This window comes from Sphingobacterium sp. MYb382 (assembly GCF_037572665.1).
GTDB lineage: Bacteria > Bacteroidota > Bacteroidia > Sphingobacteriales > Sphingobacteriaceae > Sphingobacterium.
Window position 1 is genome coordinate 1 of record NZ_JBBGZT010000020.1, and the last position, 96157, is coordinate 96157.

A 96157-nucleotide genomic window follows, 5' to 3' on the forward strand; every position below is an offset into this window, starting at 1 on the left:
CAACACAGAAGTTAAAAACATCTTAGAGCAGTTTATCAATGAGAATGCAGGTAACGTAATTTATAACGGATCTGAGTTCACGTATATCGATGGTAGTGGAAACACACAAATCATTGACCTTACAGAGTTAGTTAAACTTGCAGAAACAGTAACGACCTTAGTTAATAATGGCGACGGTACGTACACGTATACTTCAGAGAATGGAAGTACAACCGTTATTGATGTTCCAGCGGATGTGATCAACAATTTCCAAGAGATTGTAGACAACACAGAAGTTAAAAACATCTTAGAGCAGTTTATCAATGAGAATGCAGGTAACGTAATTTATAACGGATCTGAGTTCACGTATATCGATGGTAGTGGAAACACACAAATCATTGACCTTACAGAGTTAGTTAAACTTGCAGAAACAGTAACGACCTTAGTTAATAATGGCGACGGTACGTACACGTATACTTCAGAGAATGGAAGTACAACCGTTATTGATGTTCCAGCGGATGTGATCAACAATTTCCAAGAGATTGTAAATAATCCTGATGTTACTAACATCTTAGAGCAGGTTATCAAGCAGTATACAGGTAACATCAGTTTTGATGGTACGAACCTTACGTTTGTTGACGGTAGTGGAGTAACACAAACGATTAACATTGTTGAGTTAATCAAAAGCAATGAGACGGTTACTACGTTAGTGAATGATGGTTCTGGCGTTTACACCTATACGAATGAGAAAGGTGATACGCAGAAAATCAATGTTCCAGCGGATGTAATCAACAATTTCCAAGAGATTGTAAACAACCCTGGTGTAACGAACATCTTAGAGGAGATTATCAAACAGTATGCAGCTAATAACATCAGTTTTGATGGTACGAGTCTTACGTTTGTTGACGGTAGTAATGTATCACAAACCGTTAACCTAGTAGACTTCGTTAAACAGCATGAGACGATTACAACCATTGACTATGATGATAAAACAGGTGTGTATATGTACAATGCCGAGGGAGATCTTTCGTGGGCTATTAATGTAGGATCGGATGTAATTAAATTCTTCCAGGACGCAGTTAACAACCCATCTAACTCAGATTTCTTGAAGATATTTATTCGTGAAACTCCAGGTATGGTACAATATGATGGTGATAAGTTATGGTACGCTGATGCAAGTGGTGTATTACAGCCTGTTGAGCTTAAGGATGAAACTGGTGGTAACGTAAGTTACGACATTAATTCTCCTGATCAATTTTCCTATGTTGACGAAAGCGGTGCTATTAGTTTTTTGAATATTGATAAGATGGTTAAAAATCATGAAACGATAACCACCATTGACTATAATGAAGATAATGGTGTGTATATGTACAATGCTGAAGGAGATATTTCTTGGGCTATAAATGTAGGACCTGATATACGTAGATTTTTCCAAATGGCAGTTAATGATGACACATACGGAAATCCAGCCTTCTTAAACAATTATATTCAACATGCTCCGACTAACGTGAGTTATAATGGTGATAAGTTATTGTACGCTGATGGAAGCGGAACATTACAGGAAATTAAGGTTGGTACTATAAATTATTCGGCTGTGATTCAAGAAACAGGTAGAAAATGGAAAGATGGTAAACCAGTGAAAGAAGTAACATTTAGTTATGGTCTTACTGCGCCAAGTGCTGAGTTTATTTTACCAGCAGAAGTGGTAGCTAATATTCGAATTATTGGGGTTCGTGTGATTAACAATGCGACGAATTCGATATCTACTATTTTGACGGGTTACGATCAGGCAAGTAAGGCAATAACCGTAGGGTTAGCTGGTGCCGTTGTCGGTATGCATCCAATAGGAAGCTATGAGATCATCCTAGAATACGTAGAGAGATAATAAATAAAATGTTTAATTCAAGAGGCTGCTAAAATAATATTATGATTAAGAAAATAGCATTGTTTATATATGTCGTACTTCCACTATGTTTTGGGAGTACGGCTGTAGCCCAAAGCGGTTCAGGTAGTTCCTTTCTAGACAACGGTAATATGACCTTGTCTAAAGGAACGTCTGATGTTGTTTATTCAGAAAAACTTTATCTAGGGCCCAATACCAATTGGGTAATTGATGGCGACCTATACTTATATAGTAAGCAGGTATGGATTGCGCCGACGGCAAAAATCACGGGTACAGGTAGAATCATCCTTAAAGATCCTGGCGTAAACCCATATTATCAAGACTGGGCAAATCAGCCCACCTTGATTGATGGTAACAACGGTACTTTTATTGGTGTGACGCTTGTCATTGATAATGCTTCTAAAATTAAGTTGAGCAAAATTGCTGATCCTGGTTTTGGACTTCCGAGTGCAGACCTAGAGAAGGCCGATTTAAAGGTTGCTGCCAATATAGATTTTAACACCAAAGGTGGTGATATCTTGTTGGATGGCTACCATTTGTTTCTCGATGAGAATGCGCAATTACTGAATGCTGGAAACAGCAGCAATTTAGGACAATACATAAATGGCTTTGTGGTGACGGGAAATAATCCCGAGAGTATGCTTGTCAAAAGGATGAAGCGTGGAACGAAGTTTTTGTTCCCGATAGGGATTGATGAAAATAGCTATACACCAGCCTTGTTATCTCCGTATTCAAACGTGGATATGAAGGTGGGAGTCATAGACTATGCGAAGTCTCTATTAGAATTCCCAGATAAAGAAATTGGAATGGACCGTGTTTGGAAGATTGTTGGTAGTCAAGGGACAGATGCAGACTACACCTTAGTCCATCAGTCGATGACCAACGGTAGCGCCTATGTGGATAACGAAGCGGAGATTATGCAATATGCTGGTTCGGGCAACTGGATTGGTGACGTAACAAAGCTGGAATCTATGGGTGTGCACACACGTACCGATATTGTGGTAAGTGCAATACAAACGGCAGAAGCCATATGGGCAACCAAGCTTAATGTGGACGGCCCGAAGGCGATAGATGATAATTTTGAATTGACTTATGCTGATAGCTACCCGAATCGGGAGAATGTCTTCAACATTTTGTTGAATGATATTGCCGGCAAATCACCGCTGGACCCAGGCTCGGTAGAGATCACGAAGCAACCAACCAATGGATCGGTGATTGTTAATGTCGATGGTACGGTTACCTACACGCCCAATCCGGGTTTTGTAGGGACTGAAGTTTTCGAGTATAACGTTGCTGACCATAATGGGCGCACAAGTACAGCGACGGTTACTATCGTTGTTAAGGCACGTGATTTATTCATCCCGAACGTATTTACGCCAAACGGTGACGGTAAAAATGATTACTTCGAAATTATCGGTATTGAAAACTACGACCGTGTTGATTTGATAGTGGTGAATAGATGGGGTAATGAGGTTTATCGTATGCAAGGTTATAATAACAAATGGGAGGGTATAGGCCTAAATGAAGGCACGTACTTCTACATTATTGAAGCCCAAAAAGGTGGGACAAAACGAGTGTTTAAAGGAGATGTGTTGATTAAGCGTAATTAATGCTGCCTGATAATTTTAAAATCAGCAAAAATGAAAGTAAATAAGTATGGGTTATTTTTATTTGGTGTATTGTTGGCATGGACGAAGGTCCATGCTCAACAAAGCATCCAGATGACCCAATATATTTTTAATTCAGTAAGTGTTAACCCCGCTTATGTTGGCTATAAGGAAGATTGGTTTGTACAAACCGGACTTCGTAGCCAATGGACAGGTTGGGAGGGAGCACCAAAGACGGGTACTTTATCTATCGATGGAGTATTAGACCAAGAGTCTAAAAGACATGGTGTCGGTTTAACGCTGACGGGAGATAAGCTAGGTGCACAATCGGCAACGGCTATCTATGCGAACTATGCTTTACGCCTACAACTGGACGATGATGATACACAGCGCCTAAGTTTAGGTATTGCTGGTGGTGTTACACAGTATAGTTTGGATGGTAATAAATTGAATCCAAATGATATAGATGACGGGTTTATCCCTAAAGGTAAAATTTCAGATTGGGCACCAGATATTCGATTAGGTGTTTATTACTACAATCCAAGGTGGTATGCTGGGGTTTCGGTACAGGATTTATTTCACGGTACCAACTCGGGTTCTGATTTTCGATTCACCCAAAATACAACGAAGGTGTTGTATCGTTCCATTAGCGCCTATTTGATCGCTGGAGCTTTATTTGAGGTGGCCGAAGGCGTTCACTTACGTCCTAGTGTATTGATGAAAGAGGATTTTAAAGGTCCTACAGCATTGGATGTAAATGCCATGTTTATTTTTATGGACAAATTTTGGGTAGGAGCAGGCTATCGTACACGTGCGAAGTTGTTTAATCGTGATTACAGCGAGCAATCATCTGGAAAGTTAAGCGCAATGAATGCCATCACAGGTATCGTGCAGCTTTACGCCACCGAGCGTTTCCGCATCGGTTACTCCTATGACATTATGCTCAACAAAATGAGCGGACTTCAGAATGGTTCCCATGAGATTACACTCGGTTTAACATTTAACCGTAGTAAAGCCGGAAGATATCTAAGCCCAAGATTCTTCTAAGGGATTTCTACTAACTAATATTTATAAATATTATGCGTATAAAGAACAAGCTCTTGGCTGTAGGGCTACTATTTGTTTTCCTATGTACTACCACAGTCAGTGTAGCACAAGAACAGGTGAGTTTACGAACATCCGCCGATAAGTTGTACTATCAAGGGGAGTATTTTTCCGCCGCCAAAATCTACTTGAAGATGGTCGACGTGAAAAAGCCCAAAACAAATGATATGGAAAAGCTCGCGGATTGTTACTATCAGATTCGCGAATATGAAAAGGCTGAAAATTGGTACGCCCGGGTGATACCAACTTCCACCTTTGAAGATAAAACACAGCTTAATTATATTGATGTTTTGCGTAAAGTGGGTAATTATACCGAGGCAAAACGACAGTTGATAGATTTTAAAGGCCGTGTAAGCCGTAGTAAAGAGGTGGATAATGCCTTAAAAGGTGTTGATTCGGCCGTGGTATGGATGAAGAGTCCTACGTTGCACAAGTTGATTAATCAAGAACTCGTTAATACGCGTTTTAGTCAATTTGGTGGTTTTCCTTTAAGCAACGCTATTCTCTATAGTGGAGAGCCTGATGGGGCTCAGAGTGGAATTACAGGCATGACAGGGAGACCCTTTTTACGTGCCTTTTCTGCTTCTTTAGAACCTGATGGCATAACACTACAGTACCCGAGTATACTGCCTGAAGCATTTAATGATGTCCCTTATCATATCGGTGCTATCGTTGCGAATAAAAGACAAGATGTACTTTACGCAACGCGTACTTATACAGGAGAAGAGATGGCAAAGGTTAAGGTCAAGCAGTTCCGTTTTGATCAACGCAATTTGGAGATTTTGATTTATACCAAAAAAGGAGATGAATGGGTTGAATCGGCTTTCCCATACAATAACTCCAAGGAATATTCTGTAGGTCATGCTGCCTTGAGTACGGATGAGAAAACACTTTATTTCGTGTCTAATATGCCTGGAGGACTAGGCGGAACGGATATTTGGTATTCTCCATTGCAGGAAGATGGCAGCTGGGGTACCCCTGTTAATGCAGGGCCTGTGGTAAACTCGGAAGGCAATGAGCTTTTCCCTTATGTATTTGGGGATAGGTTGTTTTATTCAAGCGATGGTTTTGTCGGTATGGGCGGATTAGATGTTTATAGTGCACAAGGTGAACGTCATACGTTTTCAAATCAAAAGAACTTAGGTTTTCCTATTAACTCTGCTTTTGACGACTTCGCTTACATCCTTATTGGGGAGAGTATGAAGAACCAATACGGCTATGTGTCTTCCGACCGCGTAGGGGGAATGGGCCTTGATGATATTTATGCCTTTACGTATGATAAACCGCGTGGTAGAATTAAAGTAGAAGGAAAAACGATAAATGCAAAAACGACGGAAGATCTTCCTGCTGTCCAACTTGCTTTAACCGACGGAAGAGGGCTCGCTATCATGTCTACATTAAGTGACACTATTGGCGCATTCTCTTTTTATCTGGAAGAAGATGAAGTATACAACTTAACAGGAGCATTGAAGGATTTCCATGGTGATGCTACACGTATTGCTACGGAATTTTCACCGCGTGATACCACTTTATCTGTTGTTTTACGCCTAGAGCCCATCACACACAAAGGAGATGTATTTATCTTAAAAGATATTAATTATGACTTTGATAAGTACTTTATCCGTGAGGATGCAAAAGTTATTTTAGGACAATTGGTGAAAACATTACGTGACAATCCGAAGATGCGTATCGAATTGTCTAGTCATACGGATATCCGTGGAACGGCTAAGTATAATTTGACACTTTCGCAGAAGCGAGCACAAGCTGCTGTTGATTTTATTGTCGAGAGTGGGATTGCTAGAGATCGTTTAGTAGCTAAAGGTTACGGATCTACTAAGCTGTTAAATCACTGTGCTAAAGGTGTGAAATGTACGGATGCTGAACATGAACAAAACCGTAGGACGGAAGTTAAAATTATCGCCGATTAGAAATATAGAACAGTAATTTTAACACAGAGAAGGGTAAAGCTATACCGTAGTTTTTAGAGTATCGTATTGCTTTATCCTTTACTTACAGTATTAATAAGTTTGGTGGACAACACCTGAAAATAGAAGCCTAAGTAGGCTGTAGATAGGAGTTTATGAGGAGTCAATTTTTTTTAGATAGTCATACATAAGCTGGTTATTGTATTTTTTATAATTAACAAAAAATGAAGTGAATAAACTTATAAAAACTTTAGTAGCATTAGTTTTCTTAATGATAGTTAAGCAAGATTTAAATGCACAAACTTTATATGATTTTGGGGATGTACCGGCGTCATATGAGCAAAATACGAAAAATCAATATTTGCCGGCACGGCATCGGATCAATAACAGCTTAACATTAGGCGATTTAGTTGATGCCGAAGCTGCACCACAGAGTGTAATGCCAGGAGCAGACAATAATGGAGTCAATGGTGATGGATTAGATGAAGATGGGATAACGGGGCTGCCACCTCTACTTTTTTCGGGTTCGGAATATCGAGTTTCGGTATCTGTAACAAATAATTTTACGACGGCAACTACGGTACATGCTTGGATTGATATGAATGGTGATGGTCGTTTCTCGGCAGATGAATACACGTCTGTTCCGGTGCGCGCTAATTCGGGTAAGCAAACGGTTGAACTTGTATGGCCTGTGGTTATCAATGGGCCTGGTGGTAAACATTTGTATATGCGTATACGGGTTAGTCAGGGGCCTTTAACGGATTATATCTATAGCTACGATGTTGATGAACGCTCTATTGGTGATGGTTTATCAACAGGGTTAAATGCCGCTACTCCTTCATTTGGAGAAGTGGAAGATTATCAGATATCTGTTGATGAGCGAGCAGCGACGCTACAAGATTGTGGGCCTTCGGACAGTAGATTGGGCATGTCGCCCCCGATAAAAGCCCTTTTCCATGGTAGTATTTTAAGAACAGCCGATGGAGGCTTTCTTGTTTTTGGGTCTGGAGCAAACCCAAAAGGCGGAACCCAATTTACACCGCTTAAAGTAGAGAATGGAGTTAATGGATTTGTATTTGATGGGGTTCCATTAATTATGACAGGGCTTAGCCATAAATATTTTATGCTGACTTCAGCGGGTCTGTACTCATGGGGAGCTAGTGATTTCGGAACGCCGTTTATGAACCCCCGTGCCGATATACATCCGGAGCCTCTGCCTCCGGAAATTAGTCCTGCCTATGTTCAACATATAGATGCGGGCTTGTCAACAAAGTCTAATGCACTCGTAGTACTTACGAAAACAGGAGATGTATGGGTCTATTCAAGCGCTGAAAAATCGCATGTAAATGGAAATGGAAATTTGCCGGGTATGCAATGGCACAAAGTGATGCTAAATGCAACAACGCCATTGACAGGCATAGTAGACGTACGTACTTCAGGTAATGCTGTTATTGCAACGGATGGAAATAATTTTTATACATGGGGCGGTAATGTAATGACAGGGGATGGAACTGGAGGTGGAACAACAGCACCTACAATTGTAAATCGTCCTTATGCGACGAAGATGATTCCACCTGTAGGTATCTCCTTGCCTGTGAAACAGATGGAGATTAGTCAAAAAAATGATTTAGTTGCTTCCTATTATCTACGCGATGCTGCTGGTAAAGTGTTTGTGCTCGGAGGAAATGCGCGTGGACAGTTAGGCCTTGGTAATTTGAATGCGGTAACCAGATGGAGTGTGATTACACAGATGAATGAACAGCCGGATGGACCCAACTTAGATACCGATGTTACCAAACCTATTTCGAAAGTGAGATGGATTTCCGCAAGTAATAGTGACGGTGAGTACCCACAATTTAGTTTAATTACTGAAGAGGGTAGAAACTATACGGTGGCTTCTAATGATCATGGTTATCAAGGATCGATGGGTGGAGCACCAAAAGCAACGAATATTTATTTGCCGACAGCCATAACGACAAATGGTGGTAAACAGATGATGCCTGGAAAGGTGTTGTTTGTGGGAGCAGGTGGTCATATTTCAATTATTACTATAGAAGGTCAAGATAATTATGGTTATGTAGGCCATACTATCCTAGGTAGTGATGGTTGTGCCGGCTGTACAATGAGTCCTGCAGAATTTGATTTTCGAGGACCACCGTCTGTAGGGGAACTATGTGGGACTTCAGGATCCTGTTATATACCAGGTGCTACTAATGGTCAATCGCTACAAAGTTTTGTCGGCATTACAAGCCTTGGTAGAGCAGGAACAATTGATGCCGATAAGTGGCCAAAGGTACGAAGTGGAGCATGGTTGGTATTGGAGTCTAAGACCAAAGGGTTTGTACCCAATAGGGTAGCTTTCAATGCTTCTGGGCTACCAGTAGGTATACCTACGGGCAACTTCGTTGAAGGTATGCTTGTATATGACACGACAAATAACTGTTTGAAGATGTACACTTCCAAAGATAAAGGAGGAAGCTATGGTTGGTATAAAATCGAAAGCCAGGCTTGTCCAGATTAACAAATAAGAAGTTTAATTTTTAGGAAACGTATAATGAAGACTATAATTATAAAAAAAGCAATAACAGTATTGGCTGTCCTTGTCGCATGCTCTGCTCAGGCGCAAATAGCGATAAGCAAGAGCACCGTACCCAATGCATCGGTGTCTTTAGATTTTGCTGATAATCAGTTTAAAGGACTTGTGCTTCCTTATGTGGAGAATAAAGCAAATATTGTGACACCAGGCACGTTAATCTTTGATGTGCTTGATAAAAAGGTGAAGTACCTGAAAGGGTCGAGTTGGTTTGACCTTAGTGTGGCTAGTGATGGCGCTGTTGATTTGTCGCTTCAAACAAGTAAGGCAGAGGTGGCGGGGGCTAAGGTTAGTGTCGGTAAGCCTACTGGCGTAGATGGTGTTTTGGTGTTGGAAGAAAGTAATAAAGCAATGGTGCTTCCGCATGCAGCAAAACCACATTTAAATATTATTAACCCTAGTGCAGGCATGATGGTCTATGATACCGACAGCAAATTGTTGGCGGTATATAATGGTACCGTATGGACCTTCTGGGGTGCTAGTGATTAAGGATTTAGCAATTCCACTTTGAGTAGTATAATTTAGATGTTTTAATCTATTTAAAAAAGTGAAGCGTGGAATGGCTAGAGATTGTCTTGTAGCTAAAGGTTACAGGGCAGAAAGAAAATAAATTGCTGTTCTACGGTTTTGTTGATGTTCCTATACTGAACATCAACAAAATAGGGTGACAGAAGTTGAAATTATCGTGAATTAGAAATATAAATCGGTAATTTTTTTAAGAATAAAGCTATATCGTGGTTAGTATACTGCGGTATAGCTTTTTGCTATACCTATAATTTTGATGAATAGGTGTTATTATACCTATAAATATAAACCTATATAGTACCTAGATAGGGATTTTGTGAGACGGCTCTTCCTTTTTGATTCCAACCTGTAGTTTTCTTTTAGATAGTTAGCGATAATCTGGCTGTTGTATTTTTTAAATTAATAAAAATCGATGTGAATAGGCTTCTAAAAACGTTAGTGGCGCTCGTTCTCTTACTGATAGGTGAGCAGGACTTAAATGCGCAAAATTTATTGACAGAAAGTTTTAATTATACGAAAGGTAAAACTTTGGTAGAGTCAAGCTGGTCAGTAGTTAATGGGACTGAAACCGTAAATCCAATTATAATTGGTGAAAGTAATCCTTCGTCTACGGGAACTATGGTAAGTAGTGCCGGAAAGGTGGTACTTCTGCAGGGGAATGGGCAGGATGTATTTCGTTCGTTTAGCCCAACAAATCAGTCTATTTATGCTGCGCTAGTCGTGCGCGTGTCTGCCGCGAAGGCTGTGGGTGATTTTTTCTGTAGCTTAGGAACAGAAGCAGCACCCATGGGGGATGTAGGTGCAAAAATCTTTATCCGATCCAATGGGTCGGGATTTAGCTTCGGTGTGTTGCGCGGTACAGGAGGTACTCCAGTTTATGAAACAACGGTGAGGCCCTTTGGTACAGCTGTTAACCTTATTTTAAAGTATGAGGCCGTTGCAGGAACTACCAATGATCGGGTTAAGCTCTATGTAAATCCGGATGTAACAAGTGAGCCTATTACAGCATCGGCGATGTATGATGCTACTATTGGCAATGATGTTGCTGAATTGAGTGCTGTTGCTTTAGTACAAGAGGACGTGGATAATGCAGCAACATTAACGGTAGCTGATATCGTTGTAGGAACTAGCTGGCTTGGCGTTACTACGACAGTTTACGCTAATGATTATGGGGATCTACCTATAAGCTTTGAGAATGATAAAGATGGTAATTTCTTGCCCGCTGTTCATGCTTATTTTAAAGGTTTTAGCTTAGGTAAGCTTATTGATACGGAGGCAGAACCAGCATCCGTTACTGCACCAAATGAGAACAATATAGCTGGTGATAACGCTATCGGTTTAGCCGATGAAGATGCGCTTACGCAACTAAAAAGTGTTACCAGAGGTGTAGCTTATACTTTAACAGTACCTGTTTCCATACCTGCTGATTTAGTCGGGTTTAAGTATTTGTATGGTTGGTTGGATTTAAATGGCGATGGTAAATTCCAAGCGGAAGAAGTTGCAACTGCAATTGTATTAAACAATGTATCTGGTGAGTATTATGCACAACTTAGCTGGACTTTAGCTCAAGTGAATACGATTGCTGCAGGCACAGAAAAAATATACCTCAGGTTAAGATTGTCAGATCGTAATTTATATGATTTTACAGGAGCTAATGGTGGTGGATTAATTGATGAAAGAAGCGTCGGTAATGGCGCTACAAGTGGTACAAATGCGGCTAATGCGGCAATGATGGCCTTTGGCGAAGTCGAGGATTATCAGCTAGCTGTTGATATGTTTGATTTTGGTGATGCTCCATTATCTTATGAAGTTAATCCGGCAGGCAATTCTTACCCTGCTCGTCAATCAGTTAATCCTTTATTTATGATAGGTAATGCTGTAGGCGAAGAACGTATTGCCCATTCTGTCGGAGCAGGGGCAGATAATAACGGTGAAAATGGAGATGGACTGGAGGAAGATGGACTGATGAGTATTCCGACAGTTACTCGAGGGGCTCCTTTTAGCTTTAGTGTTCCTGTTCAAGCGGACAGAGCTGGCTACATTATGGCTTGGATAGATTTTAATAATAACGGGAGATTTGAAGTTGGTGAGTCCTCCTTTATTAGTAATAATGCTGGAGTTGGCAGTTATTTGAATGTTCCTACGGGTATTTCTAATGCTACCTTTTGGTTTAAGCCATCACAAACAAGATTAATCCCTTCAAATGTAAATCATCTTTATGTGCGTATCCGATTAACCAGAGTTACGGGGAATGATAACAACAATACTAATGATGTTGACGAACGATCTATTGGTGATGGGATGGTTTTTGGTAGGTATACTACCGCTTCTGATGGTGAAGTAGAAGACTACCGGTTTATAGTTGGTGAAGATTTGTATGATTTTGGTGATACACCAGTGAGCTATGAAATGGATAAAGATGGAACAGCAAATCCAGCGAATTTCAAACCGGCGAGGAATATACCTTCCGATCAATTGTATTTAGGTAAGACGTATACGGTAGAAACAGGGGCACATTCTGTTGCCCCTGGCGCTGATAATAACGGTGAAAATGGAGATGGTAATTCTGATGATGGACTTTCGCTTAACCAACTTTTTATAAAAGCAAGTGACGTCAATAGCTTTGATGTAAAAGTACATAATAGTACAGGAAATAATGTGGTGTTGTATTCCTGGATAGATTTTAACAATAATGGTCGATTTGAAGCCTCTGAAGCGGTGGTGTCTAATGTGGATGCAGGAGCAACTTCTGTTAAAGTTTCTTTCACTGCTGCTCAGATGGCTATGGTTCCACCAGGGACGAAGCATTTGTATATGCGTTTGCGTTTAATTCAGGCCGCTCCAGGTATTACTGTTGGAGATTTAACTTCAGGTGTTAAAGCTGATGTGGTTGATGAGCGCGCTATTGCTGATGGGGTGAGTAGCGGCCAATATGTTGGCGTTTCATTGGGAGAGGTTGAAGATTATCAATTGACGATTATTCGTGATTATGGTGATGTGCCTAATTCTTACGAAAATGGTAATCCTGCGTCTCATTCAAATGGTTTAATCCCGGAGCTTACTATAGGAAAGACTATTGATTACGAGCTTACAAATGCTGCTGTAGCACCGGGAGCAGATAACAATGGCGAAAATGGCGATGGTCTGGACGAGGATGGTATAGTCACTTCAATGACGATTACTAGTGGATCTCCGTTTACCATAAAAGTACCCGTTAACACATCGCTTTCTGGATTAAAGTATCTATACGCTTGGATAGATTTCAATGGCGATGGTATTTTTAATGGTAATGAGGCTGTATTCACGAGTGTGAATGTTACTGGTGGTAGGGCTGACTTCGTTTTGACTTGGCCAGCGACGGCTACAGTAGCTTCTGCGTCAGTGCTTGCTGCAGGCAAAACTTATGTACGTTTCAGGCTTTCGGAAACTGCTATACCCGCAAATGCGAATGGTGCCGACTTAACGAAAATTGATAGCCGTAGTTATGGGACAATGAATAGTTCGGGAGAGGTCGAAGATTATCAGTTTCTGGTAGTTGATCAACTATTTGATTATGGGGATGCACCCGACATGTATAATCGAAATAGGAGTAGTGAAAGTGTTGCACCTCGACAAACGATATCTTCTCTCTTACATATCGGAGAGACTATTGATGTGGAGGCAGAACCTCATACTGTAGCCATGGGAGCAGATAATAATGGGCTAAATGGAGATGGGGCCGATGAAGATGGCTTGCAAAAGTTAGTGCCAGTTTACAAAGGTGTTCAATATAACATACCTGTAAGTGTGTTGAATAATACCGGTGCTGACAAAACTTTATATGGTTGGATAGATTTTAATAACGATGGTCATTTCCAAGCAACTGAAGTTGCTACTGTAATCGTGCCGACCTCCACTAATCAACAAAAAGCCACGCTGGTCTGGGAAGCGGCAACAACAGGACTGATTCCAAACGCTATTACGCATTTATATATGAGACTGCGTATTTCCGAAGTGAATTTGATTGATTTTACCACGGGTGAGTTAGGCGCATTGTTGGATGAACGTGCTATAGGCGATGGTTTAAGCGCAGGTGTTTACGGTGTAGCGAGTGCGGGGGAGGTGGAAGATTATCGTTTAGAAGTGTCTAAATCCTACGATTATGGGGATGCACCGGACACTTATGATATGAATAAAGATGGTGCTCTAGTAGCTGCACGACAAGCTATTTCACAAGGCTTGTACATTGGTATGCGTTCGGCAGATGCTGAGCCTGCCAAACTAGCGTCTGCAGATGCTTTAGGTGATGATAACCATGGCGAAAATGATGAAGGAGGATTAGAAATTCCAGCTATTTATAAAGACGGTGGCACTAATTATACGCTAAATGTACCCGTTACCAATAACACGGCATCTGCTAAATATCTTTATGCTTGGATAGATTTTAACAATAACGGTAAGTTTGAAGCAGGAGAAATGCAGCGAATTCTTGTGGACGCAGGAACTTCAAATAGCAAAGTTCAACTTACTTGGCCATCTTCTCAAACGACTATTGTAGGCAATCCAAGTCAATTGTTTATGCGACTCCGTATATCCGATGGAAATATGGCCGATCTTATAACGGGAGCTAATGCTGCCTTACTTGACGAAAGAGCGATAGCCGACGGTTTGAGTTCGGGTGTCTATGGCGATAGGGCAGGTGCAGGTGAGATTGAAGATCATGCTATACCCGTGTTTTCAGAGCTGGATTATGGGGATGTGCCGGTATCCTATGAGCAAAATGCTACTAACCAGTTTTTGCCTGCACGTCATCTGCCAAATAGCAACTTAATATTAGGCGAATTAATTGATATGGAACCAGCCCCACATAGCGTAGCTGCAGGAGCAGACAATAACGGGGGCAACGGTGACGGATTAGACGAAGATGGTGTCAAAGGTATGCTACCTGTGGTTTTTCCAGGATCGGAGTATCGTGTTTCGACAACTGTTACCAATAATTTAACAATACCAGCTACTGTGCATGGCTGGATTGATATGGATGGTGATGGTCGTTTTTCTGTAAATGAGTATGCTTCTGTTGTTTTGCCCGCTAATTCAGGTAAGCAGACGATTAGTCTTTTCTGGCCCATGATGGGGGATGGCGGTGGTGGCACGCATATGTATATGCGTATACGGGTCAGCTCTGCTTCTTTTGGGGATAATGTATCGACTATAGGTATCGATGAACGTGCTATTGGTGATGGTTTATCATCTGGAGTCTATGGTACTTACCCTGTTGATGGCGAAGTTGAAGATTATCAGTTGACCATTGACCAAACGATTGCGCTGCCGCAAGATTGTGAGCAGACGGACGATCGGTTGGGGCGATTATCACCGATAAAAGCCCTGTATCATGGTAGCATTGTGAAAACGGCTAATGGAGACTTCCTTGTTTTTGGTGCTAATGCACATGGAGCAGGAATTACACAAAATACACCTATAAAGGTAGAGTCTGGATCTAATGGGTTTAGATTTGCTGGAACTCCACTGTTGGTGACGGGCTTTAGTCATCAATACTTTTTGTTGAGTACAGCAGGCTTATACACCTGGGGAGTAGCTCGTGGGCCATCTCTTTTTGGCCTTACAGGCCCAATGATACAGGCTGCTCTTCCAGAAGGAGTCGGTCCTGCGCAGATTCAAAGTATGGATGTAGGCTATTCTTCGTCTTCTGTAGCATTGATGTTACTTACAAAAACAGGAGAGGTATGGGTTTACTCAAATGTCGATAAAGGAAATGTAAATGGGAATGGAAACCAAGAAAAAATGAAATGGCATCAAGTGATGCTAAATGAAACAACCGTATTGACGGGAATGAAAGACGTGCGTACTTCAGGGAATGTTGGTATTGCAACGGATGGAAATAATTTCTATACATGGGGTGGCAATGTTATGCTGGGGAATGGAGAGGCGGCTGTTAATCGTGCTTATGCGACAAAAATGAATCCATCAAGCGGTATCTCCTTACCCCTAAAACAGGTAGAGATTAGTCAAGAAAATAGTAAGACTGCTTCTTACTACCTACGTGATGCTGCAGGGAAGGTATTTGTTTTAGGAGGAAATTCACGCGGACAGTTGGGCCTTGGTAATACGAATGCAGTAAATAGGTGGAGTGCGATAACACATATGAACGAACAGCCTGATGGTACCTCTTTACAGACAGATGTAACCAAACCTATTAAAAAAGTGAAATGGATTTCCGCAAGTAATAGTGATGATGCATTCCCACACTTTAGCTTGATCACGGAGGAAGATCGTAACTATACAGTGGCATCCAATTCATCGGGTAATTACGGTTCGATTGGTGGAGCGCCAAAAGCGACGAATATTTACCTGCCGACAGCCGTAACGATGAATGGCGGTAAAGAAAAAATGGTAGGTAAAATGTTGTATGTAGCAGCTGGTGGTCATATCACGATTCTTGTTATGGACAAAAATGACCGTTATGGTTATGTCGGTCATACCATAGAAGGCAGTGATGGTTGTGGAGGCTGTACAATGAGTCCTGAGGAATTTAATTTCAAAGGGCCACCTTCCACGGGGCCTGTATGTGGTAATACAGCCTATGACTTTGGTGATTTGGATGATCGCTATAATTTGGGCGATATGGCAAGTCATGAAATTAAATATAGCCAAGCTGATAATCCATTGAAGCTAGGTGAAAATGCCCCAGATAGTGATGATGGTCCACAGTTTGAGTTCACAGGAGCAGAGAATAATGCCGATGGTGATGACTTTGATGGTAAAGGAGGATTGATCGATGAGGATGCATTCGTTAGCGGAAAAATGCCAGCTAAGACTACGGGTAGCCCTTATACTTTGCATATCCCGTACACAAATAATACAGGAAAAGTAGCTTATCTATATGCTTTTATCGATTGGAATAATAATGGTGTCTTTGAACCCGGTGAAGCGATTGTAAAAGAGGCTAAGCCAGGAGCAAAGCAAACGGTAGAGATGACTTGGGCTGATATTGGTATATTACCCGATTGTAATGCAGAGACAGTACGTAGTTTTGTACGCTTGCGCTTAACAACGGATAGATTACTAGATGATCCCAACACCCCTGAAGATGATCGTAGCCATGTAAAAGCTAGCGATGGTGAGGTGGAAGACTATTATATCGATTGGATTTGCGAAAAAATAGAATACTGTTATATACCAGGCGCTACCGAGGGACAATCACTGCAAAGTTTTGTCGGTATTTCAAGCCTAGGTAGAGTAGGAACGATTGATGCCGATAAGTGGCCAATGGTCCGCACTGGAGCATGGCTAGTGTTGGAGTCTAAGACGAAAGGGTTTGTACCTAATAGGGTGCCTTTCAATGCTTCGGGACTACCTGTTGGTATACCCGCTGCCGACTTTGTTGAAGGTATGCTTGTATATGACGTGACGAATAACTGTTTGAAGATGTACACTTCCAAAGACAAAGGAGGAAGCTATGGCTGGTATAAAATCGAAAGACAGTATTGTCCAGATTAACAAATAAGAAGTTTAATAAAAAGGACGAGTTGGTTTGATCTTAGCGTGGCGAGTGATGGCGCTGTGGACTTGTCGCTTCAAACAAGTAAGACAGAGGTGGCAGGGGCCGAGGTTAGTGTCGCTCGCTGCTTGTGTAGCGTGATTCTTTTTCGTAATAGGCGGTCATTCAAATGACCGCCTATTATTAGTTAGTGATTTTTGAAGCTGTGATTATACTATGTAGTAGTTAAAGAATACATTCAAGTAGTTAAAATTTGTATTTTAAAAATTAGGACTGTTTTTTGTAGTAGTCTTTTAGACTTTCAAGAAGTGCATCTTTGTAATCTTTCTTATAGATTGCAAAACACGATTTAAATATATGCTATCAAACTAACAAAATAGACCAATTTATGCGTAAGATCTTTTGCCTACTATTTATTCCTATATTTTTAGCATCCTGTGTTTCTAGGAAGAAACAAACGATTAAAGATAACATCCTTATTTTAAGAGATAGCTATTGTAAGGCGCCTTTCCATTATAATTATTCCAATAAAATACCATCTTACAATTCGGACTCCATCATCAGCGCTAATGCAGCATTAAAAAAAGATTTTAGCGACCAGAGTATTTTGATTTTAAATGCATTAGGGAATTTGGATGAGATTCAAAAAATAGTACAGTTAAAAGCGGACACCTCATTAAGAGCGAAGTTGAAGATGTTACAGCTTAAAAATGTTGTTAATAACAAGATAACAATATCGTTAACCGAGTTAGATGCTGTAGCTGCTGAGTTTGATTGTGAAGGAGAGCGCGTGGCGCAAATGGCCAATTATGTAGACAATCTCAATAGCGATCGTAACAATCGTTTTGTCACCTATTCTATTATTGCGGGAGCGGCGGCTTCTATTGCCAGCGGCATCATACGAAGTAATAGTTTGGGCAATGCGATAGATATTGGTGGTGGTGTTATCGGGGCTGGACTTGGATTTGTGACCCTAAAACCCAAAGGTAAAAAGGTAGAGTTTGTTCATGATCGTAATTTGCTACGCGATGTATGGAATGAAAAGCTTGAATCTCCTAATTTTCCACCTTTCGTGTGGTACATGTATACCGAGAAACGATTTGCTAGTTATGCTGATAGTCTGTCTATTCTTCAAAATATAAAAAAACGCTGGTTACAATTTAACTTTAACAATGACATTAATGCGGCAAATGCATCCGTATTGTTCAATAGCGGTGGCGTTTATCGATCAGAAGATCTACATAACCGTGAATCCATGCTCAACCAGATGCAGTCTGCCACACGTACCATTAATCAAAGTATCAATTATCTTTTATTGGATTTAGATCGATTTATTTTGTTGGAGTAGTTGCTGCACAAGATAACCTTTCATGTCCATTTTCGTTTTTATTCTTTCACATCGGCAATTTTGTAAGCTCCTTTTACCTGCGTCACCACAATCTGACTTGTGTAGGTAGCGTTGAACTCTACATCTTTTAATACCACATCAAATAAGAAGGCGTTCTCTTTTGCGGAGAGTAGATCGCATTTCTCCACGATAATTTTCGACCAGTCTTGGCCTGAAATAAGAAAACCTGTGCCAATGCCAGCTTTGGAGGTATCGAATTTATCTTTCCATTTTTTGTGAAACTCTTCAACGGTAAGACTTCCTTCAACATCTAGGTCAACATTCGTTGCATCACTTTTATAGGCATAATAGTCTGGGGTCGTGTTTTTTATCATGTTACCCTCCAACGAAGAGAGCTCGGGGTCGTTAAAGTAGTTGGTGATTGTTTTTACTAACCATAGTTTTGCTGCCTCAGCATTACTATCACTAGCCTTGGCTACTATTTTTGAGGCTGGGGTTGTCGCCGACGTAGAATCTACTGCTGTGCTAGCTGTTGTGCTGTCTGTCGTTTTATTTTCTTTGCAGGATGCCAACAGGAATACCGTAAGGGGGAGGGCGAGGAAAAATAGTTTGTGCATGCGTTTTGATTATTTTTTGCAAAATATGCTTTTTAAATCCTTTTGGAGCATTAAGCTGGCTTTTAAAAAACAGGTAACCGCTAAAATTAGCGAACTTTTTTATGCTAAAAAGTAATATTTTATTAGCGTTAGTTTATAGCCTATTTTTTTTGGTTTTCATGGCTATAGAAGCTATTTTAAGCATGTATGTCTACGCTTTTCTTCATAAATAAAATGTAGAATAGTTGACCTATTATTTGAATTGTAATTATTTATTATGCTAAATTTAGCTTTTAAATACGAGCAACTAGTCAATGCCCAAACGTATACATTGACAAGTCAATTAAAAAATACCTTAAATAGAAAGAAATTGTATGAGAAAAATTTTTAGGTCTGTTTTTGTTGTTACCTTTTTTATGCTTTCCACAAGCACATCATGGGCACAGCAAAAATCCTTCCTTTGGAAAGAGGCTTCCGAAGGAGGATATACGTACAAGTATGTCACCAATGATCCCACGCAGGCACGTTTTTATACCCTAAAAAACGGATTAACCGTTATTTTAAGCCCTAGTAAAAAAGAACCACGTATTCAAACCTACATCGCTGTTAAGGCAGGTAGCAAGACCGATCCACAGGATCATACCGGTTTAGCGCACTACTTAGAGCACATGCTGTTTAAAGGAACAGATAAATTTGGATCCTTAGATTGGGCAAAAGAGAAACCTTTGCTTGATAAAATTGACGGTTTGTATGAAGAGTACAACAAAACGAAGGACGAAAGTAAACGTCAAGAAATCTATAAGCAGATTGACCAAGTATCCGGCGAAGCCGCAAAGTTTGCTTTAGCAAATGAATACGATAAGATGATGAGCGGCATGGGTGCTGATGGAACAAATGCGTTCACATCTTTCGAGCAAACCGTTTATGTAGAAGATATTCCAAACAATGTAATCGATAAATTCTTAGCGGTACAAAGTGAACGCTTCAGAAATCCTATTTTACGTTTATTCCATACCGAGCTAGAAGCGGTATATGAAGAGAAGAATATAGGACTAGATAACGATGGACGTAAGGCTGTTGAATCTATGTTTGAAGCACTTTTTCCGAATAACAATTATGGTAAGCAAACTGTTATCGGTACTGTTGAACACCTGAAAAACCCTTCATTGAATGCCATCCGTGCGTATTTTAACACGTACTATGTGCCAAACAATATGGGCGTTATCATGTCGGGCGATTTTGACCCAGCACAGGTTATCAAGAAGATTGATGAGTCATTTGCCTATATGAAGGCTAAAGAGATTCCACCTTATCTTTTTGATGCAGAACCAGAAATTAAAAAACCTATAGTTCGCGAGGTGAAAGGGCCAAATGCTGCTTTCATGTTCCTAGGCTTCCGTTTCCCTGGTGCTGCAAGTAAAGATGCACAAATCTTAAACTTGATGGCCAACATGTTGACCAACGGGTCTGCCGGATTAATCGATTTGAATCTTGTGAAATCCCAAAAATTATTGGGTGCAGGAGCCTTCCCTTATGTTTTGAAGGATTATTCTATGTTGATTCTTCAAGGAAATCCATCACAAGGGCAGAGCTTAGAGCAGGTAAAAGACTTACTCTTAGGTGAGCTTCGTAAATTGCGTAAGGGAGAGTTCTCTGACGATTTAATTACGTCGATTGTGAATAACGAACGTAAAGCACAAATCGCGCGTAACGAGAGTTATAAAGAGCGTGCTGAAGAATTGATGTCTAACTTTACGTCTGATTTAGATTGGGCAAATGAATTGGGCTATACAGAGCGTTTGACGACGATTACAAAGCAAGATATCATAGATTTCGCAAACAAATATTTGAATGATGAAAACTATGTCGTTGTTTATAAAGAACAAGGCGTCGACAACAGCGTGGTGAAAGTGGCAAAACCAACGATTACCCCAGTTTCAGTAAACCGTACGGATCAGTCGCCTTTCTTGGTGAAAGTAAACGATATGCCTGAAGAAGCCATCCAACCGGTATGGTTAGATTACGATAAAGATTTACAAAAAGGTAAGTTTGGGGATATTGAGGTATTAGCCGTTAAGAACAAAGATAACGTGTTGTTTAGCTTAAATTATAAATTTAAGACAGGCAAATGGGATAACAAAGTATTAGGCTTAGCGGCGAATTACTTGGAGTTCTTAGGTACTAAAAATAAAACAAGTGAAGACTTCAGTAAAGCTTTTTACAAGTTAGCTTCTGATTTTAATGTATCATCAGGAAATGAAGAAACTAATGTTTCTATTTCTGGTTTGAACGATAATTTCGAGCAGACAGTAACATTAATTCAAGACCTATTGCGTAATTGTGTGGTAGATGAGGCTGCTTTTAAAGCCTATATCGAACGCGTTAAGAAAAGCCGTTTGAATGCTAAGGAAAACAAAAGTGCTATTATGGAAGGTTTACGTGCCTACGCGAAGTATGGTGCTAAAAATCCATTTAACTACACCTTTACTGACGAGGAGCTAGATCAATTAAAAGCGTCCGACTTAGTTAAGGCTTTGCATGATTTAGCGAACATGAAGCATACTATTTTGTATTTCGGTCCACGCACCGTACAAGAGCTTGGTGCTTCATTGCCTGCATTAAAAGCTACGAAAGGTGCTTTTGTAGTGGCTAAAGCGGGTGAGCAATTTAAAGAATTGCCAACAACGAAAAATGAAGTATTGGTAGCCAACTATTCCATGAAGCAAGCAGAGGTTTTCTGGTTTAGAAATAGCGACCTGTACAATGTTAAAAATACACCTGTAAACTCCTTGTTCAACAACTATTTTGGTGGTGGCATGGGAAGTATCGTCTTCCAGACGATTCGTGAGTCTAAAGCATTAGCATATTCTACCTATGCATTTTTAGGTACACCAGCTAAGAAAGAGAATCATTACAGCGTTGGTGCTTACGTAGGTACACAGGCGGATAAGTTTAACGAAGCCGTAGTAGGTATGAATGAGTTGCTTAACGTATTGCCAGAGTCTGAGCAGGCATTGGCGATTGCAAAAGGAAGCTTAATCAAGTCTATCGCTAGTGAGCGTATCACAAATGCGGCAATTTTGAATAGCTATGTTGCAGCACAGCGTTTGGGCAATACAACCGATATACGTAAATCAGTGTATGAGCAAGCACCAAAGCTTAAATTCCAAGATTTAAATGCTTTACACCAAAAGGAAATGAGCCAGAAACCATATGTTTACTGTATCGTTGCCGAAGATGGTAATATTAAGCAAGAAGATCTAAAGAAACTAGGTGAAGTGAAGAAATTAGACTTGAAGACTATTTTTGGTTATTAAGTGCTAAATAACACCATAAAATGAAAAAGGCGAGTTTTTAAACTCGCCTTTTTTATGTTTATCGATTTATCGTATAACCAACGGTCCATTCAATAAAGTCGGCTTTTCCTTTGTGAGCCTTGATAGACACGCCCGCATTAAGGTTTTTATAAACGTAGTAGCGTGCCCCAGCGCGCAAGAAGATACGCTGTATTTCGCCATTGAACTCTTGCTTGTGTAAGTAATAGCCCACGTTTCCGTTCAACACCAAATCTTTATTCAGGATATGTGCTAAGTAAAAAGAAGGCCCTCCAGATAGCTTAGAGCTAAGTTTTCCACTCTTATCGCCTGCGATATCGTCGTTATTGCCTGAAGCAGAATAAAACATATCAAAACCACCTCCCACGCGCCATTTATGCGATACATACTTACTTGCGTAAGCGCTTACTGTCGATTTGAAGAAACGACGGTGGCTGTCGCGCTCCACTTGCTTCCAACCGACTCCATAGTTGAAGTGGTAGTATATATTGTCAGGATGGGGTTCTATATGGCTTTTGTCGGGCAATATAGAGCCGCCTTGTGGTTGATACGTGATGGATGCCGTAAATGGTATTAAATTTACCCCTTTGTTTGGTAAACGCATGGCACCATTGGAGAAGTGGTGAAACGCAAAACCAGCCCCCGCACGCAAGCGTGGACTTATTTTGTATTGCGCACGAATTCCTAAATCTAGGTAGACATTGTTCTTAGCCCCAATAACTACGTTTAAAGGGTTTGTCTCTTCATTATAAGGGTTGAAGTTGCCTGAAATACCCAAGCCGATTCTATAGTCGAACTCCCATTTCGGGTTCTCTATGTTCCCAAAAGGAGTCTGGACGAAACCATAAACAGCATAGGGACTGCCGATAATATCTGTATTGAATGTACTTGAGTAAAAACCAATACCGTAAACGGGGTTGTTGTATAATTTGAAATATTGATCGCTGGAATTTTGTATTTTCCAACCTACGCGAACGTTAACACCGTTGTAGTAGGCACTTTCAAAGGTTGTATTTTTAATTTCTTTCGTAGCTAGAATTCCGCCGTTTTCAATTTCTACCTCAATGATGAAAGGATTTTTTATTTTAGTAGCCTTTACTAGGCTATCTGTTTGTGCGAAGAGGGCATGCGAAATGCCAAGGGATAGTAGTGTCGTAAAAAGTAATTTTCTCAATGTTCTGCTGTCGTAATTTATAAATGTGACTCCAAAAGTACCAAAATTTGACAATATAACCTTTTTGGTCAATAGTTAAGCTGTGCTTGGAGTTTTTAAAAACGTAATAACAATAAGAATACCAATATGTTGAATTTCCTTTTAATTCTGTTTTGTATTGGAGCAGGCTTTTTTCTGCGTCGCTCAAAGATATTACCGGTGGATGGGTATAAGTCTTTGAATATCTGGGTTATTTATATAGGATTGCCGGCTATAGCCTTTAAGTATTTGCCGCATTTAATTTGGACGTCAACCTTATGGGTAGCTATAGCTGTCCCTATTTTATTGTTCGTAGGATCAGCTATTTTTTTTAAGATACTTGCTTATTTTTTCGCTTGGTCTAGACGAACAACACACAGTTTAATCTTGATTGCAGGGCTGAGTAACACATCTTTCATTGGTTTTCCTTTAGTTGCCAGCTATTTTGGTGATTCACAGTTGAAATGGGCAATCATTAGTGATCAAACGACATTCTTTTTGCTAGCAACGGTAGGCGTATGGGTAGCTTTAAATGGAACAGGAAGACAAGCTATGCCGGCAACGTTTTTCGTAAAGCGCATCTTGACCTTTCCGCCACTACTAGGCTTCTTGGCCGCATTGATACTACCGCGCTTTATGGATTTAAGCCCTATGGAGCCCTTTTTTCATAGCCTAGCAGCCACCGTTTCCCCTATAGCGCTATTCTCTGTAGGCATGCAGCTATCGTTCAATTTTTACAAAGCAGAACGTTTAGCTATTTTCACGGCATTAAGCTACAAGTTGATTTTAGGACCTACAACCTTAATTTTGCTATTCCATTTCCTAGACCTCGATTCGGAAATTGTGCGGATAGCAACGTTTGAGATGGCTATGCCCTGTTTAGTGTCTACAAGTCTTATTCTGCAGGAGTTTAAACTGAATAGTAAGCTCGGCAATGCGATTATAGGCCTCAGTATTTTTGTAGGCCTGTTAACCACCTACGGCGCCTATTGGCTCATCAACGTCTTATTGTAACTTGTTTATGCTTTCCTAAGCGCTTAATAGGTTCTTCGCATTGAAATGCATATATTTAAGGACAATATAAAAGCCAAATTGATGATTTTAAAGGGAATGAAGCGGTCAGCATTGCTGTTCGCTTGTTTGTCTATAAGTTGGTCTACACAAGGACAACAAAAACACGCACGTTACACACAACAGATCAAAGATCTTAATCTTGAGTTTTCCATGGAAGCGATTCCTGGTGGTGCCTATACCATGGGCAGTGCCAGCAGTGATAAAGCCGATGAGAAACCCATACACCAAGTGAAAATCGATCCTTTTTGGATGAGTACCTACGAAGTAACCTGGGACCTATATGAGCCTTTTGTGTATAAGGATGTCGAAGAAAGTAAAGCCAAGGATGGTCGCGTAGCGGCAGAAGTAGATGCCGTAACAAGGCCTACAAAGCCTTATCTTGATATGACTTTTGGTATGGGGAAGGAGGGCCATCCAGCCATCGGAATGACCCACTATAATGCCCTTCAATTTTGTAAATGGCTATACACACATACCGGCATTTTCTACCGCTTGCCAACCGAGGCCGAATGGGAATATGCCTGCCGTGCGGGAACGACAACAACCTACTATTTTGGGGATGATGAAGGAGCCTTAGTTGACTATGCATGGTATGCAAAAAATAGCGATGAGCAGACGGCCAAAGTGGGAGTGAAGAAGCCCAATGCTTGGGGTCTTTATGATATGCTCGGCAATGTTGCGGAGTGGACTTATGACCAATATTATGCCGACTTCTACCAGCAGTTTGCCAAGGTGAAAGTAGCCGATAATCCGGTAGCCGTTCCTACAAAGTTATACCCTCATGTGGTGCGTGGTGGTGCTTATCGCGATGATGCATCCGCGCTACGTTCGGCAGCACGAATGCCGTCGGACCCCGAGTGGAAACAACTGGATCCACAGATTCCAAAATCTAACTGGTGGTTCCCCGATGCGCCCTTCGTCGGCCTTCGTTTAGTGCGCCCTGTTAAGCAACCTTCGGCAGCAGAAATTAAGCTTTATTACGATCAAGAACCGATTAAAGACTTTTAAGGATGACCGTGAAAACTGTTCCAATCGTGTACGGTAGATTAGATTTTGACCTATAGCGTTTGTTTTGTTTGGGGGTTTATGTTTTTCATTTTTAAAGTTTTATAGTTTTTATTGAAGGTTTTTTAGGAAGCTTGAACTGCGAATCAAGGGCTGTTAAACCGAGTTGCTGCTATCATAAAAGCCTTTTTTGAGGCTGTGGAGGGGATAAAAGGCGCTTAGTAGTCACAAAAGTATTGTAAATTAATTGTTAAGCATTGTTACGTTGTATATGTTTCTGGGTTCTCTTTTTTGTCTGTGGTAGTACCTATGGGCAGCTGAAACGCTATGTTTTGGAGGGAAGAGCACAGGGAACGACCTATAGAATCGTCTATTACCAAGAAGCGGAGGTGTTGACCAGGGTTGATGTTGATAGTTTTTTAAATATCATTGACTTATCTATGTCTACATACAGGAAAGAGTCATTGATTTCTGCCTTCAATAATGCGGAAACAAGCGAATTAAAGCTCGATAAATGGATGTTAGCCGTTATGAAAAGGTCGTTTGAGATTTATGAAAAATCTAAAGGGGCTTTCGACGTGACGGTGGAACCCTTGGTTTCGTTGTGGGGTTTTGGGCCCAAACATCCACGGCAGCCACCAACGGAAGCACAAATTCAAACCGTGATGAGCCGTGTTGGGATGGATAAGTTAGCGCTAGAAGACGGTGTTCTTTATAAAAAAGTACCCGGAGTTCGGATAGATTTAAATGGCATCGCGCAGGGATATACCGTCGATGTGTTAGCCGATTTTGTAACCAGTAAGCATATCGATAGCTATATGGTCGAGCTCGGCGGAGAGCTAAAAACGAAGGGGCTCAAACCGGGGCAAGAGCGCTACACCGTAGCCATCGAAAGACCCGAAGGAGCGGCCGCAGGGAACTTTGTTTTAGCCGTGCAGGATTGCGCTGTGACTACCTCCGGGAACTATAGAAAAACCTTTGATTTGGATGGCAAAAAGATACACCACCATATCAATCCTTTTGACGGTTATCCGGTACAAAATAATATCGCCAGCGTGACCGTTATTGCGAAAACAGCCATGGACGCCGATGGCTATGATAATGTATTTATGGCGCTCCCGCTAGCCGAGGGATTACGCCTCGTAGAGGCGATAAATGACCTTGAGATTTATGTCGTCTATCTAGAAGATGGCAACTATAAAGAAGCTTTTTCAAAAGGATTTAATACGTATATTCAATCCATAAAATAAACCAAACTATGAAAAGATCCGATTTCATAAAAAGTGGAGCAGCCCTGTTGGGTGGTTCTGTACTCCTTCAACAGGACGCTACGCTTTATGCGCAGCCAGCCGCAAAAGGAGGATTACCTTTTAACTTGGATTATGCACCTCACCAAGGGATGTTTTCGGCGACAGCCGGAAAAAACTTTATCGAGGAGATCAAGTATATGCACAGCTTAGGCTTCCGCAGCATCGAAGATAATGGGCTGCCGGAGCGCCCCGTAGCCGAACAGGGGGCAATTGGGGAGACTTTAGCGAAGCTGGGCATGCGTATGGGCGTTTTTGTCGTCCGTAAAGGAGGAAATGGAGCCAATACCCTTGCTGCGGGAAAGCAGGAGTATGTAGATATATTTTTGAATGGCTGTAAAGAAGCTATTGAATCGGCCAAGCGCGTCAACGCTAAATGGGTAACTGTGGTGCCTGGTGATTACCAGCGCAGCCTACCTATAGGGGTGCAAACGGCCAACGTTGTGGAGGCACTCAAGCGAGGGGCAGCTTTGTTTGAACCCCATGGGATAAGCATGGTGCTAGAGCCGCTGAGCGATACGCCAGATTTGTTTTTGCGCTATACTGATCAAGCTTATTCCATCTGCAAGGCCGTTGATAGTCCATCCTGCAAAATCCTGTATGATGCCTACCACCAGCAAAAAAATGAAGGAAACTTAATTTCTAATATGGAAACCTGTTGGTCTGAGATAGCTTATGTACAAGTTGGTGATAACCCCGGAAGAAAGGAACCTACAACAGGCGAAATAAACTATAGAAATATTTTTAAATGGTTGAAAGCTAAAGGATATGACGGGGTTGTAGGTATGGAGCATGGCATGTCTAAATCAGGGATACAAGGGGAGCAAGCCCTAGTGGCTGCTTATCGTGACGTTGATAACTTTTAGTAACGAAATGCACGCAGTTGTGTTTTTATTTGTATTTTAATAATATATTTATGACCGAATAAACCTATACATCAAATGTCAGTATCTATAAGATTCAAACTATCGTTTATGATGTTTCTCGAATTTTTTATTTGGGGAGCATGGTTCGTTACACTGGGAACGTTCCTGATTCAAAATTTAAAAGCCTCTCAATTTGAGATCGCGAATGTGTTTTCAACCCAATCTTTAGGTGCGATTATCGCTCCTTTCATCATTGGTATGATTGCCGATCGCTACTTTAATGCCGAGCGTATTTTAGGTATTTTACACATCGCAGGAGCGATTTTAATGTTCCAGATGTACAACACAACGGATATCGCTGTATTTTATCCTTACGTGTTGGCCTACATGGTTTTGTTTATGCCTACACTTTCCTTAGTAAACTCGGTTTCTTTCCGCCAGTTGACAAATCCTGAAAAACAGTTCTCTAGCATTCGTGTTTTCGGAACAATAGGCTGGATTATCGCAGGCTTAACCATCAGTTGGTTGGGTTGGGATTCCGCAGAAGGAGCAACAGTAGGTGCCTTGAAAAACACCTTCTTGATGGCTGCAGGAGCCTCTTTACTATTAGGCTTATTTTCTTTTATCTTACCTAAGACCCCTCCGGTTAAAGCAGATAAAGATGAAAAACAGTCTTTCTCTTCGATTATCGGCTTGGATGCAATCAAGCTTTTGAAAGATAGAAACTACTTAGTTTTCTTTATTTCATCTATCTTAATCTGTATTCCTTTAGCTTTCTATTACCAAAATGCAAACATGTTCCTTGTTGAAGTAGGGGTAACCAACGCAACAGGTAAGATGGCGATAGGTCAAGTATCAGAAGCATTCTTCTTATTGTTGCTTCCGGTTCTTTTTATACGTTTTGGATTTAAAAAGACCATCATCATTGGTATGTTGGCGTGGGTAGCACGTTACATCTTGTTTGCTTATGGAAACGCAGGCGACCTTTCCTTCATGTTGATTTTAGGTATCGCACTTCACGGTATTTGTTATGACTTCTTCTTCGTATCGGGACAGATTTATACAGATACAAAGGCAGGAGCGAAATATAAAAGTGCCGCACAAGGTTTGATTACCTTAGCGACGTATGGTGTAGGACAGCTTATCGGCTTCTGGGTAGCCGGTTTTATCGGAGAAAAATACCAAGATATGAAAGCAACTGATTTGGCTGGATTCTGGCAACATACTTGGATCGTACCAGCAGGAATTGCCTTCGTGGTATTCTTGATCTTCTTGGTGTTATTTAAAAATGAAAAAGTAGAAACCAAAACAGAAAATATATAAATCAATTTTAAACTGGAGAGATATGGCAGATAATGTTTATGATGCAATTGTTATTGGATCAGGAATAAGCGGGGGATGGGCAGCAAAAGAGCTGACCGAGAAGGGATTGAAAACAATTATGTTGGAGCGCGGTCGTAACGTTGAACACGTGAAAGACTACCACGCCAACAAAAATACGTGGGAATACGAACACCGCGGTGGACGTACCAAAGAAATGGAAAAAGAACATCCCGTTTTAAAGCGTGATTATCCATTGAACGAGAAAAACTTAGACTTCTGGGTAAACGAGCAAGAAAGCCCGTATACAGAGGTTAAACGTTTTGACTGGTTTCGCGGATACCATGTGGGTGGTCGTTCATTGATGTGGGGACGTCAAAGTTACCGTTTCTCTGACCTTGACTTCGAGGCTAACGCTAAAGATGGTCACGGAACAGATTGGCCTATTCGCTATGCTGATATCGCTCCGTGGTATGGCTATGCAGAAAGATGGGCAGGTATCTCTGGAAACCGCGATGGATTAGCCGTTCTTCCTGATGGCGATTTCATGCCAGCAATGGATTTCAACGTTGTAGAGAAAGATCTTGCAGCACGTCTTAAAAAAGAATACGGTGGCCAACGTCACTTTATCATGGGACGTACAGCAAATATCACTAAACCACATACCGGACGTATCAACTGTCAGTACCAAAACCAATGTTGGTTAGGCTGTAACTTCGGTGGTTATTTCAGTACCCAGTCTTCTACCTTACCTCCTGCCGTAGCAACAGGCAACCTAACACTCCGTCCATTCTCCATTGTAACTAAAATTATTTACGATAAGGACACGCAAAAAGCTAAAGGAGTAGAAATAATCGATGCAGAAACAAACCAAACGTATGAGTTCTTCGCGAAAGTAATCTTCGTGTGTGCATCAGCATTCAACTCTACATGGGTATTGATGAACTCTGCTACCGATGTATGGGAAGGTGGTTTAGGAAGTAGCTCTGGTCAGTTAGGACATAACGCAATGGATCACCACTTCCGTTTAGGTGCTGGTGGACGTGTAGAAGGCTATGAAGATAAATATATCTTCGGACGTCGTCCAACAGGATTATACGTTCCTCGTTTTGTGAACGTAGAGGGTGACACAAAGAAACGTGACTATGTACGTGGATTTGGTTACCAAGGAGCTGCAAACCGTGGTAGCTGGCGTGGTGAAGTAGCCGAGATGAGCGTAGGTGGCGACTGGAAAGACGCAATGCTTGAAGCAGGCGACTGGTCGGTAGGCTTTACGGCTTTCGGTGAGATCTTGCCATACCACGAGAATAGAATCTTCTTAGATAAAAATGTAAAAGATAAATGGGGATTACCTGTATTATCTATGGACATGGAAATCAAAGAAAATGAGTGGAAAATGCGCCATGACATGAAAGAGGAGATGAAGGAAATGTTGGAGAAAATTGGCGTTAAAGATGTGTATACCTACGATAGTGAGTATGGCTTCGGACAAGGTATCCATGAGATGGGAACAGCGCGTATGGGTACGGATCCATCAAATTCTGTGTTGAACAAAAATAACCAAGTTTGGGATGCTAAGAATGTTTTCGTAACCGACGGTGCCGCTATGACATCAGGATCATGTGTTAACCCATCACTTACTTACATGGCTTTGACAGCACGTGCTGTTGATTACGCTGTATCTGAATTGAAAAAAGGAAATCTCTAATATAAAACCCAAATTATGAAAGAACCAGAAAATAATTCGAGGAGAAGTTTTATAAAGCACGCAGCCTTAGCTGCTGCTGGATTTATGATCGTTCCACGCCATGTACTTGGTGGAAAAGGATTTATTGCGCCTAGTGATAAGCTTGTTATTGCCGGAATCGGGGTCGGTGGTAAAGGACAAAGTGATATCGCCTCTTTCCACAGCAGTGGAAAAGCGGAAATCGGCTTCCTATGTGATGTCGACGACCGTAGAGCAGCATCTTCTGTAAAAGCATTTCCAAAAGCTAAATATTACAGAGACTATCGCGAGATGTTAGAAAAAGAACACAAGCACATCGATGCCGTTTCTATTTCATCTCCTGACCATAACCACGCTATTCAATCGTTAGCAGCAATGCAGTTGGGTAAGCACGTGTATGTTCAGAAACCATTGACGCATGATGTTTGGGAAGCACGTGTGCTAACCAAAGCAGCAGAAAGATACAAAGTGGTCACTCAAATGGGTAACCAAGGTGCATCAAACGATGGTCCGCGTGAAGTTAAAGAGTGGTACGAAGCAGGTTTAATCGGCGATGTACACACGGTATACTGTTGGACTGACCGTCCGGTATGGCCTTCAGGTATTCCATGGCCGAAAACAACGGCTCCAGTGCCTAAAGAATTAGATTGGGATTTATGGTTAGGTACAGCGCCTAGAAAAGACTATATCGAGAAATTGGTGCCTTTCAACTGGCGCGGATGGTGGGATTACGGAACAGGGGCACTAGGCGATATGGGATGTCATATGCTAGAAGTACCTTTCAGTACGTTAGGATTACGTTATTTGCAAGATGTACAAGCTACGGTAGGTACCATCTATGCGGATGAGTTTAAGCGTGCTTACTATCCAGAAAGCTGCCCGCCATCGAGTCACGTAACCATGACGTTCCCTAAAACACCAAAAACGAATGGTCCTGTTACTTTACACTGGATGGATGGTGGTATTCAACCAGCACGTCCAGATGAGTTAGGTCCTAACGAAATCTTTGGTGATGGCGGAAACGGTATCCTATTAGTAGGAACAAAAGGAAAGATCCTTGCCGATACATACGGAGACAATGCGCGCTTGTTGCCAACAAGCCGTAAAGAAAACGTTCCATTGAAATACAAACGTGTACCAGGAAAATCTAACGGACACTACGGACAGTGGGTCGAAGCTTGTCTTGCTGGTTACGGTAAAATGGAGGTGAGTGCACCTTTCGAAATCTCTGGTCCTTTGACAGAAGCATTATTGATGGCTAACTTAGCTATCCGTGGTGCCGATTTACGCATCGACGGTCGTTATCCTGGACGTAACTTGAAGTTATTATGGGATAATAATCAAATGAAAGTAACCAACTTCGATGTGGTGAACCAGTTTGTAAAACGCCAGTACCCTCAGGGCTGGGAAGTTAATTATACGCTTTAATAATAACATACCATGAATAGAAGAGAAGCAATTCAACGGGTCGCTATGATTCTGGGAGGTTCAGTGATCGGCGCCAACTTATTCTTAGAAGGTTGTACGCGTCCTGCTTCAAAAGACGTTGCCGCTTTGTTCGAAAAGGAGAGTACCACTTTCTTAGGCGATTTAGCGGAGGCTATTTTACCGAAGACTTCAACACCAGGTGCTAAGGAAGCTGGCGTAGGCGAATTCATTCCTGTAATGATTCGCGATTGCTACGATCCAGTAGATCAAAAAGCATTCGTTGAAGGGTTGGCAAACGTCAATGAAAGATCGAAGAAAGAGTTTAATAAGCCTTTCCAAGAATTAACGAAAGAAGAGCAGTTGAAATTTGTGAACAGCTACGATAAAGAAGCGCAAGCGTTTCAAAAAGAACGTGGCGAAAAGCAAAATGCATTAAACGAGGAAGCTAAAAAGGCAGGCAAGAAACCTGAAGAGACAGAGCAATTGCCGAACCATTTCTTCCATCTTTTGAAGCAATTAACCATGACGGGTTTCTTTACATCCGAAGTGGGCATGACACAAGCTATGCGCTATGTGAAAATCCCTGGAAGATACGACGGAAGTTTTCCGTACAAAAAAGGAGATCGTGCATTCGCTTTCTAAGCAATAAAATTAAAAGAGGTACCCCACAAGGTACCTCTTCTTCGTTATTAAATTCTTAACTAGTCAGTTACAATTAGACTTTTGTCAAAGAATTCTAAGCTTTATAAAAATTGTGTAAATTATTCGTTGCGGTTTATGAAAAGTCTATAAGTAAATATATATTTACTTATCGCAAGACGATGAAATAAATGATTGTTGAATTTTAAAATTGGCGTTATGATCGGGCAAATTATTGAGAAAGAGCAAATACAAGACTATAAAATTATATCTGCAGCGGTAGACAAATCCGACGTACTACACGATACGCTGTTTGCTGCACAAAGACTCGGGAATGAATTTAAATCTAAGACAACAATTGTCTTTCAAACTGAGGATGGCCCAAAAAGAGTGGAAACAACGGTATGGTCATTAACGGAAAAGTATATCCAGATTAAAAGTGGCGTATTGATCCCCTTGAAATCAATCTTAGAAGTAGAATTATAGTAGCTACAGAAGCTGAAAAGCTCGATGAAGGTTACAGGGAGTCCCCTTGTAACCTTTTTTTTATGCATTGCTTTTTGGGCGCTCCGCGAGCTTGTTTTTAAGAACAAGCTCGTGGCGGGCTTTCCGCACTCGCTTTTTGCCTCCTGCTGCGCGCAGGCAAAAGAGCTCAGACAATTGCTCCAATCCCTAGCGCGTTTATATCGATTTTTTTTGTTATATTTAATTGATTACTAAAAACTTATCAATTATGAAGGCCTATTTTAAGATTTTTATTCCGTTAATGTTAGTTTTTGGCTTCATTTCATCTTCTAGCGTATATGCCCAAAAAAAGAAGGAGACTTTAGCCATCTTGGAGAATAAAGAACAAACAAGGATATTTCTAAACCATCAAGCTGCACAAAAGAAGGATGATAATAAGGTGCTCGTTATATACAATAATAAGTTCTATAGCCTTTCGGACTTTAACCTAGTGGATACCTTGTCGAAGCACAAGCTATCGATGCAAATTGTCAACAATCCAGATTATAAAAGTAGTTTCTTCGCTAAACATATCAAGTCGGCCATCGTAATAGAAAAACAAGAGACAGACAAGTAGGGGCTAGACAAAGAACTAGCGCTTATCAAGGTGGAGGCTACTGGCGCCTAGGCCTTCTTCTCTTTGGGGAACATCACGCTAAAGGTCGAGCCTATGCCTTCTTCAGACGCTAAGCTCAACGCCGCTTTGTGTACATGTAAGATTTGCTGCACGATGTTTAGTCCGATACCATTACCGCTGTTGTAAGCCTTGTTATGCCCACGATAGAACAAATTAAATATCTTGCTTTGATCGGCTAGGGGAATACCAATCCCCGTATCACTAAATTGAATAAGCAATTGACCTTTCTCAGCGCTCAAATTGATTGTACATGTTCTATTGGCAGAATACTTACAAGCATTCTCTATGAGGTTTATAAAAGCCACCATAAGCAGATATGGGTTGCCTTCAAACTCTAGCACTGCAGAACCCTCCTCCAAGGAGAGCTCTTTATAGTGAATAGGCACCGTATAGTCCTCATGTTTGCTTAATACGTTAAGTTTTGCTTCCACCAAAATCTCATCCACGCGCAGCGTAGTAAAAGTAATCTGTGATACATCAAAGTTGGCCTTTGCCAAGTCAAGTAGAGCCGAAGATAGGTCTGTTGCCCGCTGGGCCTCCGATAGCGCATGGTCTATCGATTGCTTGTAGTCATCTACCGTTACGTTAAGCTCATTGGCCAGCTGTAGCTCGGCAATCAACGAGGTGAGGGGTGTTCTAAACTCATGCGATAAGGTGGTCACAAAGCTCTTATGGTTGCTAAAAGACTGCTCCAACCTATTGAAGGTCGTGTTGAAGGTCTCCGTCAATTCGTAGAGTTCATCTTTAGCCTTCGGGATATGCAGACGTCGATCCAGATGTTGCTCTGAAATATCCCTGATATGGGCGATGATTTGCTTAATCGGCCGTAAGCTGTAGTAGGAAAACCAAAAACCAACACCCGAAATAATGACCAAAGCCAAGATATAGACCAAGATGATACTATTTCGGAGTCGATTCATATAGAAAGCACCCGTCTGATCTTTAGCCTTACCAAATATATAGTAGGTCTTATCTTTATGGCTGTAAGATTCCGCCATCAGCTGGTAGTCGTCTGCCTCCCATTGTACTTTGGGTTGTTTAGCTAGCTTTTCCCATACCCATTTTGGACCCAATGGCTCCTCCATATCGGAGAAGATAAGTTTTTTGTCGGCATCGTAAATGCTAATATCCGCTTCGTTAAGTAGTGTTTTGTTGCGCTCATGGAGCAGTCGGAATAAGTCTTCTTCAATAGCGGCATCGAAAAAAAATTCAGCACGCCAGGTAAGTTTGTAGCCCAAGCGGTCGAAAAATTCCTCCCGCTGGTTCTTTAGCGAAACCAACAAGATGATATAGGCAAACAGTAAGAGGATGCCCGCCGTCAAGGCACTATACATTAATGCGGTGCGCGTGGCTATTTTCATAATTGATTGCTTAAGATAAAACCAACGCCTGCTTTTGTATGGATAAGTTTCTTCGTAAAATTCTTATCTATTTTTTTGCGTAGATAGACAATGTAGACATCAATATAGTTCGTGCCTGTATCAAAGAAATGTCCCCATACATTTTTCGCTATTTCATCGCGGGTGAGTACTTTCTCTGGATTTTTAGCTAGGAACTTTAAAAGCTTAAACTCTTTTGGCGTAAGCTCTATTTTTATAGCATCACGAAATACCTCGTTTTTATCCACATCAATCGTCAAATTATCATATTGTATAATCTTTTCTGGCGGAGCAACAGTCTTTCCTTGCAAGCGCGCTTTGACACGTGCATAAACCTCCCGTAGGTCAAAAGGCTTCGTCATGTAGTCGTCGGCTCCCGCGTCAAAGCCATTTATCTTCTCGTCCATGGTGCCCAAAGCGGTCAACATTAAGATGGGGATATCGGGGTAAAGCTCCTTAATTCTTTTGCTAAGGTGGATGCCATCCATATGCGGTAGCATGATATCGGTGATTATTAAATCACAGTTGTCGGGATGGATACTTCCTAATGCCGATTCACCATCGGTATAAACCGAAACAGTGTATCCTTGATTTTCTAATCCTCGTTTTAAGAGTAAGGCTACTCGATCGTGATCTTCTATGACGGCTATTTGCATGACCTAATGATGTTGTTATGATGGCGACAGGCTCATTGCTCTATAGCGTTTAATAAGAGCCTACGCTTTCTACCCGACAAATATAAGCAACTATTAAACCAGCTTTTTCGTTCATTTCTCATTTTCGTTGTTTTTATCGTCAGATTTTTAATCCTTAAGAAGCTATTTAGGATTCTAATAGTTTTCTAAGAGTAGGGCCTTATTTTCCACTGTAGTTTTGTCCTGTTGAATAATTATTAAGAACAGAGAACAACATGAAAATCAAAAACACAACATTAAGCTTTTTTGCATTGGCAGGATTGTTATGTGTAAATGAGCTTCAGGCGCAAACGAAAAATGATTTTAAAAATCCGCCTTTAACGTATTTTTTTAACGACAACCATTCCCGTTATATTTCGTTAAGTGGTTATGCGGAGTTATGGACACGCTATGCACAACTGAACCCAGGAAGTACCATTAATGGTCAAGAGAAAAATAATGCCTCAGACATCTCTTTACGAAGAGTACGTGTGAAGATGACCTACAAGCCAACGGAGAATTTATTGTTGGTATTGCAAGGGGGAACAACAAATGTGAACTCTACAACAAAAGGAAATACAAACCTTGAACTGTTAGATGCTTACGCGGAGTATACCTTCAGTCCTAAGTTTGCTCTTGGGGGAGGACGTTCAACATGGAAAGGTTTATCCCGTTTCACAACTGGTCCGTTGAATACTTTGTTGTATGATTTACCGGCTTACGCAACAGCAAACTCCGGGATGACCGATGTAACGGTGCGTGATTTAAATATCTACGCTAAAGGACAACTCGGAAAGTTCGACTACCGTTTGGTATTAGCAAATCCATATAGCAATGGTTCTGTAGCGCCGAAAGTAGATGTGTCGACCTTTAGTAACAACGCGCTGGGCAAAGATTTCTCTGGATATTTTAGATACGCCTTCTTTGATACCGAGAGTAATGCTACACCGTTCAACTCTGGTACATATGTTGGTAAGAAAAAGGTATTGAGCCTTGGTGCTGGTTTTGATTATGTACACAATGCGATGTGGCACAAAACTACAGCAGGCGACGTACAGAATGATGATATGCGCAACTACGCCGTCGATTTGTTCTACGATACACCACTGAATAAAGAGAAAGGAACCTCTTTTAGTGCTTATGCTATGGCGATGAACAACAATTATGGTAAAGACTTTGTTCGTTATGTAGGGACTAACAATCCGGCGACAGGAGTGCAGCCTAATCAAGGTAGTTTGAATGGCGCAGGTAATGCTCTGCCGGTTATTGGAACAGGTAATACATACTACTTACAAGTAGGGGGGACGTTGCCTTACTTTAATAAAGCGAAAAGCGATATGCAATTGCAGCCTGCTGCATCCGTTCAATATTCTAAATTGGATGCTTTCAGTGATGCTGCTGTTACTTACGATGCTGGTGTATCCTTATTATTTAATAAGATGTCATCACGCCTAACATTTGATGCGCAGAATAGACCGATATTCAATAATGACGCGATGCAAAATGCGGTGCAAACAGATCGTAAATGGCAGTTCGTCTTAAAATATAGAATAGATTTTAACTAAATATAAAGATCATGTTTACAAAGTCAACAATCAAAAGATGTCTTCAAGTAGCGGCATTGCTACTTGTGACCACGAGTGTTTTTGCACAAAAAAGTACGCACAAAGTAAAACAGAAAGAACCCGTATATGTACACAACCTGTTCTTCTGGTTACCGCCAACTTTAGATGCAAAAGAGGTAGCGGAGTTTACCAACTTCTTCGAAGGTCTTCGTAAGCTTCCATATCAAAAGAATTTGCAATATGGGGTGCCTGCAGCCTCTACAGCACGACCTGTACTGGATCAGTCTTATACCTATGCGGTCTCTATGGAGTTTAAAACCCTAGCAGAGCTTGAAGCTTACGGTAAGCTACCTGAGCACTTAGCCTTAGTGGCTAAATACAAACCTTTCATTGCTAAAATGTTGGTTTACGATACTATTTACACGAAATAAAAAACGATTAATTACAATAAAAATGAAAAATATCACAAAAGGCATGATGTGTGCTCTAGTATTGGCTGCATCACTACAAGTTAATGCAAGAACTATTGATCCTGTAAAAACTAAAATGGAAGAAACGAAACATGAGCCTGAAGCAGAGGCGCGTATTCCAGCCGTTCGATTAATCAGCAACCCAGACGGGACATCAAGTTTTCAAGAAGGATGGGTGCCTACTTTAAAGCATATGAATACCACCACATTTTGGATAAATAATAGCGTTGAAGATTGGGAAAAAGATGTGCACAAAGCACCGAGAAAACAATATGTAGTAACTTTAAAAGGACGTATTAAATTTAAAGTTAGTAACGGCTCTACATTTATCTTAAGACCAGGAGTAATTTTATTAGCGGAAGATACCACAGGAGTTGGACATAGCTGGGAAATGGAAGATGCTGATGACAACACATGGGTACGTCTATACATTCCTATAACGAATGACGCTGACGATTTCTTCGTGAAAAATACAAAATAGTCTATATAGACACTTGGGGAAAAGGCATCAATTACAAGGGCTGCGCAATTTATTGCGTGGCTTTTGTCTTTTATATGAAATGCAATATTTGCTTGGAGAAGGGTGTTTGCGCTACGTTTTAGAGAGTGGTTCTGGTAGCTAGAGCTGTTTTAGGATGACGAAAAGCCGTTTGGAATATGACCTAAAAATCCAAGCCACTGTTTGTAACATGTAGCCAGGGGGTAAAAAAGATTCTGCTAACTATAGCTTCTAAGGATAGAAGCTATCTTTCTGTTAAGTTTAGAAAAGATTATTTTGCTTTTCTAAACTTTGTGAAGAAAGACTTCAGATAGTGCCATGCTAAACCAAAGATACTCTCGCTCGTGATATCACTTGCTAGAGACGGTGGTAAAAGATCATAAACACTAACACCGAAATAATCTGCTATCTTATAGACTTGATCGACTTTTACTTTAGTCTCATTGCGTTCGATCTTTGAATATGCTGCTTGGGACATATCAAGAACAAAGGCTACTGCCTCTTGAGAGATACGCAGGCTTTCTCTCTTTTGCCTAATAAAATTACCAATTTCTGCTTGTGCCATCTTTTGAAAAAATAACTTACTCCTATATGTACAAATCTAGCAATATTACCTGAGGTTATAAAATATCTACGCAATAATACTTAAGGTTTTAAGGTATAACTTTCAGTTGTACCCAGATTTACGTAATATCTCTTTTTTTGTTAAAACAAATTTAAAAGATAAACATCATGAAAAATACATTAGAAAACGTAACATTAGCAGAGTTAACAACAGAAGAGCAAATCGAAATCAACGCAGGTGGTGTTGTACGTGAAGACGAAAAACAAAAAAGATTATTTGACTTCGTTTGGAATCTTCTTACAGGTTTCTAGAATATACTAATTATTTCTTTGACTGCTTCAGGTCTTACGAGCAGAGCGAGTAGACCACCGATTAAAAAAGCATAAAGATGGAGGTATACATTGGTGCCGCTTGATCGTTTTATACGCGTTAATACGTATAGAATGATTAATAGGACTAACCAATTGTAGAAGGAATTACCAATAAAAATAAACATAAATTTATTGGTGCTATCTGTCGGTAGAAGCATGCCTGTGAAGCCAAATAAGCCAAAAGATAAACCAGATGAGCCCATTGAGGTAAACATAAAGTCATCTTTTTTATGAATACTTTGAGCTAGATTGGGAAGAGTAATTAGTAGAAAGCAAATTAATCCGCTTAAAAGGAACGGATATCCATTGGGATATATTTGCTTCAACGTACCGTACAAATCATAGGATAGTACGTAAATAAAAAATAAGTTAGATGATAAATGCAACCAATTACGATGCAAAAATGCAGAGGTAAGCAGTGTATGCCAACGCTTACCTCTGAATAATTCGTAAGGATGGATTAACAATGCATGAAAGTACCGTTTGTTGTAGAAGCCGATTATGCTGCTAACAAGTATAATTGGGACGATTATATACGTCAAAGGCGCCTCATAAAAGGTCGGTAATAGATCAAAAATACTCATAGGTAACTTACACTTGTTTTTCGGATTGAAAGATAAGCTTATTTTTGTATAAAACAACCGTTAAAGCCTTGTATGGGCTTTTTTTTGATTTATTTATACCATGTTATAACTATAGATTAACTGCTTTTGTTTGGCTCGAAAGTTCAGCTTTTTACTTTTTGTTGCCTAAGCTTCTTTATTCTATTGTTTACCGATAAAAAACCAAATAAAATATGGTGTTGGATGGTTATATTTGTTACTTTTATTGGGAGTCCAAAAACTAAATTAACCACCATACGATGAAGGCTTCGGCTATTTATATTTCTGTTCTTTTATTTGTTTTTGCAGTTTTTGCATCACTTCCATTTATAAAAGTACCGATTACCGCTTCGGCAAGAGGAACAATGCGTTCTGCTGATGAGAATATCAGCCTTGTTTCTTTAGTTTCTGGGCGTGTTGTCAAGAACAACCTTACGCGCAATAATCAAATTATACAGCAAGGCGATACCCTCCTTGTGATAACAACAGCTGGATTACAAGCTAAAAAATCAAACCAAAATTTATTGGCTCTAGAGCATAAAGAGCAACTTGCCGATTTGAGCAACTTACTTGCCCATCGTTTTGATCAATTGAAAACAGGGCAGTACCGACAAGAGTTGTTCGCCATGCAAGGAAAGGTAGCTGAGGTAGAAGCGCAGCTCAATTTAGCAGCACGCGATCTCGAACGCAATAAGCAGCTGTATGAGCGTCGCGTAATATCGCAGGCTGAATTTGACAAAAGTCAATATGCATACGAACAGCTGCGTGGGCAAAAACGCACTATTGCGGAGCAGCAGATGGCCGTTTGGCAAGGTAAGAAACGAGAGCTAGAGCAACGTCTTTTAACACTACAAGGTGAGCAAGAAGTGCTCGATGTGGAGCAAGATAATTATGTTATCAAAGCAGCTACCTCAGGTCGATTGACGAATTTCAAAGGTATAACCGAAGGGGCCTACCTGGTGCAGGGGCAGCAATTGGGCGAAATCGCTCCAGAGCAGGATTTAATTGCTGAATGTTTAGTAGCACCTAAAGATATTGGTTTTATTCATCTCAAGCAGGACGTGCGTCTACAGATTGATAGCTACAATTATAATCAGTGGGGCATGGTAAACGCTGTTGTCACCGATATCGATCAAAATGTAATTGTAGATGCTAAAACGGGTCTTTCCTTTTTTAAAGTACGCTGTACGTTAAAACAGACCTACCTTACGTTGAATAATGGCTATAAAGCTGAAATCGGTAAAGGGAGCAGTTTTAGTGCACGCTTTCATCTGTTGGAGCGTAGCTTATGGCAATTGATCTTTGATCGCGCAGATGATTGGTTTAACCCTGCATTAGGAACGAATAGATAATTTATAAAAATGGCTAAAGGAAGTTTTACAAAAGTTAAGCAGCATGATATGCGCGACTGTGGAGCAGCATGTTTATCCTCGGTTGCCTCTTATTATGGATTGGATATTCCTATTGCGAAGATTCGCCAATTGAGTCATACAGACACCAAGGGTACCAATGTGCTCGGCATGATACAGGGCTTGACGGCTATGGGCTTTAATGCGAAAGGTGTAAAAGGAAATATTGATGCCCTGATGAGTATTCCGCTTCCAGCTATTGCCCATGTACAGCTTGAAAACCAATTGCATCATTATGTCGTTATCTATAAGGTTGATAAAAAACAGGTAACGGTGATGGATCCCGCTTATGGGCGTCTAGAGAAATACACACGTGCCGACTTTGATAAGATATTCTCAGGTGTACTTATTTTGATGGAAACAAATGTGTATTTCCATCAACGAAACGAGAAAGTAAGTAACTATCAACGGTTTTGGAACCTGATAAAACCGCATAAATCTATTGCCGTCCAGGCTATAATAGGTTCTATTGTATATACCGTTCTGGGGCTTTCTACCTCTATTTACATTGAAAAAGTAACGGATTACGTTTTAGTAGATGGCAATCGACGCCTCCTAAATCTATTATCCATCATTATGGTGCTGATTTTGTTCTTTCAGATCTTTATTAGTAGCATGAAAAGCTTGATGGTCCTACAGACGGGGCAGAAGATTGATAAACATTTAATATTAGGGTACTACAAACATTTGCTAAGCCTCCCGCAGCGTTTCTTTGATACGATGAAGGTCGGTGAGATTATCTCTCGAGTGAATGATGCCGTTAAAATTAGAACGTTCATTAATGATGCTGCACTACAGATTGTCGTCAACATTTTTATTGTGCTCTTTTCTTTTGCCTTGATGTTTACCTACTCCTGGAAGTTGGGGCTTATTGTGGCATTGGTCATCCCGTTTTATCTCTTTGTTTATTGGGTTAGTAATAGGTTGAACAAAAAGGTCGAACGACGCCTCATGGAAGAAGGGGCCGAACTTGAAGCGCATCTCGTGGAATCTTTGAACGCCGTGCGTACTATCAAACAATTTGGTGTTGAAGATTTTGCGAATAACAAAACGGATAATAAGTTTTCAACCTTATTGCGCACCATTTACCGTTCGGTATTGAATGGGCTCTTTGCAAGCAATTCTACCGATTTCTTAGCACGTATCTTTACCATCGTCTTAATTTGGGTAGGAGCGGGCTATGTGATAGATCGGGCCATAACACCTGGAGAGCTACTGTCTTTCTATGCCTTAATAGGTTATTTTACGGGCCCTGTATCGCAACTGATCAGCATGAATAAGCTTGTTCAAAATGCACTAATTGCAGCCGATCGTTTGTTTGAGATTATGGATCTTGAGCGTGAAGCAAGTACCGATAAAATGGATCTTAAAGCGGAGTCTATAGGTAATATTGAATTTAAAGATGTTTCTTTCAGTTATGGATCACGCACCAAGGTATTCGAGCAGTTTTCATGCGTCTTTCAAAAAGGAAAAACAACCGCAATTGTTGGGGAAAGTGGATCCGGTAAAACAACGATAGCCTCACTTTTGCAGAACCTATATCCTTTAAAAGATGGAAAAATTCTGATTGGCGATTATGATATCAATTATCTATCGGTAGATTCCTTACGTCAGTTGGTGTCGGTGGTACCTCAGCATATTGACCTTTTCTCGGGCAATGTGATAGAAAATATTGCGCTGGGCGAAGAATATCCCGATATGCAACGTATTATTGATATAGCGAAGTCCTTGGGTATTCTTCCGTTTATTGAGAAGTTGCCAAATGGATTTCAAACATACTTAGGCGAAAATGGTGCTTTATTATCCGGAGGACAGAAACAACGTATCGCTATAGCACGTGCTTTGTATAAAAGTCCGGAGATTCTTATTCTCGATGAAGCAACCTCTTCATTGGACACTTCTTCGGAGATTCTTATTCAAGAGACCCTTCAAACGTTGCGTTCAGCAGGAAAAACAATGATTATTATCGCTCATAGACTGAGTACGGTAGCGATGGCAGACCATATAATGGTGCTTCACGAAGGGAAAGTTGAGGAAGAAGGCACACATACTGAACTTTTATCAAAAAAAGACTCTTTGTATAAAAGCATGTGGGATAAGCAGTTATTGCATTTAAATGGTTAAAAATGTAGTTTTTTTAGGAGGAAAATGAAAATATAACCTGTAGTTGTGGTGGGGGAAGCTTGCAGTTTGCATCTTTGTAGTGGTTAGTAAAGCGTGTTACAAGAACGTAAGCGTATTAAAGTTTGTTTAACTACTATCTTTCACGGGGATAGCATTCAACTTGGATACTTTTACTTCTTAGTAAAACAGTGTGATTTATTTTTATGGGTAAAAATATCTTACTTTAAAGGAGGTGTCCGTTCAACACCTCCTTTTCCTTTTTATATAACTTCCGGAACGATTTCCGATATATCGTATATGGACTATTTTAGAATCGCTTCAGCGGTTATGCTGTAAGATTTTAATTTCTTCTCTAAATCAAAGATTGAGCTCGTTGTCATCAACTCATCAACTTTGAATTCCTCCGCAAAGGCAAGCAATTCTGCTCGTATCGTTTCTTTGTCGCCAATAAAGGTGCAAGCTGTCATTCCGTTTACGGCATTTTCAATTTCTGGGATACCGTCGTAAACTACTTTTTCTGTTGGTGGAGATAGCGGTTTTCTGCTGTTGGTGATAATGCCGGCAAACATATTGAATAAACTTGTCGATAAGAACTGTGCTTCTTCATTACTTTCTGCCGCAACAATGTTTACGCAAGCAATAAAATAAGGCTCTTGCAGATAGGTTGATGGCTTGAAATTCTTTCTATAGATTTCTGACGCTTGGCCTAACATTGCGGGAGCGAAATGTGCTGCGAAAGCATAAGGTAGGCCAAGCTCGGCCGCCAAATATGCGGAGTCTGTACTTGATCCCAATATGTATAACGGTACTTGCTGTCCTTCACCCGGAAAAGCTCTTACCTTTTCCATAGGGTTTTCATTTTCGAAATAGTTTAATAAAGCCTGCACATCGTCCTTAAAATAGAATGACGTATTTAAGTTATTGCGACGCAAAGCCATGGCTGTAAGCTGGTCGGTACCCGGCGCTCGTCCGAGACCCAAGTCAATACGGTTAGGATACATAGCTTCCAAGGTTCCAAACTGTTCGGCAACCGTCAGCGGAGCATGGTTAGGTAGCATGATGCCTCCCGATCCTACACGTAAAGTCTTCGTTTGTCCTGCGATATGTCCAATGAGTACCGCTGTTGCAGAGCTGGCGATATAAGGCATATTATGGTGCTCGGCGAACCATAAACGTGTGTATCCTAAAGATTCTATATGTTGGGCTGCATGCACAGAACGCTCAATGGCGTCCTTTGTATTTGAGCCTTTGGTGATGTGCACTAAATCTAGTGCTGATAATTTCAGTGAATTCATAATCTAAAATTACGAGCTTCTACATAAAGGCGTGTAAAGCTATTGTCAATATGCTGTTTGAAGCTTAAAGTATGACCAGAATAAGACGATTGGCCTCCTTTTGTATGGGTACTGTTACAAAATAATGGCTTCGAATAGATCGATTTGGTTACTTTTGTAAAAAAAGGTTCATGCAGATTCTTGTAATTGAAGATGATAGCCGTATCAGCACCTTTTTAGTTAAAGGTCTAGAGGAGTGCGGTTATTTAACAACGCTATGTAAAAGTGCTGAGGAGGTGATGGAAAACCAATACCTACAGATGGATTGGGATCTTATCATTCTTGATGTGATGCTTCCAGGGATGGACGGTGTCCAATTTGTGCAAACATTGCGTTATAAGAAGAATTATACCCCCGTGCTGATGTTGAGCGCCCTAAATGCGGTACAAGATAAAGTAGCCGCCTTAGATTATGGTGCCGACGACTACCTAACGAAGCCTTTTCATTTTGATGAGCTCCTTTCACGTATCAAAGCATTGACACGACGCCAGCAATATCAGCAGCAGGAAGCGCCAAAGCCCGGCTTTTGGTTTGGTGATCTGCAAGTCGATTTGGAACAATATCAGGTTACCCTAAAGGGTGAAGTGGTCGATTTGTCGCCCCGTGAGTTTAAACTATTGATTTACCTCATGGAAAATAAAAATAAAACCGTTAGTCGTATTCAGATTTTAAATGCGGTGTGGGGAATTACCTTTGAAAACCATACCAACGTGGTTGATGTATATATATCTTATCTACGTAATAAAATAGAAATAGGTAAGGATAAATATATTTTTACGGTCAAAGGTGTAGGATACATGTTTAAAGCTTAACCAATGAAACTCAAGCATCGATTAGCCCTTTATGCTTTATTACTTTTCAGTGTGGTTACACTGATGATTTCTGTTATTATTTATCTTTCTTATTATGCGCAAATGCGTCATAAAGAGTATAAATCTTTGCAGAGCAAGTCATTGTTGGCTGCTATTTATTACTTAGAGCAAGATGAGCTTCCGATGCTGGAGCATGATAATATTCGAAGTCAACTGAACAAAACAATCTCCCGGAAGAATATTGTTGTTTTGGATAGTTTAGACCGGCAGTTTAGCGGAGGGATGATTCTTGATGGAGAGATTAGCAAAGGTTTTATCAAGGAGGTACGTATGCAGAAAGACGCCGTTTTTGAAAGCCAGGATTTCTTCTACAATGGTATTTTCTATGCCGATAATCAAGGAGATTTTGTGGTGATTACGCGAGAACCTAAGTTAGAGTTTAAATCGCAAATGTTTTCCTTGCTAAAAATTCTATGCGTTGCTTTTCTAGTAGGATTAGTTATTATCTACTTGTTTTCCTTGTATTTGGCGGATATCGCTTATCGCCCAATTTTGAATATGGTGAAGCAGCTTAAAGCGCGCGATACGAAGAACTTTAATGAACCTATTCATCTCGAAAAATCCTATTCTGAAATTCAAGATTTAGTCGTTACGTACAACCATTTGGTGGATCGCATTGCGCAAACTTTTACCATTCAAAAAAACTTTATCGATTATGTATCTCATGAATTGCGTACGCCGATAACGGCTTTGCTGGGTACTGTCGAAGTAACGCACACCAAACGAAGGTCGGTTGAGGAGTATGAAAATACAATGGTAGAGCTGAAGCAATATACCTACGACCTACAGGAAACATTGGACCAGATGATGCTTCTTTCGGGAGCGAAAACCAGCTTTGAATTTAAGGAAGTACGGGTTGATGAGATTGTGTGGCAAGTAATTGAGAACATGATTCTCTACCATAACGCACAGATAGAAGTCGATTTGCAAGTGAAGGATAACAGTTTACTACATATGCAGGCCAATGATAAGCTGCTGGAGCTTGCCATCAGTAATATTGTGGAAAATGGCGTTAAGTATTCAAATAATAAATCCATAAAAATATCACTCCGTGAAGAGCATAAACAGCTTGTAGTTTGCTTTGAAGACCAAGGTATAGGTATACCGGCCGAAGATTTGCTCCACATTAAGGAGAATTTCTATCGTGCAAAAAATGCACAAGGCTTTCAAGGCAAGGGGATAGGGTTGTCAATGGCTAATATTATTTTTGTACTTCATGGTATTCAGCTAGATATATCCTCTGATAATCGGGGAACACAGGTAAAGCTTACATTCTAATCAAATTCTAATCTATCTTAGAAACCGCCTTAATCTTATACCGATAGTTTTGTGGTAAAAGATAAATTAAGGTGAAAAAAATCTATTTAACAGTTTTCAGTCTAGTTGCAGCTTGTGTGGTGCAGGCGCAAAGCTATTCACTGGCAGATTTAGAATCTGCCTTTTTGACGAATAATTATGCGCTTATAGCACAGAAGTTTAATATTCAGCGCGCTGATGCAGAAATCATTCAAGAGAAAGTATGGAGCAATCCTACGTTCAGCATCAATGAGGTTAATATCTGGAACAATAAGACCGCAGAGACACTTCCCAATCTTTTTGGCAACTACGGAAAGCATCAGCAGCTAGCGCTTGAGTTGGAACAGCTTATTGAGACAGCAGGCAAGCGTAAACATCGCGTGGCACTACGTAAGTTGGAGAAAAATGGAGAGCTCCTAGACTATGAGGAGCTAATCCGTGAGTTGAAAAAAGAGCTGCGCCAAACCTTCAATAGCTTAGGTCAGCAAGAGCAGGTATCACAGCAGTTACATGCCATTTCTGAAAATTTCCAGTTGCTTCATGAACAATATAAACGTCAAGCAAAAGCCAACAACGTAGCTTTAGCCGATGTGTATCGGGTACAGGCCGAGCTTATTGCTTTGCAAAAAGAGGTGATCGCCAACGATGCCGAAAAGAGAGCATCGCTACAGCAGCTGATGGCCTTAACACAGATTCACGATCTTAAAGTTGAACAGCTAACTTTTCCGCCAATTGCCAAAGAACTATCTAAAAAAGTGCCTTTAACATTGTTGACAACAGGATTGGAAGGTAACCTCGGTATTCAGAAGCAAGCCAACGAATTAGCGATGGCTAATCAAGAATTGCTATTGGAGAAAAGTAACCGTAAGCCCGATTTAACCTTCTCGTTAAACTACGATCGTGGTGGTAATATTATGCAAGATTTTGTCGGTGCTGGGGTAAGCTTTGATATCCCGGTTTTCAACCGGAATAAGGGAAAAATAAAAGCTGTAGGCTTTCAAATTGAGCAGGAAAGCTATAAGCTGAAGTCTACGCAGTTTGATGTGGAGCAGAATGTGAAGCGCTTACAGCAACAGCTACAGGCATATGAGGGCTCTTTGGCTCAATGGGATAGCTATCGCTTTGATGAGTATGCGGCTATCGCCGAAAATTACCGTAAGAACTTACAAGAAAAACGTGTTTCACTGATTGAGTTTGTCGACTTTATCAAAGCTTTCCGTGAGTCGCAACAAATGTATGTAGAACTTGTCGCTGATTACCTAAATACCTATGAAGAATTACAATATGTCGTTGGAAAAGATTTCTAAAAAGATGATGAACACAAAATACCCAGGTATACTTTTGGCTTTAGCTCTGATGAGCTCTTGTGGTTCCTCGACGGAGCAAGCAAAAGATGTAGCAGAAACGGATAAACCTGCTTTCTGTCTCAATGAAACCTTAAAGAAGACCACTCAAATTCAAGAGGTGGACGAAGAAGCTATCAAGGAACAATTAACCTTGTCGGGGAAGGTTGAATACAATGAGAATGACCTCGTTGCTTTCCGGAGTTTACTCGATGGTGTCGTAGAACAGGTTCGTTTTGAGCTTGGTGATTATGTCACAAAAGGACAGGTCTTGGCGACTATTAAATCATTGGATATCCAAGATTTATATAGACAGCAGCAGTTCCAGCGCAATCAAATCAGTCTTTTAGAGAAGCAAAAAAGTGCTAAAGAAGCGCTATTGGGCGATGGTTTAATTTCAGGACCGGAGCTTGTAGAAATCACACATGAGCTTGAGGGTGCAAAAATTGAGCTGCAGCGTATAGAAGAGTCTTTGCAGTTGTTTAAAGCTGCAGGTAATGGGTCTTTCCATATTGTAGCGCCTAAGAATGGATATATCGTGCAGAAAGCCGTTAGCTCTGGACAAACAATTATGAAGGAAGGTGATCCTTTATTTTCCATTTCGAATTTGAAAGAAGTATGGGTGATGGTTAATATTTATGCGAGCAATTTGCGCTATGTACATACCGGTGATGCGGTTCAGGTACGTACGATTGCTTACCCTGATCAGGTTTATAAAGGACGTATTGATAAGGTATATAATGTGTTTGACGATGATGAACACGTATTAAAAGCGCGTGTTGTTCTTGAGAATCAAAAGCTAAGCTTGATGCCTGGTTTGAGCGCGGATATTATCATCGACAAAAAGAATGATTTAGGAAGAGGTATTCCTATTCCACAAAAAGCAATTGTCTTCAGCAATAATAAGCAATATGTGCTTCAATATACAGACGATTGCCATATTGTTCCTAAACTTATTGAGCCTGTAGCGAGCAACGGAGAGGTAGTTTATGTCAATAAAGGAATTAGTGCAAAAGACAAAATTATTACTTCGAATGCGCTGCTCATCTTTGAACACTTAAATCAGTAAGCAATCATGAAGAAATTTGTGCAAAATATCGTGACGTTCTCGTTGCGAAATACAACTTTGGTTTTATTTCTGGTCATGTTGCTTCTTTTTTCTGGGGTTTATGCATTGTTTCATACCCCTATTGAGGCTTTTCCAGATGTAACCAATACCCGTGCGCGGATTATCACGCAATGGCCAGGAAGAAGTGCGGAGGAGATGGAGAAATTGGTGACTTTGCCTATTTCTAAGGAAATGAACAGTATTCCTCGCAAAGCTAATATTCGTTCTATTTCACTGTTTGGCTTGTCTGTCGTTACCGTTCAGTTTGAGGATGGTGTCGACGACTTTTATGCGCAGCAGTATGTGTCGAATAAGTTGGGCGGAGTAGACTTGCCAGAAGGGGCAGATGCTGATATTGAGCCACCTTCGGGTGCAACGGGCGAAATTTTTCGCTACGTCATAAAAAGTGATTTACCACTAAAAGAGGTTACCGCATTGCAAGATTGGGTCATTGAGCGGGAGCTTTTATCTGTCCCTGGCGTTGCCGATGTTGTGAGCTTTGGTGGTGAGCAAAAGATATATGAGATACGCATCAACCCAACAGAGCTGAAAAATTTTAACCTGTCGCCACTTGATGTTTATGAAGCAGTGTCTAAGTCTAATATCAATGTCGGTGGTGACATGATAGAGCAAGGTGACCAAGCGTACGTTGTGCGCGGGGTAGGTCTCTTGGATAATATTGAAGACATTGGCAACATCACCATTAAGCTGAATGGATCGACTCCGGTGCTTATTAAAAATGTAGCGGAAGTTAAAGTATCTAATAAGCCCCGTTTAGGTCAGGTAAGTTTTAACCAGATGGATGATGTGGTGGAAGGCATCGTGATTATGTTGCGTGGTGAAAACCCTTCGGCAGTTATAAAAAGCTTAAAGGCGAAAGTTGAAGAACTAAATACGCGCGTATTACCTGAACATACCCATATTGAAACCGTAATTGATCGTACCCACTTGGTGAATAATACGGTATTTACGGTATCTAAAAACTTGATAGAGGGTATTCTTTTGGTTTCGTTAATCGTTTTTGTATTTCTCTACAACTGGAAATCGACCTTTATCGTTGCCTCCGTTATCCCTTTAGCCTTCTTGTTTGCCATTATTATGTTGCGCATCCAAGGGTTACCGGCCAATTTGATCTCTATGGGGTCGTTGGATTTCGGTCTACTATTGGAGGGGACGCTCGTCATTGTCGAGACGGTATTTGTCGCCTTAGCGACGATGTCGCATCGTGTAGGACCAGAGCGCTTTGCGAAGATGTCTAAGATGGGCGCTATTAAGAAAAGTGCGGGAAGCGTAGCTTCGTATATTTTCTTTGCGTTGTTAATATTGATCGTTGCCTTGCTACCGATTTTCTCTTTCCAAAAAGTAGAAGGTAAAATGTTTACTCCCTTAGCCTTTACGTTGGGTTATGCTTTACTAGGCTCACTGATCTTAAGTTTAACGTACGTTCCGGCAATGTGTAAGCTTTTGTTTACCAAAAATATTGAAGAGAAAGAGAACTTTGTTACGCGCTTTTTTCAGCGTGGTATCTACGGGTTATATAGATTAGCATTCCGCTTTAAGAAAACATCTATTGCCGTCTTTGTAGCCTTGTTGGCTATTTGTGGCGTACATTTCGCACATTATGGCTCGGAGTTTTTACCGAAGCTCAATGAGGGTGCTATCTATATTAGGGCAACTTTACCAAATAGTGTAAGCTTGAAAGAGTCGACACGTTTGGCGAAGGAGATGAAAGGATTGATGGTGAAAGATATGCCGGAGATTGATTTTGTGCTTACCCAAACGGGTAGACCAAATGATGGTACTGACCCGACAGGTTTCTTTAATATCGAATTCAACTTGCAGCTGAAGGATGAGAAAGATTGGACGCGTAAAATTAGTAAGGAAGAAATTATCCAAGAAATGCGTCAACGTCTCAACCATTATCCTGGAATTGTTTTCGGCTTTAGCCAACCGATCCAAGATAATGTGGAGGAGTATGTAGCAGGTGTGAAGAGCTCTTTAGTGATCAAAATTTTTGGTGACGACCTCTTTGACTTGGAGAAATATGCTAATCAGGTAGCTGCGAGTATCACGAAAGTGAAAGGTGTTGCCGATGTTAATGTTTATAAGAATATTGGTCTTCCAGAGCTTCGCATTCAGCTTCATGATAGCAATATGGCGAAATACGGAGTGAACACTGCGGATGTGCAAGCTGTCATCGCGATGACTATCGGCGGGCAGGCGGCGACCAAGTTTTATGAAGGAGACCGTCAGTTTGATATTGTCTTACGCTTTGAAGAGCAGTATCGCGACACTCCTGAAAAGATTGGTAATATCTTAATCACGACAGAGAATGGACAGCGTATTCCGTTGCAAGAAATAGCAACAATCAGCTACCATACAGGTCCTGCATTTATCTATAGAGAGGCAAACAGCCGCTATATTGGTGTCGGTTTCAGTATCGATGGGCGTGACTTAGGAAGTACTATCCATGAGGCGAAAGCCTTAGTGGCGAAAGAGGTGAAACTCCCAAGAGCTAACCATATGGAATGGGCTGGAGAGTTTGAAAGCAAGGAGCGTGCTACGCAGCAATTGGCGCTTGTCGTTCCGATTTCGTTGGTGCTTATCCTGTTGTTGTTGTACTTCAACTTTGGCAATATAAAAGATACCGCGATTTCCTCGCTAACGCTAGCTTTTGCATTTATCGGTGGCTTTATTTCCCTTTGGGCCACGGGTACCATCTTTGGTATCTCGGCAGGTATTGGTTTTATCATCCTCTTTGGGGTAGCCACGATTGATGGTATTGTCCTCATCGGGGTGATTCGAGAGAACCTTGCCCATCGGATGCTGCTGAAAGACGCTATCGATTTAGGTGTTAAAAGCCGTATTCGTCCGGTGGTGATGATTGCTTTGATGGGGTCGATGGGATTACTGCCAGCTGCCTTATCTACAGGTATGGGCTCGGAAATTCAGAAGCCCTTAGCGATTATGATTGTGGGTGGATTGATTGTATGTTTAATCCTATCTTTCACCATTGTGCCTGTTGTATTTTACTTGGCCAACCGTAAAAGTCATCCTTAATAGCAATAAAGTTTTGCCATAGAAATGTAAAGGTAGGTATCGCTTGGCGATACCTACCTTTTTTATGCTCCTTACTTGGATGCTTCGCATGGCAAAGCAATAGGCCATTAAAGAATAATCATTATCTTTGCGACCATGAAGAAAAAAGAAACGAAAGCTGCAAAGCAACCTACTTTTGAAAGACCAGTAGAAGGTTATTTTCACCAGTTGTCACAAACTTTTACAGAAGGAAGCCAGGCTGGTTATGCCCTTTTTCTTATTCTTTTGTTTTTCGGCGTCATGGGATTGATATGGATGATTCCATTTCCACAGTTTGATTTCTTAGTACGCCTGAATATGCATACCTTCTTAAACTGGGGGTCCTTTTTCATTGCTGTCGTTATCTATTTGTACTTGCGCTTAGCACCTACTTTATCGTATGCTATACTTTTCTCGATAGGAGTGATGAGCTTCTTTATCGTTCAGATGGAATATTGGGAGCGTGCTGGTGGTCCTGCCGTTTGGTTAATCAGCTTGATCGTTGCTTTAATCGGTATTGGCGGATTAATAGGTCTTTCACGTACAGAGAAAAAGACAATTTACGGTCGAGATTTATGGTTCTTAATCCGTATTGGACCAATCTGGTTATGGTCGAAGGTATTCGATAAATTGAAAATAAAATATTAACAAATAACGGGAGTGTAAATCCTGTAAAGCTTAAAAATATCCGTTAGACCAAAGGGTGTAACGGATATTTTTTTGTACAGCTAACACGGTGATTTGCAGATATCGTTAATGAAATAGCAATTTGCGTAAATAGCAATCGAGCGCTAATTTTCTGCTCTTATTTCGATTATCAATAAGTTATGACTTTTTCGGGTAATTTAGGTTAAGAGTTGGTGAGTTATGGTTTATTGGTAGCTGCGCTCAGTATTTATTTTTGTGATAGCCGAATTATGATAACAAGTTGGCTATTACTTGTAAGGCCTATGAATCCTTATTTTTTATGGTTATCGCATGTTCTTTAAGCTGTAATTACTAGTCATGACTACCGCTTTCTAACCTCAATTCTATGATGAACAAAAAACTACTATTTCTAACAGCAGGTTTTGTGTTTTCTGGACAGCTACTATTTGCACAGAAAAACATGACCGGCAAAATTGTGGATCAAGCAACCAACCAACCAATTGTTGGCGCTACCATCCGAAATGTGACAACCAATAAGGTGACCACCTCTGACGCAAATGGAGAGTTCTCTATTTTGGTTAATCCTGGTGATCGTATTCAATCTATGTTTATTGGCTACAGCCAAAATCAAGTGGTTTGGGATGGTGTCTCCGCTTTGCGTTTATCCCTTTCCGATGTAAGTCAATCGATTGATGAAGTCGTGGTGACGGGTTACGGAAATACCACGAAGAAATCATTTACAGGTTCTGCGGCCGTGATTACCAAAGAGCAGTTTAAAAATATTCAAGCAACCAGCATTGGCGATGTCCTGCAAGGTAATGCGAGTGGTGTAATGGCGATTAGTAGCTCTGGACAGCCAGGTGAAGAGCCTGCTATTCGTGTGCGTGGTATCGGTTCTATCAATGCGAGCAGCTCACCATTGATCATCTTGGATGGTTCTCCGTTTGATGGTAGCATAAATAGTATTAATCCGAGTGATATCGAGTCATTGACGGTCTTGAAAGATGCGTCAGCAACCTCCATTTATGGCTCGCGTGCGGCAAACGGTATTATCCAAATTGTAACGCGCCAAGGTAGAGGAGAGCCTAAAATCGATTTTAGTCTGTTGACAGGAGCATCATCGCGTGCGGTTAGCGAGTATAAAACGGTAGATGCGAAGCAGTACTACGAATTGACATGGGAGGCTTTGCGCAATGATGCGCGTATTGACAACAGTTTGTTGGCTACGAATAATGTGAAAACGGTAGAAGAGTATGCTTCTAAATTAACGCTACAACGTTTGGTGTATAATCCGTTTGATAAGGCGCAGCCTTTCAGTGCTGATGGAAAAATTATCGCTGGTGATAAATTGCGTTGGGATAGTAACTGGATGGATGAAATGTTGCGTACAGGTCTTCGTCAGGATATGAATGTGAACATTTCCGGAGGCGATAAGGAGCAGCGTACGACTTACTTTATTGGTGGTGGTTACTTGAAAGATCAAGGGATTATCAAATCGTCGGATTTTATACGTTACTCCGGAAGAGTAAGCGTTAACTCTAAAATTAAGGATTGGTTACGCGTTGGTGTTTCTTCAAACATAAGTAAATCAGATCAGAACTTCCCATACCAAGGTACCGCCTATGGATCTAATATTTTAGCTTTCGCGCGCGGTATAGCACCGATTTATCCTGTCCACTTAGTGAATTTTGAAACAGGAGAGTATGAATTGGATAGTCAAAAAAATCGTATCTACGATTTTGGAAATAACTTACCAAATTCGACAGGCAGTCGTCCAACGATTTATAGAAGACCGTATGTCGAAGGACAAAATGTGGCGGCAACCAATTCGTTAAATCCAGTAACTAATGGACGCTTGACAGTCGTAGGACAGGCCTTTGCGGAGGTTTCTTTACACCGTACCTTGTCGTTCAAAACAAATTATTCCATCACACACAATTCAATTCAAAATGATGTGTTTTGGAATCCTTTCTTTGGAGATGGAACGACGACAAAAGGTTTCGCCTCGCGTGGCGTAAGTTCTTTGTATTCGCAAAACTTTGTGAATACCTTGACCTACAACAACACGTTTGCAGATGTACATCAATTAAATTTGGTTATTGGTTCAGAGTCTTATAAAAATAAAGCACAATATACCTATGCTTCACGCACAGGATTTACGTTCTCCGATCCCAAAGAGGTTTCTTATGGTACCATTGCTGCGGCAGACGGGACAACAAATGAAAACCGCTTAGAGAGTTATTTCGCACGTCTTGGTTATAGCTTCTCGAGCAAATATAACTTAAGTGCTTCCCTTCGTCGTGATGGTTCTACACGTTTTCATAAAGATAACCGTTGGGGTACCTTCTACGCTGTTGGTGGATCGTGGAATCTAGAACAAGAGGATTTCTTGAAAGACAATACGGTTGTATCTACGTTAAAGCTTAAAGGAAGTTATGGTACCTCCGGAAATGAAGGTTTACCAACAAGTTTTCCATACCTCGGTACCTACGATTCGGGCGCTAGTATAGGGACAGACCCTGGTTCGGTTATCAAGACTGTACCAAACCCAAAACTTACTTGGGAAAAGTCTAATCAGTTGGATGTGGGTACGGAGTTTGGCTTCTTAAAAAATAGATTTATAGGATCTTTAGTATACTTCAATCGTAATTCAGATAACTTATTGTACTATCGTCCGCTACCGAACTCTAGCGGTATTGAGCAGATTGCTGATAATGCCGGAGGTATGAAGAACACAGGTTTAGAGTTCGACTTTACGAGTAAAAATATTATCAAAACTGATTTCAGCTGGTCTACGAGCTTTAATATCACCAAGCTAAAGAACAAAATTACGAAGGCTGCACCTGGATCTACGCAAGTAGAAGGAGAAAGCTATTATACGTTCCGATTAAAAGAGTATGCTGGTGTTGACGCAGCCGATGGTAAAGCGATGTGGTATATGGATGGTAAAGATGGTAATAAGGTAACGACTAAGAATTATCAAGATGCACCATGGTATAACCTTGGTGATGCTATTCAGGATTATACAGGAGGTTTGAAAAATGATTTCCGTTATAAATCATTTGATCTATCGATTTTAGCATCCTTTGGTATTGGAGGTGAATTTTACGATAGCAACTACCTTGGCTTAATGAGTGGTATTTCTGGCTCCGGACAGAATGCATCAAGCGATGTCGCAAAAAGATGGCAAAGCCCAGAGCAACCTGGTAACGGTGATATCCCGATGTTGCAAACTATTGATAAAACGCAAAACTCAGCATCTACACGATTCTTGTATGATCATACATTCGTTCGTGTGCGTAACATTACGCTAGGTTACAACTTACCTAATGAGCTATTGAGTCGCGCACAAATCAGAAATGCACGTGTTTATTTCAGCGTACAAAATCCGTTCACTTATTTCCCGAATGCACCGAAAGGAGCAGATCCAGATTCTGGCATCACGGCACGTGCAACGAATAGCAATACAACTCCGAACAAATTTGTGTCCTTTGGTTTGAATATTAGCCTTTAACATTGAACAACATGAAAAAAATACCTTATATACTTTCTTTTGTTATGGTCTTAGGACTAGCAACATCTTGTAAGAAAGATTTTTTAAATGACCCTAAGCCGGGTGATGGCTCCTTGACGGATAATATTATTTTCTCTACAAAAACGGGAGCTGTGAATGCGCTGACAGGATTGTACTGGATTTTCCGCTCCGAAAACTATAACGGTTATGGTGGCGAAGCGACAGGAGCGGGCTATTTGACAAACCGAGGTTTGCAAACGACGATGTTCCATTTCGAAATGAAAGGTAATGATATATTAGATATCTATGCCGGTACATACTATTGGGGTAATGAGGGTACTTGGGTAGAAGGATATTACAATAGAAATGCAGATGGACCTCGTACGCGTCAGATCTGGGATATGTTTTATAAAGCTATCAATAATGCGAATGCCATTATCTTGAATGTACCTAATGTGACAGATGCCTCGGAAGACGAGAAAAAGCAACTTATTGCAGAAGCAAAGGTAATTCGTGCTTACAGTTACTTCTGGTTAGCCCGTGTATATCAAAAGAGCTACGCTATAAATCCTGATGCACCAGCAGTACCGATTTATACAACGCCTGCCAACAGTGAGACAGTAGGAAACAAGCGTTCTTCTTTAAAAGAGGTATACAGCTTGGTTGTTGCTGATATTGAAGACGGATTGAAGAATTTGACGGAAGCTCGTCCTTCAAAATACCGTATCAACTTAAATGTGGCGGAAGGTATTGCAGCGATGATTTATCAAGAGCTAGCGATGGCCGATGCGACTTTATGGGATAAGGTGATTAAAAATGCTAAAGGAGCGGTAGAAGGATACCCTTTGATGTCTAATGCACAGTATAAAGAAGGTTTCAATAACTTGGCAAATCCAGAGTGGATCTGGGGATTCCCAGTACCTTCGGATCAATCGTTAAGTTTCCATTCATTGTTTTCATATATTGACCAAGAGAATGGTTATTATAAAAACCTATACGCGAATGTGGCATTATACAATTCATATTCTGCAACCGATGGACGTAGAAGTTTGTTGATTTCTAGGGGGTATGACCCCGTTACTTATCCTTTATATCAGCGCTATACGGATAAATTCCGTTCGCGAACAAAAGGAGTGATGGAAGGTGATATTTTGGTGATGCGTTCGGCTCAATTGTTGTTGATTGAAGCAGAAGCTTATGCACAAAAAGGAAATATTCAAGCGGGTATTGATAAGCTGTATGAATTGCAGGTATTGCGTGACCCAAGTGCAACGAAATTGGCTGTAAGTAGTAAAGATGCACTTGTTGATGCTATTTTAGTTGAACGCAGCAAAGAGCTATATGGCGAAAATGGACAGTTATATTTCGACTATAAACGTTTACAGAAGAAGTTCGTTCGTACGGGTAATCATCCAAATAAAGTGTCGATTGAACCTACCGATGTACGTTGGGTATTTAGAATACCACAAAAAGAAATGGATGCCAACAGATCACTTGTGGTAGCCGATCAAAATCCTTAATTTAAATTGATGTTTTTACCTAGCGCAGACCGATGAGGTTTGCGTTAGGTGTTTTTACGAAATGAATATGATGCTAAACACAAAGTTTAAAAATGTTTTAATGTCTTTGTTCTTGATGGGAACATGTAGTACGGTGGTGCAAGCGCAGAAATACCCGATAGATACACTACAGTTTCAAGGAACAGATAAGAAAGTAGTAAATTTGGTGATTCTTGCCGACGGCTATACCAAAGAAGAGATGGGCAATTTTCATGAAGACGCTAAGCGCTTCACCGATTATTTCTTTAAGACGGAGCCTTTCCGTCAATATGCGAATTTCTTTAATGTATATGCCATCAATACCCCTTCGCAAGAGTCGGGTGCAGCACATAGTGGCACAGCTTCCGATTGTCCGAAAGTTGAACATGGACACAACCATTTGCCTGACCGATTTAATGAATTTCCAAAACGTATAGCGGTACCAGAAGGTAATCCAAATACTATTTTCGGCAGTAGCTTTGATAATTATGGTTTGCACCGCTTGGTCATTCCACAAAAAGTAGATGTCATAGAAAAGGTATTGGCCGACCATATTCCTAATCCTACGCAAGTGGTTATCTTGGTGAACTCACCTTTTTATGGCGGTTCAGGCGGTAAGTATGCAACAACAACGGTCAATGCATCGAGTAATGATATCGCAGTACATGAAATTGGTCACTCTTTCGGTATTCTAGCCGATGAATATTGGGCAGGCAATCAATATGCTATCGAAGGACCTAACCGTACACAACATGCGGACCCAGCGATGGTGCCGTGGAAACACTGGTTGGGCACCAACGGTGTTGGTATTTACGCCTACGGCGGAAACAACTCGCCCGCAAAATGGTTTAGACCGCATGAGTTTTGTAAGATGCAATATCTTGTAGCTCCTTTCTGTAATGTATGTCAAGAGGTCTTTGTTGATGTTATCCACCAGAAAACAGACCCTATCGTGGGAACACGACCAGCAGCCGATCAGCCTGTTGATGCTGCAACCGCGCGTCTATTTTCGTTGAAATTATTGAAGCCTTCACCAAACACTTTGCAGGTAAAATGGTTTTTAAATGAAGACCTTATTGCGCGTAATTTGGATTCCGTTTATCTGAATAAAGGAATGCTGTTTGCTGGCAATAATGTATTACGTGTAGAAGTGCGTGACACGACAGATTTGGTGCGTACGCCAGAGAAACAACAGTTTTTGTATGAGACAAAATGGATTGTCAACAATAGCCAAGTCGTTGATCTTGCAGCACCGCAGTTTACGTGGGGAGATACGCTGGAAACCTGTTTTGATGGTTATCAAGCATTGAGTATTAAGCAGCCAGAAGCAGGCGTTGTTTACAATTGGTACACATCAGAGGCAGCAAGCCAGCCATTTGCGACAGGTTCAAACTTGATTACGCCAAGTATGAAAGCAACGACTACGTACTATGTAGAGGCTGTTTACTTAGGTAAGAAATCAAAACGGTCGGCTGTGTTGGTAAAAGTATTGCCAGAAATTGAAGCACCAAAGAAGTTTAAAGTAGAAAAGGAAAAAGGAGGGAAGACCATTCGTATCACACTTTTAGAGAAAGAAGACAAACGATACAGCTTCTTATGGAAAAAAGAAGATGGTACAATTTTGTATGAATGGGATGAGTTTAGTGGCGAATACATGCGTACGGATAAATTTAATAATGTGATGCGCATTCCTGCCACAGCAGGCACAACAAAGGTGTATGTGCAGAAGGTTAATAATGAAATGACTTGCGTGAGCACGCCTTTGACAATTGAGATTAAGTAATAAAGAAACGTATTTTTCGTTATTTTTGTAATCTGTATTGTTTTGTTAGCAAAATAGGTATACTGTTAACTAGTATCGGTTAATGCTTATTGCAAGACATTGCCGAACTTTAAATAAAAAAAATTAAGCTATGTTGAAAGGATTTTTTAATGTTCCTGCTCCTGTAAATGAGCCTGTGTATTCTTACGCACCCGGAACAAAAGAAAGAGAATTATTGCAAGCTGCTATTGTTGAGGCAAGAGCACAAGAGGTAGATATTCCAATGTATATTGGTGGCAAAGAAATTCGTACCGATAAGTTGGGTCGATTAACGCCTCCACATGATCATAAACATCTTTTAGGTCAATATCACCAAGGTGATAAAAGCCATGTCACAGATGCTATAAATGCGGCTTTAGCGGCAAAAGCAGATTGGGAAAATTTACCTTGGGAACAACGCGCAGGTATTTTCTTGAAAGCTGCTGAGTTAGCGGCAGGTAAATACCGTTATAAATTGAACGCAGCGACCATGTTGGGTCAGTCTAAAAACCCATACCAAGCAGAGATTGACTCCGCTTGTGAGTTTACAGACTTTTTACGTTTCAACGTGGCGTACATGACTGATATCTATGCGCAGCAGCCACCAGCGAACAGCAAAGGTGTGTGGAACAGAGTAGAGCAACGTCCTTTAGAAGGTTTTGTTTTCGCTTTGACGCCATTCAACTTCACGGCTATCGCCGGAAACTTGCCTTCTTGTGTGGCAATGATGGGTAATGTGGTTGTTTGGAAACCTTCCAACACACAAATTTACTCCGCTAATGTGTTGATGGAGATTTTCAGAGAAGCTGGTTTACCTGATGGTGTTATCAACTTAATCTACGTTTCTGGTCCTGACGCTGGTGATGTAATTTTCAAACACCCTGATTTCGCTGGTATCCACTTTACAGGTTCTACAGGTGTTTTCCAAGATATCTGGAAAACAATCGGAGAGAACATCCACCGTTACAAAACATACCCACGTATCGTAGGCGAAACTGGTGGTAAAGATTTTATCGTTGCGCACCCTTCAGCAGATTTGAAAGTGTTAAACACAGCGTTAGTGCGTGGTGCTTTTGAATACCAAGGACAAAAATGTTCTGCTGCATCTAGAGCTTACGTTCCACAATCATTATGGGGCGACCTTAAAGGCTTGATGGAGCAAGATATTAAATCGTTCAAAATTGGTGGAACGGAAGATTTCAGCAACTTTATCAATGCGGTTATCGATGAGAAAGCATTTGATAAAATCACAAGTTACATCGACCGTGCTAAAGCATCTAATGATGCGGAAGTTGTTATCGGTGGTACATATGATAAATCTGAAGGTTACTTCATTCATCCAACGGTTATTTTGGCTAAAACGCCAGATTACGAAACGTTATCAGAAGAGCTTTTTGGCCCTGTGTTAACGATTTACGTTTATGAAGATAGTAAATGGGAAGAAACATTATCGTTGGTGGATAAAACATCGATCTACGCTTTAACAGGCGCGATTATTTCGCAAGATCGTTACGCTATCCAGCAAGCTACGCATGCATTACGCAATGCTGCGGGTAACTTCTACATTAATGATAAATGTACAGGTGCTGTCGTAGGTCAACAGCCTTTCGGTGGTGCTCGTGGTTCGGGTACAAACGATAAAGCTGGATCAATGATTAACTTGTTGCGTTGGGTTTCTCCACGTACAATCAAGGAAACCTTCCAGCCGGATACAGACTACCGTTACCCGTTTTTAGGTTAATTTTATAGGGAAGAGGTTACCCCAGTCTGCGGTAACCTCTTCCTTTTTATAGTACATTCGCCAATACCTTCCGCATAGGCAATATTATAGCAACACTATGAAGAATCAAGAACATCGGAAGCCTATCGAGTTTACGGTACCCGCCCATGGTGAAGGGGCTTTTTATATTATGGTGGATATTGGTGCTGATTTCTACGGATACTACCACCGCCATCGTGAATTTCAAATCTCTTATGTCGTAAAAGGGAAAGGGTCTCTCATGCTGGGCAACCTTATTCGTCCCTGTGATAAGGACGAAATATTTTTGGTGAAACCCAATGAGCCCCATCTTTTTTTTAAAGATGAAAGTCTACCCGATAACGATCAGATTCATATCATCCATCTTTTCTTCTCCTTAGATAAGTTAAAACCTTTCTTCGAGATGACGGAGCTGCAAGCGGTGAAGAATTTTTTCTACAACTTGGATACGAGTAAGTCATTGCCGGCAACATATGCCGCGGCGTTGAAAAATCTATTTATTAGTTTAGATGCTGAAGAGGGCGTTTCAAAACTGTTGAAAGTTATCGATGTATTTCGCTTTCTACTCAATCAAGAGCAGCATTTAATATCTATCTATTCGGGTTTAAACAAAGTAGATTTTCACGATTCTGACGGTTTACGTATAAACTCCGTTATCAAATATGCTTTAGATAACTATCGCAAAAATGTAACGGTAGACGAGGTTTCTACTTTAATTCATATGACACCAACGGCTTTTTGTAAGTTTTTTAAGAAACATACAAAGAAAACCTTCGTTGCTTTTCTAAATGAAATTCGAATCGAGAAGGCTTGTCAGCTGCTGGTTAATAAGCGTGCTGAAAATATATCAGAGGCCGCATATCAATGTGGATTCAATACAGCGGTGCATTTTAACCGTGTGTTTCGTAGTATCATGCATATCTCCCCAACACAATTTATTGCAGCACACACCGTAAAGTAGGCGTTTGCTGTCGTCTTTGTAGTTCGTAGAATAATAGCTAGGTTCAAATTCAAGCTATAGCCCTTTCACGTGCTGTGCTAGCTGATTTTCTTATGCATAGGGAATGGGAAATGTATACCTGTAAGTTTCGTGTAGAATTTGCTCACCCTTAAGGTAGCGATACCGCATAAAAAAGGCTTGACAATATTGTCAAGCCTTTTTTATGTTTATTGAAATTACTTTTTGTCGGATCCGGAGCGCTTAAGAATCATAATCGCTTCGTACTGGCTACCATCAAAATGAGGTGCATCAATGGATAGCTTGGTCGGGTAGGGTTTACTTTTATCAAAGAAGTAAACTTTCGTGAGGCTACCATAGTCATTCGTCGGAAATAAATCAGCACAAGCTTCATAATTAGCATGCTCAATATCGCCGACCGCGACAGCATAGACACGTAAAATTCCACCTTTATTTTGTTCATTACGTACAAAGGCTACTTCCTCAAACTTGCCTGGAATATCTCCTATAGAAGGCTGACTGAAGGAGTCCCAAATACCATAGCTCAAAATCAATACCAGTGGAATTAAAATCCACCACATTCTTTTTCTCTTTTGCATTAAGCGTTTATTGTTATTCCTAATAATGTATAAAACTCTTTTAACAGCGCTTGGTGTCCAGGCCATGCTGGCGAAGTCACTAAGTTGCCATCAACCACCGCTTGGTCTGCAGGTATATTTTTCCAGGTGCCACCGGCAAGCTCAATGTCAGGGCCTACGGCAATGTAGGCCGTTAGGGTGCGTCCTTGTAATACACGAGCTGTCGTTAATACCTGAATACCATGACAGATTGCTGCAACGGGTTTATTTTCTGTGAAGAAATGCTGCGTAAATTCTATTACTTTCTTGTTTAAGCGGATATATTCGGCAGAACGTCCTCCGGCGATGTATAAACCATCGTAATCCGCTGGGTTTACGCTATCAAAATCCTTGTTTATAGCGAAATTATGCCCACGTAGCTCTTTATAGGTTTGGTCGCCTGTAAAGTCGTGTACCGCCGTCGGTACAAAATCCCCCTTTTTACGGTCTGGAGCGATAGCGTGAACCTCAATACCAATCGATCCCATTGCTTGAAAGGGTACCATAGCCTCGTAATCTTCTACGAAGTCACCTACAATTAATAATACTTTCTTAGCCATATTCTTCAATTTTTGAGTTAATGAATTTATGCGTTTTTTGCTGCAAGTAGTCTTTTTGTCTTCCGTACTTTAGCTTCCAATTGGCTACGTAACAGCATATTGATTAATCCTTTTCCTTCTTCAAAGTTTTGGTCAAATTCAGGAACACTGAATGTCTCTAATAATTCAGCGCCATCGAATGGTAAACGTACACTCGCAATATCAAGCACCGATTGACCACCTCTTTTTCCTGGGCTTGTTGCTAAAGCAAATACCGGTTTACCGCCATATATCTTCCGATTTGGAATACGAGATACCCAATCGCTCAAATTTTTGTAGGCAGCATTGAAATTTCCGTTGTTTTCAGCAAAAGAAACCAAAATAAAGTCTGCTTCATCAATTTTAAGTGCAAAGGCATGCGCTAAAGCAGGAATTCCGCTTTCTTTTTCACGCTCCTTGGAGTAAATAGGCATCTCGTAGTCGTTAAGGTCGAGAATTTCGATGATGTCATCTGCCTCTTTATAATATTTACTTACACTCGTTATCAACTTCTTGTTGATGGAATTTGCGCTGTTGCTACCTGCAAATGCTATTATTTTCATGATTTAAATGTAGACAAAATTTTTATCTTGCATCGTCAAAATAAACTCAGATTATGAACCTTCAGAAAAATATTTTATGCTTTTACTTTTTGCTTGTTAGCTTCAGTGTAGTTGCGCAGCAGAATGAAAATTGGCGATGGATACAGCCTAGTGATATCCACGGACAGCTTACTGATGACGGAATTAGCCGTTATGGACGCTTGCCTGATGACCTTCGTGAGGTCGTAAGGGCTCCTGTTTGGAATTTAGGTACGAATAGTGCTGGTTTGTACATTGATTTTACGAGCGACACCGACTCTATACAGGTTCGCTACAAGGTGAAGGGTCCTTTAAATATGCCTCACATGCCTACTGTAGGCGTAAGTGGCCTAGATCTTTATATATTGGATCCTGCAGAAAAGGAGTGGGCATGGACCGCCGGAAAGTACGCTTTTAAAGATACGATAAGCTATACTTTCACCCATATGGGGAGTAGTCTCCATAGAACCTATCGTTTGTATTTACCGTTGTATAATACGGTTGAATGGCTCGAAATCGGGGTACCAGCACGTGCTGTCCTCGAAACGAAGGCTGTTGATAATACAAAAAAGCCCATTATTGTCTATGGTACCTCGATTGCCCAAGGCGCTTGTGCCTCTCGTCCAGGCTTAGCATGGACCAATATGCTGAATAGAGACGTTGGCAGACCTATTATTAATTTGGCTTTTTCGGGAAATGGAAGGTTAGAGCAGCCCATTCTTGAGTTGATAGCGAAGGAAGAGGCTTCCACGATTATTTTAGATTGTTTGCCTAATTTAGGCGTTGGGACGCAACGAACGGCCGAGCAAGTTGATTCGTTGATTTATCATGCCGTTACATTTTTGCGTAAAGCACAGCCGCATACACCAATTATATTGACGGAGCATAGTGCTGGTTTCGATTCTTTTGTGTTACAAGAGGAGGTTAATCGTGCTGCTGAGCAATCGACAAAAATAGCACGAGCGACTTTTAAACGATTAGAAAAAGAGGGGGTTAAAGGTATTTATCTATTAACTAATCGTGCTATAGAAATGGATCTTAACTCGACCGTAGATTACGTTCATCCTAACGATATTGGCATGATGAAGATTGCTAAAGCCTATGCAGCGTTGCTGAAACGTATACTATAGTTGATAAGTAAATAGCCTATAAAAAAATGGAGCGCTCCAAGACTGGAGCACTCCGATATAATAGGTGGTTAGTAATTTACGATTAACGTAAGAACAACAATTCACGTAATTTTGGAAGAGGCCATTTGGCATCATCAACGATTTTTTCCAATTTGTTTACGTGGTAACGAATTTCGTCGAAGTATGGTTTTACAACCTCATCGTAGCTGATAGAACGCTCGCGTACATCTTCTTGGTTATTCGCTTTTTTACGTGCCTGTCTCATCTCTTCAGATTTCTCTAGGATAAGATTCGTGTGCTTAGAGATACGCTCTACTAAGTTCAATTGCGAGCTGTATGCTTCTTTTGATAAACCTAAATCTTTTAATCCTTTTACGTTATCGATCAATTGGTTTTGGTAAACAAAACATGCAGGAGCAAAGATACTTGTTACGACCTCTTCAATCACGCGGGCTTCAATTTGTAGCTTCTTGTAGAAGTTCTCTAACAAAATCTCATGACGAGCTTCTGATTCACGTTTTGTGTAGATGCCTAAACGCTCAAATAGAGCGATAGTGTCTTCTTTTACGTAAATGTCAAGTGCTTTAGGCGTCGATTTGATGTTAGACAAACCACGTGTTTCCGCTTCTTGTGCCCACTCGTCGCTATAACCGTTTCCTTCGAAACGAATAGCTTTTGATTCTTTGATATATTTACGGACAACATTTAACAAAGCAAGGTCTTTTTTGATACCTTTTTTGATTTGTTTGTCTACTTCCGCTTTAAATTCGATAAGCTGTGCAGCAACGATAGAGTTTAAAATCGTCATTGCTTGTGCTGAGTTAGCTGAAGAACCTACTGCGCGGAATTCAAATTTGTTACCTGTGAAGGCAAAAGGTGATGTACGGTTACGGTCTGTAGTATCCAATTTCAACTCAGGAATTTTTGGAATACCATGCCATAAGTTAGCATCGTTTTTAACTTTCTTAGCTACACGTGCCGATTCTACTTCTTCTAAGATTTCATCCAATTGAGAACCTAAGAAGATAGAGATAATTGCTGGCGGAGCTTCGTTAGCACCTAAACGGTGGTCATTGCTGCTACTCGCAATAGAAGCACGCAATAAGTCAGCATGCTGGTATACCGCACGGATTGTATTCACGAAGAACGTTAAGAACATCAAGTTGTTCTTAGGTGTTTTTCCTGGCGACAACAAGTTGATGCCTGTGTTCGTGATTAACGACCAGTTGTTGTGTTTACCGGATCCATTAACACCACTATATGGTTTTTCGTGTAATAACACTTTGAAATGATGACGGATAGCTATTTGCTCCATCAAGTTCATCAACAATTGGTTGTGGTCAATGGCTAAGTTCATTTCCTCAAACATCGGTGCACACTCAAATTGAGAAGGAGCAACCTCGTTGTGGCGTGTTTTTAATGGAATACCTAATTTGATAGCCTCATTTTCTAAATCAACCATGTATGCTAATACACGCTCAGGGATAGCACCAAAATAGTGATCTTCCAATTGTTGACCTTTAGCAGAAATATGGCCAAATAAAGTACGACCTGTTAATTGTAAGTCAGGACGTGCATTGTATAAAGAAAGGTCTACCAAGAAATACTCTTGTTCGATACCTAAAGATACATTTACTTTTGTAACAGCACGATCAAAATATTGAACGACGTCTGTCGCTGCTTTATCGATTGCTGCAGTAGCTTTCAATAAAGGAGCTTTATAATCTAACGATTCACCCGTGTAGGATACAAAAACGGTAGGAATACATAAAGTCTTTCCAGCAACAGTTTCGAAGATGAACGCTGGAGATGAAGGATCCCAAGCTGTATATCCACGTGCTTCGAATGTGTTACGGATACCACCGTTCGGGAACGATGAGGCATCCGGCTCTTGCTGCACTAAAGAGTCTCCAGAGAATTTATTAATAGCATCTCCATTTTCATCAGGCTCGAAGAAAGAGTCGTGCTTTTCTGCTGTTGTACCTGTTAATGGTTGGAACCAGTGGGTGTAGTGCGTAACATCATTCTCTAGCGACCATATTTTCATAGCCTGTGCAATGTGCTCAGCAAGATCTCTTGTGATTTGAGAACCTGATTCAATTACTTGTAATAATTCTTTATGCGTACTTTTTGAAAGATAGTCTTTCATCTTAGCGATTGTAAATACGTTTTTAGCGTAGATACTCGATGCTTTCAATGATTCAACTTTTTTTGCTTCTTCAAGAGGTCTTGATACAGCAGATTCGGTGGCTTTAAATCTTAGGTTTGACATTTTTGGAAGAACTAAGTTTTTTATTTTGTGGTTTTCGTTTGTTTGATGTTGTAAATGTACATTTTTTTTTAAAAAATGGTAAAAAAAATAGAAAAATATTAATTTTTTTATTCGCAAAAACAAAAACGGCCTGTTATTGTTGATAACAGGCCGTTTTTTTAAAATGTTTTATGATTAATTTGTTTCGAATCCCCAGTCAATTCCTTTTTCAATTGCTGGTACACCAGAAGTAATCCATTTTGGTGCTGGTTTTCCTTTTAGGAAGTGGTCGAAAAACTGCGCTTGGCGAATTTGGATGTCTTTTCTGTTTTGACGTTTCATCAAATTGTGATCATCATTATTGTAGTTAAGCATCCAAACAGGCTTTTGTAGTCTTCTTAGGGCTGTAAACATTTCAATACCTTGGTACCATGGCACAGCACCATCATTATCATTACTCATAATAACGACAGGTGTCGTCACACGGTCCATAAAGAACAACGGAGAGTTCTCTACGTAAAGATCGCGATCTTCCCATAAGGTCTTTCCAATTCTAGATTGTGTGTGTTCATACTGGAACTGGCGTGATAATCCTGTTTGCCAACGAATACCACCATAAGCGGAAGTCATGTTTACAACAGGTGCTCCTGTCCATGCTGCGGCATACATATTTGTACGTGTGATCAAGTGAGCCACTTGGTAACCACCCCAGCTTTGTCCTTGGATAGCCATTTTACTAGCATCAACCCATTCATTTTTACTTAAAAACTCCATGCCCGAGTTAATATATTCTTCTGCTGATTTACCTGGATGACCAATTTCATAGTTGATATCTGGAGCAAATACTAAATATTCGTTACTTACAAAGTAAGGTATGTTTAAACGCGATGGGGTAGGCGCAGGTGCCTGGTATGTATATAAACCGTCGGTTAGTTTTTCATAGAAGTAAGCAATAATAGGGTACTTCTTATTCGGGTCGAAATTCTCCGGTTTGTACAAGATACCTTCAGCGGCATGTCCTGCCGGTGTTGTCCAATGTACCAACTCTGCTGTTCCCCAGTTGTAGTCTGCTTGTTGTGGATTGACATCTGTAAGGCGTGATTCCTTTTTGAAACTGTCTGTTACATACAAATCTGGTGATGCTGTGTAGTTTTCTTTAGTGAAAATTACGGTTTTTTGATCTGCGCTAGCTGAAAAAGCTTTAAAAGTGAACGGTTCAGACGTTACTTCAGCCGGTTTTCTGCTTTTTCCAGCACTTGTTACGAAAATACCATTGTATTTTGTCTCTTGGTTGAAAGAAGTTAAGTAGAAATTACCTTTTGTAGGTATGATAGTCGTTCTGTAACGTGGATTATCATTCTTTGTTAAGTTAAGATAACGGTAGGTTGTCTTTGAAGCACGTCCATCACCATTGGTAAGGAGTTTTTTATCCTTTCCATTTAAATCGAATGACCAAATATCGTAACGGTCATAGATGAATACTTGCTTGCCATCTTCCGACCATCCCATGATACCGTAAGGGCTAGCATAGTTCGGGCTATCATTTTCTTCATCCACAAAGCTTACCGGAAGACCGTCATTCAGACTAGCCGTGCTTTGATTCGCAATCGCATAACTATACCAGTTTGATTTGTCGCTATCCATGTAGATAACATAGTCGCCTTTCGGTGACATGGCAACAGAGCCTGTAAAGTCCTTTTTAACAAGGCGTTTTTCACCCGTAAGGGTAGATATAATATAGATATCAGAGATACCGCTACCTGTCCATTGCGTTTGTGTACGATTGCCAAAGTCACTCGTCGCTAATATCCATTCGTTATTTGCCGCATCGGTATAGCTTATTCTATTGAATTTTTCGTCAACTAAGGACAATACCGTATTGCTGTTGTTCGGATAAATAATAGCTGGGAAGCTGCGACTTTGATCACGTTTCAAATTTACAAGCTGTTGTGGCTGTAGGTAGTCTTCCTTCCAATGCCAAATATCAACTTGAGCATGTTCAAAATCAACCAAAGTAGTGTCCTTAACAGCTGGAATAGGCGCTAGTCCGAAGAATAGTTTCTGCCCATCTGCACTGAAGTTAATACGTCCGTCTCCACTGACATACCATTTCTGAGGAACACCCGTGCTTTTTTGGTCTACCAATACTGTCGCCGTATCTAAATGTGGCTTGTAGTAATAAAGCTTATAGTCTTTAAGTAATGATTTTTCTGGTGTTTTATCCGCCAAGAAAGAGAACTGCTGACCTTGGTCGTCAAATGTAAACTCTTTATAGGTACCTTTACCTTCACTAATTTTCTTGAGCTGCTTGCTTTGTAGGTTGTATAAATACAACCCATCGTCTTTCGATAAGCTGTCTTTAGCCTCATTCTTCTTACTAAAGACAAGAGCATCTTCCGTAGGGCTCCACGCATATTGGTCTACCTTCGTAAAGTTAAGGGTATCACCAGTTGCTAAATTACGGAGTACCAAAACGTCGATATTTTTCGGCTTAGCTGCTTTTTTTGTAGTATCGCTACTTTCTACTTTAGCGGCCTGCTGCGCAAGATATGCTACATAGTCGTTCTTATTTAACGCCAGTTTATAGGATTTTACGGAACCGACTTTCCATTCTTCTTTATTAAGGTTGTTTCCTATCCATAAAGAATCTTTAGGCATATCATCGGCCTTTTTCTTTTTTATTTTGGCCTGTCTAACTTGTTCGAATGTTGGCTTTATTGTGCCTAAGAAGAAGTTTTCTGTTTTGGTAAGCTGTACGTTGCTTCCTCTAGGCACGGCAAATAACGTAGCATTGTCTTTTGACTTCACTTCAAAAAGACCATCGCCTTCTTGAGGAGATACTTGATAGAAAATAAATTTGCCGCTTTTACTAATTTCGGCATTGTTTATGCTTTTCCAACCATCGTAAACCGAGTGGTCTAATGGCTTTTTTTGCGCGTAGCTACTGCTAATACTAAGAAAAGCAACCGCAACGGCCAATTTGTTAAGATACATAGAGTGAAAATTTCGAATTCGAACTAAAATATATAAAAAAAACGTAATTCAATTAGCTTTTAACTAAAAATAGGGGATATATAAGATGGAAACAAATCGTAACGTAATTGTTGCAGCTCTGGTAGGCTTATCGATTATTATTTTCGGATTGATTGTAGGGAATGCTTATAAGTTTAAGTACAAAGTCAACAATGCAATCAATGTAACGGGAAATGCGAAAAAAGACTTTGAAGCTGATATTGTGAAGTGGTCTGCTTCGTACAGCAAAAAGTCGATGGATTTAAGTGACGCTTCGGAAGAATTGAAGCAAAATCGTGAGCTTGTGAAGCGTTTTTTGGAGCAGCAAGGAATCAATCCTAAGGAAATACTTTTTAATGCAGTGAGCATTAATAGAGAGTTTGCTTATCATACCGATGCTGGTGGTAATAGCTCGAGTACATTTACGGGGTATAACTTATCGCAGTCTGTGAGTATTGAATCTAAAGAGTTAGACAAAGTCGACAATGCATCACGTGAGATTTCTACCTTGATTTCGCAAGGGGTAGAGTTGAGTTCTGATGCGCCAAGCTATTATTATTCGAAGCTGGAAGATTTAAAATTGGAGCTTATCTCACAAGCTTCTTCTAATGCGAAACAGCGCGCCGGCAATATTGCTAAAGATGCGGGCTCATCATTAGGTTCCTTATTGAAAGCTGATTTGGGCGTTTTCCAAATTACAGGGCAGAATGATAATGAAGAATATTCTTACGGAGGTGCTTTCAATACCACTTCTCGTCATAAAACAGCGAATATCACCGTGAAGACTAGCTATTTGGCTGATTAAGATTTAAGACTATGCAGGATCATCCCCAGGATGACGACAGCTATTCCGATAAGTGAAAGACTACTCGGGATAGCTGCATGCAAAAATAAGATCTCGGCAGCTAAGGCAAAGAGCACTTCAGTAGACTGCGTAGCCTCCACGGCAGCAAGTCCTTTGGGATCATGACGCACCAGCTCGGTAGCTTTGAAAAATAACCACGTGGCAATTACACCTGAAAATAAAGCTACAGTAAATGTTTGAAGAAGTAGGCTCCCTTGTGGGGCTGGATGTTCCAAGAAACCATATACACTGAGTATAATCCAAAAAGGAAGACTGGCTATCGTCATCCCAAACAAGCGTTGTAGCGTGCTTAGCTCCCCCTTTGTTAACAGCATCATTTTTCTATTCCCTAAAGGATATGCGAAAGCGGCGATAAGCAGCGGAATCGTAGCGCTTAATAAAACCGCTAAGGAAAGAGCCTTGGCTTCTGGAATTTGAAGGAGCACTATACCTAGCAGAATAATAGCAGAGAATAGCCACGTTTTTCTAGGAATAGGAGCTGCTTTTTTCTCTAGTAAAGGAGCAATGGCAATACCGGCAATCAGCGTAAGCTGCCAAGTGCCTGCCACGAGCCATGCTGGAGCAAAGGATCCGGCATAGGTGATACCTGCATAAAAAAGACCAAAGCCAATTGTGCTCCACAGAACCCAATTTCCTATATTGGCGCGCATCGCCTGCCATAATCCAGGAAGCTCACCACGTACCCACACGATAGGTAAGAGTAATAGTGTCATCCAGTAATAACGGAAAGAAGCCGACCATATCCATGAGCCTCCAGCGTCGGACATAGAGCGGTTGAGGACAAAAGTAGCGGCAAAAAAGAAGGCCGATAAGACACCCAGTAAGATTGCTTTATTCTTTATTTTCATCTTTCCGTTTAGCGGGAGGGTTTATATAAAACCTTTAGATTCTTCCATTTCGTAGACGCTATCAATTTTCCAAGTAGCTTTATCTTTTGATGCTTTTACGGCTAGTTGATCACAGCGCTCATTGAGCGGATGGCCAGCATGACCTTTTACCCATACTAGTTTTACCTTGTGTAATTTGTGTAGCGCCATAAGGCGAATCCATAAGTCTTTATTTTTTTTTCCTTGAAATCCTTTCTGCATCCACCCGTGTACCCATCTTTTATCAATGGCGTCGATAACATATTTAGAGTCTGAAAATATGGTAACCTGTTGGTTGATTGTTTTTAACGCCTCAAGACCGATAATAACCGCTAGAAGCTCCATGCGGTTATTTGTTGTTCTTCGAAAACCACCAGAAAATTCTTTTTCGATTAGTTTACCCTGATAAAGCGGGTTTGTCCCTTGGTAAATCGTTCTTAATATGGTTCCATAGCCTCCAGGGCCAGGGTTTCCGCTAGAAGCGCCGTCCGTGTATAATTCAATCATTGATTCAAAAATACAGAATATCCCGAGATAAAGAAGGTTTTAAGCGTATTTGCTAGTTTGCCTATAGCAATATATAACTTTGCGTAGAAAGCCTGTTCTTATGAATTTAAAAGAGATGCTTCCTGTCTCTTTCGCATTTGTTGAGAAAAATAATGGTTAAAAAAGGTTTCTTTATTTGAAATTATCTAAAAAAATAGACATCTTAGCCTCCACACGATAAACCAATTCATTTCATCCTTTGAACTCGCTTTATGAAAGGTAAACTTGGATACCGATTGCTCTGGGAAAGGATTAGAGAAGGGGATGAAAACGCCTTTTTTGATCTTTACGCCGCCCTTTATAAGGATTTGGTGAACTTTGGTATACGTACCTGTGGTAATGTTGATGTAGCTGGTGAGGCTACCGACCAAGTATTTGTCACCATTTGGGAGAAAAGAGATAAGCTCGATCGTGTTGAAAATGTTTCTTCCTATTTAATGACCTTTCTAAAACGAAAAATATTAAGACTTTTAGATAAACAGCAAAAGATTAACGTAGCGCTGGAGCATGTGAAGGCGGAGGATGACTGGATGGAGATGCCTTATGAGGATTTTATTATTCGCGTGCAAACCAATGAGATTATACAGCTACGCCTGAAAGAAGCTTTACAAAAGCTTACCTTCCGACAGAAACAATTGATACACTTAAAGTTTTTTGAAGGGCTTAGTTATGAGCAGATTGCAGAGGTTGCACAGGTAACAGTTAAGACTGCTTATAATACGCTGTATGATGCCCTTAAGATTTTGCGGGAAGAATTAAATGAATTTTAATCATCTGTTATTCAGTATCTTGTGAAATAGTTTAAAAAATACATAGGCAATTTTGAGTTTTTACGACACTATAGAGTAAAGACCAAAATAATGAATCTAAAAGATTATAAGGATGTTGAAGATTTCCTAATCGACAATACCTTTCAAGCATATTGTGCGGAGTCCAATGAACAGTGTGTGCGCTACTGGGAGAATTATGCCATGGCTCATCCTGATCGTCAGGAAACAATGCAACGCGCGAAACGCCTATACCATATCCTAGCGGGGCATAAAAAGCCCATGCAGCAACAACTTACTTCGTTAAAAGGTCGTATTGCCGAAGAAGAACAAGTGCGTAAAGATAAACTTACCATCCGTTGGCCTCGTATTTTTCAAGTTGCCGCTGCCTGTACGCTTATTGGATTTGGCTACCTATGGTATACACAAAGACAGGGAGAGCCCGTGCAAGAAGAGCGCTTGATGTCTACCAACATAATAACCTACCAAACGAAAAAAGGCGAAAAAAAGGAATTTGAATTGCTTGATGGTACCCGTGTGGTCTTAAATTCTGATTCCCGACTAGAGGTGGAGGATGCTTTCAATGATGTAGACCGTCACGTAAACTTGGTGGGAGAGGCTTTTTTTGAGGTCGCTAAAGATAAAAGCAAGCCTTTTTTCTTGCATACCAACGATTTTGATATTCGCGTGCTTGGTACCAGCTTTAACGTGAAGTCTTACCCTGATGAGTTGTTGTCTGAGGCTTTATTGGTTGAGGGGGTTATTGAGATGAAAAGTAAAGGTGAAAATGAGAACTCTATCATTGTGAAACCTAACCAAAAGGTAACGATCTACAGACAAGCCGTTGAAGATAAGCCTAAAGTCGACCTTGGAAAAAAACAAACCGTAAAAATTGCCCTTAAAGAAATTGCTATTCAAGATGTCGCCGAGCATAAAGAGGAAGAATTAACCCCAGATATTGCATGGAAAGAGAATCGACTAGCACTAGTAGATCAAGATTTCGCCTCTTTAAAGCGTATTCTCGAGCGTTGGTATGACGTTGATATCGAGCTGGATGGGAGTAAAATTCAACACTATAGATTTACGGCAACCTTTAGTAAAGAAAGTATAGAGCAGGTATTAAATGCTTTGCAGAAAGTTCAACCCTTTAAATATGAGAGATATGGAAGAAAAATAACTATTTACGAAAAATAAAAAAGGATGGTGCTCGAACACCATCCCAAGATCAGATTTGATAAAGGCAGTATCCAACTCGCTAAACCTGGACTGCCGAATTATAAACTTAACCAAACACTAAAATATGATTAAAAATGGCTTCATGCAAGTGCATTTACTTTATCGTATGCACTTTAGATTCATTATTCGGATGAAACTAACCTTGATTATGATGGCCTTTGCACTCACCAATGTGATGGCAAACGCCTATTCGCAACAGAAAATCTCCTTGGATGTACAAAAAACCAAGTTGAGTAAGATTCTTAAATTAATTGAAGAAAAAAGTGATTTTTACTTTGTTTATAGCGCAACCAATGAAAACTTAAATAAAGAACTTAGCTTAAATGTAGAAAACGCAAAAATTGTGGATCTACTTCCTCGTTTATTTCATAAAACGGGATTACAATATTCTGTATCTAATGAAGGTCTTGTTGTTGTTTCCGAACAGCAACAGCTACAAGTGCGTGGTGTCGTTGTAGATGCTAAAGGAAATCCTTTAGCTGGCGCTACAGTTCGACTAAAAGGAACACAAGTAGCGAAGGCAACAGATATCAATGGTCGTTTTGCAATAGATGCTGTTTCAGGTAATATCCTGGTTGCTTCTTTTGCGGGTTATATTATGCAAGAAGTTGAAGCAACGAGTAAAGGGGAGATGCGTATTGCTTTGACGGAAGATTTGCATATGCTAAATGAGGTCGTTGTTACCGCTTTAGGCGTTGCCAAAGAAAAACGTTCTTTAGGATATTCTGTTACACAAGTACAAGGAGAGACGCTGACACAGGCACGCGAAAATAACGTGATGAACTCTCTTGTTGGTAAAGTTGCAGGTTTAGATATTACAGGCACTTCAGGTGGAGCGGGGTCTGCTACAAATGTTATGATTCGTGGTGTATCTAGTTTAAGTCAGACGAATCAACCCTTGTATGTTATCAATGGTGTTCCTATTGAGAGTAAGCCTGTAGGTCAAGGTAATTTAAACTCCAGAGGTAATTCAGGTAGTCAGTGGGATAATGCGCCCGATTTAGGTGATGCTATAAGTAACATCAATCCGGATGATATTGAGAGTGTTTCCGTTTTGAAAGGTGCTGCAGCATCGGCTCTTTACGGATCACGCGCAAAAGCGGGTGTTATCTTGATTACGACAAAATCGGGAAAAGGTAACTCCATTGATTTCAGTAGCAATTTTGTTGGTGAGCGTATTATCGATCAAACGGATTGGCAAACGACTTATGGACAAGGGGCGAATGGTGAAAAACCATTAACAGCGCTTGCCGCAGCTCAGGTTGGAGGTTCTAGTTGGGGAGCTAAGCTTGATGGTTCTGATGTTGTACAGTTTGATGGTGTAGCACGTCCTTATTCCGCGCAAAAGGGGAATCTTGGTCGTTTCTATCGTTCTGGAAATACATGGACAAATAGCATCGCCTTGAATAAAACGTTTGATGGGGGCTCTATTCGTTTATCGGCAACCGATGTAAATAATAAGTCGGTAGTCCCAAATTCAGGCTTGAAGCGCCAATCATTTGCTTTGGTAGGTACGTTCGAACCTTTTAAAGGACTGAAAATTGATGGACGCATGAACCAAATATTAGAGTCTGTGAAAAATAGACCTATGGTTTCTGATGGGGCAGGTAACTCCAATTATAACGTGATGTTTCTGCCAACTTCGCTTAATGTAAACACCTTGAATCCGTGGAAAGATGCTGAAGGAAACGAAATACTTTACAATAGCGGAAATGTGTTTGCTACGAACCCTTGGTTTGCAGCTTACGAGTTTCAAAATAATACCAAGCGTGATCGTAATATCTCGTCGATTACTGCACGCTATACTTTTGATAACGGCTTGTTTTTCCAAGGTAGAGCGGGAAGAGATGGGTATACAGATAATTACTTACACGTTTTACCTTCCGGAACGGGCTACTACCCTAATGGTAAAATTGCAGATCAAAATTCAAAATTTACGGATATCAATGTCGATGGTTTAGTAGGTAAAACATTCAGTTTTGGTGATTATGCTATTACGCCAAATATCGGTGCTAGTTATCGCCATTTAGAAAGTTCGGTTATTACGAATCAAGGTACTGACTTTGCTTTATTTGGAAAATACGATATCTTAAATGCCGTAAACAAATCTTTACTTATGGGTAAGGAGCGCTCAGAAACACAGTCTTTATATGGAACGGTAGAGTTTGCTTATAAAGATGTGTTGTATTTGAATGGTAGTTTGCGTTCGGACTGGTTTTCTACTTTAGCAACGCCAGGTTTTGATAATAAGTTGAATACCGTTTATCCTGCTGTGAGTACTTCATTTGTTTTCTCGGAATATGTGAAGCCTTCTTGGTTGAATTTCGGTAAGCTACGTGCTGGTTTCGCTAAAGTCGGACAAGCGACGAGTCCTTATCAAACAGCTTTAGGCTATCTGCTACGTAGTGAAAGCTTAAATGGCAAGCCATTGGGAAACATCTACAATATGGATGTACCTAATTCTGGCCTTATAGCATCATCGGCGCGAGAGTTGGAGATTGGTACGGAGTTACGTATGTTCAACGACCGATTGAACATTGATTTTACTTGGTATAGCAAAAAATCGAAAAATGAAATATCTAGTATTTTGACTCCTTCATCCACAGGTTATGCGGGTGCAATTTTAAATGCTGGAGAGATTCAAAATAGAGGTGTCGAGTTACTTATTTCTGGCGCTATTGTTAAACACGAAAACTTTAAATGGTTCTCTTCTTTTAATGCGAGTTATAATGTTAACAAGCTCTTGTCGTTGGCCAACGGTATGTCGGGAGAGCAGTTGCACGGTACTTCACGTTCGGGCGTTGGTTTCCTAATGAGTGAAGTCAACAAACCGATGTTTCAAGTAGCAGCCTTTGATTATAAGTATGATGATAAAGGTGAAATCGTTTACCTTGCTGATGGTTCTCCAGCGCGTGGCGACCTAAAAACTTACGGTTCAAGTGTCAATAAATGGTTTGCAGGATGGAATAACGAATTCAGCTATAAAAACCTAAACTTGTCATTCTTAATTGATGGTAAATTTGGTGGAAAGATGTTTACAGCAACAGATTACTACGGTTACATCTCAGGTTTGCATAAAGAAACCTTGGAAAGACGCGAAGAACTGGGACGTACAGCTGCAACGTATTATACTAACGTAGCTAATAATACATCGCATAGATTCGTTCAAAGTTCCGATTTTATAAAGCTTAGACAGGTTGTTATCGGTTACAACTTCCCTGTTAATATGTTTAATAATAAAGTGAAATCCCTAAATGTTAGTTTGGTAGGAAGAAACTTATTGGTGCTGATGAAAAAGACGCAAAATGTGGATCCTGAATCCAGCTACAATGCGACAGTGCCTGGTTTGGAGCTCGGTGGGGTACCTGCTGTGCGTACTTTCGGAGCTAACCTAAGTGTAAAATTCTAAAGATTGTAACCATGAGAAAAATAAATAAACTTACTATAACATCTTTCTGTTTGGGCGCTTTGCTAGCAACATCCGGATGCACGAAAGATTTTGTTGATATTAATACAAATCCGTTGACTTCTCCGGCGAAGGAGTTTGATCCCAATTTTGTATTTACTAGTGCGCAACTAAATTATACGGGAAGTACCGATTTTGCCTATGATACATGGCGTGGTAACTTAATTTATTCGGGAACGATGATGCAAGGTTTGTCCACCGTTATCAGCTATTGGGCAGGCGATAAGTATATCTTGAATCAAGATTATACGACGGCTTATTGGGGAACTACAGCTGTAGGAGCCTATATTGAGCAGGTACGTTTTATTGTAGATGTAGTGGAGTCAACAAAAGGACTCCCTCATTATGCGAATTTGCATAATGCTGCCCGTATTTGGAAGGCTGTTATTTTTGCGCGTTTGACCGATTTATATGGAGATGTTCCTTATTCAGAAGCTGGATTGGGCTACTATGAAAAGATATTTCGTGTTAAATATGATAAGCAACAGGATATCTACAACTCGTTGTTGAAAGAGGTAGATGAGGCATCGGCAGCATTGACTACAACAGGCGATGTTATAAAAGGCGATGTCATTTATAAAGGTGATATTGCGAAGTGGAAGATGTTTGCCAATTCTTTTATGCTGCGGTTAGCGATGCGCTTGGTGAAAGTGGATGATGCAAAAGCGAAGGAATACGCACAAAAGGCTATTGGTAAAACATTGGCATCTAATGCTGATAATGCCATAGTTAAGCATGACCGTTCTGGAGCAAGAGTAACTCAAAACCGGAATAGCCAAGTGTTGTTGGGCGATGGAGGTCAGGAAAACTACTATGTTAAATGGTCGAATACCTTTATTAATTTCTTGAAAACAACCAACGATCCACGTTTGGGTAAAGTGGCGGTAACGAAGTTATGGCTTACTGATGCTGCGAAAGATGAAAAAGGTCAAAATCCTGATTTCAATGCTACGCCTGCTGTACAGAAAGGAATGCCTAATGGTAAGGATTTAGGTACAAATCCGCTGTATGCTATTTCTAGCGACCCTTCCTACACAAGTTTTCTAGACTACTCGTCTCCACATCCAGCGATGATTACACGTGATGGTCCTACGTTTATTTTGACGTATGCGGAAACAGAGTTTTTATTAGCGGAAGCTGCTGTACGTTGGGGGATTGGTGGTTCGGCTCAAGATCACTATAACAATGCGATAAAAGGCGCATTGACCAACCTTGGTCAGTATTCCGACGCTTTAAATGTGTCTGATGCTGATGTGGCGACCTATTTGGCGGCTAATCCATTTAAACCGGCTGAGGCTTTGAAGCAAATTAATTATCAATATTGGGCACATACCATTACTTTGTTGGATTTTTACGAAACATGGTCTAATTGGAAGCGTACAGGGTATCCAACGTTGACACCTGTTGTTTATCCAGGGAATGCGACAAATGGCACTATTCCGAGACGTTTTCCGTATCCAGTTAGTGAAGCTGCTGTAAATGGTGAGTTCTATAAGCAAGCGTCAGCCGCTGTGCCGGGTGGTGATTTGCTGTCGGGACGTGTTTGGTGGGATAAATAAAAATGTATAATTTTACTTAATGAACCTGCTTGGAGGCGTATAGGCTTCTAAGCGGGTTTGTTTTTTTTCAACCTATTTAAACTCTTCTTATGATTCGTTATTTATGTGCAGCTTTCGTCTGCTTACTGTTATTTTGGTCTTGTGTAGCGACCGAAAATAAATCAACACCACAAACCTTACAAGGTACCTACCGTTTGCTTGAAAGTACCACTATAAAAGGTAATGACACTTTGTATCAAAAGCAAGATACGAGCAAAGTGGAGATGATCAAAATGTTTAACGCTACACGTTTCTCATTCTTTAATCATGACCGCACACAAGGAAAAGATAGTACAGCCTTGTTTGTCAGTGGCGCAGGACGTTACAACCTAACTGGTGACGTCTATGTAGAGCATTTAGATTTCTGTAATTTCCGTGAATGGGAGGGTAAGACTTTTCATTTTACCTTAAAGCAGCAAGGCGATACTTTGATTCAGGAAGGAGTAGAAGAATTGCCGGAGCTAGGGGTTAAGCAGTTTATCATAGAGAAGTATCTGAAAATAGATTAGTCACTAAAGCTAAATAATAAAGGCCATTCATCGAATGGCCTTTATTATTTATTTAGACTGTTTTCTTTTCTGAACAATCAAATAGCTGATGTAAAGAATGACTAACCAAATAGGGATAAGTTCAACGGATATTTTCAATCCTGTAAACCACATCATCACCAACACACCGAAGAGAAACAGCAAACTGATGTAGTTGCTCCACGGGAAGAAAATGGATGGAAATATAGATTTTTCACCTTTCTCTTGTGTCTTTTTCTTGAAGAACAAATGGGTGAAGCATATCATAATCCAGTTGATAACTAAAGAAGAAACAACCAAGCTCATTAATATTTCTAATGCTTTCTCGGGTATGATTTTATTAATTAAAATACAGATAGCAACTAAGGCTGCGGATACCAAAATAGCATTAACAGGCGAATAGTTTTTGTTTAGCCTCGTTAAGAATTTAGGAGCATTGCCCTGTTCAGCCAATCCATAAAGCATACGCGAATTGCTATACACACAGCTGTTGTATACCGATAGTGCAGCTGTCAAAACGATAACGTTAAGAACGTTAGCAATGATATTGGTAAAGAAATAGGTTTGACCAAAGGCTTCAAATTGTAAACCTTTAAGACTCGCGAAAACTTCCACAAAAGGGCTTGTATCCTGCGTAATATGACGCCAAGGCATCAATGAGAATAAAATTACCAAAGAGCCAATATAGAAAATCAAAATGCGCCACAACACCTGGTTAGTTGCTTTAGGGATATTTTTCTCTGGGTTTTCTGCTTCCGCAGCCGTGATACCAACGAGTTCTAATCCGCCGAAGGAGAACATAATCATCACTAAGGCTGCTAGCAATCCTTGGTAGGATCCATCTTCCGCAAAATTGAGCCATCCTTTCGGAAAGAAGCCCCCATCGTTTACTAAGTTTTGTACGGTCGCTTGTTCACCAGCACTACCGCTTATAAGGAGGTAGCCACCAAAGATAATCATGGCGATAATGGCCACGACTTTAATAATGGAAAACCAAAATTCGGTTTCACCGTATACTTTTACAGAAGCTAGGTTGAGTGCATTAATAATAACAAAGAAAAATAAACTCGATACCCATAGCGGGATTTCTGGCCACCAAAAGTGAACATAATGACCTATAGCCGTAAGCTCCGCCATACTCACCAAGAGGTATAAAACCCAGTAGTTCCATCCCGAAGCATAACCCGCAAAAGGACCCCAATATTTATTGGAGAAGAAGCTGAAGCTTCCAGATACGGGTTCATGGACGACCATTTCTCCTAGCTGACGCATGATGAAAAAGGCGATGATTCCCGCGATGGCATAGCCCAAGATAACAGATGGACCAGCGAGTACAGCCGCCTTTCCAATGCCCAAAAATAAACCGGTACCAATGGCACCGCCCAATGCAATTAATTGAATATGTCTATTGCTCAAACCACGTTTAAGCTTTTTGTTTTCTGAAGAATTTTCCAAGGTGATATTTAGTTATGCTTATTATGTATGCTTGTTTCTGAGAATCCGACAAGTTCATCCCAATAGGTGCCCATACGGCGGTTATAGATTAGTATTTGATAGTCATTTCCTGTTTGGAAATGGCTGCCCGAGAAACGGTCGGTTTGTACTTTACCATTCGTGTCTTCTAGGACGTAGTCGTAGTCGTAGAGTCCTTGCTTAAGCTTAAGCTTCACTTGCCACAAACCGAGGTCGGTATTGTAGCTTAGCTGATTTTCGGGGCTACGCGCATAATCGTTGAAGCCTCCAACGATATAGATTTTTCCATTTATTGTAGGTTCCGTCTTTAGCGAGAAGGTTACTTCCGCATAGTCGCCCATATTTTGTTGCTCTTCATGGTCGCGATTACGGATATAGAAACGGCCATTTTCATCAAACGTACCGCCATAGGTCTGTCCTGTTTTATCCTCGTCTATTTGTGCTGTAATATGTGCGATAGAATCAATCGTAACACTGCTTACCCCATCAGAGGCAAAACGGAAGCTACGGATATCGATATAGCGAAATTCGTTATTACCTTTAAAGTCTAGCGTTTCGGGGTTGTTATAGCGGAACTCATTGGCCGCTACAAAGCTAGGTGTTTGCAGCTGCATTTGGTAGTCAGGACGCTGGTTCTGCTTCACGACAACATTCAGGTCGCGCTGCGGATTGTTGATCGTTAGCCCTGTTTTTAGGGTCACATTCATCTTTTGATTCTGCATCCGCAAAGCCACTTGTGTTGACTGTTGAATGGTGCTACTGACGTTCACCAAATTGTTCATTACATAGAAACGCTGCGTCAGTACTAATCGATCTTTATCGGCATCTTCATACACTTTTAACAGGTAGTTGCCGGCCAATTTTGGCTTTATATTTTCCGTAGGGAAGGATATGGTATAGTTTGTATAGGTTTGCAAGGTCCCCATTGGTGCCGTAAACTTGTCGATACGGTCTTCATTAAAACCTTGCACGTAGTCCAAAACAGAGGTACGACTAGGTGTCCAGTCCATATTGCAGTGCTCAATACTGATGTAGTAGTTGCGCACATCAGCACGTAGGTCATCGAATGATAGTAATAGCTGGTCGGCACTGCCCAGCGCATAAACAGGAAGTCTGCTTTCTTTGCCCGAAGGGTAGAATTGAACGGTTTTAATGGCAGGTAGGTAGCTCTTGTTTGCATAAACCAACTCCTGACGTGGAGAGCGCTCGAAGGTCTTTTTCTCCTTCTTTTTCTTCTGTCCAAAGGCAATTGTCACCATACACATAAGCGCAAGGAAACAAGCCGGCTTCAGCAAGTGGTACATCTTCATAAATGTAAAAATAATAAAACCCCTTAATCAATTGTCTTTTTGTGGTGATTATTTTGTTTTATGCCCTGTAGGGTAAGCTTGGCGATGAATTTAAGTGCTGAAGGTATACTTTAGGAAATGATTGCTTATTTTGGCCTACGCTTAATAAATAAATTAAGAATTTGAATAATAGTCTATGGTGTTTGATACGGAATATAAGAATGCAATAGCTCTTTTGCCTGCAAAAGAGAAGGATAAACTGCTATTAAGGCTGTTGAGAAAAGACATGATTCTAGCTAAGCGTTTGTATTTTGAATTGGTGAGTGAAGATACGGTAGAGGAGCGAAGAGAGGAGATGGAAGACTACCTAGAAGCACAAGTGGCTACCTGTAGTCATAGTCGTAGCACGGCCAAGCAGATTTTGTTAGCGCTGCGCACGATGAGTAAAAGCATTACAGAGCATGTAAAAGTCACGAAGGATAAATTTGGTGAGGCTAGTCTTAATTTGTTGATGCTGAATATCACCTTGCGAGAGTGCAGGGCGCAAATACTTAATGCAAATGCAAACCTCGCTTATCGTTTGGACATGTATATCGTTGTGCGTACGTTCAAGATATTGATGCTCATCAACACTTTGCATGAAGATTTTGCTATTGAATTTGAAGATGGACTAAATGAGCTGCGGAATCATTATGATGAGCACCCTCGCTTGCGTGCCTTGGCAATCAACAATAGAATAGCTATGTCATGGCTAGCCTACGATCAGATTCCAGAAGATATCGCCCAGCTTAACAAAGAGGCGCGAGCGGCGGGATTGTTGCGTTAATACGTTGTTTCTTTTCTATTAAATAAGAAAAAAAGCCTCCAAAGTTTATCATTCTTTGGAGGCTTTTTTTGAAAAATTGCTATTTAATAAACGTTAACCTGTTTATCCTTTGGATACTTCAAGGTATATCCAAATTTCAGCTTTTGTGTAGATCCTGCAGGTACTTTTACTTTCCATGTTAAGATACCCGTTTCTTTGTCGATGGAGGCGCCAGATGTTTCATCTAGATTAACCTCTAAAGATTTATCCGTACTCAATGGATATTGCTCTTTAACAGTTATTTCAACGGCTGTTTTCTTATTGTTCTTAATGCTTATTTCGTAAGCTAATGTTTGTCTTTTGCTACTTCCCAATGTTTTCGTTTGTGAAAGATCATTTAACTTTTCACGCTTCACGGCTATCATTTTATCGCGGCCTAGGCTTAGCTTTAAAGTGTCTGTAGCTTCATTTGGATTGATGTAAGTCTTTCCAACCAGCATATTCTCTAGAAATACATTTGCCTGTCCTGGGATAAGATTTAGCGACTCATAGTCCGTTAACTCCGCCACTAAGAATACATCTTGATCTTGACGTGGTGCTACAAAATATTCATAGTTTGCCGCTTGGCTAAACTCTTTCAGGCTAACGCTGTGAGCTCTACCATTAGAAGCTACGCTATAGGGAATATCAATATCAAAAGTAGCACTCAGCTGATTTTCATTTTGCTGTACAAAATTGTTTAAAGCTGCTCTTTTAACAGTAGGGCTAGCGGCCATATCTTTGTTGGTTGAGATGCCTCGTACCATCACTACTTCATTTAACTCGCCATATCCAGCACTTGTATTCGGCTGGTAATAATAAAGATGCCACGGCTGCACCGTTGGCGCTATACCTGCCGCAGAAGGGTTGCTTGTCGAAAGTCTAAGTTTCACTTTTTCCCAGTCTACCCCCGTCGATTGGTTGACATTCGCTTTATAGACAATCTGTAGTGGGCTTTTGGTATCTTGAGCACGCAAGTCGTAGGCTGCAGTCCAGCCCGCGTTGGCCGTTGTATAGCTAATTTGGAAATCTTGATTTCCCGCTTGGTTGGCAAGCACCTGCACCAAAAGCTGTCCGCCAGCAGCAGAGTTCTGTCCTTTTACCTCATTAAATTGTACCTGTGCTTTGTTCACCTGTGCTTGTTGGTCAGAAATTTTTTCATCCAAACTGGTGATGGTATTTTTTGTAGCTAAGTATTTTGGTTTGTAATACTCGGTCATCTTAATCAATTCAGCTACCGTACTGCCTGAATTTTCACGCGCTACGCGTTGATTTTCTTCGAGCAATTTCAGCATGCTCTCTTCTGTAGCTTTTTCATTTTCTAAAGCCTTAAGGTCAGCTTGTGCCTTTTTATAAACACGCTCCGCTTGTAAGTACTCGGTCGTTTTGCTATCTGTCTCCAGATAGTTGGTTGCTGGGCGTACGGAAAGAACGGTAACGTTTGGCCCTGCACCAATCTGAATGCTATTCTGATCGAGGTTGTTAGCTACATGGGTAAAAACGATTTCGCTCGTTCCCGATGGCAACGTCACCTTAGCGCGATGGTTTAATTCTGCTGCTCTAGAAAAGACTGTTACTTCTTGCAGGTCAGCTTTTGCGACAATGGATTTCTGCGCATAAAGCAGGTTGGACAATAAGATTCCGCTGGATAATACTAAGATGTTTTTTATCATAAAGCCTTGCTTAAATTTACTGTTATACATACACCTTCCTTTTTAGCGTATAACGCATTCAAAGGGTGTGTATAGGGTAATAGACGTCTTTTTTGCGTAAAAGATTAATTGCTTTCTTTTTAATCGAAAAAAATAAAGTAATTCACTAACTTGTTGTACCCTTATAAAGTTAATTGTTTCCTTAACTAAAAGGTTTATACATAATAAAATATGACGACAATGAAGCGTATTTGCTATCTGCTTTTATTTACCTGTTTTTATGGATTAAGTAGTTCATTTTTGCTTGCACAGGAATTACAGCCAGGCTTTGACACCAAAGAATATACGGAGTTGCTAAAGCTTATCACCGCCTCTTCTGAATCCGCCGCCAAGGCGAAAACCATTCCCGCACCAGAGTCTAAACTTCAATATCGTAGTAAAGAGATGGGCCTAGCCAACCTATGGGAGCTGTGGATGAAAGATCAGCATACTGCGGTGCTCTGTACCCGTGGTACAACAGGGGAGTCTAAAAGCTGGTTTGCCAACCTATATGCCGCTATGGTGCCTGCACAAGGCGAATTGCATATCGCTAACGATTTTACTTTTAGTTACCAGCTTACTAGCGACCCTAAAGCTGCGGTGCATGTTGGCTACCTGATTAGTACGGCCTTTCTGTCGCGCGATATGCTACCTAAGATAGACTCTTGCTACAAAGCCGGTATTCGCGATATAATCATCACCGGCCATAGCCAAGGTGGTGGTATCAGTTACCTCCTTACAGCTTATTTCCACAGCCTGCAAAAAGAAGGACGCCTGCCTAAAGATATTCGTTTTAAAACCTATTGTAGCGCACCGCCAAAACCCGGTAATTTAGAATTCGCTTACGCGTATGAGAAAATGACGCAAGGAGGATGGGCTTTTCATGTGTCCAATACGGAAGACTGGGTGCCTCAGGTTCCTTTTTCGGTGCAGACTGTAGGTGATTTTCCTGCTGTAAGTCCGGTGCCGCTGGTTGAAGGGATTATTGCTAAGCAAAGTTTCTTTAAGCGTTTCTTTGGTAAGATTATGATTAAAAAAGCGAAGAAGCCGTCCGAAAAAACAGTCGCTACCTATCAAAAGTATTTAGGGAAAGGCATGGTAAAAGAAGTGAAGAAATACTTGCCCGAATTTGTGGAGCCTAAATATGCGCCTTCTAACAACTATGTGCGTACTGGGATTCCTATTGTGCTTTATCCAGATGCTAACTATTACGAGAAGTTTAAAGCGGGCGAAAAGCTAGATATGATGCTGCATCATTCGATTCCTCCTTATTATTACTTGATAAATCATTATTTGGATAAGTAGAAAGAAAACAAGAGGAGGGAAGAGATTGTTACAGATTTTAAAGAAAAGCACATCCGCATAGACTACAAGGTAAAGATATGACGATTTCAGCCCTGTTTAAAAAGATGCTTCCTTTCACGAAGCCTTATAAAAATTTAATTGTATATACGTTATTGCTCACCTTGGTGGGTTCTTTTGCGGCGCAGATAAATGCGTTTATATTGAAGTATACCGTCGACACCATAAGCACCTTGCTGGTGGACAAGAAGCCCTTATCGGAAGGTTTCTACCTGCTCGGGGTTATCGCTGCGGTCTTGATGGGGAAAGAGGTGGTGTATACTGCGGTTCAATTTGGGCAGAAATTTTATGGAGAGAAGCTACGGATTATGATGGCGCGCGACTTTTCGCAGATGGTTGTAGAGCGCATCCTTACCTATCGGATGGCCTTTTTCACTTCTGTGCGCAATGAATCTGGAAAATTGCAGACACGGATTGATGCTGGTATCAGCAGCTTGACACGGTTAGTGCAGAATTTCTTTATCGATATGATGCCCCTTTTTGCGAATGCTTTGGTGGCGCTAGTCTGTATGTTTATTGCGAATGTATATGTAGGCTTGGTGGGCTTATTGATTATTCCTATCTATTTCTATATCGCACAAATGCAGGCACAGCGTCTCTCTGGTTTTCGCCGCAGTATGCGAAGCTATCGTGAAAATAAAAGCAATCAACTTATCAATTTAATAGATTCTATAACGGTCATTAAATCTTTTGTACGTGAAGACCTAGAAGCCGAGCGTCATCAGCAGATTCAGTATGATATGACCGAAAACCAGATGGCGACACGTAAGACGAGTTTCCTGTTTGATAGTATCAAAAGCTTTATTGAGCAGATAGGTATTGTCATCGTGATTATCCTGACGGCTTATTTTGTGCTGAAGGGACAAATGTCATTGGGCGCTATTATGTTTCATATCATGTTGTTCAATAATGTGTCGGCACCTATACGGCAGCTACATCGCATCTATGATGAGGTGAACGATGCTTTAATCTACTCAGAAAGCTTCTTTGAGGTGCTAGAGGATGACGGTCAGCGTGAGCAAACAGGTGGCTATAAACCGGAGAAGATAACGGGTCTTTTTGAAATTGAAGGATTGAGCTTTAACTATCCCAATGGGCATAAAGCATTGAAGTCTGTCAATATGCGTATTCAACCCAATCAGCATACCGCTTTGGTGGGGCTTTCAGGCGCAGGGAAGAGTACCGTCATCAACTTGCTGGATAAATTTTATGAACCGACACTAGGGCAGATACGACTGGATGGTATTGACCTGCGAGATTACGATACCGAATTTCTACGTATGAATATTGGTTTAGTGCTACAGCGCAATCATATTTTTAAAGGAAGCATTGCCGATAATATTCGTTATGGAAAGGTAGAGGCTTCCATTGATGAGGTTGTTGAGGCGGCCAAGAAGGCTTCTATTCATGAGCAAATAATGGATTTGGAGCAGGGCTATGATGCCGAGGCGCACCTCCTATCGGGAGGACAGCAGCAGCGTATCGCTATTGCGCGTATGTTTCTCAAGAACCCACCGATTATCTTTTTAGATGAGCCTACGGCCAATCTGGATGCTATAGCTACAGAACAAATTAAGCAAAGTTTGGATGCCATCAAGGTGGGACGTACGGTAATCACGGTATCGCACAGCATATCGCAGATTATCGATTCAGAGCATATTATCGTGATGGAAAAAGGGACTGTTGTGGAAGATGGTACACATGAAGAACTTTATGATAGGCAGGGTACCTACCATAAAATCTTCAGTGCGATGGCTAATAGCCTAAATATTCATAAGATCACCGAATCGATGAAAGATAATTAAAGCTTTTTAAAGCGATTTTGTTGTCGTAGGGTGGTTGTCGACTAGAATGTCCAGTCGTCTTCGTCATCTTCATTGACTTCAATCTCCATAATAATCTCATGGGAGGCAGCATCGGCAGAAACGCCATAACCATTTACGAATACACCCTTCGTTCCATCGCGGTGGTTGTGCATAGCGTAGAGAATAGCTTCATCACCGACATCATTTTGTTCCGAAAAGCGATAGGTCTTATCGATACATAGGTCGCTAATGAGGAGCGAGTCGTTCTCTGCTGGATTAGCCTCTCTTCTGATTTTTAATAAATTAAAATCTTCCGTATAACCTCTTTTACGAAGTGTTTCTAATACTTCTACTAATGTTTTTTCTGTTCTTATCATAATGTGTGTCCTCTCTATATAAATAACAAAGAGTAGGGCTATTGGTTTTGAAAAAATAAACAAGGCTGACTTTTGAACAGCCCGTTTTACTTGTTTTTGACATAATGTGCTCCTTCCTTAGCTCCTAACTGTCATGTTGTCTTAAAAAGTAAAATTGGAATATTCCTTGTGTATACCTATCTATTAAACAAGAAAAAAATAAATTTATATATGCAAGAAAAAGGTAGCATCTCGATCCACACCGAGAATATTTTTCCGGTTATTAAGAAGTTTTTATACTCCGATAATGAGATTTTCTTACGTGAGTTAGTGTCCAATGCGGTTGATGCGTCACAAAAAATCAAAAGATTATCTTCTTTAGGTCAGTTTCAAGGTGAGCTTGGCGACTTAGTTGTTGATGTTAAGTTTGATGCAGAAGCAAAGACTATCACTATTTCCGACCGTGGTATTGGTATGACGGCTGAGGAGATTAAAAAATATATCAATCAGATTGCTTTCTCTGGCGCAACAGAGTTTATGGAGAAATTTAAAGAGGCTAATGATGCTAATGAAATCATCGGTCGCTTTGGTTTAGGTTTCTACTCTGCTTTTATGGTGGCAGACCGCGTAGAAATTGATTCATTATCTTTCCAAGATGGTGCCGTAGCTGCACACTGGACTTGTGACGGTAGCACGTCATACGAAATTTCTGAAGGTACACGTACTACGCGCGGCACAGATGTTATTTTGCACGTTAACGAGGAGTCTTTAGAGTTTTTAGCGGAAGCTCGTTTAGGAGAAATCTTAAATAAATATGCACGTTTCCTTCCTATTCCAGTACGTTTTGGTACGAAAACAACTACAGAGCCAGATGGCGAAGATGAAGAAGGTAAACCTAAATCCAAATCTGTAGAGGTTGATAATTTTATCAATAACACCAATCCAGCATGGACGAAGGCACCGAGCGAGTTGAAAGATGAAGACTACTTGGCTTTCTACCGTGAGCTATATCCATATTCTATGGACGAGCCTTTATTTTGGATCCACCTAAATGTTGACTATCCATTTAACTTAACGGGGATCCTTTACTTCCCGAAAGTGAAAACAGAGATGGAAATTCAACGTAATAAAATTCAGTTGTACTCCCGTCAGGTATTTATCACCGAGGAGGTGAAAGATATCGTGCCTGAGTTCTTAATGTTATTGCAAGGGGTTATTGACTCACCAGATATTCCATTGAACGTATCACGCTCATTCTTACAGGCAGATAGCAATGTGAAGAAAATTAACAACTACATCACGAAGAAAGTCGCTGATAAGTTGAATGAGATTTTTAAAGCAGACCGTAAGAGCTTCGAAGCGAAATGGGATGATATCAGCTTGTTTATCAAGTATGGTATGTTGAGCGATGAGAAATTTGCAGAGAAAGCTAATGACTTCTGTTTGTTGAAAAATGCAAAAGGAGAGAGCTATACATTCAAAGAATACTACGAGAAAGTTAAAGATCTTCAGGTCGATAAAGATGGCAACATCGTTTACTTATATACCAATGATTTAGCACAGCAAGATGGCTTTATATCGGCTGTGACGGCCAAAGGATATGATATCTTGGTGTTGGATGGTCAATTGGATACGCACTTTGCTGCTTATGTAGAGCAAAAAGGAGGCGAGAAGATCCAAGCGAAGCGTGTAGATGCTGATGTGGTTGATAAATTAATTCCAAAGGATGAGAAGACGGAATTGCAGCTTTCTGAAGAAGAGGTAACGAAGACTTCAGGTATCTTTGATAAAGCAATAGCGCGTGCCGATATGAAAGTGGAAGTGGAGGCTTTAGATGCTGATGCATTACCAGTTTCTGTTACTATTGACGAGTTTATGCGTCGTATGAAAGATATGGCGAAAACAGGTGGCGGTATGGGCTTCTACGGTACGATTCCTGATCAATATAAAGTGACGGTAAATGGTAACCACCCATTGGTGAAACGTATCCTTGAAAGTGGCGAAGAAGAAGGTTCTCAGTTGGCAAAACAAGCCTTCGATTTAGCTCTTTTATCCCGTGGATTGCTAACAGGGGCCGATTTAACGGCTTTCGTTAAGCGTAGCGTTGAATTGATCTAAGTATTTAAAAAAATAAATAGCTAACCCTCATTAGGATACAAACTAATGAGGGTTTTTTGTTTTAAAATATTTGGAGGATATTCCTAATTCTGCTACTTTTGTGACATCAAAATCCTGGTAGGTGTAGCTCAGTTGGTTAGAGCACTAGATTGTGGTTCTAGGGGTCGTGGGTTCGAGCCCCATTACTTACCCAGATTATAAAGCCTCTCTTTTTGAGAGGCTTTTTTTATACCCTAAAAAGGGGATATAATTGTTAAATAAACCGGAAAGTACAAATCTAAACAGCTCATGAAAAAGTTTAACAACAAAAACATAGTGACATTAATCTTGGCGTTCATCTTGATTGTAGCCATTTATTATTTGGGCTATAATGTTGGTGGGGCACTAGGGAAAATGTTTGGTAAATAGAAAGTCGAGATTTTGGCTTTTTCAAACTAGGTAAACTTCCTCCGTTTACAGTTCTGTGCTCCTCTATGTTGCACTGTTTAAAGATTACCTGCACTTCCCCTCTCTTTTACCTGTTTTTATTCTAAAACTAATCGTTTATATTTACGTTATAGATGTATAAGCCTTTATATACCTACTGTTTAGGTTTATATATCGATTAACCAACCAATACATACTTAGAATGAGAAAAAATGTAATTTTTATGGCTGTGCTGTGCTTCTTTTTTCAGACAGTCTATGCGCAAGACAAACAAGGTTTTGATATTACCTACACGATTAAGTTTCTTAAAGATACGGCCTCTACGGAATTTCTGGAAGAGCGAGCGCGTCTTTTAATTCATGGAGAGCGTTCTCTTTTTATTACCCAAAAGAAGGAAATGATAGATTCTATTCGTTATTTCAATCTCGATGGCTCTCGATTTTTTGGTGTTTCCCAGCATGGCTTTATTATTCTTAAAGATTTTAAGAAACAAGATATCGTGCATTATGAGCAATTTTTGCTCAATACGGGCATATATACCGTAACAGAAAGAATGGACGCCTTAGATTGGCAGATTTTGCCCGATACGGCAACTATAGCAGGCTATCCATGCCAAAAGGCGGAGGTTTCCTTTGGCAATCGTATATGGTATGCGTGGTTTACGCAGCGTGTTCCTATTTCTGATGGACCCTATAAGTTTTGTGGTTTGCCTGGACTTATCGTCAATATGAACGATGCTACAAATACCTGGTTCTTTACACTCCTTAGCCTAAAACAGGAGAAGACGCGGCCTATAGACCTTAGTTACCTGCCTTCGCCTACACAATTGGCTAAGGTAGATTTTTTTAAGACGCGAAGACAGCATAAGAAGAATGTCGTTCAGATAAATGAAAGTACGCCTTCGGGTGTGAAATTTGGTATGGTCGGTGATACTGGAAATGCCAAACTAATGAAAAAAGCGGAAGAAGGTTATAAAAAAGATAATAACTGGATTGAGAAATATGACTAATCTATATCGGCTCATGTAGCTGAAGCATATGCCTATTTTAGGGGTCGATATTGAGTTATCTACCCATATTTATTTGTATCAACTATAATCGGTACCTTTCGCTAAAAAAATAAATCTGAAAATGTAATCAAAATGCCGTTGCTGAAAAGATAAATGATGTGCTAAAAAGTGATTTTTTAATCAGTATGTCTAAAAGTCAATATAAGTTAACTTGCTAATTCGGTTGTCTGTTAAAGAATAAATTATAGAATGTCATATATAGTCTTAAAATATAAAACATCGAGCATGTGGGGAATAAAAAAAACCTCAAACATTAACGATAGGTTAATGTTTGAGGTTTTTTTTTATTCGTTAAAAGAAAAAAAATAATGATTTTTGTTTTCTTTTATATATATTAGTGAATAAATTTTATTTAAGTGCTTTGTTTGGTTATGTTTATTTATGATAAATATACCTTTTTTAGCAATTAATATTATTAATTAACCATGTATTATTTTTTAATTAAAAACTAAAACTTATGAGAAAGTTAACTTTAAAAAGTGTTGAATCATCAACCGTATTGTCAAGAAGTGAGTTGAAGAATGTTATGGGAGGGAACAATGGTGAATTCCAAGATTTTCATTGTACAGGAGCTGACGGGACTTCCTATACTTGTACAGCAAGAAGTGCATCTGAATGTTTTGAAGTCGCCGCTGAACATAATATAGATTTATTTGGCTGTAGTTAGGTCGTTTTATTTTTAAAAGTATTATCCCTGATATTCTTTGAATCTCTATAAGAACCGAAGAATTTTAACCCTTAACAATAGAGTAAGTAAGCTCTATTGTTAAGGGTTTATTTATAACTTCTACATATGAGAAAAAATGTAATTTTTATGGCTGTGCTGTGCTTCTTTTTTCAGACAGTCTATGCGCAAGACAAACAAGGTTTTGATATTACCTACACGATTAAGTTTCTTAAAGATACGGCCTCTACGGAATTTCTGGAAGAGCGAGCGCGTCTTTTAATTCATGGGGAGAACTCTCTTTTTATTACCCAAAAGAAGGAAATGATAGATTCTATTCGTTATTTCAATCTCGATGGCTCTCGATTTTTTGGTGTTTCCCAGCATGGCTTTATTATTCTTAAAGATTTTAAGAAACAGGATATCGTGCATTATGAGCAATTTTTGCTCAATACGGGCATATATACCGTAACAGAAAGAATGGATGCCTTAGATTGGCAGATTTTGCCCGATACGGCAACTATAGCAGGCTATCCATGCCAAAAGGCGGAGGTTTCCTTTGGCAATCGTATATGGTATGCGTGGTTTACGCAGCGTGTTCCTATTTCTGATGGACCCTATAAGTTTTGTGGTTTGCCTGGACTTATCGTCAATATGAACGATGCTACAAATACCTGGTTCTTTACACTCGTTAGCCTAAAACAGGAGAAGACGCGGCCTATAGACCTTAGTTACCTGCCTTCGCCTACACAATTGGCCAAGGTAGATTTTTTTAAGACGCGAAGACAGCATAAGCAGAATGTCGTTCAGATAAATGAAAGTACGCCTTCGGGTGTGAAATTTGGTATGGTGGGTGATACTGGAAATGCCAAACTAATGAAAAAAGCGGAAGAAGGTTATAAAAAAGATAATAACTGGATTGAGAAATATGACTAATCTATATCGGCTCATATAGCTGAAGCATATGCCTATTTTAGGGGTCGATATTGAGTCCAGAAAGTTCTGACTGCTAAGACTGGACTCGAAAGCATGTACTGTACATTTATAATCACTACTAGGTTAGGTATTCTATAACATCTTTGCTATAAAGATTAGACTGGATAGTACCAACTTTGGCATATACTGCACCAACAATTTGATGCTGAATATTTGTTTCTTGATAGCGTCAAATAGGGGAGCATGAATAGCTTTACGATGGCAGATTCTTTGCTTTTATTGTGCTTTGAACTGCTGTATTTAAAAATTGTTGTTTTGAATTTCAGTGTCTTAAAGGTTTTAGATAGCTTTTGTGTTATTTTTTACTTTGTTATTCAAGAAAAATGATTTACCTTTGTCGCAAATCAAAGTGGTCTATTTATCATTAGATTTTAAGCATCACGGTAGGTGTAGCTCAGTTGGTTAGAGCATCGGTTTGTGGTACCGAGGGTCGTGGGTTCGAGCCCCATCACTTACCCAGATTTTAAAGCCTCTCTTTCGAGAGGCTTTTTTTTGTGCCTAAAAATTGCACTATATAGTGTTTATAGCGGATCATACGGAATTCTTGGGGGGATAAATTTAATTATTGTTAGTTTAGCGTTTTAAATAGATATACTTTGCAAGACGCTGAACGTAAACTTCTGACTTTATTGATGCCCGAAGGGCTATTAGAATATTTTGATATCATGGATGTTGTCTCAAAAGACAACGAACTTCATATTTATCTCGATGAAAAGAACATAGCCCCTTCAGGTTATGAAAATGCTAAATTAGAATCAAAAGGTTTTATGCCATCCGCTGAGATTAAGGATTTTCCTATTCGCACTCAGAAAGTTACACTTCATATTAAACGCCGACGTTGGACAGTTCTAGCTGATGGGAAAATCATTACTAGAGATTGGAACTTGGTGCGTGAAGGGGCTCGAATGACTACAGAGTTCGGGCTTTTTTTAAAGGGGATATTTGGATAATTATCCCATTAGTGCTCATCTATTAGGTCTTTTCTTCCAGTTAGATGGAAAACAGC

Annotated in this window: 69 protein-coding genes and 2 tRNA genes; 53 read left to right on the forward strand and 18 right to left on the reverse strand. The window is 40.4% G+C overall.

Features of this window, described 5'->3' with window-relative positions; genetic code table 11:
- The 8 genes from WH223_RS08530 to WH223_RS08565 form a co-directional block, all read left to right on the forward strand.
- A partial coding sequence (locus tag WH223_RS08530; protein WP_340047151.1) for a hypothetical protein occupies positions 1 to 1864 on the forward strand: 1864 nt, incomplete at its 5' end.
- A 41-nt stretch (positions 1865 to 1905) separates the two neighbouring features.
- On the forward strand, positions 1906 to 3492 hold the full coding sequence (locus WH223_RS08535; RefSeq protein WP_340047153.1) for a T9SS type B sorting domain-containing protein: 1587 nt from the start codon (positions 1906 to 1908) through the stop codon (positions 3490 to 3492).
- 30 nt (positions 3493 to 3522) lie between these two features.
- On the forward strand, positions 3523 to 4536 hold the full coding sequence (locus WH223_RS08540) for a PorP/SprF family type IX secretion system membrane protein (protein WP_340047154.1): 1014 nt from the start codon (positions 3523 to 3525) through the stop codon (positions 4534 to 4536).
- A 32-nt stretch (positions 4537 to 4568) separates the two neighbouring features.
- The gene (locus WH223_RS08545) at positions 4569 to 6521 is read left to right on the forward strand and encodes an OmpA family protein (RefSeq protein WP_340047155.1); all 1953 of its coding nucleotides are present in this window, start codon (positions 4569 to 4571) and stop codon (positions 6519 to 6521) included.
- Positions 6522 to 6747: 226 nt separating this feature from the next.
- The gene (locus WH223_RS08550) at positions 6748 to 9039 is read left to right on the forward strand and encodes a GEVED domain-containing protein (RefSeq protein ID WP_340047156.1); all 2292 of its coding nucleotides are present in this window, start codon (positions 6748 to 6750) and stop codon (positions 9037 to 9039) included.
- Between the two features lie 33 nt (positions 9040 to 9072).
- Positions 9073 to 9600, forward strand: a complete 528-nt coding sequence (locus WH223_RS08555; RefSeq protein WP_340047157.1) for a hypothetical protein — start codon at positions 9073 to 9075, stop codon at positions 9598 to 9600.
- A 450-nt stretch (positions 9601 to 10050) separates the two neighbouring features.
- Entirely contained in the window at positions 10051 to 17133 is a 7083-nt protein-coding gene (locus WH223_RS08560) for a GEVED domain-containing protein (RefSeq protein ID WP_340047158.1), read from the forward strand.
- Between the two features lie 389 nt (positions 17134 to 17522).
- On the forward strand, positions 17523 to 18482 hold the full coding sequence (locus tag WH223_RS08565) for a hypothetical protein (protein WP_340047159.1): 960 nt from the start codon (positions 17523 to 17525) through the stop codon (positions 18480 to 18482).
- Between the two features lie 38 nt (positions 18483 to 18520).
- Here WH223_RS08565 and WH223_RS08570 read toward each other — a convergent pair whose 3' ends face one another.
- Complete coding sequence (locus tag WH223_RS08570) at positions 18521 to 19099, reverse strand: hypothetical protein (RefSeq protein ID WP_340047160.1); 579 nt, start codon at positions 19097 to 19099, stop codon at positions 18521 to 18523.
- A gap of 353 nt (positions 19100 to 19452) precedes the next feature.
- Between WH223_RS08570 and WH223_RS08575 the strand changes: the two genes are divergently transcribed.
- On the forward strand, positions 19453 to 22395 hold the full coding sequence (locus tag WH223_RS08575; RefSeq protein ID WP_340047161.1) for a M16 family metallopeptidase: 2943 nt from the start codon (positions 19453 to 19455) through the stop codon (positions 22393 to 22395).
- Positions 22396 to 22453: 58 nt separating this feature from the next.
- Here WH223_RS08575 and WH223_RS08580 read toward each other — a convergent pair whose 3' ends face one another.
- On the reverse strand, positions 22454 to 23587 hold the full coding sequence (locus WH223_RS08580) for an acyloxyacyl hydrolase (RefSeq protein WP_340047162.1): 1134 nt from the start codon (positions 23585 to 23587) through the stop codon (positions 22454 to 22456).
- Between the two features lie 126 nt (positions 23588 to 23713).
- On the opposite strand from WH223_RS08580, the gene WH223_RS08585 reads away from it, so the two are divergent.
- From WH223_RS08585 to WH223_RS08630, 10 genes are all read left to right on the forward strand, one after another.
- Positions 23714 to 24619, forward strand: a complete 906-nt coding sequence (locus WH223_RS08585) for an AEC family transporter (protein ID WP_340047163.1) — start codon at positions 23714 to 23716, stop codon at positions 24617 to 24619.
- A gap of 81 nt (positions 24620 to 24700) precedes the next feature.
- Positions 24701 to 25687, forward strand: a complete 987-nt coding sequence (locus tag WH223_RS08590) for a formylglycine-generating enzyme family protein (protein WP_340047164.1) — start codon at positions 24701 to 24703, stop codon at positions 25685 to 25687.
- Positions 25688 to 25941: 254 nt separating this feature from the next.
- Entirely contained in the window at positions 25942 to 26934 is a 993-nt protein-coding gene (locus WH223_RS08595) for an FAD:protein FMN transferase (RefSeq protein ID WP_340047165.1), read from the forward strand.
- 8 nt (positions 26935 to 26942) lie between these two features.
- Complete coding sequence (locus WH223_RS08600; protein ID WP_340047167.1) at positions 26943 to 27857, forward strand: hydroxypyruvate isomerase family protein; 915 nt, start codon at positions 26943 to 26945, stop codon at positions 27855 to 27857.
- A gap of 75 nt (positions 27858 to 27932) precedes the next feature.
- On the forward strand, positions 27933 to 29180 hold the full coding sequence (locus WH223_RS08605) for an MFS transporter (protein WP_340047168.1): 1248 nt from the start codon (positions 27933 to 27935) through the stop codon (positions 29178 to 29180).
- 22 nt (positions 29181 to 29202) lie between these two features.
- Entirely contained in the window at positions 29203 to 30885 is a 1683-nt protein-coding gene (locus WH223_RS08610; protein ID WP_340047169.1) for a GMC family oxidoreductase, read from the forward strand.
- A 15-nt stretch (positions 30886 to 30900) separates the two neighbouring features.
- The gene (locus WH223_RS08615) at positions 30901 to 32331 is read left to right on the forward strand and encodes a Gfo/Idh/MocA family protein (RefSeq protein ID WP_340047171.1); all 1431 of its coding nucleotides are present in this window, start codon (positions 30901 to 30903) and stop codon (positions 32329 to 32331) included.
- Between the two features lie 12 nt (positions 32332 to 32343).
- On the forward strand, positions 32344 to 32973 hold the full coding sequence (locus WH223_RS08620; RefSeq protein WP_340047172.1) for a gluconate 2-dehydrogenase subunit 3 family protein: 630 nt from the start codon (positions 32344 to 32346) through the stop codon (positions 32971 to 32973).
- Between the two features lie 216 nt (positions 32974 to 33189).
- Positions 33190 to 33456, forward strand: a complete 267-nt coding sequence (locus WH223_RS08625; protein WP_340047173.1) for a hypothetical protein — start codon at positions 33190 to 33192, stop codon at positions 33454 to 33456.
- 247 nt (positions 33457 to 33703) lie between these two features.
- Positions 33704 to 34051 carry a hypothetical protein gene (locus WH223_RS08630; RefSeq protein ID WP_340047174.1) on the forward strand — a complete coding sequence of 116 codons (348 nt, stop codon included), beginning with the start codon at positions 33704 to 33706 and terminating at the stop codon, positions 34049 to 34051.
- Between the two features lie 47 nt (positions 34052 to 34098).
- On the opposite strand, the gene WH223_RS08635 is transcribed toward WH223_RS08630, so the two are convergent.
- Together WH223_RS08635 and WH223_RS08640 are read right to left on the reverse strand one after the other, a co-directional pair.
- Positions 34099 to 35472 (reverse strand): sensor histidine kinase, encoded by a 1374-nt coding sequence (locus WH223_RS08635; RefSeq protein ID WP_340047175.1) that lies wholly within the window; start codon positions 35470 to 35472, stop codon positions 34099 to 34101.
- On the reverse strand, positions 35469 to 36146 hold the full coding sequence (locus WH223_RS08640) for a response regulator transcription factor (protein ID WP_340047176.1): 678 nt from the start codon (positions 36144 to 36146) through the stop codon (positions 35469 to 35471). Before WH223_RS08640 ends, WH223_RS08635 begins: the two co-directional genes overlap by 4 nt.
- Positions 36147 to 36400: 254 nt before the next feature.
- Here WH223_RS08640 and WH223_RS08645 point away from each other — a divergent pair, with 254 nt between their 5' ends.
- The 3 genes from WH223_RS08645 to WH223_RS08655 are packed head-to-tail and all read left to right on the forward strand — an operon-like array spanning position 36401 to position 38680.
- Positions 36401 to 37729 carry a hypothetical protein gene (locus tag WH223_RS08645; RefSeq protein ID WP_340047177.1) on the forward strand — a complete coding sequence of 443 codons (1329 nt, stop codon included), beginning with the start codon at positions 36401 to 36403 and terminating at the stop codon, positions 37727 to 37729.
- An 11-nt stretch (positions 37730 to 37740) separates the two neighbouring features.
- Positions 37741 to 38160 (forward strand): Dabb family protein, encoded by a 420-nt coding sequence (locus WH223_RS08650; protein WP_340047178.1) that lies wholly within the window; start codon positions 37741 to 37743, stop codon positions 38158 to 38160.
- A 22-nt stretch (positions 38161 to 38182) separates the two neighbouring features.
- On the forward strand, positions 38183 to 38680 hold the full coding sequence (locus WH223_RS08655; protein ID WP_340047179.1) for a hypothetical protein: 498 nt from the start codon (positions 38183 to 38185) through the stop codon (positions 38678 to 38680).
- Between the two features lie 289 nt (positions 38681 to 38969).
- On the opposite strand, the gene WH223_RS08660 is transcribed toward WH223_RS08655, so the two are convergent.
- Positions 38970 to 39263: a helix-turn-helix domain-containing protein gene (locus tag WH223_RS08660; RefSeq protein ID WP_340047180.1), complete on the reverse strand. Its 294-nt coding sequence runs from the start codon at positions 39261 to 39263 to the stop codon at positions 38970 to 38972.
- A 167-nt stretch (positions 39264 to 39430) separates the two neighbouring features.
- Here WH223_RS08660 and WH223_RS08665 point away from each other — a divergent pair, with 167 nt between their 5' ends.
- Positions 39431 to 39574, forward strand: coding sequence for a hypothetical protein (locus WH223_RS08665; RefSeq protein WP_340047181.1), 144 nt, complete (start codon positions 39431 to 39433; stop codon positions 39572 to 39574).
- On the opposite strand, the gene WH223_RS08670 is transcribed toward WH223_RS08665, so the two are convergent.
- Positions 39571 to 40218 (reverse strand): rhomboid family intramembrane serine protease, encoded by a 648-nt coding sequence (locus WH223_RS08670; protein WP_340047182.1) that lies wholly within the window; start codon positions 40216 to 40218, stop codon positions 39571 to 39573. The two genes, WH223_RS08665 and WH223_RS08670, sit on opposite strands and share 4 nt — an antisense overlap.
- A gap of 278 nt (positions 40219 to 40496) precedes the next feature.
- On the opposite strand from WH223_RS08670, the gene WH223_RS08675 reads away from it, so the two are divergent.
- Together WH223_RS08675 and WH223_RS08680 are read left to right on the forward strand one after the other, a co-directional pair.
- Positions 40497 to 41588: an HlyD family secretion protein gene (locus WH223_RS08675; protein ID WP_340047183.1), complete on the forward strand. Its 1092-nt coding sequence runs from the start codon at positions 40497 to 40499 to the stop codon at positions 41586 to 41588.
- Between the two features lie 9 nt (positions 41589 to 41597).
- Positions 41598 to 43769: a peptidase domain-containing ABC transporter gene (locus WH223_RS08680; RefSeq protein ID WP_340047184.1), complete on the forward strand. Its 2172-nt coding sequence runs from the start codon at positions 41598 to 41600 to the stop codon at positions 43767 to 43769.
- Positions 43770 to 44071: 302 nt separating this feature from the next.
- Here WH223_RS08680 and WH223_RS08685 read toward each other — a convergent pair whose 3' ends face one another.
- The gene (locus tag WH223_RS08685; protein WP_340047185.1) at positions 44072 to 45064 is read right to left on the reverse strand and encodes an LLM class flavin-dependent oxidoreductase; all 993 of its coding nucleotides are present in this window, start codon (positions 45062 to 45064) and stop codon (positions 44072 to 44074) included.
- A 170-nt stretch (positions 45065 to 45234) separates the two neighbouring features.
- On the opposite strand from WH223_RS08685, the gene WH223_RS08690 reads away from it, so the two are divergent.
- From WH223_RS08690 to WH223_RS08740, 11 genes are all read left to right on the forward strand, one after another.
- Positions 45235 to 45915 (forward strand): response regulator transcription factor, encoded by a 681-nt coding sequence (locus WH223_RS08690; protein ID WP_340047186.1) that lies wholly within the window; start codon positions 45235 to 45237, stop codon positions 45913 to 45915.
- 3 nt (positions 45916 to 45918) lie between these two features.
- The gene (locus WH223_RS08695; protein ID WP_340047187.1) at positions 45919 to 47253 is read left to right on the forward strand and encodes a sensor histidine kinase; all 1335 of its coding nucleotides are present in this window, start codon (positions 45919 to 45921) and stop codon (positions 47251 to 47253) included.
- Between the two features lie 71 nt (positions 47254 to 47324).
- On the forward strand, positions 47325 to 48578 hold the full coding sequence (locus WH223_RS08700; RefSeq protein ID WP_340047188.1) for a TolC family protein: 1254 nt from the start codon (positions 47325 to 47327) through the stop codon (positions 48576 to 48578).
- Positions 48541 to 49683 carry an efflux RND transporter periplasmic adaptor subunit gene (locus WH223_RS08705; RefSeq protein WP_340047190.1) on the forward strand — a complete coding sequence of 381 codons (1143 nt, stop codon included), beginning with the start codon at positions 48541 to 48543 and terminating at the stop codon, positions 49681 to 49683. Before WH223_RS08700 ends, WH223_RS08705 begins: the two co-directional genes overlap by 38 nt.
- 6 nt (positions 49684 to 49689) lie before the next feature.
- Positions 49690 to 52782 (forward strand): efflux RND transporter permease subunit, encoded by a 3093-nt coding sequence (locus WH223_RS08710; RefSeq protein WP_340047191.1) that lies wholly within the window; start codon positions 49690 to 49692, stop codon positions 52780 to 52782.
- Between the two features lie 135 nt (positions 52783 to 52917).
- Complete coding sequence (locus tag WH223_RS08715; protein ID WP_340047192.1) at positions 52918 to 53448, forward strand: hypothetical protein; 531 nt, start codon at positions 52918 to 52920, stop codon at positions 53446 to 53448.
- Between the two features lie 385 nt (positions 53449 to 53833).
- Positions 53834 to 56962 carry a SusC/RagA family TonB-linked outer membrane protein gene (locus WH223_RS08720; protein ID WP_340047194.1) on the forward strand — a complete coding sequence of 1043 codons (3129 nt, stop codon included), beginning with the start codon at positions 53834 to 53836 and terminating at the stop codon, positions 56960 to 56962.
- An 11-nt stretch (positions 56963 to 56973) separates the two neighbouring features.
- Complete coding sequence (locus tag WH223_RS08725) at positions 56974 to 58482, forward strand: RagB/SusD family nutrient uptake outer membrane protein (RefSeq protein ID WP_340047195.1); 1509 nt, start codon at positions 56974 to 56976, stop codon at positions 58480 to 58482.
- Positions 58483 to 58549: 67 nt separating this feature from the next.
- Positions 58550 to 60283 carry a M64 family metallopeptidase gene (locus WH223_RS08730; protein WP_340047196.1) on the forward strand — a complete coding sequence of 578 codons (1734 nt, stop codon included), beginning with the start codon at positions 58550 to 58552 and terminating at the stop codon, positions 60281 to 60283.
- Positions 60284 to 60413: 130 nt separating this feature from the next.
- The gene (gene pruA / locus WH223_RS08735) at positions 60414 to 62042 is read left to right on the forward strand and encodes an L-glutamate gamma-semialdehyde dehydrogenase (RefSeq protein ID WP_340047197.1); all 1629 of its coding nucleotides are present in this window, start codon (positions 60414 to 60416) and stop codon (positions 62040 to 62042) included.
- 97 nt (positions 62043 to 62139) lie between these two features.
- The gene (locus tag WH223_RS08740; protein ID WP_340047199.1) at positions 62140 to 63021 is read left to right on the forward strand and encodes an AraC family transcriptional regulator; all 882 of its coding nucleotides are present in this window, start codon (positions 62140 to 62142) and stop codon (positions 63019 to 63021) included.
- A gap of 215 nt (positions 63022 to 63236) precedes the next feature.
- Here WH223_RS08740 and WH223_RS08745 read toward each other — a convergent pair whose 3' ends face one another.
- From WH223_RS08745 to WH223_RS08755, 3 genes are read right to left on the reverse strand one after another with little or no spacing between them, the layout of a single operon-like run.
- A complete protein-coding gene (locus tag WH223_RS08745; RefSeq protein WP_340047200.1) occupies positions 63237 to 63599 on the reverse strand; it encodes a hypothetical protein in 363 nt (120 codons plus the stop codon).
- A gap of 17 nt (positions 63600 to 63616) precedes the next feature.
- Positions 63617 to 64195 (reverse strand): DJ-1/PfpI family protein, encoded by a 579-nt coding sequence (locus WH223_RS08750; RefSeq protein WP_340047201.1) that lies wholly within the window; start codon positions 64193 to 64195, stop codon positions 63617 to 63619.
- Between the two features lie 26 nt (positions 64196 to 64221).
- Positions 64222 to 64776 (reverse strand): NADPH-dependent FMN reductase, encoded by a 555-nt coding sequence (locus tag WH223_RS08755; RefSeq protein WP_340047202.1) that lies wholly within the window; start codon positions 64774 to 64776, stop codon positions 64222 to 64224.
- Between the two features lie 53 nt (positions 64777 to 64829).
- Between WH223_RS08755 and WH223_RS08760 the strand changes: the two genes are divergently transcribed.
- Positions 64830 to 65924 (forward strand): SGNH/GDSL hydrolase family protein, encoded by a 1095-nt coding sequence (locus WH223_RS08760; protein ID WP_340047203.1) that lies wholly within the window; start codon positions 64830 to 64832, stop codon positions 65922 to 65924.
- An 82-nt stretch (positions 65925 to 66006) separates the two neighbouring features.
- Here WH223_RS08760 and WH223_RS08765 read toward each other — a convergent pair whose 3' ends face one another.
- Both WH223_RS08765 and WH223_RS08770 read right to left on the reverse strand, forming a co-directional pair.
- Positions 66007 to 68196 carry a glutamine synthetase III family protein gene (locus WH223_RS08765; protein WP_340047204.1) on the reverse strand — a complete coding sequence of 730 codons (2190 nt, stop codon included), beginning with the start codon at positions 68194 to 68196 and terminating at the stop codon, positions 66007 to 66009.
- A gap of 174 nt (positions 68197 to 68370) precedes the next feature.
- Positions 68371 to 71169, reverse strand: coding sequence for a S9 family peptidase (locus tag WH223_RS08770; RefSeq protein ID WP_340047205.1), 2799 nt, complete (start codon positions 71167 to 71169; stop codon positions 68371 to 68373).
- A gap of 85 nt (positions 71170 to 71254) precedes the next feature.
- Between WH223_RS08770 and WH223_RS08775 the strand changes: the two genes are divergently transcribed.
- Positions 71255 to 71992 (forward strand): SIMPL domain-containing protein, encoded by a 738-nt coding sequence (locus WH223_RS08775; RefSeq protein WP_340047206.1) that lies wholly within the window; start codon positions 71255 to 71257, stop codon positions 71990 to 71992.
- Here WH223_RS08775 and WH223_RS08780 read toward each other — a convergent pair.
- Both WH223_RS08780 and rnhA read right to left on the reverse strand, forming a co-directional pair.
- Positions 71989 to 72900 carry a DMT family transporter gene (locus WH223_RS08780; protein WP_340047207.1) on the reverse strand — a complete coding sequence of 304 codons (912 nt, stop codon included), beginning with the start codon at positions 72898 to 72900 and terminating at the stop codon, positions 71989 to 71991. The genes WH223_RS08775 and WH223_RS08780 overlap by 4 nt on opposite strands.
- 21 nt (positions 72901 to 72921) lie before the next feature.
- The gene (gene rnhA, locus WH223_RS08785; RefSeq protein ID WP_340047208.1) at positions 72922 to 73425 is read right to left on the reverse strand and encodes a ribonuclease HI; all 504 of its coding nucleotides are present in this window, start codon (positions 73423 to 73425) and stop codon (positions 72922 to 72924) included.
- A 251-nt stretch (positions 73426 to 73676) separates the two neighbouring features.
- On the opposite strand from rnhA, the gene WH223_RS08790 reads away from it, so the two are divergent.
- From WH223_RS08790 to WH223_RS08810, 5 genes are all read left to right on the forward strand, one after another.
- Positions 73677 to 74234, forward strand: coding sequence for an RNA polymerase sigma factor (locus WH223_RS08790; protein WP_340047209.1), 558 nt, complete (start codon positions 73677 to 73679; stop codon positions 74232 to 74234).
- A 90-nt stretch (positions 74235 to 74324) separates the two neighbouring features.
- Positions 74325 to 75425 carry a FecR family protein gene (locus tag WH223_RS08795; RefSeq protein ID WP_340047210.1) on the forward strand — a complete coding sequence of 367 codons (1101 nt, stop codon included), beginning with the start codon at positions 74325 to 74327 and terminating at the stop codon, positions 75423 to 75425.
- Positions 75426 to 75573: 148 nt separating this feature from the next.
- The gene (locus WH223_RS08800; RefSeq protein ID WP_340047211.1) at positions 75574 to 78876 is read left to right on the forward strand and encodes a SusC/RagA family TonB-linked outer membrane protein; all 3303 of its coding nucleotides are present in this window, start codon (positions 75574 to 75576) and stop codon (positions 78874 to 78876) included.
- A gap of 11 nt (positions 78877 to 78887) precedes the next feature.
- Entirely contained in the window at positions 78888 to 80492 is a 1605-nt protein-coding gene (locus WH223_RS08805) for a SusD/RagB family nutrient-binding outer membrane lipoprotein (protein WP_340047212.1), read from the forward strand.
- A gap of 89 nt (positions 80493 to 80581) precedes the next feature.
- On the forward strand, positions 80582 to 81040 hold the full coding sequence (locus tag WH223_RS08810; protein WP_340047213.1) for a hypothetical protein: 459 nt from the start codon (positions 80582 to 80584) through the stop codon (positions 81038 to 81040).
- 48 nt (positions 81041 to 81088) lie between these two features.
- Here the strand turns inward: WH223_RS08810 and WH223_RS08815 are convergent, their stop codons facing one another.
- Complete coding sequence (locus tag WH223_RS08815; protein WP_340047214.1) at positions 81089 to 82513, reverse strand: amino acid permease; 1425 nt, start codon at positions 82511 to 82513, stop codon at positions 81089 to 81091.
- A gap of 8 nt (positions 82514 to 82521) precedes the next feature.
- Positions 82522 to 83841, reverse strand: coding sequence for a type IX secretion system plug protein (locus WH223_RS08820; protein ID WP_340047215.1), 1320 nt, complete (start codon positions 83839 to 83841; stop codon positions 82522 to 82524).
- 175 nt (positions 83842 to 84016) lie between these two features.
- Here WH223_RS08820 and WH223_RS08825 point away from each other — a divergent pair, with 175 nt between their 5' ends.
- Entirely contained in the window at positions 84017 to 84646 is a 630-nt protein-coding gene (locus WH223_RS08825) for a hypothetical protein (RefSeq protein ID WP_340047216.1), read from the forward strand.
- An 83-nt stretch (positions 84647 to 84729) separates the two neighbouring features.
- Here WH223_RS08825 and WH223_RS08830 read toward each other — a convergent pair whose 3' ends face one another.
- Positions 84730 to 86337 (reverse strand): DUF4139 domain-containing protein, encoded by a 1608-nt coding sequence (locus WH223_RS08830; protein WP_340047217.1) that lies wholly within the window; start codon positions 86335 to 86337, stop codon positions 84730 to 84732.
- A 219-nt stretch (positions 86338 to 86556) separates the two neighbouring features.
- On the opposite strand from WH223_RS08830, the gene WH223_RS08835 reads away from it, so the two are divergent.
- Together WH223_RS08835 and WH223_RS08840 are read left to right on the forward strand one after the other, a co-directional pair.
- Positions 86557 to 87660 (forward strand): lipase family protein, encoded by a 1104-nt coding sequence (locus tag WH223_RS08835; protein ID WP_340047218.1) that lies wholly within the window; start codon positions 86557 to 86559, stop codon positions 87658 to 87660.
- 77 nt (positions 87661 to 87737) lie between these two features.
- A complete protein-coding gene (locus WH223_RS08840; protein ID WP_340047219.1) occupies positions 87738 to 89522 on the forward strand; it encodes an ABC transporter ATP-binding protein in 1785 nt (594 codons plus the stop codon).
- Positions 89523 to 89563: 41 nt separating this feature from the next.
- On the opposite strand, the gene WH223_RS08845 is transcribed toward WH223_RS08840, so the two are convergent.
- A complete protein-coding gene (locus WH223_RS08845) occupies positions 89564 to 89899 on the reverse strand; it encodes a hypothetical protein (RefSeq protein WP_340047220.1) in 336 nt (111 codons plus the stop codon).
- Positions 89900 to 90109: 210 nt separating this feature from the next.
- Here WH223_RS08845 and htpG point away from each other — a divergent pair, with 210 nt between their 5' ends.
- From htpG to WH223_RS08880, 7 genes are all read left to right on the forward strand, one after another.
- Positions 90110 to 91996 (forward strand): molecular chaperone HtpG, encoded by a 1887-nt coding sequence (gene htpG, locus WH223_RS08850; protein WP_340047221.1) that lies wholly within the window; start codon positions 90110 to 90112, stop codon positions 91994 to 91996.
- 117 nt (positions 91997 to 92113) lie between these two features.
- Positions 92114 to 92187 (forward strand) — tRNA-His (locus WH223_RS08855).
- Between the two features lie 437 nt (positions 92188 to 92624).
- Positions 92625 to 93431 carry a GLPGLI family protein gene (locus WH223_RS08860; RefSeq protein WP_340047222.1) on the forward strand — a complete coding sequence of 269 codons (807 nt, stop codon included), beginning with the start codon at positions 92625 to 92627 and terminating at the stop codon, positions 93429 to 93431.
- A 517-nt stretch (positions 93432 to 93948) separates the two neighbouring features.
- Complete coding sequence (locus WH223_RS08865; RefSeq protein ID WP_340047223.1) at positions 93949 to 94158, forward strand: hypothetical protein; 210 nt, start codon at positions 93949 to 93951, stop codon at positions 94156 to 94158.
- Between the two features lie 126 nt (positions 94159 to 94284).
- Positions 94285 to 95091: a GLPGLI family protein gene (locus WH223_RS08870; protein ID WP_340047224.1), complete on the forward strand. Its 807-nt coding sequence runs from the start codon at positions 94285 to 94287 to the stop codon at positions 95089 to 95091.
- 443 nt (positions 95092 to 95534) lie between these two features.
- Positions 95535 to 95608: transfer RNA gene (locus WH223_RS08875), tRNA-His, on the forward strand.
- Between the two features lie 139 nt (positions 95609 to 95747).
- Positions 95748 to 96101, forward strand: a complete 354-nt coding sequence (locus tag WH223_RS08880) for an ISAon1 family transposase N-terminal region protein (RefSeq protein ID WP_340046147.1) — start codon at positions 95748 to 95750, stop codon at positions 96099 to 96101.
- Positions 96102 to 96157 lie beyond the last annotated feature (56 nt).

Bases quoted from the DNA above. Each gene is read 5' to 3' on its own strand.
- WH223_RS08845 (WP_340047220.1), bottom strand. From the start codon at position 89,899: ATGATAAGAACAGAAAAAACATTAGTAGAAGTATTAGAAACACTTCGT.
- rnhA (WP_340047208.1), bottom strand. From the start codon at position 73,425: ATGATTGAATTATACACGGACGGCGCTTCTAGCGGAAACCCTGGCCCT.
- htpG (WP_340047221.1), top strand. From the start codon at position 90,110: ATGCAAGAAAAAGGTAGCATCTCGATCCACACCGAGAATATTTTTCCG.
- WH223_RS08630 (WP_340047174.1), top strand. From the start codon at position 33,704: ATGAAGGCCTATTTTAAGATTTTTATTCCGTTAATGTTAGTTTTTGGC.
- WH223_RS08830 (WP_340047217.1), bottom strand. From the start codon at position 86,337: ATGATAAAAAACATCTTAGTATTATCCAGCGGAATCTTATTGTCCAAC.
- WH223_RS08705 (WP_340047190.1), top strand. From the start codon at position 48,541: ATGAAGAATTACAATATGTCGTTGGAAAAGATTTCTAAAAAGATGATG.
- WH223_RS08805 (WP_340047212.1), top strand. From the start codon at position 78,888: ATGAGAAAAATAAATAAACTTACTATAACATCTTTCTGTTTGGGCGCT.
- WH223_RS08585 (WP_340047163.1), top strand. From the start codon at position 23,714: ATGTTGAATTTCCTTTTAATTCTGTTTTGTATTGGAGCAGGCTTTTTT.
- WH223_RS08840 (WP_340047219.1), top strand. From the start codon at position 87,738: ATGACGATTTCAGCCCTGTTTAAAAAGATGCTTCCTTTCACGAAGCCT.
- WH223_RS08650 (WP_340047178.1), top strand. From the start codon at position 37,741: ATGTTTACAAAGTCAACAATCAAAAGATGTCTTCAAGTAGCGGCATTG.
- WH223_RS08745 (WP_340047200.1), bottom strand. From the start codon at position 63,599: ATGTGGTGGATTTTAATTCCACTGGTATTGATTTTGAGCTATGGTATT.
- WH223_RS08775 (WP_340047206.1), top strand. From the start codon at position 71,255: ATGGAAACAAATCGTAACGTAATTGTTGCAGCTCTGGTAGGCTTATCG.
- WH223_RS08635 (WP_340047175.1), bottom strand. From the start codon at position 35,472: ATGAAAATAGCCACGCGCACCGCATTAATGTATAGTGCCTTGACGGCG.
- WH223_RS08800 (WP_340047211.1), top strand. From the start codon at position 75,574: ATGCACTTTAGATTCATTATTCGGATGAAACTAACCTTGATTATGATG.
- WH223_RS08790 (WP_340047209.1), top strand. From the start codon at position 73,677: ATGAAAGGTAAACTTGGATACCGATTGCTCTGGGAAAGGATTAGAGAA.
- WH223_RS08825 (WP_340047216.1), top strand. From the start codon at position 84,017: ATGGTGTTTGATACGGAATATAAGAATGCAATAGCTCTTTTGCCTGCA.
- WH223_RS08720 (WP_340047194.1), top strand. From the start codon at position 53,834: ATGATGAACAAAAAACTACTATTTCTAACAGCAGGTTTTGTGTTTTCT.
- WH223_RS08570 (WP_340047160.1), bottom strand. From the start codon at position 19,099: ATGCACAAACTATTTTTCCTCGCCCTCCCCCTTACGGTATTCCTGTTG.
- WH223_RS08565 (WP_340047159.1), top strand. From the start codon at position 17,523: ATGCGTAAGATCTTTTGCCTACTATTTATTCCTATATTTTTAGCATCC.
- WH223_RS08615 (WP_340047171.1), top strand. From the start codon at position 30,901: ATGAAAGAACCAGAAAATAATTCGAGGAGAAGTTTTATAAAGCACGCA.
- WH223_RS08540 (WP_340047154.1), top strand. From the start codon at position 3,523: ATGAAAGTAAATAAGTATGGGTTATTTTTATTTGGTGTATTGTTGGCA.
- WH223_RS08870 (WP_340047224.1), top strand. From the start codon at position 94,285: ATGAGAAAAAATGTAATTTTTATGGCTGTGCTGTGCTTCTTTTTTCAG.
- WH223_RS08685 (WP_340047185.1), bottom strand. From the start codon at position 45,064: ATGAATTCACTGAAATTATCAGCACTAGATTTAGTGCACATCACCAAA.
- WH223_RS08605 (WP_340047168.1), top strand. From the start codon at position 27,933: ATGTCAGTATCTATAAGATTCAAACTATCGTTTATGATGTTTCTCGAA.
- WH223_RS08750 (WP_340047201.1), bottom strand. From the start codon at position 64,195: ATGGCTAAGAAAGTATTATTAATTGTAGGTGACTTCGTAGAAGATTAC.
- WH223_RS08810 (WP_340047213.1), top strand. From the start codon at position 80,582: ATGATTCGTTATTTATGTGCAGCTTTCGTCTGCTTACTGTTATTTTGG.
- WH223_RS08610 (WP_340047169.1), top strand. From the start codon at position 29,203: ATGGCAGATAATGTTTATGATGCAATTGTTATTGGATCAGGAATAAGC.
- WH223_RS08780 (WP_340047207.1), bottom strand. From the start codon at position 72,900: ATGAAAATAAAGAATAAAGCAATCTTACTGGGTGTCTTATCGGCCTTC.
- WH223_RS08710 (WP_340047191.1), top strand. From the start codon at position 49,690: ATGAAGAAATTTGTGCAAAATATCGTGACGTTCTCGTTGCGAAATACA.
- WH223_RS08730 (WP_340047196.1), top strand. From the start codon at position 58,550: ATGATGCTAAACACAAAGTTTAAAAATGTTTTAATGTCTTTGTTCTTG.
- WH223_RS08640 (WP_340047176.1), bottom strand. From the start codon at position 36,146: ATGCAAATAGCCGTCATAGAAGATCACGATCGAGTAGCCTTACTCTTA.
- WH223_RS08715 (WP_340047192.1), top strand. From the start codon at position 52,918: ATGAAGAAAAAAGAAACGAAAGCTGCAAAGCAACCTACTTTTGAAAGA.
- WH223_RS08675 (WP_340047183.1), top strand. From the start codon at position 40,497: ATGAAGGCTTCGGCTATTTATATTTCTGTTCTTTTATTTGTTTTTGCA.
- WH223_RS08835 (WP_340047218.1), top strand. From the start codon at position 86,557: ATGAAGCGTATTTGCTATCTGCTTTTATTTACCTGTTTTTATGGATTA.
- WH223_RS08665 (WP_340047181.1), top strand. From the start codon at position 39,431: ATGAAAAATACATTAGAAAACGTAACATTAGCAGAGTTAACAACAGAA.
- WH223_RS08545 (WP_340047155.1), top strand. From the start codon at position 4,569: ATGCGTATAAAGAACAAGCTCTTGGCTGTAGGGCTACTATTTGTTTTC.
- WH223_RS08680 (WP_340047184.1), top strand. From the start codon at position 41,598: ATGGCTAAAGGAAGTTTTACAAAAGTTAAGCAGCATGATATGCGCGAC.
- WH223_RS08690 (WP_340047186.1), top strand. From the start codon at position 45,235: ATGCAGATTCTTGTAATTGAAGATGATAGCCGTATCAGCACCTTTTTA.
- WH223_RS08820 (WP_340047215.1), bottom strand. From the start codon at position 83,841: ATGAAGATGTACCACTTGCTGAAGCCGGCTTGTTTCCTTGCGCTTATG.
- WH223_RS08600 (WP_340047167.1), top strand. From the start codon at position 26,943: ATGAAAAGATCCGATTTCATAAAAAGTGGAGCAGCCCTGTTGGGTGGT.
- WH223_RS08865 (WP_340047223.1), top strand. From the start codon at position 93,949: ATGAGAAAGTTAACTTTAAAAAGTGTTGAATCATCAACCGTATTGTCA.
- WH223_RS08575 (WP_340047161.1), top strand. From the start codon at position 19,453: ATGAGAAAAATTTTTAGGTCTGTTTTTGTTGTTACCTTTTTTATGCTT.
- WH223_RS08625 (WP_340047173.1), top strand. From the start codon at position 33,190: ATGATCGGGCAAATTATTGAGAAAGAGCAAATACAAGACTATAAAATT.
- WH223_RS08655 (WP_340047179.1), top strand. From the start codon at position 38,183: ATGAAAAATATCACAAAAGGCATGATGTGTGCTCTAGTATTGGCTGCA.
- WH223_RS08695 (WP_340047187.1), top strand. From the start codon at position 45,919: ATGAAACTCAAGCATCGATTAGCCCTTTATGCTTTATTACTTTTCAGT.
- WH223_RS08860 (WP_340047222.1), top strand. From the start codon at position 92,625: ATGAGAAAAAATGTAATTTTTATGGCTGTGCTGTGCTTCTTTTTTCAG.
- WH223_RS08670 (WP_340047182.1), bottom strand. From the start codon at position 40,218: ATGAGTATTTTTGATCTATTACCGACCTTTTATGAGGCGCCTTTGACG.
- WH223_RS08740 (WP_340047199.1), top strand. From the start codon at position 62,140: ATGAAGAATCAAGAACATCGGAAGCCTATCGAGTTTACGGTACCCGCC.
- WH223_RS08590 (WP_340047164.1), top strand. From the start codon at position 24,701: ATGATTTTAAAGGGAATGAAGCGGTCAGCATTGCTGTTCGCTTGTTTG.
- WH223_RS08620 (WP_340047172.1), top strand. From the start codon at position 32,344: ATGAATAGAAGAGAAGCAATTCAACGGGTCGCTATGATTCTGGGAGGT.
- WH223_RS08535 (WP_340047153.1), top strand. From the start codon at position 1,906: ATGATTAAGAAAATAGCATTGTTTATATATGTCGTACTTCCACTATGT.
- WH223_RS08765 (WP_340047204.1), bottom strand. From the start codon at position 68,196: ATGTCAAACCTAAGATTTAAAGCCACCGAATCTGCTGTATCAAGACCT.
- pruA (WP_340047197.1), top strand. From the start codon at position 60,414: ATGTTGAAAGGATTTTTTAATGTTCCTGCTCCTGTAAATGAGCCTGTG.
- WH223_RS08755 (WP_340047202.1), bottom strand. From the start codon at position 64,776: ATGAAAATAATAGCATTTGCAGGTAGCAACAGCGCAAATTCCATCAAC.
- WH223_RS08795 (WP_340047210.1), top strand. From the start codon at position 74,325: ATGAATCTAAAAGATTATAAGGATGTTGAAGATTTCCTAATCGACAAT.
- WH223_RS08660 (WP_340047180.1), bottom strand. From the start codon at position 39,263: ATGGCACAAGCAGAAATTGGTAATTTTATTAGGCAAAAGAGAGAAAGC.
- WH223_RS08725 (WP_340047195.1), top strand. From the start codon at position 56,974: ATGAAAAAAATACCTTATATACTTTCTTTTGTTATGGTCTTAGGACTA.
- WH223_RS08555 (WP_340047157.1), top strand. From the start codon at position 9,073: ATGAAGACTATAATTATAAAAAAAGCAATAACAGTATTGGCTGTCCTT.
- WH223_RS08645 (WP_340047177.1), top strand. From the start codon at position 36,401: ATGAAAATCAAAAACACAACATTAAGCTTTTTTGCATTGGCAGGATTG.
- WH223_RS08760 (WP_340047203.1), top strand. From the start codon at position 64,830: ATGAACCTTCAGAAAAATATTTTATGCTTTTACTTTTTGCTTGTTAGC.
- WH223_RS08770 (WP_340047205.1), bottom strand. From the start codon at position 71,169: ATGTATCTTAACAAATTGGCCGTTGCGGTTGCTTTTCTTAGTATTAGC.